We start from the raw sequence: 115,343 nt of genomic DNA, 5'->3' as shown, positions 1-115,343 counted from the left end.
AGCCGTTTCTTTATATTTTTTATTTGCTTGATATAACGCTCATCGGGGTTCTTAAGATATTTGTCATGTAAATCCCTCACTACAGCTGCATAGGCTAAAAAACGGTTCGTATAAGCAAGCATGATTAGTGATATTGCAGAAAATAAAAGTGCTGGGGTAGATAAATCAAGTCCGTGCATAAATGAATTTTTTGCAAATTTAGGAAGTTAGTTTGTGATAAGCGATGTCTGCTAATTTAATTTAGAAATATTTTGTAGGAATTTTATATCTTTAATTTATGAGAGAAGATTTTCTACATTACCTCTGGAAGTACAAGAAGTTTGAAATTAAGAACTTAAAAACAACGAATGGGACTCCAGTTTTGATTCGCTCTACTGGGGAGCATAATGTCAATTCAGGTCCAGATTTTTTCAACGCAAAACTTAAAATAGATGAACAGCTTTGGGCAGGGAATGTTGAAATCCATATTAAATCTTCCGATTGGTATGTGCATAATCACGAGCGCGACCCAGCTTATGATAATGTTATTTTGCATGTGGTTTGGGAACATGATACCGAAGTCTTTCGTAAGGATCAAGCCGTCATTCCAACCTTAGAACTCAAACATTATATAAAAGCGGAAATTTTAAATAATTACAAAGCACTTTTTTCTAAACAGAATAGTTGGATAAATTGTGCTAATGATTTCGCTTCCATCGATGATTTTATTCTGAACAATTGGATGGAGCGTTTGTTTTTTGAACGCTTGGAGCGGAAATCTAAGGTCATTGAAACCCTCTTAGAAGCTTCAAGAAATGACTGGGAAGCGGTTTTGTTTAAAATGTTAGCCAAGAATTTCGGTTTAAAAGTGAACGGTGATGCCTTTTTTAGCTTAGCTCAGTCAATCGAATTTTCTATTGTACGGAAATCCCAAAGTAACCAAAACACCTTAGAAGCTCTATTTTTCGGTCAAGCAGGATTGTTAGATCAAGATGTTGAAGATGCTTACCATTTAAGTTTGGTGAAGGAATATCAATTTCTAAAACAAAAATTTAAGCTGAAAAACAGTCAGGTTTTACCCTTACAGTTTTTTAGATTGCGGCCACTAAATTTTCCAACCATCCGTTTATCGCAAATGGCTAGTTTGTATGCTGAAAACCAAAATTTGTTTTCAAAAGTAATAGCTTCAAACGATCTAAAGTATTTTTATGAACTGTTTCATGCAGAAACATCGGCCTATTGGAAAACACACTACACGTTTCAAAAGGAATCTAAAGTTTCCGCGAAAGCGTTAAGCAAAGCATTTATCGATTTATTGCTTATTAACACCATCTTGCCTATAAAGTTTTTGTATGAGAAACAACGAGGTGAAGACATATCATCAGCATTAATTGATATCGCCGAAAAAATAGCTTCAGAAAATAATAGTATTGTTAAAGCTTTTAATGGTTTGAAGAAAATTTCACGATCTTCTATGGATTCTCAGGCCCTAATACAGCTTAAAACGAATTATTGCGATACGCATTCCTGTTTAAAATGCGCCGTGGGCAATCAACTTTTGAGTAAATAACTTTTAAAGCTTTAAAGGAAGTCTTAAATTGCGGCATGAACAATATTTATAAACTTTTATTGTTTTTTCAAAAACGCGGTTATTATGTATGTCAGCGTATTGCCGATAAATTTGGAATTCGAGCAAAAGTGGTACGCACCTCTTTTATGTATCTCACTTTTGTAACCCTTGGTTTCGGTTTTGCCCTTTATCTATTTTTAGCCTTCTGGATTCGAATTAAAGATTTGATATACACAAAACGTTCATCCGTTTTTGATTTGTAGCCTATGAATTTAGTTGGACGTTTTTTTAGAATTAGGATTTATAAGGCGCTATTTTTACTTCTAATTATTTTATTAATTGGCGTACTAGGGTTTCGGTATATTTCTGATTATGCTTGGATTGATGCGCTATACATGACGGTTATCACCATGACTACCGTTGGTTTTAGCGAGGTTGTACCTCTGGATGCCGAATCTAAAATCTTTACCATATTTTTAATTTTTGCCAGTGTTGTTATCGTGGGTTATGCCTTATCTATAATTACAGAGTATATTTTAAGTAAGAATGATGTGGAAGAGTTAAAACAAAAAAGAATGCAAAAAATGATAGAAAGCCTTAAAGACCACATCGTTATTTGTGGGTATGGAAGGAACGGTAAGCAAGCCGCTAGGAAGTTAACAGCCTATAATAAGCAGTTTGTAGTTGTAGAAAAAAACAAGGAGCTAGAAGAACGTTTGCAAATGGATGGTGTGCCCTACGTTATTGGAAACGCCAACGAAGATGAAGTGTTGAATGCTGCAGGTGTGCATCGGGCCGCTTGCTTTATTTCGGCTTTGCCTAATGATGCCGATAACTTATTTGTAGTACTGTCGGCAAGACAATTAAATAGTAGTATTAATATTATTAGTCGTGCGTCAAACGAATCGTCTTATGATAAATTGAAATTTGCTGGAGCTAATAATGTGATTTTACCAGATAAGATTGGAGGTGATCATATGGCTTCACTGGTTGTTGTTCCTGGGTTAATGGAGTTTATTGATAACCTTTCTATTGTTGGAAAGTCTGATATAAATGTTGAAGAAATCGCCGTGGAGAAACTTTATAACCCGAAAGATTTAAAAACCATTAAGGATTTAGACTTGAGGCGAAAAACGGGATGTACGGTTATTGGTTTTAAAAATGAAAAAGGGGAATACATTGTAAACCCTGAAGCAGATTTAGTTTTGGTTCCAAACTCTAAAGTTATATTTCTTGGGCGCCCTGAACAGATTGCGGTTTTAAATTCAGTATACAATATTCACTAGTATCTTCTCAGTTTTAACAGCCTTAGTTTTAAAAAACCGTTTTTTTTTAGCATCTTGCTAGCTTTTAAAACCAAATCAACAAAAAAAGTAATAATTACTACCTTATGAAGAAATATCTTCTTTCAATTTTAACAACAATAACTCCATTTTTAATTTTTGCTCAAGAATCAACTTCCGAAAAAATAGATCGTATTTTTCAAGAGTATACAGGTTGGTTTGTAGAAGCTATATTTTACGAAATTCCATTTTCTGAAACTTATAAAATTCCTTGGGTTTTAATCGTTTTAATGGGAGGAGCAGTTTTTTTTACAATCTATTTTAGATTTATAAATATTACAGGTTTTAGTAAAGCGATAAAGGTTGTTCAAGGAAAATATGAAGATATCGAAAAGCATGGCGCAGATACTTTGTACGGTGATTCTACTCCAAATGAAGATGCTAATATTATTGAAACCCTAAGAGACGATAGTGCTCATGGAGAAGTTTCTCATTTTCAGGCCTTAACAGCAGCTCTGTCTGCAACTGTTGGATTGGGGAATATCGCTGGGGTAGCCGTGGCGTTATCTATTGGAGGTCCTGGTGCCACATTTTGGATGATCGTAGCGGGTTTACTAGGGATGGCTTCTAAATTCGCAGAATGTACATTAGGTGTAAAATATAGAGATGTAGGTGAAGATGGTACGGTTTACGGTGGTCCGATGTACTATTTAACTAAAGGGTTTAAGGAAAAAGGCATGAAAGGTTTCGGTAAAGTACTTGCTGTGATTTTTGCCATTTTTGTTATAGGAGGGTCATTTGGTGGCGGAAACATGTTTCAAGCCAATCAAGCGGCAGCTCAGTTTACAAAACTTTTTAATTTTGAGAATGAGAATGCGGGTATGTATTTCGGTATGGTTATGGCCGTTCTTGTTGCCGTTGTTATTATTGGTGGTATTAAAAGAATTGCTTCTGTAACCGAAAAAGTAGTGCCTTTTATGGCTGGAATATACGTTTTAGCGTCTTTAATAATTTTAGGGGCTAACTGGACTTTAATCGATGATGCATTTGGTTTAATTTATGAAGGTGCGTTTTCTGGTCTAGGAATAGCCGGTGGATTAGTTGGTGTTATGATTCAAGGTATTAGACGTGGCGCATTTTCTAATGAAGCAGGTGTAGGTAGTGCTGCCATTGCACACTCGGCGGTAAGAACAAAATATGCTGCTAGTGAAGGTATTGTTGCGCTTTTAGAACCGTTCGTAGATACTGTGGTTATTTGTACAATGACCGCCTTAGTGATTGTAATCACAAATTTTGATGGTGGTTTTATGGAGTACGGTGTGCCAATTAAAGAAGGTGTTGAGTTAACAGCAATCGCTTTTGATTCTGTGATTCCGCATTTTTCTATCGTATTAACTATAGCTGTAATTTTATTCGCCTTTTCAACCATGATTTCTTGGTCTTACTATGGTATGCAAGGTTGGGTGTTTTTATTCGGAAAAGGAAAACTAAGTGATTTAATTTATAAAATATTATTCTTGTTCTTCGTTGTTGTAGGGGCATCTATTAGTTTAGGAGCCGTTATCGATTTCTCTGATGCCATGATATTTGCTATGGTAGTTCCTAATATTATAGGTGTAGTTATTCTATCGCCAGTAATTCGTACGGAATTGGTTAAGTATTTAAAAGCTATTAAAGTGAAAGAAGAAGCGATGGACGAAGGTGCTGAAGATCTTACTAAACATATGTAGTCTTTAGTATCATAAAACTTTTATATGAAATCCCATGTCACTTTTTCTAAAAATCAGCGAAATGGGATTTTTTTATTGTTGTTACTTATTGTTGTTTTTCAGTGTGTTTATTTTTTTATTGATACGCCTTCCGAAGCGGTTCAAATCAATTCAAAAGCTTTTGTAGCTTTCGAAAAAGAAATAGACTCCTTACGATTAGCAAAACTTCAGAAAAAAGAAAATGCTATAAAACCTTTCAATCCAAATTATATTAATGATTTCAAAGGTGCTGTTCTAGGCATGTCTAATGAAGAAATTGACAGACTATTAGCTTTCAGAAAAGAAAATAAATGGATTAATTCTTCTGGGCAATTTCAGGAAGTTACTAAAGTGTCAGACTCCTTTTTAAAGGTGATTTCTCCTTATTTCAAATTTCCAGATTGGGTAAGTGAAAAGAAGAACAACAAACTATTTGTATATGCCAACAAGAAGAAGCGAAAGACTTTTGCGGAAAAGCAAGATTTAAACACCGCTTCAGCAGTGCAACTTCAAAAAGTAAATGGAATAGGTAAGGTGTTTTCAGAGCGTATTATAAAATTCAGAAATACGTTTGTAGCTGGTTTTATTGCCGATGTGCAGCTAGAAGATGTTTATGGTTTATCTCCTGAAGTGATAGAAAGAATAACCAATGAGTTTACGGTAAAAACACCTAAAGCATTTAAGAAAATAAATTTAAATCAGGCCACAGTGGAGGAGTTGGTTACGATCCCGCATATCGATTACGATTTGGCGTTCCATATTATAGAACAGCGCCAATTAAGAAGCGGTTATAAATCCTGGAGTGAATTATTGAAAGTAAAGGACTTCCCTGTAAATAAAATCAAGATAATTGAATTATATTTGCAGCTCGAAAAAAACAGAGATGAATAATTTGTACTTCACCGAAGAGCATAATCTTTTTAGAAAAAGCCTTCAAGATTTTTTACAAAAAGAGGTTGTTCCGCACATAGATAAGTGGGAGCAAACCGGAGAAATCGAAAGATTTATTTGGAAGAAATTTGGGGAAATGGGCTTTTTAGGAATTAAATATCCTGAAGCTTATGGCGGGATGGATTTAGATTTGTTCTACACTATTATTCTTCTCGAAGAACTACAGAAAATAAATTCAGGAGGTTTTGCTGCAGCCATTTGGGCACATGTTTATTTAGCCATGACGCATCTTGACGCAGAAGGTAGCGAAGCCATTAAACAAAAATATTTAACACCTAGTATTTCAGGTGAAAAAATTGGTTGCCTTTGTATTACTGAGCCTTTCGGCGGAAGTGATGTTGCTGGACTTCGCACGACTGCAGTAAAAGATGGTGATTCATATACAATCAATGGCTCTAAAACGTTTATTACTAACGGAATTTTAAGTGATTACTTAATTGTTGCCGCTAAAACGGACCCTGAAGCTGGAGGAAAAGGCATTAGCATTTTTGTTGTCGATAGAGAAACACCAGGTATTTCGGCTACAAAACTGGATAAGCTCGGATGGAGAGCATCTGACACTGGTGAAATAGCTTTTGATAATGTAAAGATTCCGGCTGAAAACCTTTTGGGTGAAGAGGGTAAAGGCTTTCCTTATATCATGCAACATTTTTCATTAGAGCGATTAATCATGGGGGTTAATGCCCATGCTAGAGCAGAATTTGCATTAGAATATGCTTTAAAATATATGAGTGAGCGTCAAGCTTTCGGAAAAACTATAGATCAGTTTCAAGCCTTAAGACATTCAATTGCAGATTTGGCTACTGAAGTTGAATTTTGTAAAGCTTTTAATTATTCGGTAACTTACCGATTAAATAAAGGGGAGTATGTGGTCAAAGAAGCGACCATGTCAAAGTTAAAATCAACGAAAGTGGCCGACGATGTCATATACCAATGTCTGCAATTTTTGGGAGGTTATGGTTATATGGAAGATTATCCTTTAGCAAGAATGCTTCGCGATAGTCGTTTAGGGCCTATTGGAGGCGGAACTTCAGAGATTCTGCGAGAGATATTAGCCAAGATTATTATAGATAAAAAGGCCTATAAACCAGCGACATAAAATATTTTTTATTTTTTGATGCTGAATATAGAAATATTTCTATATTTGCAGCCTGAAAATTCTAAAAGAGAGGAGGTTAAGACACTATGTTAATAATTCCAATAAAAGAAGGAGAAAATATAGAGAGAGCTTTAAAGCGTTTTAAGAGAAAGTTTGATAAAACTGGATCAAGACGTGCACTACAAACGCGCAAGCAGTTTGACAAGCCTTCTGTTTTACGTAGAGCGCAAATACAAAAAGCACAATACGTTCAAGGACTAAGAGATGCTGAGAACATCTAAGTTATTTTGAGTTCTCACAATTCATATAAATCCCGCTTCGTGCGGGATTTTTTTTGTTTTATATTAAAGGATTTGATTATCCGGAAACTATTATAAATTTTGAAAAACGGATATAACGATTTGGTTTATATTTTGCTTTGTAGACCCTTCAAATTTTAAAAACCTGAAGGGTCTTATTGCGTCAATGATAAGGAGGTACGACTGAAGAATTTGTCCGCGATTTGAGAGATTCCTTGATTCCTCGGAAAAACAAAAAGATATTAGGCATGTTTACCGGTATGTAGATTTAGAACAAGGGAATTTGATGGTTAAAATGCTACAAACTTGTGCTTCATCAAATAATAAGTTAACTTTAATCTTTTGCTATTATTTTATAGAGAGACTTCAGATGAATTTCAAATCATTTACCGATTACCTATTACTGGAGAAGAATTATTCAGAATTAACAGTTAAAGCTTATCTCAATGATTTAACGCGTTTTTCTGAATTTATAGCCGAAACATTCGATAGTTCTTCTATTTACGAGGTTAATTATTCACAAATAAGATCATGGATTGTGCTTTTAGTTGAAAGTGGTATATCTAATAGAAGCATCAACCGAAAAGTTTCCGCATTAAATACCTATTATAAATTTCTTCTAAAAGTTGGCGATATTGAACTCAATCCTTTAGCGAAACACAAAGCATTAAAAACGAGTAAAAAAGTGCAAGTGCCTTTTTCAGAAGCTGAAGTCAAAACCGTATTAGACGATTTAAATTTCGGTACAGATTTTGAAAGTTTACGTAATAAGTTGATTATTGAAATCTTTTATTCAACAGGTATCAGGCGTATTGAACTTGTAGAGCTCAAATTAACAAGTTTAGATTTGCATAATAAAACGTTAAAAGTACTCGGTAAGCGTAATAAGGAACGTATTGTGCCGTTGTTAGATTCTGTTGTGCATACCGTAAATTGTTATCTAGAAGTTAGAAGTGGTTTAGAAGAGATTGATGATAAAGAATATTTATTTTTAACCAAAAAGGGCGTTAAAATATATGAAACTCTTGTCTACCGGATAATAAATGATTATTTTAGTTTGGCATCTTCAAAAGTAAAGAAGAGTCCTCATATATTAAGACACTCCTTCGCTACTCATTTGTTAAACCAAGGTGCCGATTTAAATGCTGTTAAAGAACTTCTAGGACACTCAAGTTTGGCTGCTACCCAAGTTTATACGCACAACAGTATAGCCGAACTTAAAAAAGTACATGTTAATGCACATCCGAGAAGTAAAAAATAAATTCACATATTGTCTAATCGAAAATAGGTAATGTGAGGTAGGTTTTGAATGATTTATTGATTTTGAAGTAAAATGATCCAAGACCTATTACATAAAGTCTATTTGTTAAATTAAAAGTAAACAGATGAAAGTAAACACGCAATCCGTAAATTTTAATGCAGATGAAAAATTATTAACCTTTATCCAAAAGCGTATGGATAAATTGGATTTGTATTATGACAAGGTTATCAAATCAGATGTTTTTTTAAAAGTTGAAAATACAAGTGATAAAGAAAATAAAATATTTGAAGTTAAAGTAAGTGTTCCTGGCGATAGTCTCGTGGTTAAAAAGCAATGTAAAAGCTTTGAGGAAGGTACAGATATGGCTGTGGCATCCCTAGAAAGACAGTTAAAAAAGAAAAAAGAAAAATTAAGAGCATATTTATGATAAAATTTATTAAAAAATGTTTTGAATAATATAAAAAAACTATACATTTGCAGTCCGTTAGAAATAGCGGACTTTTTTTATATGTAAAAAAAGTAGAAAAGCCGATGTAGCTCAGCTGGCTAGAGCAGCTGATTTGTAATCAGCAGGTCGTGGGTTCGAGTCCCTCCATCGGCTCAAAATTTCTGCGAAGGCAGGAATCTCAAAGTCTAAGGGTTTTGAGATGTTCATTAAAAAATTGAAAAATAACTATGAAATTTTGTAAAAGAAATTTCAAATGGTCCGGGGAGATACTCAAGCGGCCAACGAGGGCAGACTGTAAATCTGCTGACTACGTCTTCGCAGGTTCGAATCCTGCTCTCCCCACAAACAGTCTCTAATCAAGGAGTCATCAAAAGCTTGTTTTTGTAAGACTGTGTTTAAAAATTGTATGGATTGGGTCACCAATCCGGGAACACCGAACGAATGTGAGGTAATCCTAAATGAATATGAACTTTGAAATATTGAAAACCTGGTAAGTGTAAAGCTTATCGAAATGCGAGAGTAGCTCAGTTGGTAGAGCGTCAGCCTTCCAAGCTGAATGTCGCCGGTTCGAACCCGGTCTCTCGCTCTAAATTCCTGCGGAGGCAGGAAGCTCTTTTTTTAAGATCTCCTTATTAAAGGTTGTTTTGAAAGAATAGGAAATAAAAACTTTACGCCGGTGTAGCTCAGGGGTAGAGCGTTTCCTTGGTAAGGAAGAGGTCACGAGTTCAATTCTCGTCATTGGCTCTATATTGAGATTAAAAAAATAGATTACACTAATATTATTATATAACTAAGATTAAAATTATTTAAAAACATGGCAAAGGCAACTTTCGATCGTTCAAAACCACACTTAAATATTGGTACAATTGGACACGTAGATCACGGTAAAACAACTTTAACTGCTGCTATTACTAAAGTATTAGCTGATGCAGGTTTATCTGAAGCAAGAGATTTCTCTTCTATTGATAATGCTCCAGAAGAAAAAGAAAGAGGTATTACAATTAATACTTCACACGTTGAGTATCAAACAGCAAACCGTCACTACGCGCACGTAGACTGTCCAGGTCACGCCGATTACGTAAAGAACATGGTTACTGGTGCTGCTCAAATGGATGGTGCAATCTTAGTGGTAGCTGCTACAGATGGTCCTATGCCACAAACTCGTGAGCACATCTTATTAGGTCGTCAAGTAGGTATTCCTCGTATCGTTGTTTTCTTAAACAAAGTAGATATGGTTGATGATGAAGAGCTTTTAGAGCTTGTTGATATGGAAGTTAGAGATTTATTATCTTTCTATGAGTACGATGGAGATAATGGACCTGTAGTTTCTGGTTCTGCTTTAGGTGCACTTAACGGTGAACAAAAATGGGTAGATACTGTAATGGAATTAATGGCTGCTTGTGATGAGTGGATTGAAGAGCCTGTGCGTGATATGGATAAGCCTTTCTTAATGCCTATCGAGGATGTATTCTCTATTACTGGTCGTGGTACTGTTGCAACTGGTCGTATTGAAACTGGTGTTGCTAACACTGGAGATCCTGTTGATATCGTTGGTATGGGAGCTGAGAAATTATCTTCTACAATCACAGGTATTGAGATGTTCCGTCAAATATTAGATAGAGGTGAAGCTGGTGATAACGCTGGTATCTTATTAAGAGGTATTGAGAAATCTCAAATCTCAAGAGGTATGGTAATCGTTAAGCCTGGTTCTGTAACACCACACGCTAAATTTAAAGCTGAGGTTTATATCCTTAAGAAAGAAGAAGGTGGACGTCATACTCCATTCCATAACAACTACCGTCCACAGTTCTACGTACGTACAACTGACGTAACTGGAAACATTGCGCTTCCTGATGGAGTTGAGATGGTTATGCCTGGAGATAACTTAACTATTACTGTTGAGTTAATTAACACAATTGCAATGAACGTAGGTTTACGTTTCGCTATCCGTGAAGGTGGTAGAACAGTTGGTGCAGGTCAAGTAACTGAAATATTAGACTAATTAATTTAGTTTAACGCAAATAATAAGCTAAGGTATTCCTTTTGGAATACCTTGACTTATGTTTACGGGCGTAGCTCAGTTGGTAGAGCACTGGTCTCCAAAACCAGGTGTCGGGAGTTCGAGTCTCTCCGCCCGTGCTTAAAATGAAAAATTGTTTTAGCACTGTTTTCATATTTAAAAAAACGTGATGCGAGAAGTTTATCCTGAGCGAAGTCGAAGGAAGTCTCTCCGCCCGTGCAAGTAAATAATAGGTTTGCCTATTAAAATTAAGATTGATGCATTCTTGTTTCAATTAGATTAAAAAGAAATAACACAATGGCTGGATTTGTAAATTATATAAAAGAATCATTCGGAGAACTAAAGAATAATGTGACTTGGCCAACATGGGCTGAAGGACAGAGTTTAACAATTTTAGTTGCTGTATTTTCAATTATATTTTCTCTTGCTATTTGGGGAGTAGATACCGTATTCAGCAAAGTTATTGCAACTTACTTTGAATTGATTAGTTAACACTAAACAGAAAAAAGAAAATTCTATGTCTGAAGTAAGTGAAAAAAAATGGTATGTTGTTCGTGCTGTAAGTGGTCAAGAGAACAAAATTAAAAGTTATATCGAGAATGAGATTGCTCGTTTAGGTATGCAAGATTATGTTGATCAAGTATTAGTGCCTACAGAACGTGTTGTTCAAATTCGTAACGGAAAAAAAATCCATAAGGAAAAAGTGTTTTTCCCTGGATATATTATGGTTCAAGCTAATTTAACTGGTGAAGTTCCTCACATTATAAGATCGGTAACTAACGTCATCGGTTTTTTAGGAGAAACTAAAGGTGGTGACCCTGTGCCATTGAGACAATCTGAAGTAAACAGAATGTTAGGTAAGGTTGATGAATTAGCAGTTGAGGAAAGTGCTAATGTGGCCATTCCTTATACTAAAGGAGAAACAGTTAAAGTTATCGATGGTCCTTTCAATGGATTTGATGGAACGATTGAGAAAATTAACGAAGAGAAGCGTAAACTTGAAGTAATGGTTAAGATTTTCGGAAGAAAAACGCCATTAGAGTTAAGTTATATGCAAGTTGAAAAAGTATAATAGTGTTACAATTAAGATAGATGAATCTTTCGCTTCCAAAAGAAAGATAACATCAAAATTAAATTATTAAAAATGGCAAAAGAATTAGGTAAAGTAGTTAAGTTACAAGTTCGGGGAGGTGCAGCGAATCCGTCGCCACCGGTTGGACCCGCTTTAGGTGCTGCAGGTGTTAACATCATGGAGTTCTGTAAGCAATTCAATGCTAGAACACAAGACAAGGCTGGTAAAGTATTACCAGTTGTGATTTCTGTTTACAAAGACAAGTCATTTGACTTTGTAATTAAGACACCACCGGCGGCTGTTCAATTATTAGAAGCAGCCAAGTTGAAAAAGGGTTCTGGTGAGCCAAACCGAAAAAAAGTAGCTAAAGTATCTTGGGACCAAATCAGGACGATAGCAGAAGACAAAATGGTAGATTTAAATGCATTTACTCCAGAGTCGGCTATGAAAATGATTGCTGGTACAGCAAGATCAATGGGAATAACTGTAACAGGAACATTTCCTTCTTAATCTATTAAAGACATTACAAAATGGCAAGATTAACAAAAAAGCAAAAAGAAGCTTTAGCGAAAATTGAAAAAGGAAGAGTATATTCTTTAGAAGATGCTTCAGCCTTAATTAAAGAAGTTACCAATACAAAATTTGATGCGTCTGTAGACTTAGCTGTACGTTTAGGAGTTGATCCTCGTAAAGCAAATCAAATGGTAAGAGGTGTAGTATCTCTTCCTCATGGTACTGGTAAAGACGTAAAAGTATTAGCATTAGTAACTCCAGACAAAGAAGCAGAAGCTAAAGAAGCAGGTGCTGATTATGTAGGTTTAGATGAGTACCTTGATAAAATCAAGAGTGGTTGGACAGACGTAGATGTTATTATTACTATGCCTAGCGTTATGGGTAAATTAGGTCCTTTAGGACGTGTATTAGGTCCTCGTGGTTTAATGCCTAACCCAAAGACAGGAACAGTAACAATGGATGTTGCTAAAGCTGTAACAGAAGTAAAAGCTGGTAAAATTGACTTTAAAGTTGATAAAACTGGTATCGTACACGCTGCTATAGGTAAAGCATCATTTAGCGCTGATAAAATTGCAGATAATGCAAATGAATTATTACAAACATTAATGAAATTAAAACCAACAACTGCAAAGGGTATTTATGTAAAAAGCATTTTTATGTCGTCTACAATGAGCCCAAGTATCGCTGTTGATTCTAAAATTGGTTAATTAAGTTAAAACTTTTATTATGACAAGAGAAGAAAAATCATTAGTAATTGAGGAATTAACTGCAGACTTAGCTAATAACGCAAATATCTATTTAGCAGATATTTCAGGATTAAACGCTGATACTACCTCAAACTTACGCCGTGCTGCTTTTAAAGCAAACGTGCAAATGGCAGTTGTTAAAAATACATTACTTGCAAAAGCAATGGAGGCTTCAGATAGAGATTTTGGAGATTTACCTTCAGTACTTAAAGGAAATACATCTGTGATGTATTCTGAAACAGGTAACGTACCAGCTAAATTAATTAAAAACTTCCGTAAGAAATCAGAAAAGCCTTTATTAAAAGGAGCTTTTATTGAGGAAGCTGTTTACATTGGTGACGAACAATTAGACTTATTAGTAGATATCAAGTCTAAAGAAGAGTTACTAGGAGAGATTGTTGGATTATTACAATCGCCTGCTAAAAATGTGGTATCAGCTCTTAAATCGGGGGGAAGCACAATAGCTGGACTTATAAAAACACTATCTGAAAAAGAAGGATAGTCTTAAATAGTACGCACTTTATTACAATTATATTATTACAAAATTATTAAAACGATAGAAAAATGGCAGATTTAAAAGATTTCGCAGAACAATTAGTTAACCTTACTGTAAAAGAAGTAAATGAGTTAGCAACTATATTAAAAGATGAGTACGGTATCGAGCCTGCTGCTGCTGCTGCAGTTGCTGTTGCTGGTCCTGCTGCAGGTGGTGAAGCTGAAGAAGCTCAAACTGAATTTGATGTTATCTTAAAAGCGGCTGGTGGTTCTAAATTAGCTGTTGTAAAATTAGTTAAAGAATTAACTGGTTTAGGATTAAAAGAAGCAAAAGGTTTAGTTGATGATGCACCAAGTGCTATCAAAGAAGCAGTTTCTAAAGACGAAGCTGAAGCTCTTAAAGCTCAATTAGAAGAGGCTGGAGCAGAGGTAGAGCTTAAGTAAGCTTAGCATCTCAAACACATAACGGTTTAGGTCTGAAGACATTCTTCAAGGCCTAAACCATTTTGCGTATATAACGTTTACATACGCTATTATTATTTTTTTTAATCAAAATTCCGTCCATTGATGTTATCAACACAAGCTGAAAGATTAAATTTCTCTTCTATTATTAATAGAACGGAATATCCAGACTTCTTGGATATTCAGATAAAATCCTTCCAGGATTTTTTCCAGTTAGAAACTAAATCAGAGGAAAGAGGTGATGAAGGTCTTTATAATACTTTCATGGAAAACTTTCCAATTACAGATTCTCGTAATCAATTCGTTTTAGAATTTTTAGATTACTTCGTAGATCCACCAAGATATGCTATTGAAGAGTGTATTGAAAGAGGACTTACATACAGCGTTCCGCTAAAGGCTAGGTTAAAGTTATATTGTACAGACCCTGAACATGAGGATTTCGAGACCATTGTTCAAGATGTGTACTTAGGTACTATTCCTTACATGACGCCTTCTGGAACTTTTTGTATTAATGGTGCCGAGCGTGTTGTTGTATCTCAATTACACCGTTCACCAGGGGTTTTCTTTGGCCAATCTTTTCATGCCAACGGAACCAAGTTATATTCAGCAAGAGTTATACCATTCAAAGGATCTTGGATTGAATTCGCTACAGATATCAACCAAGTGATGTATGCGTACATCGATAGAAAGAAAAAATTACCTGTTACTACGCTTTTCCGTGCCATTGGTTTTGAGCGTGATAAAGATATCTTAGAGATTTTTGACTTAGCAGAAGAGGCTAAAGTTTCAAAATCTGGATTAAAAAAATACTTAGGAAGAAAATTAGCTGCACGTGTATTAAATACATGGCATGAGGATTTTGTTGATGAAGATACTGGAGAGGTTGTATCTATCGAGCGTAATGAAATCGTGCTTGATCGTGATACGATTCTTGATAAAGAAAATATAGAAGAAATTCTTGATGCCGATGTGAAGACTATTCTTTTACATAAAGAAAGTACTGAGCAAGGTGATTATGCTATTATTCACAATACGCTTCAAAAAGATCCAACAAACTCTGAAAAAGAAGCTGTTGAACATATTTACAGACAATTACGTAATGCTGAGCCGCCAGATGAGGAAACAGCACGTGGTATTATTGATAAATTATTCTTTAGTGACCAACGTTACTCTTTAGGGGAAGTTGGACGTTATAGAATGAATAAAAAATTAGGTCTTGATATTGGAATGGATAAGCAAGTGCTTACCAAAGAGGATATCATTACCATCATTAAATATTTAATCGAGCTTATCAATTCTAAAGCTGAGATTGATGATATTGATCACTTATCTAACCGTCGTGTACGTACAGTTGGTGAGCAATTATCTTCTCAATTTGGTGTTGGTTTAGCACGTATGGCACGTACGATTCGTGAGCGTATGAACGTTCGTGATAATGAGGTGTTTACCCCTATTGATTTAATTAATGCAAAGACATTATCGTCTGTTATTAATTCTTTCTTTGGTACAAACCAGTTGTCTCAATTTATGGATCAAACCAATCCACTGGCTGAAATTACGCATAAGCGTCGTTTATCAGCTCTTGGACCAGGTGGTTTATCTAGAGAAAGAGCAGGGTTTGAGGTACGTGATGTTCACTATACACACTACGGACGTTTATGTCCGATTGAAACACCAGAGGGACCAAATATTGGTCTAATATCGTCTCTTTCTGTATATGCGAAAGTGAATCCAATGGGATTCATCGAAACACCATATAGAAAAGTTACTGATGGTGTGGTTGATATTAAAAATGAACCTACATATTTAAGTGCTGAAGAAGAAGAAGAAAAATTAATTGCTCAAGCCACTGTAAAAGTTGATGACGATGGAAAAATTCTTCATGATAAAGTTATTGCAAGAATGGAAGGTGACTTCCCGGTAATTGATCCTAACGAATTACATTATACGGATGTTGCTCCAAACCAGATTTCTTCAATTTCGGCTTCTTTAATTCCTTTCTTAGAACATGATGATGCCAACCGTGCATTGATGGGATCAAATATGATGCGTCAAGCCGTACCATTATTAAGAGTTGATGCACCAATTGTAGGAACAGGTTTAGAGCGTCAAGTGGCTTCAGATTCTAGAGTATTGATTAATGCTGAAGGAGAAGGTGAAGTACTTTACGTTGATGCTAAAGAAATTAAAATTAGATACGAGCGTACCGAAGACGAAGCTAAAGTAAGTTTTGATAGTGATATTAAAACATACCAGTTAGTTAAATACAGAAAAACAAACCAAGGAACTTCTATCAACCTAAAACCAATTATCGTTAAAGGTGATAAAGTAACTAAAGGTCAGGTTTTATGTGAAGGGTATGCCACTCAAAAAGGAGAATTAGCTTTAGGTAGAAATATGAAAGTAGCCTTTATGCCTTGGAAAGGGTATAACTTTGAGGATGCGATTGTAATCTCTGAAAAAGTGGTTCGTGAAGATATTTTCACTTCTATCCATATTGATGAGTATTCTCTTGAAGTAAGAGATACTAAATTAGGAAATGAAGAATTAACTAACGATATCCCTAATGTTTCTGAAGAGGCTACTAAAGACCTAGATGAAAACGGAATGATTCGCGTTGGTGCCGAGGTTAAGCCTGGTGATATTCTTATTGGTAAGATTACTCCAAAAGGAGAATCTGATCCAACTCCTGAAGAAAAATTATTACGTGCTATCTTTGGTGATAAAGCTGGAGATGTGAAAGATGCTTCTTTAAAAGCATCACCTTCATTGAATGGTGTTGTTATTGAGAAGAAATTATTCGCTAGAGCCGTAAAAGATAAACGTAAGCGTGCTCAAGATAAAGATGATATTCTTGCTTTAGAAGCGCAATACGATAGAAAGTTTGATGAATTAAAAGATGTTTTAGTTGATAAACTTTTCAACATTGTAAACGGAAAAACGGCTCAAGGTATCTTTAATGATTTAGGTGAAGAAGTTTTACCAAAAGGTAAAAAGTTCACGCTTAAAATGTTAAATGCTGTTGATGATTATGCGCATTTAGTGTCTGGAAAATGGACTACTGATGACCATACAAACCAATTGGTTGCCGATTTAATTCACAACTACAAGATTAAAGAGAACGATTTACAAGGTTCTTTACGTCGTGAGAAATTTACAATTTCTGTAGGTGATGAGTTACCAGCAGGTATTATTAAATTAGCTAAAGTTTACATCGCTAAGAAACGTAAACTTAAAGTAGGTGATAAAATGGCAGGGCGTCACGGTAACAAAGGTATTGTTGCAAGAATCGTTCGTCAAGAAGATATGCCATTCTTAGAAGATGGAACGCCTGTTGATATTGTATTAAATCCACTTGGTGTACCATCTCGTATGAACATCGGACAGATTTATGAAACAGTATTAGGATGGGCAGGACAAAAATTAGGACGTAAATATGCAACGCCAATCTTTGATGGAGCTACTATCGATCAAATCAACGGATTTACAGATGAAGCTGGAATTCCAAGATATGGTCATACGTATCTTTACGATGGTGGAACTGGACAGCGTTTCGATCAACCAGCGACAGTTGGTGTGATTTACATGCTGAAACTAGGACACATGGTTGATGATAAAATGCACGCACGTTCTATTGGACCTTACTCATTAATTACGCAACAACCATTAGGTGGTAAAGCACAGTTTGGTGGTCAGCGTTTTGGTGAGATGGAAGTTTGGGCACTTGAGGCTTATGGCGCATCAAGTACCTTACGTGAGATTTTAACTGTAAAATCTGATGATGTTATTGGTAGAGCCAAAACTTACGAAGCTATCGTAAAAGGTGAACCAATGCCAGATCCAGGATTACCAGAATCATTCAACGTACTTATGCACGAATTGAAAGGTTTAGGTTTAGACATCAGATTAGAAGAGTAGTTAATTAATTAAATTCATTTCAACCATATATTATGGCAAGAAAACAAGATAAAAATACAGTTAAGAGGTTTAATAAAATCTCAATTGGTTTAGCATCACCAGAGTCTATTTTAGCAGAGTCTAGAGGTGAGGTTTTAAAACCAGAAACTATCAATTATCGTACTCACAAACCTGAACGTGATGGTTTGTTCTGTGAGCGTATTTTTGGTCCTGTAAAGGATTATGAGTGTGCTTGTGGTAAGTATAAAAGAATTCGCTACAAAGGTATCGTTTGTGACCGTTGTGGTGTTGAAGTAACAGAAAAGAAAGTACGTCGTGATCGTGTTGGGCACATCAACCTTGTGGTTCCTGTAGCTCACATTTGGTACTTCCGTTCTTTACCTAATAAAATAGGTTACTTATTAGGATTACCTTCTAAGAAATTAGATATGATTATTTACTACGAACGTTATGTAGTAATTCAACCAGGTAATGCTAAAAATGAAGAAGGTGAACCATTACAAAAAATGGACTTCTTAACTGAAGAAGAATATTTAAACATTCTTGAAACGCTTCCTCAGGACAATCAATATTTAGACGATACAGACCCTAACAAGTTTTTAGCTAAAATGGGTGCTGAATGTTTAATTGAGTTATTATCAAGAATTGATTTAGAGTCTTTATCATACGAATTGCGTCACAAAGCAAATACTGAAACGTCTAAACAACGTAAAACGGAAGCTTTAAAACGTTTACAAGTTGTTGAGTCTTTAAAAGAATCTAACAACAACCGTGAGAACCGTCCGGAGTGGATGATCATGAAAGTTATTCCAATCATTCCGCCAGAATTACGTCCTTTAGTTCCACTAGATGGAGGTCGTTTTGCAACGTCTGATTTAAATGATCTTTACCGTCGTGTTATTATCCGTAACAACCGTCTTAAAAGATTAGTTGAAATTAAAGCTCCAGAAGTTATTTTACGTAATGAAAAACGTATGCTTCAAGAGTCTGTTGATTCATTATTTGACAACACACGTAAGTCTTCAGCGGTAAAAACAGATTCTAACAGACCTTTAAAATCTTTATCAGATTCATTAAAAGGTAAACAAGGTCGTTTCCGTCAAAACTTACTTGGTAAACGTGTGGATTATTCAGCACGTTCGGTAATTGTTGTTGGACCAGAATTAAAATTATTTGAATGTGGATTGCCTAAAAACATGGCAGCCGAATTATACAAGCCTTTCGTAATTAGAAAATTAATTGAAAGAGGTATTGTAAAAACAGTAAAATCTGCAAAGAAAATTATAGATAAAAGAGAGCCGGTGGTTTGGGATATCTTGGAAAACGTTCTTAAAGGACATCCAGTATTACTAAACCGTGCGCCTACTTTACACAGGTTGGGTATTCAAGCTTTCCAACCTAAGTTAATTGAAGGAAAAGCAATCCAATTACACCCATTAGTATGTACGGCCTTTAATGCCGATTTCGATGGTGATCAAATGGCGGTGCACTTACCACTTGGACCAGAAGCTATTTTAGAATGTCAAATGTTAATGTTGGCGTCTCACAATATCTTAAATCCAGCAAACGGTTCTCCAGTGACGGTACCTTCTCAGGATATGGTACTTGGTCTTTATTATATGACCAAGCTACGTAAATCAACTCCAGAAGTGCCAATTCAAGGTGAAGGATTAACATTTTACTCTGATGAAGAAGTAGAAATTGCTTTCAATGAGAAGCGTGTTGATTTGAATGCTGGAATTAAAGTAAGAACTATCGACATCAATGAAGATGGTAAACTTGCTCCAATGATTATTGAAACTACTGTTGGTCGTGTATTATTTAACAAACACGTACCACAGGCTGCAGGATATATTAATGAGGTATTAACTAAGAAATCTTTAAGAGATATTATTGGTGATATCCTTAAAGCAACTTCTGTTCCTGAAACGGCTGATTTCTTAGATGCGATTAGAACTTTAGGATTTAAATTTGCCTTCCAAGGTGGTTTATCGTTTAGTTTAGGTGATATTATCATTCCGCCAGAAAAGCAAGGAATGATTGATAAAGCTAACGGTTTAGTTGAAGGTATTACAGGTAACTATAACATGGGACTTATTACCAATAACGAACGTTATAACCAAGTTATTGATATTTGGACTTCTACAAATGCTGAATTGACTGAATTGTCTATGAAACGTATTCGTGAGGATCAACAAGGGTTCAACTCGGTATTTATGATGCTTGATTCTGGAGCTCGTGGATCTAAAGAACAGATTCGTCAGTTAACAGGTATGCGTGGATTAATGGCAAAACCTAAAAAATCTACTGCAGGTGGTGGATCTATTATTGAAAATCCAATTCTATCGAACTTTAAGGAAGGTCTTTCAATTTTAGAATACTTTATCTCAACGCACGGTGCTCGTAAGGGTCTTGCGGATACGGCACTTAAAACGGCCGATGCAGGTTACTTAACACGTCGTTTAGTTGATGTATCTCAAGATGTTATTATTAACACTGAAGATTGTGGTACTTTAAGAGGTGTTGAAGTTGAGCCATTGAAGAAGAATGATGAAGTTGTTGAAAGCTTACAAGAAAGAATTGTTGGACGTGTATCTTTAAATGACGTTTTCAATCCTTTAACTGAAGAGAAATTGGCTTCTGCTGGACAATTAATTGATGATGCTGTTGCGAAAGTAATTGGAGCATCTCCATTAGAAAGTATTGAAGTACGTTCTGCTTTAACTTGTGAGGCTTTACAAGGAATTTGTGCTAAATGTTACGGTCGTAACTTAGCTACAGGTAAAATGGTACAACGTGGTGAAGCGGTTGGTGTAGTTGCTGCACAATCAATTGGTGAGCCAGGTACACAGTTAACACTTCGTACATTCCACGTTGGTGGTATTGCAGGAAACATTTCAGAAGAAAATAATTTAATTGTTAAGTTTGCTGGTGTTGCCGAAATTGAAGATTTAAAAACAGTTAAAGGTCAAGATAGCGAAGGAAACGATATTGATATCGTAATCTCTAGAACATCTGAACTTAAACTTATCGATAAGAAAACTGGTATTGTATTAAGTACGAATAATATTCCTTACGGTTCTACAATATTTGTTAAGAATGGTCAAGAATTATCTAAAGGAGATGTTGTTTGTACATGGGATCCATATAATGGTGTAATTATTTCAGAATTCGCTGGTAAAGTGAGATATGAAAACCTTGAACAAGGTGTTACTTACCAAGTAGAGATTGATGAGCAAACTGGTTTCCAAGAAAAAGTAATTTCTGAATCTAGAAACAAGAAACTTATCCCAACACTTCATATTGAAAATGCAAGTGGTGAAACGATGCGTTCATACAACTTACCAGTTGGTGCACACATTATGATTGATGACGGTGAAGCTGTTAATATTGGTAAGATTTTAGTCAAGATTCCTCGTAAATCCGCGAAAGCTGGTGATATTACCGGTGGTCTTCCTCGTGTAACTGAGTTATTCGAAGCACGTAACCCTTCTAACCCGGCAGTAGTAAGTGCTATTGATGGTGTGGTTTCTTTCGGGAAAATCAAAAGAGGTAACCGTGAGATTATCGTAGAATCTAAATTAGGTGACGTTAAGAAATACTTAGTGAAATTATCAAGTCAGATTCTTGTTCAAGAAAATGATTTCGTAAAAGCGGGTATGCCATTATCTGATGGTTCTATCACGCCTAATGATATCCTAAATATTAAAGGCCCTTCAGCGGTACAACAGTACTTGGTAAATGAAGTACAAGAGGTATACCGTTTACAAGGGGTGAAGATTAATGATAAGCACTTCGAAGTTGTTGTAAGACAAATGATGCGTAAAGTTAGAATCATTGATTCTGGTGATACCATCTTCTTAGAAGATCAATTAGCTCATAAAGCAGATTTCATTAAAGAAAATGATGATATCTTCGGAATGAAAGTTATTGAAGACGCTGGAGATTCTTCAACGTTGAAAGCTGGACAAATTGTTACACCACGTCAATTAAGAGACGAGAACTCTATATTACGTCGTGAAGACAAAGCGCTTGTTTCAGCTAGAGAAGCTCAGCCAGCAACGGCAACTCCAATACTACAAGGTATTACGAGAGCATCGCTTCAAACGAAATCATTTATTTCTGCTGCTTCTTTCCAAGAAACGACTAAAGTACTTAACGAAGCTGCAGTAGCAGGTAAAGTAGATGCTTTAGAAGGCTTGAAAGAAAATGTAATTGTTGGTCATAGAATACCAGCAGGTACAGGTATGAGACGCTATTCTGATATCATTGTAGGCTCTAAAGAAGAGTTTGACGAAATGATGCAGGTTAAGCAAGAATTAAATTATAACTAGTATCCAATTCCCGCGAAGGCGGGAATCTTTTAAATATAAGCCTTCATGTATATCTATACCTGAAGGCTTTTTTTATAATATTAAATTATTAATAATAAGACTTTCATTTTCATGGAAGCGAAAAACATAACTGTTATGGCAGACGAAAAAGAGCAACCAAAACAAGGACAAATTAATATAGAATTAGACGAAAAAGTAGCGGAAGGGACGTATTCAAACCTGGCAATTATTAACCATTCGGTTTCAGAATTTGTAGTCGATTTTGTTAATATTATGCCTGGAGTTCCTAAGAACAAAGTAAAATCTAGAATTATCTTAACGCCACAGCACGCGAAACGTTTATTAAAAGCCTTAGGGGAGAACGTAACAAGATTTGAAAATGCTCATGGTGAGATTAAGGATTATGATCAACCACCAATGCCTTTGAATTTTGGACCAACTGGTCAAGCTTAATTCTCTACATAAGACTATAAAAAAAGCCTTTGAACATTGTTCAAAGGCTTTTTTATTATATACCATTTCTTGCTTAAAATTACTGTAAAATAGCCTGCCGCCGTTGCAGAGCGGGGATGAATTTATGTTTTATAGGAAACAGAAAAATAAAGCATAGCCGTAGTTACGGTTTCTTTTTATGTTGAAATAGAAAGTGAAAAGGCGTATTTTATTACGGTCATTTTAAATGAGAGTTGGTATTAATAGGCCATTTCCTTTTTATGTCGCTTATACATTAAAGCGCCTGAAGGGCATTTTTTTATTTGTTTGATTATACTTTCAGTTGAACTGCCATTGGGGTCTATCCATGGGATTACTGAGTTTTGAAACACATTTGATAGTTCCTCGGTGCACACATCCGATTGCGTGCATTTAAAAGGACAATATGAAATCGTAATTTCATTGTTACGGTATTCTGTCGTTTTCATAAATAAAGCCTTTGGGGATAACTCTAGTTAAAAATATAACTTTTGATTGTGTGTCGCAATTTAATTAAACTCAGACGTGAAATGTAATTTTACATTCGGGTATTTTTGTTGCGTCATTTGTAGAGAAAAAGCAGAATCGGCTAAGAAAACCAATTGATCACGTTTGTCCTTGGCTAAGAAACGTTGTTTAACACGTACAAATTCTTTGTATTCGTCAGATTTAGAATTACTAGGATCTACCCAGCAGGCCTTGTGTACGTTTAAGTTTTCGTAAGTACATTTAGCACCGTACTCGTGTTCTAAACGGTATTGTATAACTTCATACTGTAAGGCTCCAACGGTTCCAATTACTTTCCTCCCATTAAGTTCTAAAGTAAAAAGTTGAGCGACCCCTTCATCCATTAATTGATCGATGCCTTTATAAAGTTGTTTCGATTTTAAGGGATCTGCATTATTAATATATCTAAAGTGTTCAGGAGAGAAGCTTGGGATGCCTTTGTAGTTTAGAATTTCTCCTTCGGTAAGGGTGTCACCAATTTTAAAGTTTCCTGTATCTTGTAATCCTACAATATCACCAGGGTACGAGATGTCTACAATTTCTTTCTTTTCAGCAAAAAAAGCATTCGGACTCGAAAATTTCACCTTTTTATTATGTCTCACATGTAGGTATGGTGAATTTCTTTTAAATTCTCCAGAAACAATTTTTATAAAGGCCAAACGGTTTCTGTGATTAGGATCCATATTTGCATGAATCTTAAAAACGAAGCCACTAAACTTATCTTCCTCGGGTTTTACAAGACGTTCTTCACTGTTTTTCGGTTGTGGTTTCGGTGCTATTTCCACAAAGCAATCTAATAGTTCACGAACACCAAAACTGTTTAAAGCAGAACCAAAGAATACAGGTTGTAAGGTTCCGTTTAAATAGGCCTCATTGTCAAATGAAGGATAAATTCCTTCAACAAGCTCCAATTCTTCTCTTAAGGTTTCGGCTGAAGTGTCGCCAACTAACTTATTAAGTTCATCAGAATTTAAATCTGAAATCTCTATAGTTTCTTCTATGTTCTTTCTACTATCACCACTAAACAAGTTAATGTTCTTTTCCCAAATATTATAAATGCCTTTAAAGTCGTACCCCATTCCGATAGGGAAACTTAAAGGTGTTACGGTTAAACCTAGTTTTTGCTCAATTTCGTCAAGTAACTCAAATGCATCTTTACCTTCACGATCCATTTTATTAATAAAAACAATCATAGGTATATTTCGCATACGACAAACTTCAACAAGTTTTTCTGTTTGCTCCTCAACACCTTTGGCAACGTCAATAACAACAATAACACTATCAACAGCAGTTAGGGTTCTAAACGTATCTTCAGCAAAATCTTTGTGTCCCGGGGTATCTAAAATATTAATTTTAATACCATCATATTCAAAGGCTAATACAGAAGTGGCTACAGAAATTCCACGCTGGCGTTCAATTTCCATGAAATCACTTGTTGCTCCTTTTTTTATTTTATTACTTTTTACAGCACCTGCTTCTTGAATAGCACCACCAAAAAGTAATAGTTTTTCAGTTAATGTGGTTTTACCAGCATCGGGATGCGAAATGATACCAAAAGTACGTCGACGTTTTATTTCTTTTAAAAAACTCATAAATTTTGTTGCAAAATGGGTTGCAAAGATACTATTAAACTTCAATAAGAAAGGAAGTTGAAGGTACTTTTTAAAATTCTAATTGCATTCATAATGCTATTCAAAATATACTTGGTATTTTTGTTTTTAATGAAGTGTGTACTCCAGTTTGCAAACCTTGATTTCCTAGTGTTGTTCAAATTTGGATTCTCACATAATTGGCGAATAGAAATTATTAGATGAAAGAAGAAGAAGTAATACTTGTTAACGAAAAGGATGAAAAAATTGGTTTAATGCCAAAAATGGAAGCGCATGAAAAAGCCTTGTTACATCGTGCCTTTTCGGTCTTTGTATTTAATGACCAGAATGAATTGATGTTACAGCAACGTGCTTTAGGAAAATATCATACTCCAGGATTGTGGACAAATACATGTTGCAGTCATCAGCGTGATGGTGAATCAAATTTGGAGGCAGGTAAGCGCCGTTTACAAGAAGAAATGGGCTTTGTTGTAGAGTTAGAGGAGTCAATTTCATTTATTTATAAGGCGCCATTCGATAATGGTTTGACCGAGCATGAATACGATCATATTATGCTAGGAACATATAATGGCGAACCAAATATTAACCCGGATGAAGTTGAAAGTTGGAAATGGATGTCTTTGGAAGCAGTAAAGAAAGATATTGAGGTTCAACCAGAAATTTATACGGCTTGGTTTAAAGTTATTTTCGATAAATTCTACGATAATATAAAGATAAATTCATGAGAGCAACGCTAAGTCGAAAAGCACATTTTAATGCCGCCCACAGGTTGTACAGGAAAGATTGGAGTTTTGAAAAAAACGATGAAGTTTTCGGAAAGTGTAATAACCCAAATTTTCATGGTCATAATTATGAGCTTATTGTTAGTGTTACTGGTGAAATTGATAAGGAAACGGGCTTTGTTGTAGACGCCAAGATTCTAAAGAGCCTTATAGAAGATGAAATAGAAGCGGTTTTTGATCATAAAAATCTAAATCTTGAAGTTTTAGAATTTAAAGACTTAAATCCTACTGCCGAAAATATTGCTGTCGTAATTTATAATAAGTTAAAACCAAAACTAGCCGCTAATTTAGACTTAGAAATTACACTTTACGAAACGCCTCGAAATTTTGTGCGATATTCAGGTGAATAAATACATTAAACCTACATATACATAAACTTTTTTAAGCTTAGTGACTCGTAATTAGACTCTAAAATATATCTTAAAAAAGCGGTCTATTGGAAGTTTATATGTAATTTTGCCCAAAATAAATTAAGAAATTATGGCAAATGTTAGAAACCTAAAAAAGGATATTAATTTCGTTTTAGGTGATATTATAGAAGCGGTTTATGTTTGGGAATATTCAAACACCGACAAAGACACAAAAAAGAGTGAAGCAATTATTGATGAAGCCATCAAAACATTTGACGAACTTATCGTTAAGGTAAACACAAAAAATGAGAACCCAAAAGCTCATTTTAAAGCAATTAACGCCGAGTTAGAAACTAAGGGACGTGCTTTAATTGAAAAAATTAATACGTTAGGATAAAATTTTTTAACGGAATGCTTGCAATTAATAAAATTGCGATTATATTTGCACCCGTTAAATAAGCCGATGTAGCTCAGCTGGCTAGAGCAGCTGATTTGTAATCAGCAGGTCGTGGGTTCGAGTCCCTCCATCGGCTCAAAAAAACCTCACTTTAAGTGGGGTTTTTTTATGCCTTTTTTTAAAATATTGATCTTCTTAACCACTTCGATTGAATACCGCTAGGAGTCATCAATTTTGTCGATTTCTTAGGGAGTTTGAAAACATCTCATCAATTATTTAAGACCTTATTCGTTTTCGATACACTTATAAACAAAAAGAGGCTGTCTAAATAGTAAAGTTTTCGTCAACCTGAACTTGATTCTGGTTATCATAATGATTGGTTATCAAGATGATGCGATTCTGGAATAAATTCAGAATAACGTACTTTAATACTTTTTTTACAGCCTCTATTTTGTTTAAATTTTTGAATAAAAATTATTATTTACTCGCTTTAATAACTGTAACAAATTTTTCTAATTCTTTTCCATATTTTGAGTCTTTTACTTTTGGGGTTAAAGACTTGTTGATGGTATCTAATAAATCGATTCGTGCGTTGTAAATTTCAGATAAAGCTAAAAAAGGAGCAACTTCGCTATCCTTGTTCTGGAGAGCAAAATTAACTGTGTAGAGATATTTTCTTCTTAAAGAGCTATTTTCTTCTTTCTGAAGCGCTTCATATTTTAAAGTGTCTTTTGCTATTTGAGCTTCAAATTTCTCTTTTATGATTTCTAAATTCCTATTGTTAACTTTAGAAATAAGTGCTTTATAATTTTCTAAAACTTCTTGTTGCTTTGAACCTTTAATATTGGCATCGTAAACAAAATTTTTAACTGTCGTGTTAATTTCCGTTATACCTTTATCTGCAAAGAATCCGATACGATCTTGTTCAGAGCTTTTTTTGTCTAGGTCTAAATAAAACATTTCAGGCGATTCTATTTTACTATGTAGTTCAAAACTTGAATTACCATTAACAATTACCGAGTCTACGGTTATTAAAACTGTGTCTTGCACTTTTTTTAAGTAAACGGTACCTTTTTTAAGGCCTTTTATATGTGTTTTTACAGTTAAATCATGGTCGTTTCCACCACAAGACAGTAGAATGGTAGCTAATAGAAGTATTGAAATTTTTTTCATGAATTGGAGTTATTTAATAAAGCGCAAATATCTAATAATTAATTTTTATAAACTAAATAGTGAGACTATTTTAAGGTGTAACAGCATTTGTACACTTGTTAAAGTAATCACAAAACAAAATGACAATAATTATTTTGGCACAGGTATTGCTATTCATTATACGAATGCATTTATGTTATAGTTTATTGAGTGGTTACTTTAAACTTGTAGGTGCAATTCATATTTTTGGTTGGTTAGTTAGTGAAAAAGCACCTTTTTTAAAGGGTGCTTTTTCCATTTATAGCAGATTTACATTTCGTGTTATTGTGGACTTCCGTGATTCTGTGTTCATGTTTAAACCTTATTCTCTATTAATTAGACTTAAATCCAACATAACGCAGTGGCAAAAGAAGTATTTTGAGCCTCTTTCAGATTTTAAACATAACAATTTGTTCTGCTCTATTTTACTAAGCTTTCTGGATAAACGCCATGTTTTGTAGGGTGTTTCTCTGTTTATGTGAATTTTTTAGATACAAATGTTAAGTATTTATGTATTTAATCGAAAATAATGGTATTTAATCGTTTTAATTAGGAAAGTATTCTTATATTTGAAGTGTACTAAATAATATATTTTTTTTAGTTCAATGGATTAATTAATTAATATTTGCAATATGTTGTTGATATGGCGACCCCAAATCGAACTTCATAAAACAAAGAGCAAATTGATAAGAAACCGAGTTTGAGGGAGCTCGGTTTTTTTATGCTCTATTGTTAAATTATTGAGCTTGCTATTTCTATTGGGAAAAACAAGAAACAATGGCAGTCATTAATTAATTTATGATAGATCTACTTTTATATGTGCTTAATTATTTTCTAAATTCGCAGAAATAACAACTCAAATGAAGTTAAAGATTTTTATCCTTTTTTGTTTCCTTTCTATTAAACTCTTAGCTCAACTTCCAGAAGGTTTTGTGTATGTTAAGGATATTATTCCTGATTTGGACGTTGAATTACGATACAATACGGCTAATAATTTTGTTGGTAAGCCTGTGAATGGGTATCATGGTAACCATTTGATATTAACTAAAAAAGCGGCTCAAGCTCTTAAAAATGTAAATGATGATTTACAAATGCAGAACTTATGCTTAAAAGTTTATGATGGTTACAGGCCACAGCGCGCTGTAGATCATTTTGTAATGTGGGCAAGGGAGGTAAATGACACTTTGACAAAGCAGGTCTTCTATCCTCATATAAAAAAGAAATATTTATTTAAGCAGCAGTATATTTCAAGTCATTCCGGTCATAGTAGAGGTAGTACTCTTGATTTAACTATAATTGATGGGATGACGGGTGAGCCTTTAGATATGGGCAGTCCATTTGATTTTTTTGGCCCCATTTCATGGTATAACCATCAAGGAATTACAAAACAACAAAAAAAGAATAGAAAGCTATTACATGATTTGATGTTGAAATATGGCTTTAGAGGGTATTCGAAAGAGTGGTGGCATTACACATTACGTCATGAGCCATTTCCGAATACTTACTTTGATTTCCCTATAGAATAATTGTAGTTTTCTTTTAATACCAGCGTTTCTTCTTCTTTTTTGAAGCTTCACTTTTACGACCTTTTTTATGCTTGCTACCTGTTTTTTTAGATTTATGCACAATAGGTTTTGCTTTTGGATCTAAAGGGTAGGGGTGTTGGTCAATCACATCCAACTGCAATTGAATGAGTTGTTGGATGGTTTGAACATAGGTTTTTTCATCTGCAGAACAAAGAGAATAAGCCATTCCTGTATTTCCTGCTCTTGCCGTTCGTCCTATTCGATGTACGTAAGTTTCTGGAATGTTTGGCAGGTCGAAATTAACAACGGCATCTAAATTGTTAATGTCAATGCCTCTAGCCGCAACATCTGTTGCAATTAATATGTTTACGTCTCCTTTTTTGAACCTATCCAAGGCATCTTGTCTAGCTGTCTGGCTTTTGTCACCATGAATACTATCAGCTTTGTAACCATTATTCAGTAGTGTTTTTTCAAGTTTATCAACACCATATTTGGTACGTCTAAAAATGATGATGTTACCCTTAATTGTATTTCTTAATAAATGTAGACACAATTCTATTTTACTCTTTTTTGGAACAAAATAAAGCAATTGATTAACATTTTTAGAGGTTGAAGAGTTCTGTGCAACTTCAATACGCTCTGGATTTGTTAAAATGGAGTTCGCTAATTGTTCCACCTTATAAGGTATCGTTGCAGAAAATAACAATACTTGCTTTTCTTTGGTGCAAAGGCGTTCAATTTTTTTAACATCATCTATAAATCCCATATCTAGCATCAAATCTGCTTCATCTAAAACCAAGGTTTCAACATAGTCTAGGTTTACAAAATCTTGTTTGTGCAAGTCTAACAAACGACCAGGGGTAGCGATTAATATATCTATCCCTTTTTTAAGGACTTCTTTTTGTGGTTCTATTGAGATACCTCCAAAAACAACCGCCGTTCTAAGGTTAGTATAGGTGCTATAGGTTTTAAAATTTTCTTCAATTTGTGATGCTAATTCACGCGTTGGACTAATTATCAAAGCCTTAACTTGTTTACCTTTTTTAGGCGCATCTTGTCTGTCAAATAAAGATTGTAGTATAGGCAATGCAAAAGCTGCTGTTTTTCCAGTACCAGTTTGTGCCGAAACAATAATATCCCTTTTTCCTAAAATTAAAGGAATAGTTTTTTCTTGAACTAAAGTAGGGTTATCGTATCCAGCTTCAGCTACAGCTCTTAAAAGTGGTCTATTAAGTTTTAAATCTTTAAATGACATGAATAATAATTTGCTACAAAGATAACTGAAAATGCGTTGGGTTCTCTATACTATCTTGATTACAAAACCAACAAACCATTTTCTTTTAAAGTTGTGATAGGTTTTGAGAACCAAAGCAATTCAAAATCCTCAAAATGGGTTTCAAAGTCCTTTTTCAAATCCGAAACTGTTAGAGTTTTGTCGCTTATAGGTTTAAGTTTTTCAAGAATACCTATAATCCAATCGCCATAATCTTTTTGTAATACAATTTCAAAAGCACCTGATTGGGTATGAAAATTTAATTTCAGCTGATGATTGGTATAGCCTTTTTTAGTTTTTGATTGTGATGTCACTAAGGGTTGAGTCCCTAACCAAACAACCTTTGCTCTTGGTTTTATTTTAAAATTAACTGAAGGTTCTAAACAATCATAAATATAATCTTGTTTGATCGATGTATTCGGAATTTTAAAATCAAACCAGTCTTGTAGAGGTAATTCAAAACCAATACCGTGCATGAAATTAAATAATGATTTTTTTAATCCGTAACTAAATTGTGAATGGTCTAATCCTGTATTATCAGTGAAATCGACATCATTGTTTGCAAAAGTGATCGTTTTGTAATTAGGTGTAATATGATAATTATTTGGTTCTAACCCAATCGGACTATGAGCTGTTAAGGCAAACTGATGCCAAAAACCCGATTGAATGATCCCTATTTCAAAAAGTTGACGCACCATTTCTAAGCTGTCTACGGTTTCTTGTATGGTTTGCGTTGGGTATCCATACATGAGGTAACTATGTACCATGATATTGGATTCGGTAAAATTTCTGGTAACCTGCGCCACTTGTTCTACGGTAACGCCTTTATCAATAAGTTTTAATAATCGATCGGATGCCACTTCTAATCCGCCAGACACAGCAATACACCCTGAAGCTTTTAGTAGTTGACATAAGTCGTGTGTAAAGTTCTTTTCAAATCTGATGTTGGCCCACCAAGTTACTGCAATTTTGCGCTTTATAATTTCTAAAGCTAAGGCTCGCATTAGTGCAGGAGGCGCTGCTTCATCAACAAAATGAAACCCTGTTTCGTTGGTTTGCGCTATTATTTGCTCCATACGGTCTACTAACAACTTAGCTGTAATGGGTTCGTAAATTTTAATGTAATCTAAAGAGATGTCACAAAAAGTACATTTGCCCCAGTAGCAACCGTGCGCCATAGTGAGTTTGTTCCAACGGCCATCGCTCCATAAACTGTGCATGGGATTTGCAATTTCAATCACAGAGATGTACTGGTCTAAAAGTAAATCTGAATAATCTGGTGTACCTATGTCAACCTGTTTATAGTCAGGTTTTAGGCTGTTGTTTTTATAGGTTACAATATCGTTTTCTAATAACAGCGTTCTTTTATAAAGTTTATCACTATCCTTATTGATTGCGTTATTTATGTTTTGAAACAATAATTCTATAGGTAGTTCACCATCATCTAAAGTGATGAAATCGAAAAAATCAAATACTCTAACATCGGTAACCGAACGTAATTCTGTATTTGGGAATCCTCCACCCATGGCAATTTTTATGTTGGGAAAGTGCTGTTTTATGAATTGCGCACATCGAAACGCGCTATATAAATTCCCCGGAAACGGTACTGAAAGACAAATTAATTTGGGGTTTATATCCTGTATTTGTTTTTCAAGAATTTCAATGGTAATTTGATCAATATAAGTAGGATGTTCTTGGAGGTGTTCATAAAGCTCATCAAAGCTATTCGCACTTTGGCCTAGTCGTTCAGCATATCTGCTAAAACCAAAATTATCATCGATACATTCAATAATAAAATCTGATAAATCTTCAAGGTATAAAGTAGCGATATGTTTGGCTTTGTCTTGAAATCCCATGGACCCAAAAGCCCAGTCCATATCTTCCAACTGATTAAACCGTGAAGCACGTGGTAAAAAGTTATCGGTACAAATTTGTCTGGCAAGCGTTTGATTCTTTCCTTGTAAAAATTGAATGACCTGGTCTAAAGGTTTTAAATACGCCTCTTTTAAAGCGTAGATACGTTGACAATTTTCAGAAATAATGCGGTTATTTTCAAAAGCCAAATCAAAAAGTTCTTCAAAGGTTTCTTTTTTGAATAATTCTAAGATCACTTCAATACCTAAATCCATTTGAAATGCACTAATACCTTTGGTGTTTAGAAAACCTTTAAGATAGGCTGTAGCAGGGTAGGGGGTGTTGAGTTGCGTAAATGGAGGCGTGATGAGTAATAAGTCTTTCAAAATAGCATGTAAATAGTTCTGCAAATATAGTTGAAAAGACTTTGCTGAAAGCCTAATAGAAGATTGGTGTTTGTACTTAACACCATATAAAATAGAAGCTGAATTAACTAGATATGAATCTTTTTAATTTTCATGGCGTTCCAAGTGTTGTCGATTGCGTAGAGTTTTGTTGGCTTTAAGCGATAATCGCCTAAAAAATCCCAGTCAAATTCAATATGCAATTTAGAAATTTCACTTATTGAGGTGTCTTTTGGATAAAATACCCAAACTATTGAATCGTCTAAAAGTCTAGGGGATAATGTGAGCATTTGATTGATGAATGTATCTTTATTGTCTACAAATACCAAAGCACATTCCACACAGGATGTCGTGACTATAGATTCTGAATATGAAATATCTTTGAAGACTTCATCAAAAGCCTCAGGCTTATTCAGAATATAAATATCATTATACTGATTCAGTTTTAATTTTTTTGTAGTCTTGCTCATAAACTAAAAATACAAAAAAAAGGTATACCATGAAATCTAATTTTTGGGAAATCAGGTGTGTTTACTTCAAATGTTTATTAAAATCATTTCGAAGCTTGGCAGGAAGTGCTGTGCTATTTATGGCTTTTTTTAGATGGTCTTGATTTTTTTTCTTGTCAAAAATTAACTTAAAAAGAGCGGTTGTACTTAAGCTGTTTTCAGCTTGTTCTATAAGATTAAAGGTGTCTCCGGTTTGAACGGTTCCTTCCTTTAAAACTCGAATATAAGTTCCAGGAAAGCCATGATCTATAAATTGTTTTAAAATATTTTGGGTTCCAAATTTTACACCTAATTTAAAACAAGGTTCTCTGTGCTCTGTAATTTGAACTAAGGCGCTGCCTATTTTATAAATATTACCAACAAGAATTTTTGATTCATCTAAACCAGCCACGGTAAGATTTTCACCAAACATGCCCCAGTTCCAGTCTAATTCTGGGTAAAGTGTTTTCCAATAGGCGTAATGGTCTTCAGAAAACAAATAACAGGCTTTAAATTCTCCGCCATGGTATTTTCTATCGGTAACAGTATCATTTTTAACATCACTTGTTCCTAAGAAAATGGGAGTAGAAGTGGGGGTTTTGTAAATACCAGTTTCAACTGGCTTGTCATTCCAAATAATAGTTTTTGGCTTTGAAGTGTTCGTAGAAATTATTTTCAAAATATGATTTAGAATTAAAAGATTTTAACGCTGTGAATCCTTTATTGGTTTGAGTATTCAAAATTAACAAAAAAAGAGGCTGAACAAAAAGTATTATAGAACGTTATTCTGAAATAAATTCAGGTTAACGAGAACTTTACTTTTTAGACTGCCTCCTAGATTATATAGCTCGTAATATTTTTAATTTACAGAAATCAATTCAATGTCAAAAATTAAAACAGCACCTCCAGGGATGTTACCGTAACCTTGGTTTCCATAGGCTAAATGAGCAGGGATATAAAATGTACCACTGCCACCTTCATTAAGGTAAGTTAGGCTTTCTGCAAAACCCTTTATAACATTGTCTAAATAAAAAGGGACCGCTTTAGAGCTTTCGTCAAATGTTTTGTCATCAGAATAATAACCTTTATAGGTTACAGTTACTTTATCAGAATCTGCTGGTTGTGCTCCCGAACCTTGTTTGTCAATAGAATAATATAGGCCTGAATATGCTTTTACTGCGGTTAGGTTATTTTCATCTAGATACTCTTGAATTTCTAAATCATTTTGTGTAGTATAATTAACATAGATGAGTTCTATATCAAAAATAAGTACAGATCCTGCAGGAATACCGCCTTGATTGTTATCTCCATAGGCTAAATGCGCAGGGATAATTAATGTAGCTTTAGCACCTTCTCTCATAAAGCTCAAGCCTTCTTGCCACCCCTTTATTAAGTGGTTTAGACTTATAGAAATACCTTCTTTGTTTTCTTCAAAAACAGTGCCGTCGGTGTAATAGCCTTTGTATGCTACCATAACGCGATCGGTATCTAATGGTACTGCACCTTTACCTTGTTCGTGAAGAATATAATGTAATCCTGAGCCACTTTTTTTTGAAACGAGGTTGTTTTCTGAAAGATAAGTTTGAATTTCTACTTCGTTTTCTGTAGAGTAATCATATGGCGTTTCATCTTTTTCACAGGCTGAAAAAAGTACAAGTGCGCAAATAAATAGGAATTGTTTCATGGGGAATATTTGTATTAAAATTTTATAAGATTCGTTGTTTTGTATGTGGGGGTAAAAGAATTAATCAACTTTATTAAAACGAAGTATTTCATTATTATCGGCGTCCAATAAATAAAGAACTAAGCCATCTCTTTTATAATTTTTTACTGTTGTTAAAGCCCTAATGTATGCATCTGGAATTTCCATATTTGGACACATTTTGCGTGTCGTGGCAATAGGACCAAATACTAAGGTGTTTTTGGTAAGTGTTTTTATGCTGCCAGAAAAGTTATTACAACCATCTGTACCTAAAATCATGTGCTTTGTAATGTTTATTTCTAAAGTTGGAGCCTCAGTATTACTGGTGTTAATGGTTTGACCATAAATGTGTGTTGCGGCCCAAATGTCGTGAAGGTTCATTTTGGGGTCTTGCCTTTGTTCTAGAACTTTTATAAGTTTATAATGAATTGTGGATGCATCGGCAGGGACAGATTTAGGGTTTAAATGCGTTTCAGAAACTTCTATTTTTTGAAGGAGTCCAGGTTTAAAAGTGAAACCTTCAATTTGGTTGTAAAAATAAGTCCATTCAGCATGCTCAACATCGGCGCCTTTGTAAACTTGTAAACATTGGGCTTTTCCAGCTCCAGCGTCACATTCAACTTTATGGCTATTTACCCAAAAGCTCGTATTGTTATTCTCGCTAGGAGAACAAGAAGTGCCGATAATAGCAATTAAAAAAAGGGCTGAAATTGTTTTAAGATAAGTCATAAGTATATTTTACTATGAGTTAGATGCGTTAATTTGTAAAAGGTTGCGTATCGTTTTGTAAAAAAAAAGAATTTATTAAGTGCAACTCCACACGCTGATTATGAGGTGGTTTTTTATAAGATTTTGACCTTTAATGTAATGCATGCAATTTTGAAGTAAAATTATAATAGTTAAATTGAAAAACGCTATTCAATTTAGTTTAATGAATAGCGTTTTTTTTGAAATAAGCATTAATATTACATAGCAGATTTGTAAATGTTTATTGTGTCTTCTAAAGTTACAGATCTTGGATTGCCTCCGGTACAAACGTCTGCTAAGGCGTTTTTGGCCATTTCTTCAAAATCCTCCTCTTTAACACCTAATTCCTTAAGACCTGATGGTATTCCAACAGATTTAGAAAGTGCTTTTATTGCTGAAATCGCTGCATTTGCTCCTTGGGTATCGCTCATTTCTAAAACTCCAACACCCATAGCACGAGCTACTCTCTTTAATTTATGCGCACATGCTGGGATGTTAAATTGTTCTACATGAGGTAGCAAAATAGCGTTAGCCACACCATGTGGTAAATCATACATGCCACCTAATTGATGCGCCATGGAATGCACATAACCAAGGCCAGCATTAGAGAATGCTTGACCAGCAATAAACTGTCCCCAGGCCATTTTACTTCTCGCTTCAAGGTCGTTTCCGTTAACAACTGCTTTTTCTAGACTTTGAGAAATTAACTTAATCGCTTCTAAAGCCAGAGCGTCCGACCATCCAAAAGCACCTTTGGTAACATAAGTTTCTATTGCATGTGTGAGCGCATCCATACCGGTTGCTGCTGTTAAAGCAGGTGGTTTGCCCATCATGAGTTTAGGGTCGTTTACAGCTATAGAAACTAAACAGTTTTTATCAACCATAACCATTTTAATATGGCGCTCTTCATCGGTGATAACGTAGTTTATAGTCACCTCACTGGCTGTACCTGCTGTAGTATTAATAGCGATAATTGGTAATGAAGCGTGTTTTGATAAGTGGATACCTTCATAATCTTCAATTTGACCTCCGTTGGTAGCAAGAATGCCTATAGCTTTGCCACAATCTTGAGGAGATCCGCCGCCTAAGGTGAGTATGAAATCACAATTATTTTCTTTTAATAAATCGAGGCCGTCTTTAACATTTTTAACGGTAGGGTTAGGATGTACATCATCAAAAACAACAGTTTCTATATTTGATGCTTTTATTACATCCAAGACGTTTTGAGCAACTCCTAATTTCACCAAAACTTTATCTGTTACGAATAGTGCTTTTTTATAGGGTAGGGTTTTTAGTTCTTCTCCTAAATCATTAAGAGCTCCAGGGCCAATTAAGCTAAGTGGCGGTAAATAAATTCTGCGATTTTCTAACATAGTTCAAATAGTATTTAGTTTTACTTCGTTGTTCTACAAATGACTAAATTATTTAGGTTATTTTCAATGACTTTTGTCATACACATGGTACTATTTATATTGAATGTATAGCTATTTATTTTCCTAGAATGAGGTGTGAAATGACGCAGTAGATAGGCCGCTTTGCCAGATTTATTTAAAGCCATAAAAAAAGAGATCGCCTAAAAATTAATTTAGACGATCTCTCGATTTATAATTGGATGCTGAAAGCCTTCAGCGCGTCAACTTATTTTATCATTTCGTAACTACGTTTAATGAAGTTTGTAAGTTCTTCACCTTTAAGTAGACCTTGAGATAAACGTGCTAAATCTAAACTTTGAGAAATTAAACGTTCTTGTTTTTTCTTCGTTTTTGTGTCTAGAATTTCGCTTACTAATTCTGAATTGGTATTCACAACTAAATTATACATCTCAGGCATATTCCCAAACATGTTCATACCTCCACCACCAGTAGCTTGCATTTCTTTCATACGACGCATAAATTCTGGTTGCGTAATTGTGAAAGGAGATTCATTACTATCCATAGCTTCTAACTGCACTGTAAATTTGTCAGAAGGAATGACTTCTTTTAATAATTCGTCTAAAGATTTCGTTTGCTCTTCATCTAATTTAGAAATCGTTGTTTCGTCTTTCTTAATTAAGTTATTGATATGGTCACCATCTACACGAGCGAAAGTGATGTTTTCTTTAGTGCTTTCTAGCTTCTGAATTAGGTGAGATATAATAGGTGAATCTAAAAGTAACACTTCGTAATCTTTAGCTTTCGCAGACTCGATGTAACTGTGTTGCGCATCTTTATCTGAAGCGTAAAGAATCACTAACTTGCCATCTTTATCGGTTTGAGAAGCCTTGATTTTATTAAAAAGCTCTTCGTAAGTATAGTATTTACCGTCAACCGTTGGGTATAAAGCAAAAGCATCTGCTTTTTCGAAGAATTTTTCTTCAGAAAGCATACCATATTCGATAACGATTTTAATATCATTCCATTTTGCTTCAAAATCTTCACGATTAGCATTGAATAATGATTTTAATTTATCGGCAACTTTTCTAGTAATGTAAGATGAAATCTTTTTTACAGCACCATCTGCTTGTAAGTACGAACGTGATACGTTTAACGGAATGTCTGGTGAATCGATTACACCACGTAACATGGTTAAAAATTCAGGAACAATACCTTCAACATTATCGGTTACAAAAACTTGGTTTTGATACAGTTGAATTTTGTCCTTTTGCATTTGCATATCGTTCGACATTTTAGGGAAATATAAAATTCCTGTCAAGTTGAACGGATAATCTACATTTAAGTGAATGTTGAATAAAGGCTCTTCAAATTGCATTGGGTACAATTCTCTGTAGAAACCTGTATAATCCTCTTCCTTTAAATCCGCTGGTTGTTTTGTCCAAGCTGGATTTGGGTTGTTAATAATATTATCAACCGTAATTTGTCTGTGTGGCTCAGTCGTTTCTTTACCTTCTGCATCTTTTGTAGTGGCAGGCTCGTGCTCTGGATCGTTAATTTCCTTAGTTCCAAATTTAATTGAAACTGGCATGAACTTGTTGTACTTCAATAAAAGTTCACTGATTTTACTTTCCTCTAAGAATTCAGTCGAATCTTCAGCAATGTGAAGGATGATTTCAGTACCTCTTTCGGTTTTATCTGAAGGCTCTAAAGTAAATTCAGGCGAACCATCGCAAGTCCAATGTGCTGCAGGGGCGTCTTTGAAAGATTTAGTAATAATTTCAACTTTTTCAGCAACCATAAATGCCGAGTAGAAACCTAGACCGAAATGACCAATTATTCCAGAATCTTTAGCCGAATCTTTATATTTATCTAAAAACTCCTCAGCACCAGAAAAAGCCACTTGGTTAATGTATTTCTCTACTTCTTCAGCAGTCATACCTAAGCCTTGATCTATAATGTGAAGTTTTTTACCTTCCTTATCTATTTTAACTTCAATTTTTGGGTCGCCATATTCAACCTTAGCATCACCAATATTCGTTAAATGTTTTAATTTTAAAGTCGCATCTGTGGCGTTACTAATAAGCTCACGTAAAAAGATTTCGTGATCGCTGTACAAGAATTTTTTAATGAGAGGAAAGATATTCTCTACCGATACATTAATGTTTCCTTTTGTCATGGTATTATTGTTTTTATTTTTATTTCTCACGAAAGTGAAAAACTGTTTAATTTTTTTATTTGCTGTTAAAGGAATAGACAACAAAAATGCCAATTGGTAAAATGTGACAAACTGACACTTTGGAAAAGCAATTACAGGATTCTAAATTGATCGTATTATTTTGTACTTTGGTTATGTATTAAAGAATTTCCGCTTTCGCTGAAATAAAAACAGGTTTCGAGTATGTACAATTCTAAAATTATAGGTTTAGGGAAATATTTGCCAGATAATGTGGTGACCAATCATGACTTATCCAAGATGATGGATACGAATGATGAATGGATTCAGGAAAGAACGGGTATAAAAGAACGACGTTGGATTCCTAAGGGAAGTAATGATACTTCGGCGGTAATGGGAGCAAAAGCTGCCAAAATAGCAATTGATCGTGCAGGAATAACCAAAGACGATATCGATTTTATTGTGTTTGCAACTTTGAGTCCCGATTATTACTTTCCTGGTTGTGGTGTTCAAATCCAAGACTTATTAGATATGCCAACTGTTGGTGCATTAGATGTTAGAAACCAGTGTTCTGGGTTTGTGTATGCGATTTCGGTGGCCGATCAATTTATAAAAACGGGCATGTATAAAAATGTGCTGGTTATTGGTGCCGAATATCATAGTAACGGATTAGATAAATCGACACGAGGTCGCGGTGTTTCAGTGATTTTTGGAGATGGCGCAGGGGCTTGCGTATTGTCGCGAGAAGAAGATAATTCTAAAGGCATCCTGTCTACACATTTACATAGTGAAGGTAAATATGCCGATAAATTGATTGTAGAATCACCAAGTATTTCACATTGGGTTCCAGAAATTTTAGAATCTGAAGGAGCAGATATTTCATATTTCCCATACATGGATGGCACATTTGTTTTTAAGCATGCCGTTGTAAGATTTAGCGAGGTGATTATGGAGGGGTTGATGCAGAACGGATTAAAAAAAGAGGATATTGATTTATTAATACCGCATCAAGCCAATCTGCGAATCGCACAATTTATCCAACAGAAGTTTGGATTAAAAGATGATCGAGTTTTTAATAATATTATGAAATATGGCAATACCACGGCAGCATCAGTAATTATAGCACTTACTGAAGCTTGGGAAGAAAACAAGATAAAAGAAGGCGACCATGTCGTACTTGCTGCTTTTGGAAGCGGGTTTACCTGGGCTAGTGCCATTATTAAGTGGTAAAATAATATATAAAACTATAAAAGCCCGAACTGTAATTCGGGCTTCTTTAGCTATTAATCAACTCCAACTAACACTTAAAGTTAATAAACTTACTTCTTAGACGTGCAAAATTAATATAAATTTCATAACTAACTGATATTTAACTGTTTTTAACATGAAAAGTAAAAGCTCGAAACGAATTTCGAGCTTTATTATACAAATCTGTTGTGACGAATTAAAAAATGTGTAGATGACTAACTCTAATAATTACAAGTATTCGTTTTGGTTAGATTGTATGAGTGGTAAACGTTAATTGTTTTACTTTATTGCAAAATTTTAACTTTTTTATGTTTAAATAGCTGTTTTTTTGATTAAAAGCATAAAAAAACGTTTATATGCCGTTTTAAAAAAAATAAATTGAAATGATGATCAAAAAAACACTTGTAATAGGCGCTTCATTAAAATCGAACCGCTATTCTTATTTGGCGGTTCAAAAATTAGTATCAAAATTGATTGATGTTGTTGCTTTCGGGTTAAGAAAAGGTGTGGTGTCTGGGGTAGAAATAGACACTACTTTGATTCGTTACAAAAATATTCATACGGTAACTTTATATTTAAACCCGAGTAGGCAAAAGGAATATTACGATTATATTATCGCACTAAATCCAGAGCGCGTTATTTTTAATCCAGGGACCGAAAACCCAGAATTTTATACGCTATTAATGGAAAAAAATATTTATTATGAAGAAGCTTGTACGTTAGTTTTACTTTCTACGAATCAATATTAATCCTAAAAAGGTTAGTAGTCCATTTACAATTAAAATTTCAAAACCAATTTGGTAACCGTTTAGTAAATTAATAGAATAGGCGTTTATTAAATACGATACTAGGGGTGCAATAATTGCTATAATCCAAACATATTTATCTTTTAGTTGGCTTTTAGTGAAAATTCCAAAGGCAAATAAACCAAGTAGCGGTCCGTAAGTGTATCCAGCGGCTTTGAATAATTCCCAAATAACAGATACATCTTTAAAAATAGAATCAAAGAGTACGATTACAAGAACAAGAATGGCACTAATAAAAATGTGCGTACGTTTTCTTATTTTCTTTTGAATGGCTACAGGTTTTTTGTCGAGTTCAATAATATCGATACAAAACGATGTGGTTAGCGATGTAAGCGCCGAATCTGCACTTGAATAGGCAGCAGCAATTAAACCCAATAGGAAAAAAGAGGAGGTTATAATGCCTATTTCTGGTAGCATGGCTATGCTTGGAAATAAATCATCCTTCTTAGCTGTTATGCCATTTTGGTTTGCGTATTGTGTTAAAAGCAAACCTAAAACTAGAAATAGAATATTTACAAATATTAAAATAACGCTAAAAGAGATCATGTTTTTTTGAGCCTCTTTTAGGTTTTTGCAAGTCAGGTTTTTTTGCATCATATCTTGGTCTAAGCCAGTCATGGTAATGGTAATGAACATACCAGCAAGAAAGCTTTTTACAAAATATTGCGCATCGTTCACATCGGTTAAGAAGAATGTTTTGCTCATGGGGCTTTCTTTTACATTGGTGTAAATTTCAGAAATACTATTTAAATCTAAAGCTGAAGCTAAAAACGCAATGGTAACCACTACCGAGATCAGCATAAAAAGTGTCTGTAGCGTATCTGTGAAAATGATAGTTTTAATACCACCTTTAAAGGTGTATAACCAAATTAAGGCAATGGTGATAATTACAGTTACCGTAAAAGGAATGCCGTATTGATCGAAAACTAATAATTGTAACACTTTAGCAACCAAAAACAGTCGAAAAGCCGCACCAACCACTCTAGAAATTAAAAAAGCAACAGCGCCTGTTTTATAACTCACATAACCAAAACGATCCCTTAAGTAGGTATAAATGGAGGTTAAATTCAGTTTGTAATAAATAGGTAAGAGCACGTATGCGATAACTAAATAGCCAAAAAAGTAACCAAAAACGACTTGTAGATAGCCAAATTGTTTAACTTCAACAGCTCCGGGAACAGAAATGAAGGTCACTCCAGAAAGGGAAGCGCCAATCATACCAAAAGCGACTAAATACCAAGGCGCCGATTTATTAGCCTTAAAGAATGCTTCGTTACTATCTTCTTTTCCTGTTAAATAAGAAATTAAAATTAAAACAACAAAATACGCGAAAATGAGAAGCAGAATTTGAGTGGGAGTCATCAATTATTATTTTGAGCCAAAATACAAAAAAGCTTGAGTATTTATTCTTTTTGGTGTTTCCTTTAAAATGTTTTAAAAAATGCTAATTTCGCATCTATGGAATTTTCATCCAAAATATTAGAACGTGCCGTTAATGAGATGTCTCAACTTCCAGGTATTGGAAAACGGACAGCGTTACGGTTAGTTTTACACATGCTAAAACAACCTAAGGAGCAAACGACGGCTTTAGCTGAGGCGCTCAGGACAATGCGTGAGGATATTAAATTTTGTAAATCATGTAATAATATTAGTGATGTTGAACTTTGTGAAATTTGCTCAAATCCTAATAGAGATACCAAATTAATTTGTGTCGTTGAAGATATTAGAGATGTAATGGCTATTGAAAACACCAGTTCATTTAAAGGTTTGTATCATGTTTTGGGAGGTAAAATTTCACCAATGGACGGTATTGGGCCTCATGACTTAAATATTGTAACTCTAATTGATAAAGTTAAAGAGGGTGAAATTAAAGAGCTTGTTTTTGCGTTAAGTTCAACCATGGAAGGGGATACCACAAATTTTTATATTTATAAACAAATTCAAGATTACAATGTGTTTACTTCAACTATTGCAAGAGGGATTTCGGTTGGAGATGAGTTAGAGTACGCCGATGAGATTACTTTAAGTAGAAGTATAGTAAATAGAGTGCCTTTTGAAAATTCTTTGAAATTATAAGAATTATCCGATGCAACTAAAAGAAACCAACTTAAGCCAGAAAAAATAATGTCTAACCTTCGTATTACACGTGACTTTTAAAATGCAACTGAAGCTCTCGTGAAACTCTCAATTGTTATACTAAATTATAACGTGCGTTACTTTTTAGAACTGTGTTTAAAAAGTGTACAAGCGGCTACAGTAAATATAAATTCGGAAATTATTGTTGTAGATAATAATTCTGGAGACGGCAGCTGTGATATGGTTAAAAAACTGTTTCCAGAAGTTATACTTATTGAGAATAAGGTCAATGCCGGATTTTCAAAAGGAAATAACATAGGCGTTGCTCAGGCTAAAGGCGAGTATCTATGTATTTTAAACCCAGATACGGTCGTAGCCGAAGATACTTTTACGCAGTTGTTGGAATTTTCAGAAAACAAAGCAGACCTAGGTATTGTTGGGTGTAAACTCATTGATGGTTCTGGCGCATTTTTGCCTGAAAGTAAACGAAACATACCTTATGTATCGGTAGCTTTAAAGAAAATATGTGGAAACGCTAAACATTATTATGCCAACCATGTAGAGACGCATGCAGTTGATGAAGTCGATGTTTTAGTTGGTGCTTTTATGTTTCTAAAGCGCGTGGTTTACAACGAGGTTGGCGGCTTAGATGAAGCTTATTTTATGTATGGTGAAGATATTGATTTGTCATACATGGTAAAACAAGCAGGGTATAAAAATTACTATTTCGGTAAAACTACCGTAATACATTATAAAGGTGAGAGTACATTAAAAGATAAAGTATATGCACGACGCTTTTTTGGGGCCATGCAGATTTTTTATGAAAAACATTTCAAATCAAATCTGTTCTTTGATATGGTTGTTTGGTTGGGTATTAAAATGTTTTTTATGATGCAAACTGCGCCAAAGAAGCGTAAAAAGAAAGTGAGTCATTATGTTTTGGTTTCGAACAAAAAGAATTTGTCTCTAGAAAAAAAATTACACAGACCCGTAGTTGTTCAATCAGAGTTAAAAGACGTCGATCAAGATGTTGAAGTGATTTTTGATGGGCATTTCGTGACTTTTAAGAATATCATTCAAATGGTAGAATCTACATTTTCGCAAAATAAATCGGTTACGTATAAGATACTGCCAAATAATTCAAATTTTATTATAGGAAGTGATAACGAATTGGCAAGAGGGCAGATTATAAGTTTTAAATAGTATTTGTTGCAAATAGTTTAAAGGAATTCGTGTGTTTTCAGTAATTTTGCAACTGAAAATTAAAAAATCACTATTACATTATTGATATGGCAAAATTCGAGCTTAAATTACCAAAAATGGGAGAAAGTGTTGCAGAGGCAACAATAACATCTTGGTTAAAAGAAGTTGGAGACTCTATAGAAATGGACGATCCGGTATTAGAAATTGCAACAGATAAAGTAGATAGCGAAGTGCCTAGTGAGGTTGATGGTGTTATTGTGGAGCGTTTTTTCGAGGTTGACGATGTGGTTCAAGTTGGACAAGTGCTAGCAATAATTGAAACTGAAGGCGATGTTGTTATCGAAGAGACTTCGAAAGTAGCAGTAGATCCGGTAGAGGCTTCTGAATCCCAAGAGAAGGCCGTTGAAGAAATCACACAAACCATGACTAATGTTCAAGAAGCAGTAGCTCCTGCGGTTTCAAGCAACGGTAAGTTCTATTCGCCTTTAGTGAGGAATATCGCTAAAGCTGAAGGGGTGTCACAATCGGAATTAGACGCTATTGTTGGAACGGGTAGTGAAGGACGCGTTACTAAAAATGATATTTTAGATTACCTAAAAAATAAAGATAGTAAACAACTAGTAGCGGAAGCTCCTAAAACAGAAGTTCCTAAAACCGAAGCTTCTGTAAAGCAAAGCAAACCTAAGGCTATAGCAGCAGCAGAAAAAGTAACTCCAATAGTTTCTAGTGGTGAAGATGAAATCATAGAAATGACTAGAATGGGGAAATTGGTGGCAAACCATATGACCGATTCACTTCAAAAATCAGCACACGTACAAAGTTTTATTGAAGCTGATGTTACTAACGTATGGAACTGGAGAAAGAAGGTTAAAGATGGTTTTATGAAGCGCGAGGGTGAAAACTTAACGTTTACCCCAATCTTTATGGAGGTTATAGCCAAAGCACTTCGTGATTACCCGATGATGAATATTTCACTGCAAGGTGATAAAATAATAAAAAAGAAAAATATTAATTTAGGTATGGCTGCGGCTTTACCAGACGGGAATCTAATTGTTCCAGTTATTAAAAATGCAGATCAACTTAATTTAGTTGGCATGACTAAGCAGGTTAATGATTTAGCAAAACGATCAAGAGATAATAAATTAAAGCCAGATGAAATCCAAGACGGTACATATACAGTAACTAATGTGGGGTCCTTTGGTAGTATTATGGGAACGCCAATAATTAATCAGCCACAAGTAGGTATTCTTGCGCTTGGAGCGATTAGAAAAGTACCAGCGGTTATTGAAACCCCTGAAGGTGATTTTATCGGTATTCGTTATAAAATGTTCTTATCGCATTCATACGACCATCGCGTGGTAAACGGTGCATTAGGTGGGCTATTTGTAAAAGCGGTGAAAGATTATCTTGAAGCTTGGGATGTTAATAGAGAGCTATAAAGAACGATAATAAATAAACTATTGAAAAACCTAACCGTTAAACGCTTAGGTTTTTTTATTTTTGCAACTTACCCAAGTCGTATTTTAAATTTTTTTATAAATAATTCATGCAATTAAACTTAACAAAACCAATTTGTTTTTTCGATTTAGAGACCACTGGAATTAACATCACTTCCGATCGTATTGTTGAAATTTCAATATTAAAAGTGTTTCCTAACGGAAATAAGGAAAGTAAAACCTGGTTGGTAAATCCTGAAAGGCCAATTCCGGCAGAGGTTACAGCAATTCATGGTATTTCAGATGAAAAAGTAGCTAACGAGCCAACGTTTAAAGAATTAGCTAAGGATGTTTATAATATGATTAAAGATTCAGATTTGGGAGGATTCAATTCTAACCGATTTGATATTCCTTTATTAGCTGAAGAAATGTTACGTGCCGAAGTTGATTTCGATATGAAAAACCGTTTGGCGGTAGATGTGCAAACCATTTTTCATAAAATGGAACAGCGTACTTTAAGTGCTGCCTATAAGTTTTATTGTGATAAAGATTTGGAAGGTGCGCATACTGCAGCTGCCGACACAAATGCTACTTATGAGGTCTTAAAAGCACAACTTTCCAAATATGATGATCTTGAAAATGATACGAAGTTTTTAGCGGAATTTAGTTCGCGTAAAAAGTTTGCAGATTTTGCAGGTTTTATCGCCTTTAATAAAAAAGGTGAAGAATGCTTTTCGTTTGGAAAACATAAAGGCAAACTAGTTACAGAAATCTTAGATAAAGAGCCAGGCTATTTTGGTTGGCTATTAAACGCTGATTTTCCTCTATATACTAAAAAAGTATTAACCGCTATAAAATTAAGAAGTTTAAACAATAAATTAGGCTAAACACACGACCCCTAAGAAGTATAGTCTAATAATAAATCATTAACATTCAAAACTATTAATCCAAATTGAAACTCATTTGCATCGGGCGAAATTATACCGAACATATTGCCGAACTTCAAAATGAAAAACCAACCGAGCCTGTTATCTTTATAAAACCGGACACGGCGATTTTACTAAAAAAACAACCTTTTTTTATTCCAGATTTCTCTGATGACGTTCACCATGAAGTTGAGGTTTTGGTGAAAATAAATCGTGTTGGAAAGCATATCGATAAGAAATTTGCACATAAGTACTATAATGAAATCGGTTTAGGTATAGATTTCACGGCTAGAGATTTACAAAGTCAGTTAAAGGCTAAAGGCTTGCCTTGGGAGAAAGCAAAATCATTTGATGGTGCAGCCGTTATAGGTGAGTGGATTCCTAAAAACGAACTTCCTGAAGTTAATAATATTACGTTTTCTTTAAAAAAGAACGAAAATATTGTCCAAAATGGAAATACAAGCCATATGCTTTGGAAAATCGATGAAATAATAGAATATGTGTCTAAATATTTTACATTAAAGATAGGAGATATTATATTTACGGGAACCCCAGCAGGCGTATCTAAAGTATGCGCAAATGATAAGTTAAAAGGATTTATAGAAAACAAAGAAATGTTTTCAATAACAGTGAAGTAAATGGAGCAGCATTACAAATTATTTAGGGTAAGAGAATTAGCAGACAACGATGAAGAATTTATAGCAGCCTTGGCGGAAGCTTTTTTAGGAGAAGTTCCTGAGGATGCCGAGCGGTTAAAAAAAGCCGTAGCTGATAAAGATTATTACAACGCTTATCAAGCAGCACACAAAATGAAACCTACCATCGATTTATTTGAATTGGGTGTATTAGACACCTTAATAGAAGTTCAAGATTGGGGAAAATTCGAAAAAAAAGAAGAAGATGTTACAGCACAGTTAGCTGTAGTGTTAACGGCTGTTGATAATGCAGTAGCCGAAATGAAGTCAGATTTCAACTTATAATATAATACATGCTTGCAGAAATAATAACCATTGGTGACGAGTTACTTATAGGTCAGGTTATAGATACAAATTCTGCGTTTATTGCCAAGCAACTTAATAAAATAGGCGTTTCAATTTATCAAATTACTTCTATTCAAGATGATAAAGCCCATATATTGGCTGCGTTAAAAGATGCGGAACGTCATGTCGATATTATCATACTTACTGGAGGATTAGGACCAACAAAGGACGATATTACTAAAAAAACAATTGCCGATTATTTTAATGACAGCTTAGTTTTAAATACTAAGGTATTAGAAAACATAGAATCGATTTGGAATCAAAATGTAGGCTCAAAGTTACTTCAAGTTAATAAAGATCAAGCATTAGTACCGTCAAAATCACAGGTTTTAATGAATACCCTTGGAACAGCTCCTGGAATGTGGCTGGAAAAAGAGGAAAAGGTATTTATATCACTTCCCGGTGTGCCTTATGAAATGGAAGCCTTAATAGTTAACGAAGTTGTTCCTAAATTAAAGAACAAATACAATTGTCCATATATATTACACAAAACGCTTTTGGTATATGGATTAGGAGAGAGTGCTTTAGCCGATCGTATTGAAGCATGGGAAGATGCTTTGCCTTCTCATATTAAATTGGCCTATTTGCCGAGTTTAGGATTAATGCGCTTGCGTTTATCCACAAAAGGATATGATGCTAAACTTCTTAATAAAGAAGTGCAAAAACAGATAGATGCAGTCATTCCTTTAATTAAAGATGAATTTGCTGGTATTGAGGATAAAGATGGTTCTGTAGAAATAGTTATAGCTAAACAACTTACAAAGTCTGGTAGAACCCTTGCCATGGCAGAAAGTTGCACTGGTGGAGCTGTAGCAGAACGGTTTACCGTAAATTCAGGAGCTTCAGCTTACTTTAAAGGCGGTATAGTGACGTATTCTACCCAATCAAAAATTAATGTTTTAAAAGTTTCTAAAACAGATATCGAACAATTTTCTGTTGTAAGTGCTCAGGTAGCAGAAGGAATGGCAAGAAATGCTCAGGAATTATTTCAGTCTGATTACGCCATTGCAACCACGGGAAATGCTGGGCCTGCAAAGGGTGATTCTAACGCCGAAGTTGGTACCGTTTTTATAGCAGTAGCGACTAGAGACGGTGTTTACTCTCAGGAATTTAACTTCGGAAAACTAAGAATTAAAGTGATAAATAAAGCTGTAAATAAGGCTTTAGAAATGCTTCTGAAAGAAATTTTTAAAAATTGATTAAATTTCTGTTGTTGGAATATAAATTAATTGTATATTTGCACCTCGATTTTAAGCAACAAGAAATTAAAGTTATATAGAAATGTCAAGAGTTTGTGAACTTACAGGAAAGAAGGCGATGGTTGGAAACAACGTGTCTCATGCATTAAACAGAACTAAACGCAAGTTCAATGCGAATTTACTAAAGAAACGTTTTTACATTCCAGAAGAAGACAGCTGGATAACTTTAAAGGTTTCTGCAGCTGCTTTAAAAACTATCAACAAAGTTGGTATTTCTGCAGCAATTAAAGATGCAAAATCTAAAGGATTTTTAAAATAATAGCTGTATTTAATAAGTAAAAGACATGGCAAAGAAAGGTAACAGAATACAAGTAATCTTAGAGTGCACAGAGCACAAGGAGTCTGGACAAGCAGGAACTTCTAGATATATTACTACGAAAAATAAAAAGAACACGCCAGATAGAATGGAGATTAAGAAATTTAATCCAGTTCTTAAGCGTATGACAGTTCATAAAGAAATTAAATAATTAGACATTTTTACATAAGTAAAAATGCCAAATAAAACCACTATAGGTCATGGCAAAGAAATCAGTAGCATCATTACAAACAGGATCTAAAAGATTAACAAAAGCAATAAAAATGGTTAAGTCGCCTAAAACAGGAGCTTACATGTTTGTTGAATCTATTATGAGTCCAGATCAAGTTAACGACTTTTTAGCTAAAAACTAAAACGTAGCGTTTCAATATATTATAAGCTGCTTTCTTTACGAAAGCAGCTTTTTTATTTTTATATTTGAACTAAAATTTTAGGACCTGTCATTATAACAGTTTGACTATTATGGTAAGGAAGTTGACAAGCTTATAATATTGAACAATCAAAATAGTAACGCGAATAGTTTCACTTGTGATAAGCGTTTAATTAAATCACCAACCACAGATTAATATGAGTTTTTTTAAAAAAATATTTTCCTCAGAAAAAAAAGAAACCTTAGATAAAGGATTAGAAAAATCGAAATCTAGTTTTTTTGATAAATTGGGTAAAGCTGTTGCTGGGAAATCTAAAGTTGATGACGACGTTTTAGATAATCTGGAAGAAGTTTTAGTCTCTAGTGATGTTGGAGTAAATACAACTCTTAAAGTGATAACGCGTATTGAAGAGCGCGTTGAAAAAGATAAATATTTAGGTACGGCCGAACTAAATCAAATTCTTCGTGAAGAAATTGCTGGTTTATTAAGCGAAACCAATTCTGGTGAAGACACAGAATATACGATTCCGAAGTTTCCAAACCAGCCAGATGGCACAAAAACGCCTTATATTTTAATGGTTGTTGGGGTTAATGGTGTTGGTAAAACAACAACGATTGGTAAACTCGCTTATCAATTTAAAAAGCAAGGTTTAAAGGTGGTTTTAGGTGCAGCAGATACGTTTAGAGCGGCGGCAATTGATCAACTTCAAGTTTGGGCAGACCGTGTAGATGTGCCTATGGTGCGTCAAGAAATGGGTAGTGATCCAGCTTCGGTAGCTTTCGATGCTTTGCAATCTGGTGTAAACCAAGAGGCTGATGTGATTATTATCGATACCGCTGGACGTTTGCATAATAAAGTGAACCTAATGAATGAGTTGTCTAAAGTGAAACGTGTTATGCAGAAAGTGGTTGGCGATGCGCCTCATGATGTTTTATTAGTTTTAGATGGTTCTACAGGTCAAAATGCTTTTGAACAAGCAAAACAGTTTACAGCAGCTACAGAAGTGACTTCATTGGCGGTTACCAAATTAGATGGTACTGCAAAAGGTGGCGTTGTGATTGGTATTTCAGACCAGTTTCAAATTCCCGTGAAATACATTGGTGTTGGTGAAGGTATTGAAGACCTTCAGGTTTTCAATAAATTTGAATTCGTCGATTCTTTTTTTAAGTAAATTTCAGTACAACAACAAGTGAACGCTTTATCGTTTTAAGGAGTTTACAAGTGAATTAGTGGTTTACTTTTTCTGCTTTTAAGTCTTCTGTTTACAAAACTTTACTTTCCTTAAATAATATACTAACCTTCAATATATTAAAGGTTTAATAAAGTCTACGGTATAAAACTTAATATCGTGAATCATTCCGTATCTTTGCGCCCTCATTTATTCAAGTTATGCGTACAAAAACTCTAAAGAAAAATAAAATTAACGTCGTTACTCTAGGTTGTAGTAAAAACGTTTACGATAGTGAAGTCCTAATGGGACAATTAAAAGCTAGCGGAAAGGACGTTGTACATGAGGAAGAAGGTAATGTTGTGGTGATTAATACTTGTGGCTTTATTAATAATGCCAAAGAAGAAAGTGTGAACACGATTTTAGAGTACATGCAAAAGAAGGAGGATGGCGATGTTGACAAGGTTTTTGTGACAGGCTGTTTAAGTGAGCGCTATAAACCAGATTTACAAAAGGAGATTCCTAATGTTGATCAGTATTTCGGAACTACGGAATTACCAGGTTTACTAAAAGCTTTAGGTGCCGATTATAAGCACGAACTTATTGGTGAGCGTTTAACGACAACACCAAAAAATTATGCTTATTTAAAAATTGCTGAAGGTTGTGATAGACCATGTTCATTCTGTGCGATTCCAATTATGCGCGGAAAACATAGAAGTACGCCTATTGAAGATTTAGTTACCGAGGCTGAAAAATTAGCAGCCAACGGCGTTAAAGAGCTTATTTTAATTGCTCAAGATTTAACATACTACGGATTAGATTTATATAAAAAACGTAACCTAGCTGAGCTTTTAGAAGCTTTAGTAAAGGTTGAAGGCATCGAATGGATTCGTTTACACTATGCATTTCCAACAGGATTCCCTATGGATGTGTTAGATGTAATGAAGCGTGAAGCTAAAGTTTGTAACTACCTTGATATTCCATTGCAACATATTTCTGACGATTTATTGAAGAGTATGCGTCGTGGAACTACGAAAGAGAAAACCACAAAGTTAATTCATGACTTTAGAGCTAAAGTGCCTGAAATGACTATTAGAACGACTTTAATTGTTGGGTATCCAGGTGAAACGGAGGCGCATTTTCAAGAGTTGAAACAATGGGTTACAGACATGCGTTTTGAACGACTAGGTTGTTTTACATATAGTCACGAAGAGAATACCCATGCCTATAATTTGGAAGATGATGTTCCAGAGGACGTTAAAATAGATCGTGCTAACCAGATTATGGAAATTCAATCTCAAATTTCTTGGGAATTAAATCAGCAGAAAATAGGGCAAGTGTTTAAAGTGGTTATCGATCGTAAAGAGGGTAATTATTTTGTTGGCCGTACCGAGTTTGATTCACCAGATGTGGATAACGAAGTACTTATCGATGCTTCTAAAGCTTACTTAAAAACAGGTGAGTATACCACGGTTAAAATTACTGAAGCCGAAGATTTTGATCTTTATGCTGAGGTGGTTTCTTAAAAACACCAAATTTCAACTTAATAATATACTTCGAAGACCGTTAAGAAGCTGTAATAGAACCGTTGTTTGAGCTTGCCTATCGGCAGACAGGTGGAGTCGAGAACATGTCTTTTGCACAAAAAAATCTCTCGCAAAGCCACAAAGTCGCCAAGATGAGGTAAATAGAAAATCTGTGAAAATCAGTGTAATCTGTGTCTAGAAATTTCTCGGCGTTTCTCTGTGAAACCTCAGCGAATCTCTGTGAAACAATAATTAAGAGGATTCAACTACAAAACCTCCTCCAAATTCTCAAAATCATAAATCTTTCTATCCAACAAATGTGAAGGGTATACATTTTGAAGGGCGTTCATCATCACTGAACTTCTATCTGGAAAATCACTTTCCCAATCGGCAATCATTTGTTTCACTTTTTTACGTTGTAGGTTTTCCTGTGAGCCACATAAATTACAGGGAATTATAGGGAAATTCATATGCTCCGAATATACCTCGATATCACTTTCTTTACATAAGGCTAGAGGTCGTAGTACTACCAAATCGCCAGCATCATTTTTAAATTTTGGAGGCATAGACTCTAATTTTCCAGCAAAAAAGAAATTCAGTAAAAAGGTTTCAATAATATCATTTCTATGATGTCCTAAAGCCAGTTTGTTACAGCCTAAATCTTTAGCAGCTTCATAAAGTGTACCACGGCGTAATCTAGAACAGAGACTACAAGTCGTTTTACCTTCTGGGGTTTTCTCTATAACCACTTTATAGGTGTTTTTTTCTATGATTTTATACTCAACACCTAATGCACTAAGGTAATTTGGGAGCACCTCTTCAGGGAACCCAGGTTGCTTTTGATCTAAATTAACCGCTATAATTTCAAATGAAATAGGCGCTACCTTTTGAAAATACAGCAACATATTCAGCATGGTGTAGCTATCTTTTCCTCCGGAAAGACAAACCATGATGCGGTCGCCATCCTCTAGAAGTGTGTATTGTTTTATGGCTTCGCCAACCGCGCGATGTAATTTTTTTGTAACCTGTTCTAAATGCTCCATGAGTGCAAAAATATTATATAATGAGAAATAAAATTCAATTTTAACAGGAAAGAATGTCTTCCGATTGACTTCAATTATTTTTGGGTTTACTTTACTACATTTGACTGCAACTTAAAGAAAATTGCTTATGGATTTTTCAGAAGTGCTTTATAAAGTAAGTCAGCATAGTTTAGGCGTGTTAGGAGGTCAATCCCTTCCTAAAAAATACGTGCACCTCGATTTATCTGAAACCAACACAGACTTTTTAAAATATGATTTGAGTACATCATTAAAATTTGGTCAATTTGTAGATCAGTATTTGATGAGGCATGGCGCTGATGTAGCCTATGGAGGGTATTTAGAGGTGAGAAACATTTATAAGCGTAGCAGCTATTTTAATACAGTTGATCAATCTAATCGAAATATTCATCTAGGAATCGATTTATGGAGTCCTGTAGAAACTCCGATATTTGCGCCTATAGCGGGTACTTTGCACAGTTTTAAAAACAACACCAATTTTGGTGATTATGGACCTACAATAATTTTGGAACATTTGTATGACGGATTTACATTTTACACGCTTTACGGACATCTAAGTTTGGCATCTTTAGAGGGGAAAGTTGTTGGTCAAAAATTTGAAGCAGGCACTAAACTTGGTACTTTAGGCGACGCTTCAGTTAATGGAGATTACCCACCACATTTACATTTTCAGACTATAAAAGATATTCAAAACTATACAGGTGATTATCCTGGGGTGTGCGCTAAAGAGGAACTTGAGTATTATAAAAAGAATTGCCCAGACCCCATGCCGTTGCTTAAACTTAAAAAGTAAACAAAATCTTTCTTTATATTTTTTCGTATCTTTAATAGGAATCATTTAAAGAAAATTATGAAACAAAACATCATAAAAACCTTAGGGCTTTGTGTTTTAGGGTGCTTTTTAGCATTTTCTAGTGCGCATGCTCAGGGCATTAAAAAAGAGGTCGTAAAGTTTGAAGAAGGTAAATTCACTACGAGCATCGAAAATAATATTAAAGGTGATCAAATTGTAGATTATACCGTTAACGTCAAGGAAGGTCAGTTTTTAAATGTTAGCATGGCTACCGATAATTCAGCCAACTATTTTAATTTAATGGAGCCTAATGAAGAGTATGTTGCTATTTTTAATGGTTCAATGAGTGAGAATATGTTCGAAGGGCAACTTGAAAAAACCGGAGACTATACCATACGTGTTTATTTAATGAGAAGTGCAGCCCGTAGAAACGAAGTTGCGAATTACAAACTTGAAATTGTGGTTTCTAATCCAAATAAGGAACATTAGAAGGTAATTCATAAAAATAAAAAAGGCGACTTAAAATTTTTAAGTCGCCTTTTTTGATAAATATTTTTTGGAACCTAATATTTATCTTTTTTTCGCACTAATTTTTAGTGTTGTGATCATTGTTTGTTTTTTTAACTATCAGATTTTGCGGCTGAGGCTATTTATTTGATTATAATTTTATTATTAATTATTTCTCCATTCGTGGTTTCAAGTGATAGTATATAAATGTCACTTTTAAGGTTTTGATTCAAATTAACAAGAAGTTCATTATTTATTTGTTGAACTTTAACACCATTAATTTTTTGTCCAATATTATTATATAGAGCTATCTCTTTGATTTTCACTTTCCCAACTTGAATGGTGATTTTATGATTGGAGGTTGGGTTTGGAAATAAATTAAATGAATGCTTATTTGAGGTGTTTTGAGTTGATAAATTATTCTTGGGTAGATCAAACGGATGTTGGAAGCCGGTTACACCAGGGAAATCTATTTTATATAAGTCGTTAGGAGCTGTAACAAACAAGGTATTTAAGTTCGTTCCGCCAAAAGTACAATTCGTTACGTTTTCAGTAAAAGCTATTGTTTTGGTATGTGTACCAGAATCATCAAATATTTGAATGGATTTTTTTGCTGCAACATAAAGGTTGCCGTTGGAGTCTAAAGCCATACCATCGGCTAGGGATCTGGGTTCGGTATTATCAGTGTCTTCTAAAGTGCTAAAAACACTTTTATTACTTAGTGTACCATTAGCGGGGTTGATGTCAAATTGATAGATTTCATAATTATCAGAATCGCTTACAAGTAGCTTCTTGCCGTCGTTTGAAATAAGCACTCCGTTAGGAAAATCGATAGTACTGTTGACTAAAGTGGTTGTTCGTGTAGGGCCTGGGCTGATATAGTAGATGGCATCATCATTTGGGTCGGTAACATACATGCCATCGTTTTTATCAAGACACAAATCGTTAGGGTTTGTTAAACCAGAAGCATAAGTATTTAATACCGTACCGCTGATCGTTCTTTGTGAAACTTTTCCACCTTGGAATTCACAAATAATAAGGTTAGAATTTTCATCTAGCATGAGACCATTGGTTCGAACGCTAGAAGCGAATGCTGTAGAAAAACTATTGGTGCTAAGTGTATAAACTTCCACCTTTCGAGTACCTACATCTGAGAAGATTATTTTATCGTTTTGATCCCACACAGGACCTTCATTGAAACCAAATTGTCCAGAACTCAGTTTAACTGGGGTTTGCGCAACAGCAGTGAGGTTAATAAGTAAAAAGGAAGCGAATAAAAGTAATGTAGTTTTCATAGTTAAAGTTTGTACGAAAATACATTTTGACATAAGTCGTAAACTGTTATTTGTTACCTAAGAGTTAACCTATATTACCTTAAAGTCAACGAGTTTAAAACATGTACATCAAAAAAAATCCCGATTATCATAAACGGGATTTTTATATTATTTTGAATTATGTTGTTTACTCATTGACCAAAACCCATTCGCCTTTGGCCAATAATGGTTCTGCTTGTTTAAATTTCATGGTTTTGTTTTCACCATTCATAACGTTTTTGATGGTAACACGATCGTTACGACCAATTTTTGGGGCCGATCGTACTACGGTTTCAATAACTTCTGGCTGACGCTGTGTGTTTCCTGCAGCTCTACTTTGTGCAGAACGCTCATCTAAATTAGGAATTTCATCTTTTTGAGTTTGCAAGTTTTCCTTTGTAGGTGTTTGTCTTGCTTCTTGAATTGTATTTTGAGTTTCTTGAGGCAATTCACCTTTAAATAAGAATGAAATAACATCTTTATTAACTTGGTCTATCATGCCTTTGAATAATTCAAAAGCTTCAAATTTATAAATTAATAAAGGGTCTTTTTGTTCGTGAACCGCTAATTGTACAGATTGTTTCAACTCGTCCATTTTACGTAAATGTGTTTTCCAAGAATCATCGATTATTGCTAAAGCGATATTCTTTTCAAAATCTGTAATTAATTGTTTTCCGTTTGTTTCGTATGCTTTTTCAAGATCGGTAACGACATTTAAACTTTTAATACCATCAGTAAATGGTACTACGATACGTTTAAATTTATCACGTTGCGTTTCATAAACATTTTTAATAACAGGGAAAGCCATATCTGCATTTCGAGACATTTTCTCTTTATAATGATCGAAAGCAGCGTGATACACTTTAGAAGTGATTTCTTGAGCTGAAAGTTTGCCAAATTCTGCTTCAGAAACAGGTGCACCCATTGAAAAATAACGAATTAATTCAAATTCGAAGTTTTTATAATCATTAGCGCCTTTGTTTCCTTCCGCAATACCTTCCGAAGTATCAAATAGCATATTGGCTATATCTACACGAAGACGTTCACCGTGTAAAGCATGATGACGACGTTTGTAAACCACTTCACGCTGTGCGTTCATCACATCATCATATTCTAATAAACGTTTACGAACACCAAAGTTGTTTTCTTCTACTTTTTTCTGTGCGTTTTCAATAGATTTTGAAATCCAAGAATGCTGAATCACTTCACCTTCTTTTAATCCCATTTTATCCATCATCTTAGCGATACGCTCACTACCGAATAAACGCATTAAGTTATCTTCTAGCGACACGTAAAATTGAGAGCTTCCTGGATCTCCTTGACGACCAGCACGTCCGCGTAATTGTCTGTCGACACGACGCGAATCATGACGCTCAGTACCTACGATGGCCAAACCACCTGCTTTTTTAACTTCTTCAGATAATTTAATATCGGTACCACGACCTGCCATGTTTGTTGCAATCGTTACTTGGCCAGCATTACCAGCTTCGGCCACAATATCAGCTTCTCGTTTGTGTTGTTTTGCATTTAATACGTTGTGAGGAATTTTTCTAATACTAAGCATTTTCCCTAACAACTCACTAATTTCTACTGACGTTGTACCAATTAATACTGGGCGTCCTGCTTGGGATAATTTGGTAACTTCATCAATAACAGCATTGTATTTTTCACGTTTTGTTTTAAAAACTAAATCATCTCTATCATCACGTGCAATAGGGCGGTTGGTTGGAATTTCAACCACGTCTAATTTATAGATCTCCCAGAATTCCCCGGCTTCAGTAACAGCTGTACCGGTCATACCAGAAAGTTTGCGGTACATTCTAAAGTAATTTTGAAGCGTTACAGTTGCAAAAGTTTGCGTTGCATCTTCAATTTTTACATTTTCTTTAGCTTCAATCGCTTGGTGTAGTCCATCACTGTATCGACGACCATCCATAATACGACCTGTTTGTTCATCAACAATCATCACTTTATTGTCCATGACCACATATTGTGTGTCTTTTTCGAATAAAGCGTAAGCCTTTAATAATTGACTTAATGTGTGAATGCGTTCAGATTTCACACCAAAATCTTTGTATAAATCTTCTTTAAGGGTAGCTTCTTCTTCAGCAGAAAGTCCTTGCTTCTCAATCTTTGCAATTTCAATACCTATTTCTGGTAAGATGAAAAAGTCTGGATTGTCTTTACCCGAAATATAATCAACACCTTTATCTGTTAATTCAACTTGATTGTTTTTTTCTTCTATAACATAGTACAATTCAGCATCAACCTTAGGCATTTCGCGGTTGTTGTCTTGCATGTAAAAGTTCTCTGTTTTTTGAAGTAATTGTTTGATGCCATCTTCAGATAAGAACTTGATAAGCGCCTTGTTTTTAGGAATACCACGATAAACGCGTAGTAATTGAAAAGCGCCTTCTTTAGTATCACCTTCTTTTATAAGTTTCTTAGCTTCAGCTAAAACACCTGTTAAATATTTGCGTTGTACCGAAACAATATCATCAACTTTAGGTTTTAATTCATGAAATTCATGATGATCCCCTTTAGGGATAGGTCCTGAAATGATTAATGGTGTACGGGCATCATCAACTAAAACCGAATCGACCTCATCGACAATAGCGTAGTTGTGTGGACGTTGCACCAAATCTTCTGGAGCGTGTGCCATGTTATCACGTAAGTAATCGAAACCAAACTCGTTATTTGTTCCGTAAGTGATATCGGCGTTATAAGCTTTTCTACGGGCTTCAGAATTTGGTCTGTGGTAGTCAATACAATCTATACTTAAACCATGGAATTGGAAAATAGGCGCCATCCAAGCACTATCACGTTTCGCTAAGTAATCATTTACCGTTACTAAATGAACGCCTTTACCAGCTAATGCATTTAAGTAAACAGGAAGTGTTGCCACTAAAGTTTTTCCTTCACCTGTATGCATTTCGGCAATTTTACCTTGATGCATAGCAATACCACCAATAAGTTGTACATCGTAATGAATCATATCCCAGGTGATGGCTTTTCCAGCAGCATCCCAGGAGTTGGCCCAAACTGCTTGATCGCCGTCTAGAACCACATAATCTTTCTCACTAGAAATTAATCTATCAAATTCGCTAGCTGTAACAGGAATAGAGGTGTTATGCACAAAACGTTTTGCCGTTTCTTTAACCACAGCAAAGGCTTCAGGAAGAATCTCATTTAAAACATCTTGCGTTACCACATAGGCATCGTCTTTAAGTTTGTCGATATCTAAATATATGTCTTCACGCTTATCAATGTCTTCAGTGTTTTCTGCTTCTATGGTAAGATTTGAAATTTGAGCATCAATATCTTTATTGGCATCGGCAATTTTAGCTTTAAACTCGGCTGTTTTTGCCCTCAATTCGTCATGTGATAAAGCTTCTAAAGCAGCCTCGAAGCTCTTTATTTTAGAAACTATGGGAGTGATGGCCTTGACATCTTGCTTTGATTTGTCGCCAACAAATACTTTCAATACAGAATTTAAAAGATTCATGAGAGTTATTTTATGTGTTACATCTTGCAATCGCAAGCGTTTTATGATTTATTTTTAAGGTTCTTTGTATGCGTTTTTTGGTGCTTCCAAAGATACATCTTGTTTAAAGATTTGGACAAAAAAAAAGCCTCAAATCGAGACTTTTTAATTATTATTTATGCGTTTATCTAATATTCATCCTCATTCCAAAGGTAATCTTCATCAGTAGGATAGTCAGACCAGATTTCTTCAATAGAGTCATAAGAGTCTCCTTCATCTTCGATAGATTGTAAATTTTCCACAACTTCTAACGGTGCTCCCGTTCGAATTGCGTAATCTATAAGCTCATCCTTTGTCGCTGGCCAAGGTGCATCACTTAAGTAAGATGCTAATTCTAAAGTCCAATACATTTCTTACGTGTTTAATTTTGTGCAAAAATAAATTTTTAGTTCAAATAGACAAGAAAAAAACGAATTATTTCTCATTCTTTGTTTTTATATTTTTTATAACCCCTAAAAGAATAGATTCTTCTCTATAGTATTAGCTCACCATTTGTTTAAATAACCTCATAGAAATTAATCTCTAAATATTTTAATAAGATTATTTAAAACGCATTTTTATCATTAATTACAAGAACGTATCTTTTTTAAGATTCAAACCCGAGATGTTTAATTTTACGGATTTAAATTTTAAGCTTCTGTTTAGTGGATCTACTCCAGGTTTTTTTCAGGAATCCACTTAATTTCATCTGCTCGCAAATCATAAGACAACTTTCGTGCCAACACAAAAAGGTAGTCAGATAAGCGGTTTAGATAGGTTAGGGTGTTTGCTTCAAATGGTTCTAAATCATTAAGTTGAGAGGCTAAGCGCTCTGCTCTACGGCACACGCAACGTGCTATGTGACAGAATGACACAGATTGATTACCTCCAGGTAAAATAAAATGGGTCATTTCAGGTAAGGCGTCGTTCATCATATCCATTTCATGCTCTAGCTGTTCGATGTCTTCATCAGAAATTTTGGAAATGTTTAAACGTGCTTTTCCGTTTTTTAAAGTTGCTTTTTCTGGGTCTGTAGCTAAAACTGCTCCAATCGTGAAAAGCCTGTCTTGAATCCGTATAATTAAATCGATATAATCTTGGTGAATGGGTTGATCGCGTATCAATCCTAAATAAGAGTTTAATTCGTCTACCGTTCCGTAGCTTTCAATTCTAATATGATGTTTAGGTACACGTGTACCTCCAAATAATGCCGTTGTTCCTTTATCTCCAGTTTTTGTATAGATTTTCATTTTTTATGGCTTTCGGTTAATTAGTTTTTTAGCTTATGGTTGGTAATATACTAATAAGTTTATAGTAATTAGAAATGTAAAAATGAATTTTAGGGGCAATACAAGCTGCATAGGCATTAGGTTTAACCTTAATTTTATGTTTTCTTTAACATAAATGTTTTATTTTCGTGCTTTACAAACCAAACAACAAAATTAATGAGAAAAATTACTTTACTATTATTGGTCATGGCATCGTCATTAGTGATGCAAGGTCAATCATTTAATGGGTTTTTAACCGACAATTACAGTGGTGTGAATAGCGTAATTGCCAACCCTGCTAATATTACGGATTCCCGTTTTAAAACAGATATTAACCTCGTGGGCGTTAGTGCTTTTATTGGCAATGACTATGCTGGTGTAAATGTTTTTGATGCTATTAAAGATGACTATGATTTTGATGCCAGTGCAAATATCTATCCTACAGATAACAACAATGCGCTTGTGAATACCGATATTATGGGGCCTTCATTTATGTTCAATATAAATAGAAAGAGCTCTTTAGCTGTTTTTACGCGTTCTAGAGCCTTTGTGACCGCACATAATGTTAATGGAAATCTTATTGAAAACTTTGATAGCGATGATGGTGACGATGTTAACTTTGATGATGGTAGTTTAATTACAACAGGTCATGGTTGGGGTGAATTAGGGGTTACTTATGCTCGAGTGATTATAGATGATAGAACCATGTTTTTAAAAGCAGGTCTTACCGCCAAATATCTTCAAGGTGCTGGTAGTGCCCATATTAATGGTGATAATATTAGTGTTGATTATCTGGTAGATGGCGCTGGTCCAGATCTAGGTACTATAGAAACTACAGGTCGTTTAACGTATGCGGTTTTTGACTCTACTGTTGATGAAGATGGGTACGAATATGAGCTTCCTAATGCTACAGGTGTTGGTTTCGACATAGGTTTTGTGTACGAATGGCGTCCAAATTACCCAGACTACCAAAAAACAAATAGCAATGGCGACACCTATTATGTTAAAGATAAAAATAAGTACAAGCTTAAATTAGGACTTTCTATTACAGACATAGGGAGTATTAATTATAAAGATGGTGTAGAGGAAACGTATATAATAGATAAATTTGACACCGTAGAAAATCTTGAGGATGAATTTGATAATGCTGATAGTTTTGAAGACTTTTTAAGAAATTACTATGTTTTAGATGAAAGTAAAAAAGGTTATAAAGTAAACTTACCAACAGCATTACATTTTAATGCAGACTGGAGTTTTACAAATCGTTTATATGTAAACTTAAATACCGATTTATCTTTGGTCTCAAAGGATAATGTAGGGGCTACACGTATAGCTAACACGGTATCTTTAACACCTCGTTTTGAAAGTAAACTATTTAGTTTTTACTTGCCAATGGGTGTCGTGCAATACAGTGGGTTTCAAGCTGGAGCTGGATTAAGATTTGGTCCATTATATGTGGGGTCGGGTTCTGTGTTAAGTGCATTGGTTAGCGACAATACTAAGGCTGCCGATGTTTATGCAGGTATAAAAATTCCTGTTTACCAAGGTGATGCAAAAGATCGTGATGGCGATGGTGTTATTGATAAGTTAGATGCTTGTCCTAAAGTTGCAGGTCCCGAAGAAAATAGTGGATGCCCGTGGGGAGATGCTGACGCTGATGGTGTTTTAGATAATGAAGATGCTTGTCCGAATGAGGCAGGTCCTAAAGAAAATAAAGGATGTCCTTGGGGAGATTCTGATGCTGATGGTGTTTTAGATAATGTAGATGCTTGTCCGAATATGGCTGGTACTTTAGAGAATAAAGGTTGCCCATGGGGAGATGCTGATAATGATGGTGTGTTAGACAATGTAGATCAATGCCCTAAGGTAGCAGGAACAATTGAGTATGATGGTTGTCCGTCTCCAGCACCAAAAGTAACTGAAGCTGTATTGAAAACATTAAATGCTTATGCAAAAACGATTTTATTTAATAACGGAAAAGCGACTTTAAAAGATTCGTCTAAAGCTGTTTTGGATAATATTGTGGGGGTTTTAAAGGATTACCCTAATTCACACTTTTCTATTAATGGCCATACGGATAGTTCAGGGTCCGATACTTTAAACCAAAAGTTATCTGAAAATAGAGCAAGTGCCGTAATGACATATTTGATTGAAAACGGCATTAGCTCATCTAGATTATCACATAAAGGTTTTGGAGAATCTAACCCAATTGATGATAATACTACAAAAGAAGGTAGAAGAAATAACAGACGTGTTGAAGTGGTTTTAGTGAGGTAATAAGCTCGTTTTTGTATTTGTGTAAATACTAAAAATTAGTTTAGCGTCATGACGAAACTGATAATCATTTCAAATTAATAAATTTTAAAAAGGCCTGTATACTAAATGTGTTACAGGCCTTTTTTTGTTTTTCTTATTTTAAGAATGCTATCTTATTTCTTTAAATTCATAATTCTCTGTAACAAAGTAGGGTGAGAGTAATGCATAAATACATATGCAGGATGAGGTGTTAAATTACTCAAGCTGTTTTTAGACAATTTTTTAAGCGAGGTGATTAACGGCTCAGCTTTATAAGTGGTTTTTGCATAATCATCTGCTTGATATTCAAACTTTCTAGAGAATAGATTCATGATTAATCCTGTAACTTCAGAAATAGGAGAATAGAGTAACCCAAAAGCAATCAACCCCATATGAAAACTAGGGATTTCAACTCCTAATGCGCTTGATAATAGCGGGTTTGAAATGAATAAAGACAGGATGTAAAGTGTTAATCCCGTAAGTAGGATGGAGGCGCATAAATTAAAGATGATATGTTTCTTCTTGTAATGCCCTACTTCGTGTGCTAAAACAGCAACGATTTCATCTTCATCTAAGTCGTTAATTAAAGTATCATAAAGTGTTACACGTTTTTCACTTCCGAAGCCAGAAAAATAAGCGTTGGCTTTAGTGCTTCTTTTAGAACCGTCAATTACAAATATTTTTTCCAATTTAAAACCAACTGTTTCTGCGTATTTTGAAATGTTATCACGCAAACTTCCAGCTTCTAAAGGTGTTTGCTTATTGAATAGAGGTACAATTAATTTGGAGTAAAACATATTCATAAACAGGCTAAAAACAGCTACCAAGGCCCAAGCATATAACCAAAACTGTGTTCCGGTGACATGGTAAAACCAGATAATTAATGCTAATATACCACCACCAACAAGAGTCATCATAAGCCAGCCTTTTAGTTTGTCAAGAAAGAATAACTTTTTTGTGCTTTTATTGAATCCGAATTTTTCTTCAATCACAAACGTACTGTAATAGGAAAATGGCGTGGTTAAAATATCGCTTCCAATCATGATAATTCCGAAGAAAATTAAAGCAATTATTATGGGATTGTCACTGTAGCTTCTTGCTATATCATCAACATATTTAAAGCCATCAAGAAATAGAAAACCTAAAGTGAGTACTAGAGAAAAGGTCGAAGTGATAATTTCAAACTTGTAGTTGGTTGCTTTATAATTTTGTGATTTTTGATATTCTTGAGTGTCGTAAACATCTTTTAGTTCCTCCGGAAGGGTGTCGTTATAATGTTTAGCGTTTAAAGCATCTAAGATTTTATCAACAATAAAATTGATGATAATAATGGCTATAATAATATAGAAAAGGGTTTGTGCTGTCATTTATGGGGGATGTTTTAATTATTATTGAATGTTGAGAGCGTTTTAAGAGTGAAAAGGGTAATTCGGTAGATTTTACTCTATTTAAAATTCCGTTGTCTCTTAGCTTCGAAAACAAGAATTCCTGCCGCAACAGAAACATTCATGGAGTCAATTTCACCTTGCATCGGGATAATGATGTTTTGAGTAGAATTTTTACGCCATTCATCACTTAATCCAATAGCTTCTGTACCAACAACAAGGGCTGTAGGTTTAGCGAAATTTTGTGTGTGATATGAAACTGAAGCTTGTAATGCTGCACAGTAAATATTGATATTTTTCTTTTTTAAGAAATCAATAATTTCAGAAGTGCTTCCAGTGGCAATGGTATTAGTAAAAACACAACCTACACTTGAGCGGATAATATTCGGATTGTATAAATCTGTTTTCGGATTGGCGATAATCACTGCATCGATATTGGCAGCATCGGCAGTTCTTAAAAGGGCACCAATGTTTCCGGGTTTTTCAGGGGCTTCAGCAATTAATATTAAAGGGTTTTCTTTTTCAATTTTTAACTGAGAAATATCCTGAGTCTTCGATTTTGCCACAGCTAAAACACCTTCAGTAGTTTCACGATAGGCTAATTTTTGATATACTTCTTTTGATATTTCAATCTGTTGAATAACTTCAGAAGTAAAGGTGCTTAGTTTTTCAGAGGAAAATAATTCAGGATAAAACAAAATAGTTTCTAGCTGAAATCCACCTTTGATAGCTAAAGAGATTTCACGTGCGCCTTCAATTAAAAAAGTGCCCGTTTTTCTGCGCTCACGAGACTTATCTTTTAATTGTGATAACTGTTTTATAAGAGGATTCTGTATACTTGTTATTTCTTTCATAAAAGTGAAGCAAAAGTAATCGATTTTATGTAATTAACTTGATCTTAGTGCGTCAAAACCTAAAACCTTTTAAAATTAAAAAATGAAAAACTTTATTTATTTGTTTATAGCTGCTTCTATCTTTTCTTGTAAAGATGTTAAAAAAGAAACAGTTGAAACTCCAGAAGCCACAGAAACTGAAGCTGTCGTTGTTGAAAGTAACTACCCAGAAGCCTTAGTAAAAGTGTTTGAAGCCCATGGCGGATTAGATCAATGGAAAAAGATGCGTTTTTTAGAGTTTACCATGAAAAAAAACGGAGTCGATGAGGTGACCTCAACAGATTTATGGAATAGAAAATCTCTAGTTGAAACGCCTGACCATAAGCTTGGTTATGACGGAAAGCAAGTTTGGTTGCAAAATAAAAACGACACTGAATACAAAGGGAAGCCTAAATTCTATTATAACTTAATGTCTTACTTCTATGCGATGCCTTTCATTTTGGCTGATGATGGGATTGTATACAGTGATATCGCACCTTTAGTTTTTGAAGGAAAAACATACCCTGGAATAAAAGTAGGTTATGAAAGTGGTGTAGGTGAGTCTCCGGAGGATGAATACGCGCTTTATTACAACCCTGATACTTATAAAATGGAATGGTTAGGGTATACCGTTACATTTTTCACGAAAGAAAAAGCTAAAGAATGGCACTTTAGAAAATACAGCGAATGGGAAGAATTTAATGGCGTATTATTGCCAAAAACCATTGTTAGGTATGAATACGAAAATAATTTACCAACTACTGTACATAGTGAAAATAATTTTTATAATGTGAAATTGACTAAAGAACAAGTTAATCAGGATATTTTTGAATTGCCTGAAGACGCTCAATTAGTTGAGTGATTTATAAACTATTTTTTTCATAATAGTTCACTAAAAGCGCCACAACATAATTATAACTTTGCATGCCCTTGCTTTGTTTGTTCGCTTTTAGAAAACCATTATAAAAGGATTTAAAAAGAGGTTCGGCAGGATTTTGGTGTTTTACCCAAAATTCACGAACCTCTTTGTAGTTTTTAAATATTCCTGGGTTTACAGTTTCTGCCATGGCTTCGTATAAATCGGGGTCACGTCTGTAAATTTCATTCAAACAGAATCGTAATCCGAAGGTGTAGCCCGTATATCTTATGTAGATATTCTCATGTTTTATCGCGGCCATACTGCCTATAAAATTGGCTTCATTTTCAGCAGCATAACCTAATTGATGGGCGATTTCGTGTGTCGTGGTGGTTGATAATTTGTAGATTGGAATCAAGCCATCAACCTGGGCTTCATTCGTAAACGGATTTAAATAACCGCTAAAACCCATATAAGTTAACGGATAGCTGAATAAGGATCTTTTTACACTTTTAGTACTATATTCTAAATGTGGAAAAGTCTCTTTTAAGTTATTATATCCATGGGGTGCCATTTTCAAAATATCTAATTTATTAAAAGGCATGTCTACTTTTAAAGTATCGTTTTTTGTGATTTCTGAATGTACAGCATTCGATTTTTTGATTAGATTTTCCGTGAAAGTAATAAGTTGTTCTGTAGAATAATCGTGCGCCAAATTCAAACTCTTATGAAGGGGTAGGCGGTAATAATTCAAGCCCCAAAACAAATGAAATACAAAGTAAAAAATAGATAAAGTAGCAAAAATATCAATAAGCCAGTTTTTAGTATCTAATCTTAAACGTTTTCTGTTTAATATAAGCCATCTCACGCCATATATCAAGGTTAAGGCATATACAAAATCACCAAAAGAGAAAGGCAACCAACCTAATACGAACCTGAATAGTTTTGAGATAAAAGGATACAAGCCATTACTGTAATAATTTTCGACAAACTCAGGGTAATTAGATAGTATTCTAATTAAAATGATTTGAGGTATTAAAGCTAGTGCTAAAAGTGTTTTTTTGTTTTGGAGCATGACCAAAAATACTAAAAAATTAGAGGATTAAATTTTAGAATTCTGAAAGATGACATTAAGGTTAAACTTTGTTAAAACTTAGTGATTCACCCCATGGAAACAAGTTGAGGTCAAGGCATTTTTTCTATCTTTGAAAGATAAAATAATCACAAGATGAGCACGGAAGTAAGACAATTAGAACCTCAAGCCCTTTGGAATAAATTTGCAGATTTAAACGCCGTTCCGCGTCCTTCAAAAAAAGAAGAACGTGTGATTGCTTTTATGAAAGCCTTTGGTGAAAATTTAGGATTAGAAACTATAGTTGATGAAGTAGGGAATGTGATTATTAAAAAGCCTGCAACTGCCGGAATGGAAGACAGGGTAACCATCGTGATGCAATCGCATTTAGATATGGTTCATCAAAAAAATAATGATACCGATTTTGATTTTGATACGCAAGGTATAGAAATGTATGTTGATGGTGATTGGGTTCGTGCTAAGGGTACGACGCTTGGTGCAGATAACGGATTAGGTGTAGCTACTATCATGGCGATTTTAGAAAGTGATACGATTGCTCACCCTGCCATTGAAGCTTTGTTCACTATAGATGAAGAAACAGGAATGACGGGTGCCATGGGCTTAAAAGGCGGACTCCTTTCTGGTGGTATTCTATTGAATTTAGATACCGAAGAAGACGATGAAATTGGCGTAGGTTGCGCCGGTGGTGTTGATGTGACTGCAAAGCGAACATATAATTTAGAAGAAACTCCTGAGTTTAAAATTGGTTATGAAATTACTGTAAAAGGACTTCAAGGTGGGCATTCGGGCATGCAAATTCATGAAGGCTTAGGAAATGCTAATAAAATCATGAACCGCGTTTTGTTTGATGGTTTTGAAAATTTCGGATTGAGAATTTCAGAGATAAACGGCGGAAGTTTACGTAACGCAATTCCGCGTGAGAGTCATGCTATTGTGGCCATTGATGCCATTCATGAAGATGCCTTTTTATTGGAAATGGCGCTTATTGCCAATACCATTCAAAAGGAACTTAAAACCATGGAGCCTGATTTAGTAATTGAAGTTTCTAAATGTGATACGCCTGAAAACATTATGGATCTAGGCGTTCAAGAAGGGGTAACTCGAGCAATTTATGCAGCCGTAAACGGTGTGTATCGTATGAGTGCAGATATCCCTGGACTGGTGGAAACTTCAAATAATATCGCTAGAATTATTGTAAAAGATGGCGAGATTCATATTGGATGTTTAACGCGGTCTTCAGTTGAAAGTTCTAAGGACGATTTAGCAAATACATTACGTTCTACGTTTGAATTGACTGGTTGTGAAGTTGAGGTTTCGGGTGATTACCCAGGTTGGGCACCAAATATGGATTCTGCTATTTTAAAAGTCATGGACAAAATCTATGAAGATTTAAATGGTGAAAAAGCCCATGTTGCCGCTTGCCATGCTGGTTTAGAATGCGGTATTCTTGGACAAAATTACCCTGAAATGGATATGATTAGTTTCGGGCCAACAATTAAAGGCGCGCATTCTCCTGATGAACGTGCTCAAATTTCTTCAGTTCAAAAATATTGGAAATTTGTATTGGCGATTTTGAAGGAGATACCTGTACGTTAGTTTGTCTTTTAAGGAGTTAAGGAGTTAGGGAGTTAAGTAGTTAAGTAGTTAAGTAGTTAAGTAGTTAAGTAGTTAAGTAGTTAAGTGTAAAAATTTGATGAAATCAAATTTTTACACTTTGCGGTTAAACGAATAAACGAATAAACAAATCAACAAAACTCAAGGAACCGGATCATATCCCGAACCTCCCCATGGATGACAGCTAAAAATACGTTTTATTGCGAGCCATCCGCCTTTTCGGAAACCGTGTTTGGTTAAGGCTTCTTTGGCATAATGTGAACAAGTGGGTTGGTATCTACACGTTGCAGGCGTTAATGGTGATATAAATGTTTGATACACTTTTATCAAAAACAAAAAAGGTGCAATGCGTAGTTTTTTCATAAATAGCTAAAAGCACTCGCGCTTGTAGTGGATTTAGTTGACGCTAAACGTCGTACCGTCTTTGCCGTCTTTCAGTTGAATACCAACTTCAGCTAATTCATCACGAATTTTATCAGATAAAGCAAAATCTTTGTTCGCTCTAGCTTCTTGTCTCAGTTTGATTAAAACATCAACAGCGCCTGATAATTTATCAGTTCCAGAATTGCTGTTTGCTGTGTTTTCTAAACCTAAAATATCAAAAACAAAACTGTTTAGCGTGTTTTTAAGTAGGTTTAAGTCTTCAGTAGTTAGTGTTTCTACACCTTCTTTTATTTGATTGATGTATTTAGCAGCTTCAAATAAATGAGCGATTAAAATTGGTGAATTGAAATCGTCATTCATCGCATCGTAACATTTCTGTTTCCATGCTGAAACATCAATAGAAGACGTTTTTGAAGCTTGTAAGCTGTTTAATAGATTCATAGCTTCCATAAGTCTATTGAAGCCTTTTTCACTGGCTAATAGACCGTCATCAGTTAAATCTAATACACTACGGTAAGATGATTGTGCTATAAAGAAACGAATCACGCTTGGTGCATATGCCTTACTGAAAAAAGTATTGTCTCCAGAAAGTAGTTCATCTGGATTCACTGTGTTTCCAGTAGATTTAGACATGCGTTGTCCGTTAAGTTCCAGCATGTTTGCGTGCATCCAGTAGTTTACTGGTGATTTTCCAATGGCCGCCTCATTTTGGGCAATTTCACATTCGTGATGGGGAAATTTTAAATCCATGCCACCACCGTGAATATCAAATTGTTCACCCAAATATTTTGTACTCATGGCTGTACACTCTAAATGCCAACCTGGGAAACCATCGCTCCAAGGTGAAGGCCACCGCATAATATGCTGTGGTTCGGCTTTTTTCCAAAGGGCGAAATCTTGCGGGTTTTTCTTGTCACTTTGCCCGTCAAGCGTACGCGTATTATGAATTAAATCGTCAAGTTTACGCTTGCTTAATTTACCGTATTCATTTGTTTCATTGAACTTATGAACATCAAAATAAACAGAGCCATTTACTTCGTAGGCAAAACCATTATCAATGATGTTTTTTATTAACTCAATTTGTTCAATGATATGCCCTGTAGCGGTAGGTTCTATACTAGGTGGTAAGAAGTTAAACGTGTTTAGAATATTATGAAAATCTACAGTATAACGCTGCACAACTTCCATAGGTTCAATTTGTTCTAAACGTGCTTTTTTGGTGATTTTATCTTCACCAGCATCAGCATCATTTTCTAAATGTCCGGCATCAGTGATGTTTCTAACATAGCGTACTTTAAAACCTAAATGCTTTAAATAACGAAAAACCATATCAAAAGACATAAAAGTCCGCACATTTCCTAAATGAACATTACTGTAAACTGTAGGCCCACAAACGTACATACCTATATGGCCTTCGTTTATAGGTTTAAAAGTTTCCTTTTTTCCAGTTAGGGAATTATAAATTTTGATAGGGTTGTCTTTATAAAGTTGCATAGTGGTTTAGGCGTATGTGGTGTAGTCAATTATGACTTAATAAAGTAAATTACAAAATGAATTAAAACTGAGTATCTAGCTTTATGTAATCAAGGAATTCGCGACGTGTTGCCATGTCTTTAAATTTCCCTCCAAACTCTGAAGTTACAGTGCTACTTTCTATATCTCTAATACCTCTTGAATTTACACAAAGGTGTTTCGCATCGATAACACATGCTACATCTTTAGTGCCTAAAACCTCTTGAAGTTCTCTAACAACTTGAATAGTTAAACGTTCTTGAACTTGCGGACGTTTTGCATAATAATCTACAATACGATTCATTTTAGATAAACCAACAACACTACCATTAGCGATATAGGCAATGTGAGCGCGACCAACAATTGGTAGTAAATGGTGTTCGCAAGTTGAATAAACGGTAATGTTTTTTTCAACAAGCATTTCGCCATACTTGTATTTATTGTCGAAAGTAGAAGCGCTAGGTTTTTTGCTAGGATCTAATCCGCCAAAAATTTCTTTAACAAACATTTTAGCCACACGATTAGGTGTTCCGCTTAAACTATCGTCAGTTAAATCTAAACCTAAGGTTTCCATGATGTGACGAACATCGTCTTTAATAATGTCTATTTTTTCGTCATTAGACAGTTTAAAAGCATCATTTCGCAATGGTGTATTTTCAGAAGTACCAATGTGTTCTTCTCCTAAAGCGTCAAAATCGTCTAAATTACTATCAAATTTCATCTGTTAAAATCTATTGTTTTTCAACAATCATAAAAGTCATTATTTGCTAGTTCTTTGTTAATAAGAGTTTTACAAATAAATGAAGTATGATTAATATTTCAAAAATTAGTTTGCAAAGATAAGCAATTCCGTTTTGTTATGCTTGGTGTTGCTAAATTATTAATTTTTTGTTTTAGTCTGAAAATGATTCCATTCATTACAGCTTACCTTTTATTTAATATCTCCAGATGAAAAGTTTAAATGCTGAAGCCTAAGGATAATGTAATGTTTTGATTTTTTCTGTCGATTGAAGCAAAAGGCGAACCACCTCCGTTAAGGTTGTATAGGTTATTTTGGTATGATCTTGAAGCCTGGTCGTAAGTTAAATCAATCTTCGTGTTTCCGAAAGTATATCCAATACCTGCAGAGAAGCCTTGTAGCTCACTCATAATGTCTCCATTTTTATACGGACTATCTTCATAACGGTAACCACCACGTAAGCTTAATTGGTTGATGACTCTGTATTCTGCACCAACGCGATAGGTAGAAACGTGAGTTAGTACGTTGCTCATTAAGGCGTTTTGATTGGAAAGTTCCGGGTCGTGTGTTGGTTTGAACTCTGTATTGCTAAAATTTTGATTTGAATAATCGAAACTGATAATACCACGTTTAGCAATAATGTAGGCTAAACTTCCTGTTATTTTTCCTGGAGTTTGTAATTGATATCTTGGGTAAACATTGACTATGTTGGGCGCTATAGTTTGTGATCTTGTAGTTCCAGATTCATCTCTAATTGTTTTTACGTATTGTGTGGTTTCTTCATCTATAGAATACCATGTTGGCGAATCGTAAACGACTCCTGCTCTTAATTCTGGAGTAAGGTTAAAAATACCACCCAATTGAAAAGAAAACCCAGCACCAGTAGTTAATAAGTTGTTTTCGAAATCAATATGTGTAACAGTTGACCCTGTATTGTTGTTATCTTCAATTAATACAGTAGAACGTTCGTAATTAATAAAATGTGAGTTTAGATTTATACCTAAAGAAAACTTGTCTTCAAATTGTGTGGCAAAATTAAAACTCATTTTTCCGTTATAACCTGTTGCTAAATAGGTGTATTTGTGATCAAAGTTTCCAGCAGCAACATTAGAAAAGTAAGTTTTGTTATCATCGTCATCAAATTCAGGATCTAATATATAAGATTCATAGCCTAAAAATGCTTGTTGATTTCCATAGCCAAATTGATTTCCGATGGCGCGATATGCGCGGTCTATCGATTCGTTAGGTAATGCTGATATATCGGCAAGTCTTTGGCCTTGAGCAAATTGATGAAAGTTTCCAGCAATTGAATTTACTGGTGCTAAAAAGTTGTTGTTATTATCTACAAAATCGACACTGTTTGTGTTCGTGCCTCTTGCTTGCCAGAAGTCATTAAAATTATTTGTGCGCTCATAATTAAGTGACATAGCAAATTTTGTCCAAGGTGAACTACTATTTCTATTAACAAATACAAAAGCAGCACCACCTTGGTTAATTCCGAAACAGGATTCATTCGTACTGGTCATGTTATTGAAATAGTTTGTTTCGTTTTTTGTATAACTGTTAGATCCCGTAATAGTAACATGGCTGTTACTAAAAACTACAGAACCGGCAGGATTTAAACTAACAGCACTTAAATCGCCACCTAGAGCACCAAAAGCACCACTCATGGCTCTAAATCGGGCTGTTCCTTGAATTTCATTTTGTGAATACCTTAAAGCATCTGTGATGTCTTGCGCATAAACGGTAGATAATGAAAGTACGCTTATGAATAGTAAATTAAACTTTTTCATGTATAATTTTTTAATCGTTTTAGGAGATGAAATAACCAAATAAACTGAGATGAAAATCAATTTATTTGGTTAGGTTTTGTTTTTGATATTAGCGTCTTCCTCCTCCTCTGGAAGAACTTCTGCTGCTACTTCCTGATGATCTCATTGTAGATCCGCTAGACCTAGAACTTGAACTAGGAGTGTAGCTTGAGTTTCTTGAAGAAGATCTGTTGTTATTGTAGTTGCTGTTAGAGCTTGATCTACTTGTAGGTTGTTTATAAACCGTACTAGAGCTTCTTCTTGAAGTTGATGTTGACGATCTTTTTGTTGAGTTGTTTGAAGGCGTTCGTGTAACTGTAGTAGATTTTCTTGTCACTCCAGTTTGAGACGGGTTTCTATTTGTTGTATAACTACGTCTAGTCGTTGTTCCTTGCGAATTTCTAGTGCTTGTACTCGTTCTTCTAGTGGTATTATACTTAGATGTTGTTCCTCTGTTTGTGTTTGCAGAACTTCGTCTGGTATTATTTGAAGCATTTATATTATTTCTGGTGTAATTACTTCTTCTGGTGCTAGCATAATTGTTACCGTAATAGCCTCCTCTTCGTGTGGCACTATAAGAATTATATCTGTTGTACCTATTGTAGTAACCGCCGCCGTAATATGGAGGGTAGCCCCATCCATATCCTGGGTAACCCCAACCATACCCTGGGTAGCCCCAGCCATAGCCAGGATACCCCCAACCGTATGAAGGGTAGCCCCAGCCGCCATAACCCCATCCGTAATTAAAACCAATGCCCCATCCAGTGCCCCAGTTATTCCATCCGTTATCAATGTAGTTAATGGTTACATTGCTGTTGTTTTGCCCCCAGCCAGCGTAGCCTACATAATTATCAACTAAAGAATCATTTTCCACATAAGCTGAATTTTCATACGCGTCAATATCAGTGAAAATGGTTGGATCTTCACCGAAATTTTCAGATTCTATAGATTTTGTTTTAAAATAATTCGTGTAATAATTGTTATCGTTAGGCGCTTCCTTGTGCTGTTGTTGTGTTTGTGGAACAGATCCTCCATAAATACCATCATTTCCTGCGCCAACATATTCATATGAACCACAAGAAGTGAATACTAAGAGTAACCCCAGCAAGCTTGCTAATGGTGCTTTTCTTTGTAAGGATTTAATTAATTGCATATCTGTTTATTTTAATTGTTGAACATAACAAAAATAGTTAGTTTTGCTGAACTATTTTTTATATTTAACAGAGGTGCAACATTTGTGCCAAAAAAACGTTATGGGCAAAAAACTTACTAGTAGAGCAGAAGATTATTCGAAATGGTATAACGAATTGGTTGTCAAAGCAGACCTAGCTGAAAATTCAGCTGTTAGAGGGTGTATGGTTATTAAACCTTATGGTTATGCTATTTGGGAGAAGATGCAAGCAGAGTTAGATCGAATGTTTAAAGAAACGGGGCACCAAAATGCTTATTTTCCTTTATTCGTACCTAAAAGCTTATTTGAAGCAGAAGAGAAAAATGCAGAAGGTTTTGCTAAAGAATGTGCTGTTGTTACACATTATAGGTTACAAAACGACCCAGATAAACCTGGGAAGTTGCGCGTAGATCCAGAGGCGAAGTTAGAGGAGGAGTTGGTAGTAAGACCTACAAGTGAAGCCATTATTTGGAATACTTTTAGAGGCTGGGTGCAATCGTATAGAGACTTACCTTTATTAATAAACCAATGGGCGAATGTGGTACGTTGGGAAATGCGTACACGTTTGTTTTTAAGAACAGCAGAGTTTTTATGGCAAGAAGGTCATACCGCTCATGCAACTAAAAAAGAGGCTTTAGATGAAGCAGCATTAATGAATAATGTATATGCTACGTTTGCTGAAAAATTTATGGCCATTCCTGTTGTACAAGGATTAAAAACTGAGAGCGAGCGATTTGCTGGAGCCGATGAAACATATTGTATCGAGGCATTAATGCAAGATGGAAAAGCATTACAGGCGGGAACCTCACATTTTTTAGGTCAGAATTTCGCCAAAGCATTCGATGTGAAGTTTGCCAATAAAGAAGGAAAACAAGATCACGTTTGGGCAACCTCTTGGGGGGTGTCTACACGATTGATGGGCGCCTTGATTATGACCCATAGTGATGATCAAGGATTAGTATTACCACCAAGTTTAGCCCCAAACCAAGTTGTTATTGTTCCTATATATAAGACTGAAGAAGATTTAAATAATATTACGGAAGTCGCCAATAGTATTTTAACAGATTTGCGCGCCAAGCACATTACTGTAAAATTTGATAATCGTGATACACACAGACCAGGAGCCAAGTTTGCGCAACATGAGTTGCAAGGTGTGCCATTGCGCATTGCTATTGGACCAAAAGATTTAGCTAATGGAACAGTAGAACTTGCACGACGTGATACGTTAAGTAAACAAGTTGTTGATCTCAATAATCTAACCGAAACCATAGAAGGGTTATTAAAGGAGATACAGGATACCTTATTTAATAAAGCTTTAAACTTTAGAGACAGTCACATTACTGAAGTTGACTCTTTTGAAGATTTTAAAGACGTTTTAGAAAATAAAACAGGATTTATTTCGGCACATTGGGATGGAACAACAGAAACTGAAGATAAAATCAAGGAGATTACAAAGGCCACAATTAGATGTGTGCCATTAGAAGGTAAGTTAGAACCAGGTGTTTGTGTGTATTCAGGAAAGCCTTCTGAGCGGCGTGTTTTATTCGCAAAAGCCTACTAATCAGTAATAAAACAAGTGCTGAGTGATTTTTTTAAAAAAAAAGTTATTTAGCGCTTGTAAAAGTGAAAATAAGTTGTAAATTTGCACCCGCAATGGAAAACATTGCAAGTTATTTGAAAAGATTGAGTGAAAAAAAATTAAAATTTAAGTTGCAGATTTGTAAATTAAATTTATCTTTGCACTCTCAAAAAAAACAAATGGCCCGTTCGTCTATCGGCTAGGACGCCAGGTTTTCATCCTGGTAAGAGGGGTTCGATTCCCCTACGGGCTACAATATTTTAATAAGAAGAAAAAAATGGCAAATCATAAGTCAGCATTAAAAAGAATAAGAAGCAACGAAGCTAAGCGTTTAACTAACAAGTATAAACACAAAACTACTCGTAATGCAATTAAAAAATTACGTGAGTTAACAGATAAGAAAGAAGCTGAGTCTTTATATCCTTCTGTAGTTTCTATGTTAGATAAATTAGCTAAGAAAAACGTTATTCATGCTAACAAAGCTGCTAACCTTAAATCTGGTTTAGCGAAACATGTTGCAGCACTTTAATTAGTAACTTCGACTTAAGATTTTAAAATATTTAAAAGCTTCTCAGAAATGAGAAGCTTTTTTTATGCCTTATAATTTAGGATAATTTCACAGCAATGTCGTTGTAAAAAAAGCATATAAAAGTAAGCATGTTTTGTTTTAATACTATAAATTTGCAACTGTAAAAGTTAATAACTCACATAATATTACCTCTTTGGAAAATACAAAAGCAATCAAATTAATTGATAAGATTCTTGAAGATCTTGATAATACAGGAATCAATACCGATGCGTTAATAAGCGATATTAAAGAATTAAGAGCATATGCGATAGAAGAGCAGGCCCCATTAGTTGTAAAGGTTCTTAGATATACTTACGAACACATTGAAGAAAATGAGACTTTCTTAATCCCAATGCCTGAAGATGATGATGAGTTGTTTACAGAAGAAGGAGAAGAAGTTGTAGAAGCAGAGGAAGCTGCAGAGGTAGATCCTATTGAAAGTCTTAAGTATGTTATTTCTTTAACTAGAAATCTTAAGAACAAAACAAATATTGCTGATTTAAAAGCATATAAAGAACTTTTATTAGCTTACTAATTCAAGCCTGAAGGTTATATAAAATGTTAAAAGCTCTAACATATGATGTTGGGGCTTTTTGCCGTCTATAAACGAATGTTACTTGTTATAAATGTTGTTCCAATAACCAAGAGTAAACCGCTTCATTATTATAAGTTTCCGTCCAACTGTCATGTTTAGCATCGGGGTAGATGGTGAGTTTTGTTTTAGAGTTTAGCTTTTTTAGAGTCTTATAAGCTTCTTTGGTTTGTTCAACGGGAACCACAGCGTCTTCTTCGCCATGAAAAAACCATACGGGTAGGTTTTTAGCCCATTTAATGTAAATCATAGGAATGTCTGCTGCACAAACCGAAAGCATCGCAGCATAAGTATTAGGATGGTTTACAGCCATACGCCAAATGCCATCACCACCACGACTAAGCCCCGTTAAATAAATGCGTTTTTTATCTATAGGTAAAGAGTCCGCTAATTTCATGACCATTTGATGAATTTGACGATCATTCCATAGGCCCTTTTTATTTGGATTTAAAGGCGCAAAAACATAAAAAGGAAAATCCTTGCCTTCATTTAGACGTTTCGGAATCCCATGTTTTTTTACGATGTTTAGATCGCTATCACTGTTAGCACCACCGTGTAATGAAACAACTAATGGATACTGTTCTTTTTTTTCAGTTGGTGTGTATAAGAGGTATTGGTAGCTTTCTTGAGTGTTAGCTTCCATTGTATATGTCTGAAGTTGCGCAAAGCTTTTTCCAATAGAAAATAGAGTTAATATTAAGAATAGCGATTTATATTTCATGAATTGTAGAGCTTCTGTATTACGACCGATTAAATTACTAATTTTAACTTGAATTGTATGCTTTTTAGGCAGATTCTTATGGTAAGAATAATTGTTCTGTTGATTATTTTTATTGAAGTCAGAGTTAAAAACGCGAACTAGCGCGAAGAATGTTGTACTAAAGTTATTTCGTATTTAACCTACGTCAAAGGATTTTAAAAGGTGAACGAGAAACTACAATTTTTACTTAAAGTTAATTAGTAAATGTGCATTCAATCTGTGGAAATCAGTGTAATTTGTGTCTGAAATAAAAATGGTTTCCTAGTGTATTTTGACAACCTTTTAATGCATAAAAAAAAGCCTCAACAAAATTTGTTAAGGCTTTAAGATATTATACTCAAGTCTTTTTATCCGTTCATAGAAATTAAAAACTCTTCATTGTTTTTTGTTTGTTTAAAGCGTTCGTTAATAAACTCCATGGCTTCAACAGGGTTCATATCCGCAAGGTATTTGCGCATTACCCACATGCGTTGTACCGTAGTATCATCTAATAAAATATCATCACGACGAGTACTTGAAGAAGTTAAATCGATAGCAGGGAAAATTCTACGGTTAGAAATTTTTCTATCTAACTGAAGTTCCATGTTACCTGTTCCTTTAAACTCTTCAAAAATCACCTCGTCCATTTTAGAACCTGTTTCTGTCAGGGCTGTTGCAATAATGGTTAATGAACCACCATTTTCAATATTACGAGCCGCACCAAAGAAACGTTTTGGTTTATGTAAGGCGTTGGCATCTACACCACCACTTAATATTTTTCCAGAAGCGGGTTGTACCGTATTGTATGCACGTGCTAAACGTGTGATAGAATCTAATAAAATAACTACATCATGGCCACATTCCACCAAACGTTTTGCTTTTTCAAGTACGATGTTCGCAATTTTAACGTGTTCATGCGCTTCCTTGTCGAACGTAGAAGCAATAACCTCACCGCGTACGTTACGTTGCATGTCTGTTACCTCCTCAGGACGTTCATCAATAAGTAAAATCATTTGGTAAACCTCAGGGTGATTTGCTGCAATTGCATTGGCAACATCCTTTAGTAACATGGTTTTACCAGTTTTAGGTTGCGAAACTATCATACCACGTTGTCCTTTACCTATTGGTGCAAACAAATCCATGATTCGCGTTGAAATCGTACTTTGTTTTTCAGCAAGATTAAATTTTTCTTGAGGAAATAAAGGGGTTAAGTGTTCAAAAGATACACGGTCTCTTACAACATTTGGGCTTTGTCCATTAATTTGACTCACTTTAATTAGTGGGAAATATTTTTCACCTTCTTTTGGCGGACGCACATGTCCTAAAACTGTATCTCCAGTTTTTAAACCAAATAATCTTATTTGAGATTGAGACACATAAATATCATCAGGGGATGATAAATAGTTGTAATCAGAAGAACGTAAAAAACCATAACCATCTTGCATGATGTCTAAAACACCTTCACTTTCAATAATAGCATCAAATTCGAAATCAGGCTCACGGTAACGGTTTCTGTTATCTTTATTGCCTTTATCAACGTTACCATTTTTTTGGTTGCGTTGCTGATTTTTATTTTGATTATTCTGATTGTTTTGTGGTCTTGGGTTTGGTTTTTTCGGACCCTCGTTTTGAGTTTTTGTTTTAGGAGCGTTGTCCTTTTTAGGAGCTTCCTTTTGTGGTTGTGCTTTTTTGGGCGCCTCTACTTGTGAAGTTTCTGGTTTAGGAGCTTCAACTTTAGCCGGTGCATTAACAGTTTGATCTTCTGTTTTTGGAGCTGTATTTCTAGCAGGTTTTTGAACACGCTGTCTAGGTTTTCTTGGAGCAGGTTTAGCTGCTACTTTAGTTTCTTTTTCTTCTGTTGCCTTAGCTGGTTCAATTGATTCTGAAGGAGCCACTGCAGCTTTAACTGCTTTAGGATCTGCAGCTTGCTGATCTAGTATTTGGTATACTAAATCTAATTTTTTTAAAGAACGAAACTTTGGAACGTTCAGTTTTTTTGCAATCTCCTGTAAATCAGCGAGTTTTTTTTCTTTTAATTGTGAAATTTCAAACATTGATGTTTAATTGAATATGTTGATTTGAACACTAACTTGAGTAATTCTGAAAAATATGAGTTTATTCTGAAGATTTAATCGCTTGTATTTGCGACTGTTGAGAATTATTACTGCAATTATACGACTTTATTTTATTTTTTTGCATTAATTCTGTTATTTTTGCGATCTAGTTTTATAAAATCAAATGATACAACGCATCCAAACCATTTACCTCATTTTAGCAGCAATCGTTTCAGGTGGCTTAATTTTTGCGTTTGAATTATGGACAACTCCAGAAGGTGTAAAAGTTTATGCTAACAATACCACTTACGAGTATATTGCCTTTTTAACTTCTGCTTTGTTTTCTATTGTATCTATTTTGCGTTACAAAAATAGGAAGTCACAATTTATGTTGGGACGACTTAACATCATATTAAACTTTTTTTTATTAGGATTTTTTGTGTATTTATCTCTAAATCTATCTGGAGAAACGGCGGTTTCTGAGAAAGGTATTGGGATGCTTCTCCCTGTTGTTTCTATCGTGTTTTTGGCTTTAGCCAATAAGGCCATCAAGAAGGATGAAGATCTCGTAAAATCTGTAGATCGATTACGTTAAACCTAACATCTTAGTAGTATTAGTGCGTAAACCCAAGGTGAAGATCTTGGGTTTTTTTATGCCTTGATTTTAGGTGTTAGAATTTGAGTTATAACTTAGATTCCAGAATAGAGTGCTATGCTTTTTTAGGACCTCATTTTTTTATTGGCTTCACAAAGCGCAATAATTTCTTCAATTCTTTTTTGTTTTGTGGCTTCGCGTTTGGCACTATCCAAATAGCTGAGGTATGATTTTCTATAGCTTTTAGAGAAATTATTGAAATTTTCGAAAGCGATTGGGGTTTTATCAAATGCCTTTTGCAAGGCTTCAGGAATAATGCCATTTTCAACAGCATCCATAGCGGTCCAAGTTCCTGTTTTCTTAGCTATTTCAATAGTTTTGTACCCCGCTTCTTGCATTAAATTTTTAGCGATTAAATCTTCTACATACTTTTTGTTAACTGCACTCCAATTACTATTCGCTTTTCGAAGGGAGAAATATTGCCTGCGTTTTCCATTTCCCAAACTTTGTACTTTAGAGTCTATCCAACCAAAGCATAAAGCGACTTTCACAGCTTCTTCCCACCGCATTGTTGGTATATTAGTTTCAAGTTTATAAAAGATTAAGTAAACACTTGCTTCTTTATTATGGTTTTTAAGAAGCCAGTTGTACCAATCGGTGTCTCGTTCAAAATGCAGTTCGATAGGATCTACCATAGTTAGATCTTTTTTGAATTCACATAAAAATCTTGGTCTAATCCAAAAGTTGAAATGTTATGGTCACTTTTTAAAGTTTTCCATTCCGTATTGGGATAAATCCATTGTTTGGCATTATTAATTTTCACCTGTAGTGGCATGTCAAAATCAGCGACAACATTGTTCCAACGGTATTTTAGAGTGTCATTTGAAATTGCATATTCTAAACTAGGAATTTTTATGGTTCTTAAATACTGATTAAAAAAAGCGGTTAAATCTATGCCTGAATTTGTACTTATATAATTTTCTATTTGTTCTGTAGTGACCGTTTGGTGATAGAATGTTTTGTTCATTCCAACTAGTATTTTGCGCCACTTTTCATCATCTTCAATTAGCTGCCTTAATGTGTGAAGCATATTAGCTCCTTTATAATACATATCACCCGAACCTTCATTGTTTACGTTATAATGTCCAATAATAGGCTTATCATTTAAAATGTTCCTTCTGGTGCCTATAACGTATTCTGAAGCTGCCTTTTTTCCGTAGTAATAATCTAAAAACAAACTTTCAGAGTAGGCTGTGAAGCTCTCGTGAATCCACATATCTGCAATATCCTTATTCGTAATGTTGTTCGCAAACCATTCGTGACCTGACTCATGTATGATTATAAAATCAAACTTTAATCCCCAGCCCGTACCAGATAAATCACTTCCTAAATAGCCCTGTTGGTAATTGTTACCGTAGGTTACCGAACTTTGATGTTCCATACCTAAATATGGAGCTTCAACCAACTTATAACCATCTTCATAAAAAGGGTAGGGACCAAACCAATGTTCGAAAGCTTTCATCATTTTTGGAGCATCTTTAAAATGAATTTTAGCTTTTTCTAAATGGTCCCTAAGCACGTAGTAATCCATATCTAGCTTGCCGTTCAAACCATCATATACTTCAGAGAAGTGAACATAATCTGCAATGTTTACATTTACTCCGTAATTGTTAATTGGGTTTTCAACAAACCAAGAATAAGTTTTAGAATCGCCATGTTCTTCTATATTTCTAAGTCTTCCATTTGAAACATCCATCAGTTTTTTAGGGACATTAACACTAATAAGCATGCTATCCACTTCGTCGTACATATGATCTTTGCAAGGCCACCAAACGCTAGCGCCTAAGCCTTGGCAAGATGTAGCCACAAAATCATTACGGTTTTTGTCCTTCTTCCATGTAAAACCACCATCCCAAGGCGCACGTACAGCTTTTTTTGGATGGCCTTCATAAAAAACATCTAGGCTTTGTACACTTCCAACTTTTTGCTCGTCTTTTAAAGTGATAAAATGGGCATTTCCTTCATTTTTAAGGTTTAATAGCTTCCCGTTTTGTGTTACTTGGGTGATTTTTAATGGGGGTTGTAAATCGATTTGTAAGACTTGATCGTTCTTTAAAACTTTGTATTGAATAGTGTTTTTACCTGAAATAAACTGAGTCTCAGGTTCTACTTTGATATCTAAATGATAATAAGTTAAATCCCACCATGAACGTTCGGGTGTTATACTACCTCTTAAGGTATCTTGCCTTGAAAAACTATGATTTTCTGAAAATAAACTTTGCGCTTCCGCGGAAGAAAAAGCAACAATCGAAAATATAAAAATTAGGAATAACGAGTAGCGATTCATCATGAAGAATATATGGAATATGAGTTGTTAAAAATAACGAAAATAAAAACGCCTCGAAATTTATTTCCGAAGCATTTTTGTAAATGGAGTTAGTCACTAATTTAAAATACTTATAATTTTTTTAAAAGCAATATTTATTTTCTTTAATTACTTTTCCTGCAATAATGTTTCTTAATTCTACAATATTGGGCATGTTTACGTATTTAATATAGCGTTTTAATCCCATAAGCATCATACGTTGTTCATCACCGCTAGAAAATGAAATAATGGAATGTTTTCCAGCTGTTTCAATGATATCAATAGCGTGAAATAAATTAAGTTGTGCCATAGCTATTTGTTCTTTAACGGCGTCTTTGCCATTTTTATTGGCCATTTTTTCTGCACGTAAAATTGCAGATTCAGCTAAGTAAACTTGAATTAAAATATCTGAAGCGGCTAGCATGAGTTGCTGCTGTTGCTCAATTTTTTCACCATATTTTTGAAGCGCAGCACCTGCCACCATCATGAATAATTTTTTCAAATTTTTAATGATGTTTTTTTCTTCAGAAAACAATTCAGAAAAATCAGGAGTTTCAAATGAAGGTATACCCATCAATTCTTCTTGTACCGCTGTGGCTGGGGTTAAGAGGTCAACGTGGCCTTTCATTGCTTTTTTAATCAGCATACCTATAGAGAGCATGCGGTTTATTTCATTGGTACCCTCGTAAATTCTTGAAATTCTTGCATCTCGCCAAGCGGATTCAATTGGGGTGTCCTCAGAAAAGCCCATGCCTCCAAAAATTTGAATGCCTTCGTCTGTACATTTCTGTGTAAACTCTGAAACCGCTACCTTAAGAATAGAGCATTCTATAGCATATTCTTCAACGCCTTTAAGTTCAGCCTCTTGGTGCGTGTCTTTACCGTTATTTTTTCTCATTTCAATACGGTCTTCAATATTTTTTGCAGCGCGATAACTTGCAGATTCGCCCACCCAACAGTTGGTGGCCATTTCGGCAAATTTTTGACGCATAGCTCCAAAGCTAGAAATTGGTACATTAAATTGAACACGGTCGTTGGCATATTTTACAGATTCTGTAATCACACGGCGTTGGGCATCTAAACAAGCAGCTGCTAATTTTATACGACCCACATTTAAAGCATTCATAGCTATTTTAAAACCGTTGCCTCTAGTAGATAGCATGTTTTCAACAGGCACTACAGTATCGTTGTAAAATACTTGACGTGTTGAAGAGGCGCGAATTCCTAGCTTATGTTCTTCTTCGCCAAGAGTGATGCCGTTAGGATTTTCGGGGTCGTACTCGACAATAAATCCAGTGATGTTTTTATCGTCTTCAATACGTGCAAAAACGATCATTAAACTACAGAAACCAGCATTTGAAATCCACATTTTCTGACCTGTAATTTTATATGATTTACCATCTTCGGAAAGTACTGCTTTGGTTTTTCCAGAATTAGCATCACTACCCGCACTAGGTTCGGTTAAACAATAAGCGCCAAACCATTCCCCTGAAGCTAATTTTGGCACATACTTTTGTTTTTGTTCTTCAGTTCCATATAAGGTAATTGGTAAGGTTCCAATACCTGTGTGTGCACCAAAAGCGGTACTGAATGAACCTGTTGCTCCAGAAATATAGTCGCAAACCAACATGGTGTCTACAAAGCCAAGCCCCATACCTCCATATTCTTCAGGAACAGAAATACTTAAAAAACCAAGTTCGGCTGCTTTACGCATACAGGATTCGGTTAAGGCATAGTCTTTTTGTTCAAATTGTGGTTTTTTAGGCCAAACCTCACGATCTATAAATTCGGTCACAGCTTCTTTCATCATGAGCTGATCTTCATTAAAGTCTTCAGGAGTGAAAATATCTTCGCAATCAATTTCTTTTACTAAGAATTGGCCGCCACGTAAAATGTCTTTTTCCATAATATAGCCCCCTCTAACTCCCCCAAAAGGGGAGCATTGTTACGGGGTGATTTTTAGTTATACAATATTTATTTAGTTTTTTAAAGCTCTGTTAAGTCGAGTTATTTAATTGGTGTTTGCGTTTTTTGTTCCTCCCCTTCGGGTAGGTAAGGAGGGACGTCTATTTCAAAAACTCAAAAATCCCGCAAGCACCTTGGCCTGTTCCTACGCACATGGTTACGGCTCCGTACTTACCGCTCATGTTACGTTTTCGCATTTCATCAAATAATTGCACAGAAAGTTTAGCTCCAGTGCAGCCTAGCGGATGGCCTAAGGCAATAGCACCACCATTCACATTAACTATATCTGGGTTGAGTTTTAACTCTCGTATTACGGCAAGTGCTTGTGAAGCAAAGGCTTCGTTTAGTTCGATAAGTTCTAAATCTGATTGTTGTAAGCCTGCTTGTTTTAACGCTTTAGGAATCGCTTTTACGGGACCAATACCCATAATGCGTGGTTCAACTCCAGCAGCAGCATAGTTTACTAAGCGTGCAATAGGTTCTAGATTAAGTTCTTTAACCAGATCTTCGCTCATAACCATAACAAAAGCTGCACCATCACTCATTTGTGATGAGTTTCCAGCCGTTACACTTCCGCCTTGAGCGAAAACAGCACGTAATTTAGCTAAGGCTTCTTTGCTAGTTCCTGCACGCGGACCTTCATCTTTAGTCACAGTATATGACTTTGTGGCTTTTTTTCCGTTTGAATCAATATATGTTTCATTAACATCAATGGGTACAATTTGATCTTGAAAACGATTTTCGGCTTGAGCCTTTAAGGCTTTCATATGGGAATTATAGGCAAAATCATCTTGGTCTTCACGAGAAACTTTAAACTGATTTGCTACTGCTTCAGCGGTGTTTCCCATGCCCCAATAATAGTCTTCGTGGCCTGCTTTTACAATATCATAATTAAGCTCAGGTTTATAACCTGTCATTGGAACAGCGCTCATGCTTTCGGCACCACCAGCAATTATGCAATCGGCCATACCCGATTGAATTTTAGCCGTAGCAATACCTATAGTTTCTATTCCAGAAGAACAAAAACGATTTACGGTAACTCCAGGCACCTCGACAGAATTTAACCCCATTAATGAAATTAAACGTGCCATATTGAGACCTTGAGAACCTTCTGGCATCGCATTACCAACAATAACATCGTCTATACGATCTTTGTCTAGTTGCGGAAGTTCTTTCATCATATGCTGAATCGTTTCAGCAGCTAATTCATCGGTACGTTTAAATCGGAAAACACCTTTAGGCGCTTTACCAACTGCAGTTCTGTATGCTTTTACTATATATGCTTGTTTCATATTAGCCCCCTAGCCCCCGAAGGGGGAATACCTATTAGGGGTCAATAGGATTTTATTTGTTATTTTTTTGTTTTCTAACCATGTTTATGTACCTAGTTTTTCCGGTACCCCGTTCCCTATGTGGGGGATAGGGGGGGCTTAGTTTCTAAGTGGTTTCCCTGTTTTTAGCATGTGCTGAATGCGTTCTAAGGTTTTACGTTCGGTACATAAACTCAAAAAGGCTTCACGTTCTAAATCCAATAAATATTGTTCTGAAACCAGAGTAGGCTCCGATAAATCGCCTCCAGCCATAACGTAGGCTAATTTGTTTGCAATTTTCTGATCGTGTTCGCTTATAAAATTAGCCGCTTCCATAGAGTCTGTGCCAACTAAAAACATACCTAAAGCTTGTTTGCCAAGCACTTTCACATCGTTACGTTTTACGGGCATAGTGTAACCGGCATCTGCCAAAATTCTAGCATGTGCCTTTGCGGTTGCAATTTGCCTGTCTCTATTTGGAACAACAATATCTTTTCCTTTTTGAAGAATGCCTAGATCGAAAGCTTCATAAGCCGACGTAGCGACCTTTGCCATACCAATAGTTAGAAAGTATTCTTGTAAAATATTCAATTGTACATCACCTTTTCTAAAGGTATCTGATGCGCGTAAGGCCATTTCTTTTGAGCCAGCACCGCCAGGAATCACACCAACACCAAATTCTACTAATCCGATATAAGTTTCGGCTGCGGCAACGACTTTATCGGCATGCATGGATAACTCACAAGCACCACCTAAGGACATGCCGTGTGGGGCTGAAACTGTAGGGATAGACGAATAACGCATGCGCATCATGGTGTCTTGGAAATATTTTATCGCACCATTTAATTCGTCGTATTCCTGTTCCACGGCCATCATGAAAATCATGCCAATGTTAGCGCCAACAGAGAAATTAGCACCTTGGTTTCCTATAACGAGTCCGTCAAAATCTTTTTCAGCAAGATCTACCGCTTTATTAAGTCCCGCAAGAACATCGCCACCAATAGTGTTCATTTTAGATTGGAATTCACAGTTAAGAATGCCGTCACCTAAATCTTCAATAACAACGCCTGAATTTTTAAAGACTTCATGAGATTTTCTAATATTATCTAAAATAATGAAGGCATCTTGACCTGGTACTTTTTGCTGAGATTTAGAAGGTATGTTATAAAAATATGAAGCACCTTCTTTCACAGAGTAAAAAGAAGTATTTCCTGAAACGACCATGTCGTTTATCCATTCGGCAGGGGCTAAACCTTCAGCTTTTATAAGCTCTAAGCCTTTTTCAAATCCTATAGCATCCCATATTTGGAAAGGACCATGTTCCCAACCAAATCCTGCTTTCATAGCATCATCTATTTTATATAAATCATCTGAAATTTCAGGAATTCTTTGCGATACATAAGCAAATAGCGCCGCAAATGTTTTTCGGTAAAATTCACCAGCTTTATCTTTGCCCGACACTAAAACTTTAAAGCGATCAATAACTTTATCGATAGGTTTTGTAAGTTCTAAGGTTCCAAAATTGGCTCGTTTTTTTGAGCGAAACTCAAGTGTATTTAAGTCTAAAGATAGAATTTCTTTTTTGCCGTCACCTGAAACTTGTTTTTTGTAAAAACCTTGTCCAGTTTTGCTTCCTAACCATTTTTTTTCCATCATGGTGTTGATGAAATCTGGCAGTTTAAATAACGCTAATTGTTCGTCGTTTTTACAATTTTCAGCAATACCATTTGCTACATGAACTAAAGTGTCCAAACCTACAACATCAACCGTTCTAAAGGTTGCCGATTTCGGTCGGCCAATCACAGGTCCTGTTAATTTATCAACTTCTTCAATGGTTAAATTCATGTCTTTTACAGTATGGAATAAACTCATAATGCTGAAAATACCAATGCGGTTTCCAATAAAGGCTGGCGTATCCTTTGCTATTACTGAAGTTTTTCCAAGGAATTGCTCTCCATAACTATTTAAGAACTCGATTACCGAAGCATCGGTTTTAGGCCCTGGAATGATTTCAAATAATTTTAAGTACCGTGCTGGGTTAAAAAAGTGTGTTCCGCAGAAATGCTTTTGAAAGTCTTCACTTCGACCCTCACTCATAAATTTTATAGGGATTCCAGAGGTATTACTGGTAATAAGTGTTCCGGGAGTTCTATGTTTTTCAAGTTTTTCAAAAACTTGTTTTTTGATATCTAGCCTTTCAATAACCACTTCCATAATCCAATCGACCTTGGCAACTTTGGCCATGTCGTCTTCTATATTTCCTGTGGTGATTCTATTAGCAAAACTCTTATGATAAAGCGGAGCCGGTTTCGATTTTATTGAAGCGGCTAGTGCCTCGTTTACCAACCTGTTTCTAACAACTTTATCTTCTAAAGTTAAGCCTTGTGCTTTTTCTTTTTCATTAAGGTCCCTTGGGATAATATCTAATAATAGCACTTCAACGCCAATATTAGCGAAATGACATGCAATGCCGCTACCCATGATACCAGAGCCAATTATGGCTATCTTTTTTATTCTTCGTTTGCTCATTTTAGTTTAGCTATTGGGTTATTTGTAGATTTTTTTATTGCAAACCATATTGTTAATAATCTCTGCAACTTCGTAGAAATGGTTTAGTTGTTCTTCTGTAACCTCTTTTCTTATGGCTTCATTAAAAGTTAAAACTTTTTCTCTGGAGAAGTCTCTTTTTTCTAATCCGAAATCGGTGAGGGTTATAATTACGCCACGACCATCGTCTGGATTAGGTTTTCTGGCTATGAGTCCTTTCGTTTCCATAGATTTTAAAATACGGGATAAACTTGTTGCTTCCATACCCATTTTTGGGCCTAAAGAGGTGGACGGCGTACCTTTATCGGGATCTATACTGAGTAAAGTAAACCCAGTTGCCATAGTGCTTTCAATCTTAGCAGCTTCTTCATTATACATCTTTTGAACCGTTAACCAGGTCGTTCTTAATATATAATCAATGGTCTTATCTTTCATGTTTTATGAATGTAATTTTCTCAAATATAGGAAAATTTATTATGCACGCATAATAAAAAACATAAAAATAAGCCGTCTTGGTAATGGGTTGATTTATAACTTCTTATTGCCTTAAGTTATTTGTTGGGTCTATAAATTTGTTCTATAAGATCATGGTACATTTCCTTAATAACCGATCTACGCATTTTCATGGTTGGCGTAAGGTGCTGTGATTTTATAGACCAAACATCAGGGGTTAATTTAAAGGCTTTTATTTGTTCCCATTTACCAAATTTTTCATTGCATTGGGCTATTTCAATTTGAATTCGTTCTTGTATAATTTCAGAACTAGCTATGGAAGCATTAGTCTTTTCAAGATTAATGTTTTTCCTGTCAATCCATTCATAAATAAATTCAAAGTTAGGCTGTATCAAGGCGGCAGGCATTTTTTCACCTTCGCCAATGACCATAATTTGTTCTATAAAACGGGATTGCTTTAAATCGTTCTCTAGTAATGTTGGAATTACATATTTTCCTCCAGAGGTTTTAAACATTTCTTTTTTACGGCCAGTAATTTTTAAAAATCCTTCGCTGTCTATCTCCCCCTTATCACCAGTATGAAAAAAATCGCCGGTCATTACGCTTTTAGTTTTTTCAGGGTCCTTATAGTAACCCAGCATGACGTTAGGGCCTTTTATTAAAATTTCGCCATCTTCAGCAATTTTAACTTCAACATTTTTAATAGGTTTTCCAACGGTACCTATTTTAAACATTTTATCGGCATATTTTCCAACAGATATTACGGGTGATGTTTCTGTGAGTCCGTAACCTTCCATGATTTGCATACCAGCAGCACAAAATATTCTGGCTAATCGCGGTTGTAAAGCGGCGCTGCCAGAAACCATGGTAGATAACTCAGCACCTAAAGCTTCTCGCCATTTGCTAAAAATCAATTTATTAGCAATGCTTAGCTTGAATTCATACCATGCCCCGTTTTGTTTATAAGGCTCCCAGATTTCACCTAAACTCACAGCCCAAAAGAACAGAGCTTTTTTAACGCCTGTAAGTTCTGTGCCTTTTGCAATGATTTTGTCGTATACCTTTTCTAATAGTCGCGGCACAACACTCATTAGGTTAGGTTTTATTTCTTTGGCATTATCGGCTATTTTATCAAGGCTTTCGGCGTAATAAATAGAGGTTCCTGTGTGCTGATAGACATAAATTAGTAATCGCTCGAAAATATGACAAATAGGCAAAAAGCTCAAAATTCTAGTTTCCCCTTCTTTTAAAGGAACTCTTGGTATGCTGTCTAATACATTACTAGTGATATTCCAGTGTGAAAGCATCACACCTTTAGGCTTTCCTGTAGTTCCAGAAGTATAAATTATGGTCGCTAAATCGTTAGGTTTAACCGCATCTTTCCTGATTTTAACTTCGTTTTGATTCGAGTTGTCTTTACCGAGTTCTAAAAGTTCGGAGTAATGTTTGCAACCTTTTATATGATCAAAAGAGTATACTTCCTTTAATTGTGTTTGGTCTAAAACTTTCTTAACTTTTTCTAAAACTTCTTCATCTGAAACAAAGCAGTACACCGATTCACTATGGTTAAGAATGTAAGCATAGTCTTCAGCTGAAATAGTTGGGTAAATAGGGACGTTTTGCGCACCGATTTGTAAAACCCCAATGTCTAAAATATTCCATTCTGTTCTGTTTGAAGATGAAATGACTGCAATTTTATCATCCTTATTTATGCCTAACTTTAATAACGCCCGACTTATGGCATTAGATTTATCAACGTATTCTTGAGTAGATGTTTTTATCCATTCGCCATTGTATTTGGTGACCAAGGCAGAATCTGTTGGTTTGTTTTCAAGTTGGTAATAAGGAAAATCAAATAATCTTGTGATTTCAGTCATATTAATAGTTCTAGAATAGTGTGGTGTCTTGCAAAGTATGAAATTAAATAAGATTTTCAAATAAGAGTTAAAAAGTTTAGATAAACAATTGTTAAGTATTTAAAAAACCGAAAACTTGTTACAAAAGGCGATTTGACTTTATTTTTATCAATACATCAACAATTCACTCAAAAACATGACAATTTGTTTCAAAACGGAATTAAAGCCTTCAGTTTTGTAGGTAAAACTTACAGAAGCATAAAGAAAGTGAGATGGTTTATTGCGACTTCAAACGTTTTCGTGCTTTTAAAAAAGAAGGTTTAGACGTAAACTGACAAATGTCATCTTATATCTTTTCATGTGAGTTTATCTTTGTAAGCATATTACAGTAAAGGAATTATATTCAAAAATTAATATAAACAACATGGAAGTAAAACAATTTAAAAACGGAATTTGGACTAAGGAAATAAATGTTAGGGATTTTGTATTTCAAAACATTACACCTTACCATGGTACTTACGAATTTTTAGTTGGACCTAGTGAAAAGACTAAGAATTTATGGGAAGTTTGTAAAGTTGCCACTCAAGAGGAACGTCAAAGAAACGGGGTTCGTGCTGTAGATACTGAAACCATTTCAACAGTTAGCGCTTTTGAAGCGGGATATATAGATAAAGAAAATGAAGTAATTGTTGGTTTACAAACCGATGAGTTATTAAAAAGAGCTATGAAACCTTTTGGAGGTTTTAAAGTGGTTCAAAAAGCTTTACAAGAACAAGGTGTTAAACCTAATGATAATTTAACCGAGTTATTTTCTAAATATGTGAAAACCCATAATGATGGTGTTTTTGATGCTTATAATGCTGAAATTAGAAAATTCCGTTCTTTAGGATTTTTAACTGGATTACCAGATAACTATGCTAGAGGTAGAATTATTGGTGATTACCGTCGTGTGGCTTTATACGGAATTAACGCGTTAATTGAAGCTAAGAAAGTAGATTTAGAGCACATCACTGGACCAATGACAGAATCTGTTATTCGTTTACGTGAAGAGGTGTCTTCTCAAATTAAAGCTTTAAACGAAATTCTTGAATTAGGAGCTAAATATGATTTAGAATTGGGTCGTCCAGCTGAAACCGCGAAAGAAGCAGTACAGTGGACTTATATGGCTTATTTAGCAGCTGTAAAAGAACAAGATGGTGCAGCGATGTCTTTAGGTAACACGTCTACATTCTTAGATGTTTATATTGAAAATGACTTAAAAGCAGGGTTAATTACTGAGGAAGAAGCTCAAGAGTTTATCGATCAATTCGTAATGAAATTACGTATGGTACGTCACTTGAGAATGTCTGCTTACGATGAAATTTTCGCTGGAGATCCAACTTGGGTAACAGAAGCTATTGGTGGTATGTTTGAAGATGGAAGAACGAAAGTAACAAAAACGTCTTTCCGTTTCTTAAACACACTGTACAACCTAGGGCCATCACCAGAGCCTAATATGACCATTTTATGGTCTCAAGAGTTACCACAAAACTTCAAAGATTACTGTGCTAAAGTAGCGATCGATACGTCTTCAATTCAGTTTGAAAATGATAACCTAATGAGAGCGCAACGTGGTTCTGATGATTACGGAATTGCTTGTTGTGTATCTTACCAAAGTTTAGGGAAATCTATCCAGTTCTTTGGAGCACGTACCAACTTAGCTAAAACATTATTATTAGCGGTTAACGGTGGTCGTTGTGAAAATACTGGTAAAATCATGGTTGATGGTATTGAAGCTTGCGATTGTGAATACTTAGATTTCGATAAAGTCATGGTTAACTTTAAAGTGGCTATGAAAGAAGTGGCAAGAGTTTACAATGATTCGATGAACATTATTCACTACATGCACGACAAATACTATTATGAAAAAGCTCAAATGGCTTTAATCGATACCAACCCAGGCATCAATATTGCTTATGGTATCGCAGGATTATCTATTGTAGCCGATTCACTTTCAGCAATTAAATATGCTAAAGTAAAACCAATAAGAAATGAAGAAGGTTTAACTGTAGATTTCAAAATTGAAGGTGAGTTTCCTAAATATGGTAATGATGATGATCGTGTTGATACGTTAGCTGCAAATGCGGTGGCAGATTTCAACAATGAGCTTAAACAATTACCGGTTTATAAAGATGCAGAACCAACAATGTCTGTATTAACGATAACATCAAACGTGTCTTACGGTAAGAAAACCGGAGCTACACCAGATGGTAGAGCAAGTGGCGTGCCTTTTGCTCCTGGTGCAAACCCAATGCACGGACGTGATTGTAACGGGGCTATTGCTTCTTTAAACTCAGTGTCTAAAATCGATTATAAAGATTCGTTAGATGGTATTTCAAATACCTTCTCAATGGTTCCTAAATCATTAGGATCAGATGAAGCTGATAGAATTGATAATTTGGCTACAATAATAGATGGTTATTTCAGTAGAAATGCACAACATTTAAATGTAAATGTATTGGATAGAGAAATGTTAATGGATGCTATGGAGCGCCCAGAAGACTATCCTCAATTAACCATTCGTGTATCTGGTTATGCTGTAAATTTTGTGAGATTAACAAGAGAACAACAACTAGAAGTGATTACACGTTCGTTCCACGAATCCATGTAGAGTTTTATTTATATTTTGAAAAACACCTGAAAATGAAGTATAAAAACTGTATTTTTCAGGTGTTTATTTTTTAATCTAAACCTTATACGCTATTAAAAATCAAGACGACATATTATACGTACATTCTTTAGAATCTTTTGGAACACATGATGGTCCTGGAATTCGTTTCGTAGTTTTTTTGCAAGGTTGTAAATTGAAATGTTTGTATTGTCATAATCCAGATACTATTGAAACGGCCGGAGGTAAACCTTATGAGGTTGAAGAATTAGTTGAAATGGTTTTAAAAGTGAAGCCATACTTTGGGAAAAAAGGTGGTGTTACCGTTTCTGGTGGCGAACCCCTATTACAATCTAAAGCCTTAGTGCCTTTTTTTAAAAGACTGAAAGCGGAAGGTATTCATACAAATATTGATACCAACGGACGCATTCTAAATAATTTTTCAAAATCGCTTTTAGATGATTATGCCGATTTGGTGATGTTGGATATAAAAAGCATGACTGAAGAAGGGTACGAAGCTATTACAGGGCAGCGTAATATGCAAACTGCTTTAACTTTTGCGAAACATCGTGAAGACTCAGGAAAAGCCATGTGGTTGAGGTATGTTTTAATTCCGGGGATGACAAATCAACCTGAATTACTTCATGCACTTGGTGAGCATTTTAAAGATTTTAAGACGATTGAAAAAATTGAAATTCAGCCTTACCATAAATTAGGAATCCACAAGTGGGAAGCCCTAGGTTGGGATTACGAATTGAAAGATGCTCGTGAAAATACACCAGGAGAAATTCGGGAAGCGGTGTCTATCTTAGAAAATTATTTCAAAGAGGTTAAAGTGAACTAGATTATTTATAGACATAAATGTATCAGTGAATAAAAAGCGATTTGCAATGAAGCAAATCGCTTTCTTTGTTTTCATATAAAACAAATAATTTTATAAGATTGAACTACAAAGACAATCTGTGAAGAAAAGCGTTTTTTTCTAAAAGTAATTGGGTTTGCTGATAATTATCAGCTAATTTTTTATGTTCCAAAGCTACCTTTACTTTCGTTAAAAAATTAATAGATGAGTAGCTACAAAAAAATGCACAAGCCGGCAACTGAGTTTTCCAGCAGATCCGAATATTTGGATCATGAATTGCAAATCATGAAACCTAGACGATTTAAATTAAATCTTCCTGGACGGGATTTTAGATTTGAATGGGAAGATTTGGTTCCAGCATTAGCAGGTACTTTAGGGATAATAGCCATGTATTCGTCTGTTATGATGGCTTGGGCGGAAGGATTAACCGAAGCCTGGGATCACGTTACATTGGGTAAAGAATTTGCCATTGAAGTATCGCGAGTAGAAATGCTTATCCCAGCTTTACTTTTTGTGATTTTGGCTTCTGGGTTTTTTAACCCACGAGCAAACTTAGCAGGAAACCACGGTCCAATGATTCCGTTAATTGCAACCATTGCATTAATGGGGGCACATCCGCTTGCATTAGCTATATTAATAGGAGTTTTTGGTTTGCTACTCAGTTTCTTTAAAGGAGGGTCTAAACTGGTTAACTTAACTAGTAAGGGGGTAGCTGGCGGATTACTCATTTTTCTCGGTTTTACTGGGGCAATGGGACAAATAGGTACGATACAAACCTGGAGTAGTAGCTTGAGTTCCGATACAATAGCTCTTGGTTCTATGGGTTTTTTAGGTTTAATAATACTAGGTGTAACAGTACTTGTTTATAGTTACTTAGCGCGCATTGGAAAGCGATGGTTGTCTATTCCAGTTTGTGCGATTGTGGCATTGCTAATTGCTTTAATAGGCGGTGCAGGTTTCGATTTGCAGTTTACCACCGAAATGGGCATACCAAATTTAAACCCGATGTATTGGTGGGGTAGTACAGATGAAGGGTGGATGCTTGGATTGCCTAACGCGCAGCACTTTATTGCATCTTTACCTTTTGCTATATTGGCTGTAGCGATGTGGTCTCCAGATTTTTTAGGGCATCGAATTTTTCAAGAAATGAATTACCCTAAAAAAACAGAAAAAGTATTAATGGATGTAGATGATACCATGACAATGTGTTCTTTCCGACAAATGGTAGGAACAGCAGTTGGGGGAGGAAACATTACCTCGTCCTGGGGAACTTATATAATTCCTGCTGCTATAGCGAAACGACCTATACCTGCGGGAGCAATTTTATTAGGTATTATGGTAATGGCTGTAGCTATATTAGGGTCTCCTATGGATGTTGCAGTATGGCCACCAGTACGTTCTATCGCTTTACTAGTTGGCGTGTTTTTACCAATGATTGAAGCTGGAATAGAAATGATAAAAAAGAGTTCTGCCTCTCAGGCAGCTGGTATATGTGTTTTCACGGCAATGGTTACAAATCCTGTGTTGGCCTGGGCTTTAGCCATGTTTTTAGACAACAATGGATTAATAGGAGATAAAGAGCGTCCAAAAACTTTATCTGTGGTAGATAGGTTAGTCATACCATTAGCTATTCTCATCATATGTATAGTTGCTATGCTGGCCGTTGGAATGCTTTATCCTAAATATGCAATACCTGCATTCTTATAAAGTGAATTTATAATAATATTGTTTTTGCCAAGGGCTCAAAATTTTAAGTAGAGCCTTTTTTACTTTTATTCTTTAATAACCCGGAAAGTTTCAATTTTATCTTGATCCATAAGTTTTATAATGTAAACCCCATTGGGTAAACTGGAGAGATTAATACCTGTGTTTTTTGTGCCTTGTTTTACCATTTTTCCAGCATAATCAAACACTAAAAAATTATAATTTTTAAATGATAGGTTTTTAATATTTACAACATCCCTTGTAGGGTTTGGGTAGGCATATGGTTTGACTGTAAATTTTGCCAATGTAGCCGGTTTGTTTTCAGCTTGGATCTGCGATTTTTGCTCTTGGATTAGCACTTGGTCGCAAGCATATTCAAGAAGCTCTTCGATATCATGTCTGTCATGAGTTTTTTCATAACCAAGGGTTTCCGCTTTTTGTAGGTATTCACAAGCCAAGTCATAATTTTCTAAATCGTAATAAATCTCACCAAGATTTCTATAAGCAAAAGCGTTGTTTTTGTTAATTTTCAAGGCTTCTTCCAGATCGGTTATGCCTTTATCAGTTTCGCCTAGTTTATGGTATAAATAACCGCGAGTAGTATGTAAATCGCGTTCATACGAGGTACCCATGCTTAACCTATGGATGTTATCCTCGTTTTTAAAAGCGGTATTCACGAAGGCCATGGCTTTTTCATATTCACCCAAATCGGTATAGGCCACTGATAAACTCCAATTGGCAAATGAATGTCCTGGCACCATTTTTACGGCCTTGTTAAGGAACGGGATACCTAATCGATAAGATTGAATTTGAACTAAATAATTGCCCAAGTTGTAATACAGTCTACTTTCTTTGGGGGAAGCATTAATCGCTTTAAGCCTGTAATGAATGGTGTAATTTTCCATTTCATAATCTTGGTAGATTGAAGCCAGATTATCATACATGCCACCCATGATCTTTTCAGGAACATTCTTAATCTTAGAGATTTTTTCTAAATTGTGCTTAATTTGATTAAAATCGTGTAAAGCCAACGTGTTATTGTCGAAGTAGCGTCTAATCTTTGCGCGACTATATCTTGTTTTTAAATCGTTGGGATTAGTCTTTATTTTATTACTATCGTCTATTAATTTGGCATGATACTTTTGTACCTTTTCCTTATTTTTTGTTGTTAACTCTATTTTATGATCTGTTCTTTTAAGTAAGTGTCCATCATCGAATACCCAGGTTGTTAAGGTTTCACCAAACTTATTAAATTTATAGGCTGTGCCCTGATAACGCCCGTTTTTGAAATAGAAGCACTCATCGGGTTCACCAGATTTATAGTAGGTTTTTATGCTGTCAATCCTTTTGTTTTCCCTGTAAAATCTTTCTATAGAAACGACGCTATCTTTATAAAAGAAACGTTTTACGTGTTTTTCAGAACTATTCTTGTTTTGAGCAGAAATGTTTACCATTGAAACCAAAACAAATAAAGCAATGCATAGTTTTTTCATACTGCGAAAAATACGTCTTTTTCTATCACAAAAAAAGCCTCTACGAAGTAGAAGCTTTTTTTATAAATATTGATGAAATTTTATTTATTCTCAATCCAAAGTCTAGCATTCACAAAGGCTTCTAACCAAGGTGTTGCTTCGTCTTTTCTGTTTTCTGGGTAGTTTGCCCAGTTCCATTGGAAAGTTGAACGCTCAATATGTGGCATAGTTACTAAGTGACGCCCTGTTTTATCACACAACATCGCCGTGTTATAATCAGAACCATTTGGGTTATTCGGATACCCCTCATAACCGTATTTTGCAACAATATGATATTGATCTTCAGCTTCAGGTAAGTTAAATTTACCTTCACCATGTGAAATCCAAACGCCCAATTCTGTTCCTGCTAAAGTAGAAAGCATCACCGAATTATTTTCTTGAATTTTTACAGAAGTAAATGAACTTTCGTGTTTTTGAGAATCATTATGGTGCATTTTACCATGAACTTTATGTTCTGGATGAATTTCTTCTAATTCCATGAATAACTGACACCCATTACAAATACCAACAGATAAGGTATCTGCTCTTTTGAAGAAGTTTTGAATCGCCTTATTCGCTTTTTCGTTGTATTTAATAGCGCCAGCCCAACCTTTGGCAGAACCTAAAACATCGGAATTAGAGAAACCACCAACGGCTCCTAAAAATTGAATATCTTCAAGGGTTTCACGGCCAGAAATTAAATCGGTCATGTGAACGTCCTTCACATCAAAACCAGCTAAGTACATGGCGTTTGCCATCTCACGTTCAGAGTTTGACCCTTTTTCACGTAAAATTGCTGCTTTTGGGCGAGATTGCTTCGTTCCACTCGCAATGACAGGTAATTTTCCTGTAAAGTGTGCTGGGAAAGTATATTGTAAAGGTTGTTTTTTATAATTGTCAAAACGGCCTTGCGCTAAACCATTAGCGGTTTGCTTTTGGTCTAATAAGAAAGACGTTTTGTACCAAACATCTCTAGTTTCAGCAATATCAAAGCTGAAATTATCGTCGTTATTTTTAATGTTGAGGTTTCCGGTATCATTAGCAGAACCAATGTTGAAAAACTCAATGTTGTTTTCAGCTAAAACAGCTTCTACGGAAGCATCCGCTTGGAAAACGAGTCCGCTATTTTCTGAAAACAATACTTTAATAGAATCTTCTTCATTTAAAGCAGAAAGATCGAAATCGGCACCTAAATTCACATCAGCAAAACAAAGTTCTAATAAAGTCGTAATTAAACCACCAGAAGCCACATCGTGTCCCGCTTGAATTTTATCAGCTTTAATTAAATCTTGAATCGTATTAAATGCTGTTTTGACGAACGCAGGATTTTTTACGTCAGGCGCATCGCTACCAATGGTATTTAAAACTTGGTTGAAAGAACTTCCACCTAATTTAAATTCATCTTGAGACATGTTGATGTAATAGATGTTTCCGCCGTTTTGTTTTAAAACAGGCTCTACCACTTTAGTAATATCATTACAGTTGGCACCAGCAGAAATAATCACGGTACCAGGGGAGATTACATCACCATCAGGATATTTTTGCTTCATAGAAAGCGAATCTTTTCCTGTTGGAACATTCACACCTAAATCGATAGCAAATTCTGAAACCGCTTGAACCGCTTCATATAAACGGGCATCTTCACCTTCGTTTTTACAAGGCCACATCCAGTTAGCTGAAAGCGAAACCGATTGTAAACCATCTTTTAATGGCGCCCAAACTAGGTTTGTAAGCGACTCGGTAATCGAGTTTCTACTACCTGCTTGCGGATTAATTAATCCAGAAATAGGCGAGTGTCCAATGGTAGTAGCCACACCTTCTTTGCCTTTAAAATCTAAGGCCATCACCCCCACGTTGTTTAACGGAATTTGTAACGGACCAACACATTGTTGTTTCGCTACTTTACCACCAACACAACGGTCTACTTTATTTGTTAACCAATCCTTACAAGCCACAGCTTCCAACTGCAAGACTTGGTTTAAGTAAATTTGTAGGTTTTTGGTCTTGTATCTTGAATTCTTATATTTTCTAGTAACGGTTTTGTCGGTTAAAACCGTTTTAGGAGAACTACCAAACATATCTTCCAAAGCTAAATCCATTGGCGTATTGCCTTTGGTTTTCGACTGAAATGTAAAACGGTCATCACCTGTAACATCACCAACGGTGTACATAGGCGAACGCTCACGATCGGCTATTTTATGTAAGGTTTCAATATGTTTTTCGGCAATCACTAAGCCCATACGTTCTTGTGATTCGTTTCCGATAATTTCTTTATCAGATAAGGTTGGGTCACCAACAGGAAGGGCGTCTAAGTCGATTTTTCCACCAGTATCTTCTACCAATTCCGAAAGACAGTTTAAGTGTCCGCCAGCACCATGATCGTGAATAGAAACGATAAAGTTTTCATCGCCTTCCACCATACCACGAACGGCATTAGCAGCACGTTTTTGCATTTCTGGGTTAGAACGTTGTACCGCGTTAAGCTCGATTCCAGAAGCGAAAGCTCCAGTGTCTGCTGAAGATACCGCAGCACCACCCATTCCAATACGGTAATTTTCACCACCAAGAATCACAATTTTATCACCTGCTTTTGGTGTGTCTTTTAAAGCTTGTTCGGCTTTACCGTAACCAATACCACCAGCTTGCATAATCACTTTATCGAAGCCTAATCTTCTAGCTGCAGCATCACTGGCTGAAGCATTTTCATTATGCTCAAAAGTCAATACAGAACCCGTAATTAATGGCTGACCGAATTTGTTACCAAAATCTGAAGCACCATTAGAAGCTTTTATTAAAATATCCATTGGTGTTTGGTACAGCCAATCTCTAGCTTCAAATTTTTGTTCCCAAGGTCTGTTTTCTTCTAAACGGGAATACGAGGTCATATAAACCGCTGTTCCAGCTAAAGGCAGCGATCCTTTTCCACCAGCCAGTCTATCTCTAATCTCTCCACCAGCACCAGTTGCCGAACCGTTAAAAGGCTCAACTGTTGTTGGGAAGTTGTGTGTTTCCGCTTTAAGCGAAATCACAGAATCGAAGTCTTTAACCTCGTAAAAATCTGGAATATCCGCACGTTTTGGTGCAAATTGTTCCACTTTTGGGCCTTTTATAAAAGCCACGTTATCTTTATATGCTGAAACAATATCGTTAGGATGCTGTTTCGATGTTTCTTTAATTAATTTGAATAATGAGGTTGGTTTCTCCTCGCCATCAATCACAAAAGTTCCATTGAAAATCTTGTGACGACAGTGCTCCGAGTTCACCTGTGAGAATCCGAAAACCTCAGAATCGGTTAACGGGCGACCAATTTTCTTAGCCACACCTTCTAAATATGCCACCTCTTCATCGCTTAATGACAACCCTTCTTGGTTGTTGTAAGCTGCAATGTCTTCAATGTTTAAAATAGGTTCTGGCTGAATATCTATAGTAAATGATTCTTGATTTAAACCGTTGAATTTTTCAGAAATCATTGGGTCAAAATCGGTAAAGTCTTCAGAAGTTGCTTGAAATTCCTCAATTCTAATGATGTCTGAAATCCCCATGTTTTGCGTAATTTCAACCGCATTGGTACTCCAAGGTGTAATCATGGCAGCGCGTGGTCCAACAAAAAAAGCATCCAATGATACTTGTTCTATTTTTGGCTGGTTGCCAAATAACCATTCCAGTTTAGAAATGGTTTCAGTTGATAATTCTTTTGTTGTTTGAACAGCAAATACTTTGCTGGTTACGTCTCCAAAGAAATGAATCATTATATCTTGATTTGTGTTATTAAAAAGAAAGCACAAATTTACTGCTTTTTAATGGAATTTTAAGCAAAAATATAACCTAGGAAATTGGGAGTTATTTACAGGGTTTTGAACATTGAAAAAATCAAATAAACTTTCTGTTTTGGGCGTTACCCAATGGTCGCGCTTTTCGCTATATCTTTTTAAATCATTCAGACTAAGATTTAGTGAAATGCTACTTTACAATGTCTTGGTGTCGTACAGAAACCTCGTTGTTTAAGATTTAAAAAGGATGCCGCTGCAATCCCTAACGCGGGCGTATTTGCTATTTCAAGGCAATTACTTTAACGGAGATTTATTCTTGGAAGCTTTAGTGCTTATGATCGGTAAGGCACTAGTTACAAACTGGCGCCAGCTGGGAGTTTCCAGTGAGCGACCCCGATAGCGCGGACTTGTAGTCCGTGCCTAATTAATACGCTAGAACAAGCACGCTTCAAAGCTTAAAAATAAATATAGAACTATTAAATTTAACTAAAAAATACTTTCCTTTCTTTAAACTTCCTGGTGGCTATAGAAGTGCAATAAAAAAAAGCCTCTACATCCCGAAAGCTACCGGGACATAAGGTCTTTCTCGTTTATTACTTACTGTTGTAGTCCGTGCCTAAATAAATACGCTACAACACTCATTTACAACAAATACCCTTCAAAGCTTAAAAATAAATATAGAACAATTAAGTTTAACTAAAAAATACTTTCCTTTTCTTTAAACTTCTTGAAGGCTATAGAAGTCAAATATAAAAAAGCTTCTACATCTCTATAGCTATTGGGATTATAAGATCTTTCCAGTTTATTACTTACTGTTGTGGGCACGGACTATAAGTCCGCGCTATCAACGTTTATTTCAATTTCATAGACCCTTCAGGTTTTAAAAACCTGAAGGGTCTGGTTACGTCAAAAATGGCGCAGTCGAGGTTTGTTTTTGCCCCCTACGAAGATAAACAAGATCTATTCTATCTAATTGATAACCTTGTTAAGACCTCTAAATTATAGGCTATTTAAAAACGAAAAAAGCCTTTACATACCGATAGTTATCGGGACTGTAAAAGCTTTTCTAAATTATTTTCTTACCCCTGCTGCCGCTAGCTTGTAGCTAGTGGCCACACTAATTGTCTCGTCTTTAAAAACGTTTACATTAATCCTAAAATAGTTTTACCTAAATAAACAAAAAACCCGATAACATTCAAATGTTATCGGGTTTTAATAAGTATATGTCTTATAGAAAAGCTAAGCTTTTCTCTCCAATAAAGCCATATAAAATCCATCAAAACCAGATTTATGAGCTGATACTTTTTTGTCTTTTAAAAGTGTGAAATTAGCTCCAGCTTCAGATTTTAAGAAGCTTGCAACTTGTAGCTGATTTTCAGAAGGTAAAACTGAACAGGTTGCATAAACCATTTGTCCGCCAGCTTTCACCATGCGAGAATATTGTTGTAAAATCTCCTGTTGTGTTTTTCTAATTTTATCAAGAAACTCAGGTTGTAGTTTCCATTTGGCATCAGGATTTCTACGTAAAACGCCTAATCCAGAACATGGTGCATCTATTACCACGCGGTCTGCTTTATCGTAAAGTTTTTTAATCACTTTGGTAGATTCTATCGCACGAGGTTCGATGTTATGTGCCCCGTTACGTTTGGCTCTACGTTTTAGTTCATGCAGTTTATTGGCATAGATATCCATGGCAATAATCTGACCTTTATTTTCCATTAAAGCAGCAAGGTGTAATGTCTTTCCTCCAGCTCCTGCACAAGTATCTACCACGCGCATACCAGGCTTAACATTTGCAAACTCAGCAACCAATTGCGATGACGCATCTTGAACTTCAAAATGGCCGTTTTTAAAAGCTTCTGTAGAGAACACATTAGCACGTTCTCTTAGTTTTAATGCACTTGGATACCCTTTTATAAATTCTGTTTCAATATCTAAATCAAAAAGTTCGGTTTGTAGTTTTTCTTTAGTTGTTTTAAGGGTGTTTACTCTTAAAATCACATCGGCTTGCTCGTTAAGGGCAGCCATTTCCTTAGACCAAAATTCTGCTCCTAATTCCTTTTCTCCAATTTCGTCCATCCAATCTGGAATAGATTCTTTAAATTTTCTAATTTGAGAAAGTTCATCAAAACGCCCTTTTATTTTTCTAGTAGGTGTGTTTTCAAAATACTTCCAATCTGGTAAAGTAATACCTTTTAAGGTGGCCCAAACGGCAAACATACGCCATAGGTTATCTCTGTCAAAAGGTGCTTTTACCTCTGCAATTTCAGCATATAATCGTTTCCAACGTACAATATCGTAGGTCGTTTCAGCAACAAAACCTCTATCTCGAGATCCCCAACGTTTATCGCGTTTTAAAAGTTGTTGGATGACTTTATCGGCGTACTTTCCTTCGTTAAATATTAGGGTTAAACCATCAATAACGGCAAAGCTTAAATTTCTGTGTATTCGCATCGTATAAAATAATATGGCTGCAAAGTTACGTTAAAAGCGACGAATTCACGACTATTTTAATTTTTACTATTTTTAATTATAATAGTGCGCAAGTTTTTAAAAGGTTTGGCATCTAAACTTGAACAAGTTTAATTTATTTTATTTGATCGAAAGCGAATTTATAAGGGAGTTAAAAAATGAGAACGCCAATGCTTATGCTAAGTTGTTAGAAGACTTTCAGCAGAAAGTTTTCGCGACCTGCATATCATTTATCCCTAATAAAGAGGATGCGGAAGATGTTGCTCAAGATGTTTTTATAGAAGTTTTTAAATCGATTCATAAATTTAAAGGCGATTCAAAATTATCGACATGGATTTATAGAATTACAACTAATAAATGTTTGGAATTTATAAGGAAACGAAATACTAAAAAACGTTTTGCTTTTATGCAAACGCTTTTAGGAAATGAAATGCCATTAGATCGAAGCAACTATTTTACAGAAATGAACCATCCCGGGATTATTTTAGAAAATAAAGAGCAGAGCGCAACCTTGTTTCGTGCCATCAATAGATTATCTGAAGATCAAAAAGTCGTTTTTACATTGCATAAAATAGATGGGAAAAGTTATCAGGAAATTAGTGAGATTGCCAATAAGAGTTTGTCTTCAGTAGAATCATTAATGTTTCGTGCTAAAAAGAGCTTACAGAAGTTGTTAGCAGATTATTATGAAAATGAAATTAAATAAACAACACAGAGCGTTAGAGAAAAAAAAGTGCTTTTAACGCAAGTTTTAGTGAAAATTGGCATCTAAAAGAATATTAGTAATAGTTATGAATAGTAATACGAACATACAGGATAAAATTAATGAAACTTTAAATGCAGCAGATGCTATTAAAGCGGTACATGTTTCTCCCTTCTTTAAGGATAAAACCATGCAGAAATTATTTGCAGAGAAAGAAGAGCGGCATGTCCTTACCTCATGGCTAACACCGTCATTTCAATTAGCAGTATTGGTTGGTGTTGTGGTTTTAAATATAGTAGTTTTTACTAAAATGAAAACTGAAAATTATGATGAAAACATTAGTGATTTTGCAGAAACTTATGGCCTGATAATAAGCGATAATTCAATATTATAATTTGAGATAATGAAAAAAAACTTACTCTTATATATTTTACTTTTTTTCCTACTCGTGGTTAATGGATTCTTCTTGTTTGATTACATGGAGAATTCTCACGACGCAAAAAAATCGGAAGCTAAAAACCCTTTGGGATTTATTGTAAAAGAATTAAAATTTAGCGAAGTCCAGTTAAAAGACTTCAAACGCATCAATAAAACTCAACGTAGGGAGATGGAGCTTGTGGATCAAGCGTTAAGAAGAACTAAAGATGCCTTGTTTGAAAAAATTTCTAGTGCATCGGTCCGAACTAAGGAAATAGATTCTTTAACAACTATAATAGGGGAAAATCAGAAAACAAAAGAGAATTTGGTATTTAAGCATTTAAGAAGTATTCAAGAGTTATGTAATGAGAAGCAAAAGCAAAAATTCCAGAGTATATTAAAAGATGCATTACATAAAGGTAAAGGACGAGATGGTCAAAGGATGCCTAACCTGCCTCAATTTCGGGGTCGTGAAGGGCATAGGCCACCACCACCTCCAAATCGTTAAGATTTTATATCCACTCTTAATTTCTTTATTAATGGTAATCAAGGCCTTGTAGTTCAGGGTCTTTTTTTTGGGTTTTTTTTAACAGAAGGTGCCACAAGTTTAAATCTAGAAGCACATCTAAAAAGACATAACAATAAAATATAAAATGATGAATAAAGTATGTAGAACAGTCGTATTCGTTTTTGGAGTATCACTTTTTATGGTAAACAGTTCTTTTGGGCAATCTGGCAATAGACCAGAACGAAAAGAACCGCCAACTTTTGAAGAGTTACTAAAAAAGATGGATGCAGATGAAGACGGACAGCTTTCAGCGAAAGAAGTAAAAGGCCCGTTAAAAGAACATTTCTCAAAAATTGATGCCAACGAGGATGGTTTTTTAACAGAAAAGGAATTGGAGGAAGCTCCAAAACCAAAACATAAAAATTAATAGAACCATTAATACAGAGGGGGAATTCCTTGTTGTAGTTAGAGCTTAACCTATTTTATAAATGAAACAAAGTATTCCCGATATAGTCAAAAGTCTGACATCAATTTCATTGTCTGATATGGAAGATGTGGCATTAATGAAGCGTACAGATACCAAATTTGTAATTCATGAAAACCAATTAATTTCTGTTTTAAATGCAGTAAAAAATGCATACCATGTTTTAGAAATTGATGGAAAAAGAATCATGAGGTATTCGTCTTTATATTTTGATACTGCGAACAAAAAATTTTATAACGATCATCATAACGGAAAAGTGAATAGAACCAAAATAAGAATGCGTAAATACGTCGATTCGGATATTTGTTTTCTTGAAATAAAACAAAAAGATGGTAAAGGAAGCACCACTAAAACGAGGATATCTATTGATGATTTTGAGCAAGATTTATCTGAAAATTCTATAGGTTTTATAAATGAAACAACGAACAGTGATTTTAATTTAGAACCTATTATTTGGAACAATTTTAAGAGAATAACCTTAGTGAATAAAGTCGCAAAGGAACGTTTAACAATCGATTTAAATCTGGTTTTTAATAAAAGTGGTTCTTTCAAATCTTATAACAATTTGGTTATTATCGAGGTGAAACAAGAACGTTTTAGTAGAAGCTCTCCTGTGGTTCAACAATTAAAATTAAAACAAATAAACCCCTATAGTATTAGTAAATATTGTATTGGAATGCTAAGTCTTTATAACGATTTAAAATACAACCGGTTCAAGAAAAAACTAATCAGAATTAATAAAATAACAGCTTAATACTTTATGGAATTTTTAGATATCCCTTTTTTTGATGATGATTTTTTTAAAATGATTTTTAGGTTTTTCATCAACTTTACTTTTTTAACACTCATCATTCGATTCGTTTATTATCCGTATACCAAACGTAAAGATTATGTTTTTACATATTATTTAATAAGCGTCATCGTATTTTTTCTGTGTTTTACACTAAAAAAATACGAATTAGATATTGGTATGGCGCTCGGTTTGTTTGCCATTTTTGGGATTATCCGATACCGCACAGATGCTATTCCTATAAAGGAAATGACCTATTTATTTGTTGTTATTGGAGTGTCTGTAATAAACGCCCTAGCAAACAGGAAAATGAGTTATGCCGAAATTATTGGAGCTAATGTGCTGATTATTGGTGTGCTTTTAATTATTGAAAGATATTGGGCTTTAAAGCAAGAAGATTCTAAAGCTGTTATTTATGAAAATATTGAAAATATAAAACCAGAAAACTATGCCGTTTTAAAGGCCGATTTAGAAAATAGAACAGGGTTGGCAATTAATAAAGTAACTATTGGGAATGTTGATTTTTTAAAAGATACCGCAGAAGTTACCATTTTCTATTTTAGAGTAAACTAAAGGACACATAATGGCATTAAGTAAAATAAAACCACTTTGTGTAACTGTTTTCCTGTTATGCTGTGTGTATAGTTTTTCCCAGAATGAAGACACTAAAGATTTAGAAGGTTGGTCAAGTATAAGGCTAAAGTATAAACTCAATAAAAAATGGAGTTTTGAGCTTGAAGAGCAATTGAGATTAGATGAAGATATTTCAGAAATAAGCGGATATTTTACGCAATTAAGTGCAGAATATACTTTGATTAAAAACTTCAAAATTGGAGGAGGCCTTAGGTTTACTAGAGTAAATGATAATGAGGGAAAAGTTCAAGGTTATGAAAACTATTTCAGGTTTCAATTGGATGCTTCTTACAAACACAAGATCAATAATTTTTCACTTATATATCGTTTTCGCTATCAAAACAGAAACGAATTTTCGGTAGATGATTATGCGAATCAGAAATTAAGACTTAAAGCTGGAATTGAATATAATATTAAGAACTGGAAGTTAGATCCAAAATTTTCGGCTGAAATATTTAATAGAATAGGTGAAGCAGATGATAGGGGGTTTAAAAAATACCGATTAACATTAGGAACAGATTATAAATTCGAAAAACTCGGAACTATAGGCCTTTTTTGCCGTATGGAGGAAGAATTGAATGAAACCATGCCTAAAACAACAAATATTATTGGATTAAAATATACATACACGATTAAAAACAAATAATTATGAAGCGTAATAATATAAAAACAAAAAATCGACTAAGCCTAATCGCCATTGTGTCATTTTTATTTTTGAACTGTTCTACAAAAGAGTCAATTGTTGAAGAGACGGGGGCAGGTGAAGATACAGAAGTTGTAATTGATGATGCCGATTTTGAAGCCACAGACTGGACCACAGAGACCCACACTAAAGATGTAGATCCTAATTTTGAAGAAGTGTTTCAAGATCATGCCGTTAAAAGACTTGATATTGTAATTACATCAGATAGATGGCAAAGCATGCTTGATGATATGACATCTAATTATGGAGCCTTTGGGGGAACAAGTACAGGTGGTGGTCCAGGTAACGGTGGTTCTGGAGGCGGAGGCGGTTTAACAGAAACAGATGAAGATCCCATTTTTGTGCCTGCCGAAGTGTTTTATGAGGGAAAACAGTGGTATCGCGTTGGGGTAAGGTTTAAGGGGAATTCTAGTTTACAATCCAGTTGGCAAAATGGCGTTTTAAAATTATCATTCAAATTGGATTTCGATGAATTTGAAGACGATTATCCACAAATTGATAACCAACGTTTTTATGGGTTTAAGAAATTTAGCTTAAAAAATAATTATGACGATAAATCCATGCTTCGTGAAAAAGTAGCGACTGATGTGTTTAGAAATGCAGGTTTAGTGGCATCGCATACCGCATTTTACACGCTTTATGTTGATTATGGTGATGGCCCACAGTATTTTGGACTATATACCTTGGTTGAAGAAGTTGATGGCAGTGTATTGGATACGCAATTTTTTGATGACGACGGGAATTTGTACAAACCTGATGGTGACGCCGCAAGTTTTGCATCTGGAACTTATAATGAAGAGGAATATGTGAAGAAAACGAATGAAGATGAAGCCGATTTTTCAGATGTTCAAAGCTTATTAACAGCAATAAATGATGGTGTAAGAACTACAAATGCAGAAACTTGGAGATCGAATCTTGAGTCTGTTTTTGATACCGACGTATTCTTAAAATACTTAGCAGTTAATACGGTTGTTCAAAACTGGGATACTTATGGACGTATGACGCACAATTATTATTTGTATAACAATTCAGAAACCGGAAAATTAACTTGGATTCCTTGGGATAATAATGAAGCACTTCAAGATGGTAAAATGGGAGGTTCTCCAAATTTAGACTTTTCCGATGTGTCAACGACTCAATGGCCATTGATCGGCTACATGTATCAAGATGAGGTGTACAAAGCTAAATACGAAACGTATCTGCAAGAGGTTATCGACGGCCCTTTTAATACAAGTAACATGCAGTCATTATACGCATCATATGCCGCTTTAATAGAGCAGTATGCAACTTCTGAAGTCCCAGGGTATTCGTTTTTAAATAATAGTGCAGAATTCCAACAAGCTGTTAATGCGTTAAACGCCCATGTAGCGTCGCGTACCACAGCGGTTAACAATTATTCGAATTAATAGTTTTTTGTTTGTTCTTTGGTTCATAAATAAAGGCTCTATGATCCACAATATCATAGAGCTTTAAAAAAAATATCATATTTAACGCAAGTTTTTTTGAGGAGTCGCATCTAAATATAAAATCAAGTGAAAACATGAAGTTTAAGCTCAGAAAATTAATGATTGTATTATCGGCAGCAACAATAATATTACTTCTTTTAAATATATTTGTAATATGCAATTGATGCACCACAGCGTGATGAAATAATTGAGTTCAATAATAAGATTTAATAATTGATTATGAAATATTTAAATTATTTTTTGATTTTTCCAATGTTCTTAATGGCCGTTTTTATGGCTTGCTCCAATGGTGATGATGCTACAGTAATTGAAGAGGAAGAGCAAGAAATACCAAGCACTAATTACGATGTTAGTGCCATCCTTTCAAAGTTTGAGGGCACCGGACTATCCTATGCGGTTAATGGCAATACCGTGACCTTTACAACTAAAGATTTGCCTAATCATACCAGTCCGTATTGGCCATCTACAAATCCTCTATTTGAGGACTATAATGGTACAAACTCAAACTGGAATCAAAACCCAAATGAAATAGCAGAACAAAACATTGTTTTTACCATAACACTTAACCCTGAAGAAGCTTCCAATAAACAAGCAACGCCTTTAGGACCTATTGGTATTTCTAGAAATGGTGTGGTGTTTTTTAATCAATATGCAGGCCCGGATCAACCATTAACTAATGAGATTAATTCTTTTGATCAGTATTTAGGACATCCAACTGGTAGGGATCAATATCACTATCATATTGAACCAACTTTTTTAACTGGGCAATTTGGAGACGATGCCTTTTTAGGATTATTAGCAGATGGTTTTCCTGTTTATGGTCCCGTTGAAGGAGGTAAAACTATTACTAACGAAGATTTGGACGACTATCATGGGCATATTTCTGTAACTGCTGATTTTCCGGATGGCATTTATCATTATCACATTACTAGTGAGGATCCTTATTTAAATGGGAATGGTTACTTTGGAACACCAGGAAATATATCGCGTTAATTGAAACTTAAAGTATTACATATTGTCTTAGTTTTTGCTTTTGTTTTTAGTTGCGGCCGTACTTCAGAAACCATAAGTGTAGACGCTAATAACGATAATTTGAAGCTTGATAATGGTATTTTATTATACCAGGAGGTTCCTTTTAATGGGGAGATTCTTGACTACTACAAACCAGAAAAACTAAAGTCCAAAATGACGTATGTTGATGGTAAAAAACATGGGGCTGAAACCCAGTGGTATGCCAACGGTAATCTGTTAATTGAACGTTTTTATAAGGAAGGTTTTAAAACAGGTACGCACAAATCTTGGTATCAAGACGGCACTCAAAAATTTGAATACCATTTTAATGATAAAGGCGAATTTCATGGCGTTGTAAAAGAATGGTATAAAAACGCACAGATTTTTCGAGACTTTAATTATGTAAACGGAAAAGAAGTGGGTAGGCAACGTCTATGGAAAGTGGATGGTTCACTCAAAGCAAATTATGAGGTCGTAAATGGCGAGCGTTTTGGTTTAATCGGTTTAAAAAAATGCTATACAGTAACGGTCAATGAAGATGACGTTAAATAACCATGTCCTGTTTATTTTGGAATCTATTTAATTGAAAAATGAATTTTAAATTGAATTATATAAGTGTATTCGTATTGGTGTTTTTTTTATCTTGTAAAAAAGAAAAGAAAGAACAATCTGTATCAAGTTTACCCTATTTTAATTCAGCAGATTTTACTCCAGAATGGGAAGTGCCAAAGCATAAAATTCCGGCATTTTCATTCACAAATCAAAATGGCATGGAGGTCACCAATACAACCTATGCCGGTAAAATGTATATTGCAGATTTCTTTTTTACCAGCTGCTCAGGCATTTGTCCGAAACTGACTAAAAATATGGCGGTCATTCAAGAAATATATAAGAATGATAAAGATATTATGTTGTTATCTCACACCGTAATGCCGTGGCGAGACTCTGTTCCTCTATTAAAAGAATACGCTATAAAAAATAAGGTGCTAGATCATAAATGGAACCTTGTAACCGGGAACAAAGAGGCGCTCTATCACATTGCTAGAACAGGGTATTTTGCTGACGAGGATTTTACCAAAACTCAAGATGAAAGTAATTTTATCCATACCGAAAATTTTGTCTTGGTAGATAAAAACGGGTATATACGTGGCGTTTATAATGGTACAATACCTGTTGATATTGAAAGACTGAAACGGCATATTGCCATATTAAAAAAGGAAGCGTAATTTGAATGATAGTTTCAATTTTACTTCTTGATAAAAAAGTATTGAAATCGTTTTTTGAAGACTGTCGTTGATAATGGCGTACTCACTTTTTTAGAGGATTCTATTTATGCTTTACTGTTCCCATCAAGCATTTGTTATTCAAACCATTTTAAACTCTTATTTAATGGCGCGTGAATTTATAACGAGGTAATATTGCCCTTATCTAATTTTCAAATCCTATATTTATCAAAATTTTTTATAGATGAAATATTTTAGCCTATTCGCCTTATTGCTGGTTCTCTTTAATTGTAAAGAGGAAAACAAACGTCCTGTTGAGACCTCGATTGAAACTCCTACCGAAATGCCCGCAGCTATTCATGAAGATAGTTTAGCAGTATCAGAAATTCATGTTGAAGTGCCTATTATTTTGAAAGATGTTAATGTTGTTCGAGTTGAAGGTATTTTTCGTGACGCCGATTACAATATTCGTTCCTTAGAAATTTTAAAAGATAAAAGCTTGGCGTTTGCTGCAAATAATGGTGTTTTTGGAATGAATAGTCCAAAAACAGGGATGTGGCAAACTTCAATAATGGAGCGCGGTGGAACTAAAATAAATTTTCGAGCTACAGCACATACGGCTCACGATTTTTTTATGTTAAGCGTTGAAAATCCTGCCCTGCTTTATAAGACGGGTGATAATGGAAATATGGTTTTGGTTTATAAAGAGGAGGGTGACGGTGTTTTTTATGACGCCATGACGTTTTGGGACGATAAAGAAGGTATTGCGATTGGAGATAGCGTGAATGGCTGTATGTCTGTAATTATTACCAGAGATGGTGGTGCAACTTGGAAAAAGTTGGACTGTGCACAGTTACCTGAATCTGAAGCAGGCGAAGGTGCCTTTGCAGCTAGTAATACGAATATTAAAACATTGGGGAATAAAGTATGGTTTGGTACCACACACGGGAATATCTATTATTCTGAAAATCGTGGTGAATCTTGGTCGGTGACTAAAACAGAAATAGCTAGCGCCGAAGAGACCGAAGGTATTTATTCTATCGATTTTTATGATGAGCTTAATGGTTATGCTATTGGTGGTGATTATACAAAACCAGAACTTAATGAAGCTAATAAAATACGAACCTCCGATGGTGGTAAAACATGGGAGTTAGTCGCTATGAATCAAAATCCGGGGTATAGTAGTTGTGTGCAATATGTACCAAGTGCAGGAGGGAAAGCATTGGTAGCCTCTAGTGGTAAAGGTATTTATTATAGTACAAATTCTGGAAGTACTTGGAAGGAGGTAACCGAAGCCGGCTTCCATTCCTTTCGTTTTTTAAACGATTCTGTTGCTTATGGAACTGGCTCTGGGAAAATTTCTAAGTTAACCTTTAAAGATAGCCTGAATTAAGATTTTCCTTTTCTACGCTTTTTATACTCGTCAAGCATTTTTCGCCTAAAGTCATCTTCGGAAACTTTAAGTAAGATAATTTTTTTAGTCGGAAGTATTTTAGCAATATCTTTTGAAAAATTCATATGAAGCTGATGAAGTTTTATTTCAGCTTTATTTTGTTTAGCGATTATAGCTTTTGCTTTTTCGTTTGTCATGGCATCGAAATTAGATTTTATTTCATTTCTAATTTCTCGTAATTCTCCATGTTTAATTTTATTCGTATTCGCTTCGTAAGCATTGTATACAGGCCAGAATTCTTGTGCTTCTTTACTGGATAAATTAAGTTTTTCTGTGATATACGCCACTTTAAGCGTTTTTATATGGTCTCGTTTATTTTTCTGAGCCAACATGGTTAGCGATGAAAATAAAAGGCATATAATAAGTAACTTTTTCATGTGTTAATTTGTTGTTTTTAAGTGTTTAACCTTTTTTAGCCTTCGGTAAAAGCAATGGCTTCCATAATAATCATTCATTGCGATTCTAAGTTTAATTATGGAAGTGTTAAAGAATTTTATTCGGTTATTAAGGTTTCAATATCAGTATTGTTTAATAAATAATCTTCGATGTTCTCATCATCAAATATGGTTTCAGAAAATATCGTTTCATCTAATTCTACATCTGTAAAAAGAAAGGCTAATTCCGAAGTGCTCATGTCTTCAGAAATAATATAATTCTCTACAGTTTGGGCATCTAAACTATTAAACGTTGGTTTGCTTTCAAAAACAGATAAATTAAAAAGAAGCAAGACAGCTGCGGCGATACTTGATGCAAATAAAATGGTTTTTTTATTAAAAAGCGGAATGATTTTAGTCGTTTTTTCTTCGTTTTTAATATGCTCAATAATACTTTCATTAATCGAATCAAAGTAATCCTTAGGTGCTTTAAATCCGGTTTCTTCAACGGCGTTTAAAGGTGAGTCATTTTTAAGCTTATTGAAAATACGATCTTCAAGCGCATCAAAATAACCATCAGGTATTTTAAAACCAGTTGAATGAATATTATGTAATTTATTTGTTTTCATCTTATTTATAAGACTCTCTATTTTTGTAATGGTTTAATCTTGGGTTAAATAAGCTTCTATTTTTTTAACAGCAATATGATAGGATGCCTTTAAAGCACCTTCGCTAGTTTCTAAAATTTCAGACATATCTTTATATTTTAGGTCTTCAAAATATTTCATATTAAAAACCATTTGCTGTTTATTTGGTAAGGAAGCTATGGCTTGTTGTAATTTAAGTTGAATATGGTCGCCCTCAAAATAGACATCGGAAGCTAGGTTGTTTATCGTTGTGTTTTGAAGCTCTTCGTTTGTAACTTGTAATTGTTTGGCCTTTTTACTTAAAAAAGTTAAAGATTCGTTGGTTGCAATACGATACATCCAAGAATATAGTTTACTATCTCCTTTAAAACCGCCAATATTCTTATAAATTTTTATAAATGTATTTTGAAGCACATCATCTGCATCATCATGAGATTTTACAATATTACGAATGTGCCAATATAAACGTTCCTTGTATAAGTTGAGTAACGTTTTAAAGGCTTGTTCCTTTTTATGTTCAGATTTTAGTGCTTCTAAAAGTTTCGTTTCGTTTGTCACGAATTGCTATTTGTAATTGGACTTTTAAAAATAATGAAAGTTTAATTGGGGCTAGCCTTTTTTGTAATAAACTTTGACCTTGACTTTTCAAATCAATAATGTTTTCTAATTTTTAAAATTGTTAAACATAAAAAAAACCGCCTCATAGACGGTTTTTTAATACTTA

At 35.0% G+C, this 115,343-nt stretch carries 102 protein-coding genes and 7 tRNA genes (1 of these 109 only partly in view); 68 read left to right on the top strand and 41 right to left on the bottom strand.

Annotation, left to right across the window (positions count from 1 at the left end; genetic code table 11):
* Window positions 1–179: the start of a DUF2721 domain-containing protein gene (locus KO493_RS05650; RefSeq protein ID WP_216066968.1), read on the bottom strand. 217 nt of this gene lie to the left of the window's left edge; only the first 179 of its 396 coding nucleotides appear in the window; its start codon is at window positions 177–179; its stop codon lies beyond the left edge, outside the window.
* A 98-nt stretch (window positions 180–277) separates the two neighbouring features.
* Here KO493_RS05650 and KO493_RS05645 point away from each other — a divergent pair, with 98 nt between their 5' ends.
* The 24 genes from KO493_RS05645 (at window position 278) to KO493_RS05530 (ending at window position 22,651) form a co-directional block, all read left to right on the top strand.
* On the top strand, window positions 278–1,549 hold the full coding sequence (locus tag KO493_RS05645; protein WP_216066967.1) for a DUF2851 family protein: 1,272 nt from the start codon (window positions 278–280) through the stop codon (window positions 1,547–1,549).
* A gap of 35 nt (window positions 1,550–1,584) precedes the next feature.
* Entirely contained in the window at window positions 1,585–1,812 is a 228-nt protein-coding gene (locus KO493_RS05640; protein ID WP_216066966.1) for a PspC domain-containing protein, read from the top strand.
* 3 nt (window positions 1,813–1,815) lie between these two features.
* Window positions 1,816–2,835: a potassium channel family protein gene (locus KO493_RS05635; RefSeq protein ID WP_216066965.1), complete on the top strand. Its 1,020-nt coding sequence runs from the start codon at window positions 1,816–1,818 to the stop codon at window positions 2,833–2,835.
* Window positions 2,836–2,939: 104 nt separating this feature from the next.
* Window positions 2,940–4,562: an alanine/glycine:cation symporter family protein gene (locus KO493_RS05630; protein WP_216066964.1), complete on the top strand. Its 1,623-nt coding sequence runs from the start codon at window positions 2,940–2,942 to the stop codon at window positions 4,560–4,562.
* A 24-nt stretch (window positions 4,563–4,586) separates the two neighbouring features.
* Window positions 4,587–5,471 carry a ComEA family DNA-binding protein gene (locus KO493_RS05625; protein WP_216066963.1) on the top strand — a complete coding sequence of 295 codons (885 nt, stop codon included), beginning with the start codon at window positions 4,587–4,589 and terminating at the stop codon, window positions 5,469–5,471.
* Window positions 5,464–6,630, top strand: coding sequence for an acyl-CoA dehydrogenase family protein (locus KO493_RS05620; RefSeq protein WP_216066962.1), 1,167 nt, complete (start codon window positions 5,464–5,466; stop codon window positions 6,628–6,630). Before KO493_RS05625 ends, KO493_RS05620 begins: the two co-directional genes overlap by 8 nt.
* Window positions 6,631–6,716: 86 nt before the next feature.
* Window positions 6,717–6,911: a 30S ribosomal protein S21 gene (gene rpsU / locus KO493_RS05615; protein ID WP_216066961.1), complete on the top strand. Its 195-nt coding sequence runs from the start codon at window positions 6,717–6,719 to the stop codon at window positions 6,909–6,911.
* Between the two features lie 388 nt (window positions 6,912–7,299).
* The gene (locus KO493_RS05610; protein ID WP_216066960.1) at window positions 7,300–8,190 is read left to right on the top strand and encodes a tyrosine-type recombinase/integrase; all 891 of its coding nucleotides are present in this window, start codon (window positions 7,300–7,302) and stop codon (window positions 8,188–8,190) included.
* A gap of 124 nt (window positions 8,191–8,314) precedes the next feature.
* The gene (gene hpf, locus KO493_RS05605) at window positions 8,315–8,617 is read left to right on the top strand and encodes a ribosome hibernation-promoting factor, HPF/YfiA family (protein ID WP_216066959.1); all 303 of its coding nucleotides are present in this window, start codon (window positions 8,315–8,317) and stop codon (window positions 8,615–8,617) included.
* Window positions 8,618–8,717: 100 nt separating this feature from the next.
* Window positions 8,718–8,791, top strand: a tRNA-Thr gene (locus KO493_RS05600).
* Window positions 8,792–8,898: 107 nt separating this feature from the next.
* A tRNA-Tyr gene (locus KO493_RS05595) sits at window positions 8,899–8,980 on the top strand.
* Window positions 8,981–9,151: 171 nt separating this feature from the next.
* Window positions 9,152–9,224: transfer RNA gene (locus KO493_RS05590), tRNA-Gly, on the top strand.
* An 86-nt stretch (window positions 9,225–9,310) separates the two neighbouring features.
* Window positions 9,311–9,382 (top strand) — tRNA-Thr (locus tag KO493_RS05585).
* A 70-nt stretch (window positions 9,383–9,452) separates the two neighbouring features.
* Window positions 9,453–10,640: an elongation factor Tu gene (tuf, locus tag KO493_RS05580; RefSeq protein WP_216066958.1), complete on the top strand. Its 1,188-nt coding sequence runs from the start codon at window positions 9,453–9,455 to the stop codon at window positions 10,638–10,640.
* A gap of 64 nt (window positions 10,641–10,704) precedes the next feature.
* Window positions 10,705–10,777 (top strand) — tRNA-Trp (locus KO493_RS05575).
* Window positions 10,778–10,955: 178 nt separating this feature from the next.
* Window positions 10,956–11,150, top strand: a complete 195-nt coding sequence (gene secE / locus KO493_RS05570; protein ID WP_216066957.1) for a preprotein translocase subunit SecE — start codon at window positions 10,956–10,958, stop codon at window positions 11,148–11,150.
* Window positions 11,151–11,175: 25 nt separating this feature from the next.
* The gene (nusG, locus tag KO493_RS05565; RefSeq protein ID WP_216066956.1) at window positions 11,176–11,730 is read left to right on the top strand and encodes a transcription termination/antitermination protein NusG; all 555 of its coding nucleotides are present in this window, start codon (window positions 11,176–11,178) and stop codon (window positions 11,728–11,730) included.
* Between the two features lie 72 nt (window positions 11,731–11,802).
* Window positions 11,803–12,240, top strand: a complete 438-nt coding sequence (gene rplK / locus KO493_RS05560) for a 50S ribosomal protein L11 (RefSeq protein WP_216066955.1) — start codon at window positions 11,803–11,805, stop codon at window positions 12,238–12,240.
* Between the two features lie 20 nt (window positions 12,241–12,260).
* On the top strand, window positions 12,261–12,950 hold the full coding sequence (rplA, locus tag KO493_RS05555; protein WP_216066954.1) for a 50S ribosomal protein L1: 690 nt from the start codon (window positions 12,261–12,263) through the stop codon (window positions 12,948–12,950).
* A gap of 19 nt (window positions 12,951–12,969) precedes the next feature.
* On the top strand, window positions 12,970–13,491 hold the full coding sequence (gene rplJ, locus KO493_RS05550) for a 50S ribosomal protein L10 (RefSeq protein ID WP_216066953.1): 522 nt from the start codon (window positions 12,970–12,972) through the stop codon (window positions 13,489–13,491).
* Between the two features lie 62 nt (window positions 13,492–13,553).
* Window positions 13,554–13,928, top strand: a complete 375-nt coding sequence (rplL, locus tag KO493_RS05545; protein ID WP_216066952.1) for a 50S ribosomal protein L7/L12 — start codon at window positions 13,554–13,556, stop codon at window positions 13,926–13,928.
* Window positions 13,929–14,051: 123 nt separating this feature from the next.
* Window positions 14,052–17,864 carry a DNA-directed RNA polymerase subunit beta gene (gene rpoB, locus KO493_RS05540; protein ID WP_216066951.1) on the top strand — a complete coding sequence of 1,271 codons (3,813 nt, stop codon included), beginning with the start codon at window positions 14,052–14,054 and terminating at the stop codon, window positions 17,862–17,864.
* Between the two features lie 32 nt (window positions 17,865–17,896).
* Window positions 17,897–22,198: a DNA-directed RNA polymerase subunit beta' gene (rpoC, locus tag KO493_RS05535; RefSeq protein WP_216066950.1), complete on the top strand. Its 4,302-nt coding sequence runs from the start codon at window positions 17,897–17,899 to the stop codon at window positions 22,196–22,198.
* Between the two features lie 135 nt (window positions 22,199–22,333).
* Window positions 22,334–22,651 (top strand): DUF3467 domain-containing protein, encoded by a 318-nt coding sequence (locus tag KO493_RS05530; RefSeq protein ID WP_216066949.1) that lies wholly within the window; start codon window positions 22,334–22,336, stop codon window positions 22,649–22,651.
* Between the two features lie 239 nt (window positions 22,652–22,890).
* Here KO493_RS05530 and KO493_RS05525 read toward each other — a convergent pair whose 3' ends face one another.
* On the bottom strand, window positions 22,891–23,118 hold the full coding sequence (locus KO493_RS05525) for a (4Fe-4S)-binding protein (protein WP_216066948.1): 228 nt from the start codon (window positions 23,116–23,118) through the stop codon (window positions 22,891–22,893).
* A gap of 60 nt (window positions 23,119–23,178) precedes the next feature.
* Window positions 23,179–24,768, bottom strand: coding sequence for a peptide chain release factor 3 (locus KO493_RS05520; RefSeq protein ID WP_216066947.1), 1,590 nt, complete (start codon window positions 24,766–24,768; stop codon window positions 23,179–23,181).
* Window positions 24,769–24,986: 218 nt separating this feature from the next.
* On the opposite strand from KO493_RS05520, the gene idi reads away from it, so the two are divergent.
* The 4 genes from idi (at window position 24,987) to KO493_RS05500 (ending at window position 26,451) form a co-directional block, all read left to right on the top strand.
* Complete coding sequence (idi, locus tag KO493_RS05515) at window positions 24,987–25,511, top strand: isopentenyl-diphosphate Delta-isomerase (RefSeq protein ID WP_216066946.1); 525 nt, start codon at window positions 24,987–24,989, stop codon at window positions 25,509–25,511.
* Window positions 25,508–25,918 (top strand): 6-pyruvoyl trahydropterin synthase family protein, encoded by a 411-nt coding sequence (locus tag KO493_RS05510; protein WP_216066945.1) that lies wholly within the window; start codon window positions 25,508–25,510, stop codon window positions 25,916–25,918. Before idi ends, KO493_RS05510 begins: the two co-directional genes overlap by 4 nt.
* A gap of 130 nt (window positions 25,919–26,048) precedes the next feature.
* Entirely contained in the window at window positions 26,049–26,315 is a 267-nt protein-coding gene (locus KO493_RS05505; RefSeq protein ID WP_216066944.1) for a hypothetical protein, read from the top strand.
* Between the two features lie 62 nt (window positions 26,316–26,377).
* Window positions 26,378–26,451, top strand: a tRNA-Thr gene (locus tag KO493_RS05500).
* Window positions 26,452–26,792: 341 nt separating this feature from the next.
* Here the strand turns inward: KO493_RS05500 and KO493_RS05495 are convergent.
* Window positions 26,793–27,488, bottom strand: a complete 696-nt coding sequence (locus KO493_RS05495; protein ID WP_216066943.1) for a DUF4369 domain-containing protein — start codon at window positions 27,486–27,488, stop codon at window positions 26,793–26,795.
* Window positions 27,489–28,366: 878 nt separating this feature from the next.
* On the opposite strand from KO493_RS05495, the gene KO493_RS05490 reads away from it, so the two are divergent.
* The gene (locus KO493_RS05490) at window positions 28,367–29,032 is read left to right on the top strand and encodes a M15 family metallopeptidase (protein ID WP_216066942.1); all 666 of its coding nucleotides are present in this window, start codon (window positions 28,367–28,369) and stop codon (window positions 29,030–29,032) included.
* 13 nt (window positions 29,033–29,045) lie between these two features.
* Here KO493_RS05490 and KO493_RS05485 read toward each other — a convergent pair whose 3' ends face one another.
* The 8 genes from KO493_RS05485 to htpG all read right to left on the bottom strand — a co-directional run bounded on the left by KO493_RS05485 (window position 29,046) and on the right by htpG (window position 39,049).
* Window positions 29,046–30,287, bottom strand: coding sequence for a DEAD/DEAH box helicase (locus KO493_RS05485; protein WP_216066941.1), 1,242 nt, complete (start codon window positions 30,285–30,287; stop codon window positions 29,046–29,048).
* A gap of 59 nt (window positions 30,288–30,346) precedes the next feature.
* The gene (locus KO493_RS05480; protein WP_216066940.1) at window positions 30,347–32,545 is read right to left on the bottom strand and encodes a B12-binding domain-containing radical SAM protein; all 2,199 of its coding nucleotides are present in this window, start codon (window positions 32,543–32,545) and stop codon (window positions 30,347–30,349) included.
* A gap of 107 nt (window positions 32,546–32,652) precedes the next feature.
* A complete protein-coding gene (locus tag KO493_RS05475; protein ID WP_216066939.1) occupies window positions 32,653–33,033 on the bottom strand; it encodes a hypothetical protein in 381 nt (126 codons plus the stop codon).
* Window positions 33,034–33,094: 61 nt separating this feature from the next.
* Window positions 33,095–33,730, bottom strand: coding sequence for an MOSC domain-containing protein (locus KO493_RS05470; protein WP_216066938.1), 636 nt, complete (start codon window positions 33,728–33,730; stop codon window positions 33,095–33,097).
* Between the two features lie 180 nt (window positions 33,731–33,910).
* Window positions 33,911–34,735 carry an FKBP-type peptidyl-prolyl cis-trans isomerase gene (locus tag KO493_RS05465; RefSeq protein WP_216066937.1) on the bottom strand — a complete coding sequence of 275 codons (825 nt, stop codon included), beginning with the start codon at window positions 34,733–34,735 and terminating at the stop codon, window positions 33,911–33,913.
* A gap of 60 nt (window positions 34,736–34,795) precedes the next feature.
* A complete protein-coding gene (locus KO493_RS05460; RefSeq protein ID WP_216066936.1) occupies window positions 34,796–35,482 on the bottom strand; it encodes a DUF4377 domain-containing protein in 687 nt (228 codons plus the stop codon).
* A gap of 236 nt (window positions 35,483–35,718) precedes the next feature.
* Window positions 35,719–36,873: an iron-containing alcohol dehydrogenase gene (locus KO493_RS05455; RefSeq protein WP_216066935.1), complete on the bottom strand. Its 1,155-nt coding sequence runs from the start codon at window positions 36,871–36,873 to the stop codon at window positions 35,719–35,721.
* A gap of 265 nt (window positions 36,874–37,138) precedes the next feature.
* Window positions 37,139–39,049 carry a molecular chaperone HtpG gene (gene htpG / locus KO493_RS05450; protein WP_216066934.1) on the bottom strand — a complete coding sequence of 637 codons (1,911 nt, stop codon included), beginning with the start codon at window positions 39,047–39,049 and terminating at the stop codon, window positions 37,139–37,141.
* Between the two features lie 222 nt (window positions 39,050–39,271).
* On the opposite strand from htpG, the gene KO493_RS05445 reads away from it, so the two are divergent.
* Together KO493_RS05445 and KO493_RS05440 are read left to right on the top strand one after the other, a co-directional pair.
* Window positions 39,272–40,276 carry a 3-oxoacyl-ACP synthase III family protein gene (locus KO493_RS05445; RefSeq protein WP_216066933.1) on the top strand — a complete coding sequence of 335 codons (1,005 nt, stop codon included), beginning with the start codon at window positions 39,272–39,274 and terminating at the stop codon, window positions 40,274–40,276.
* 404 nt (window positions 40,277–40,680) lie between these two features.
* Window positions 40,681–41,043 (top strand): CoA-binding protein, encoded by a 363-nt coding sequence (locus tag KO493_RS05440; RefSeq protein WP_216067133.1) that lies wholly within the window; start codon window positions 40,681–40,683, stop codon window positions 41,041–41,043.
* Here the strand turns inward: KO493_RS05440 and KO493_RS05435 are convergent.
* On the bottom strand, window positions 41,020–42,462 hold the full coding sequence (locus tag KO493_RS05435) for a sodium:solute symporter (RefSeq protein WP_216066932.1): 1,443 nt from the start codon (window positions 42,460–42,462) through the stop codon (window positions 41,020–41,022). The genes KO493_RS05440 and KO493_RS05435 overlap by 24 nt on opposite strands.
* A 96-nt stretch (window positions 42,463–42,558) precedes the next feature.
* Here KO493_RS05435 and recR point away from each other — a divergent pair, with 96 nt between their 5' ends.
* The 12 genes from recR to rimO all read left to right on the top strand — a co-directional run bounded on the left by recR (window position 42,559) and on the right by rimO (window position 52,421).
* Window positions 42,559–43,176 carry a recombination mediator RecR gene (gene recR, locus KO493_RS05430; RefSeq protein ID WP_216066931.1) on the top strand — a complete coding sequence of 206 codons (618 nt, stop codon included), beginning with the start codon at window positions 42,559–42,561 and terminating at the stop codon, window positions 43,174–43,176.
* Between the two features lie 99 nt (window positions 43,177–43,275).
* Window positions 43,276–44,379: a glycosyltransferase family 2 protein gene (locus KO493_RS05425; RefSeq protein ID WP_216066930.1), complete on the top strand. Its 1,104-nt coding sequence runs from the start codon at window positions 43,276–43,278 to the stop codon at window positions 44,377–44,379.
* 86 nt (window positions 44,380–44,465) lie between these two features.
* Window positions 44,466–45,818, top strand: coding sequence for a dihydrolipoamide acetyltransferase family protein (locus tag KO493_RS05420; protein WP_216066929.1), 1,353 nt, complete (start codon window positions 44,466–44,468; stop codon window positions 45,816–45,818).
* Window positions 45,819–45,925: 107 nt separating this feature from the next.
* On the top strand, window positions 45,926–46,702 hold the full coding sequence (locus KO493_RS05415) for a 3'-5' exonuclease (protein ID WP_216066928.1): 777 nt from the start codon (window positions 45,926–45,928) through the stop codon (window positions 46,700–46,702).
* A 65-nt stretch (window positions 46,703–46,767) separates the two neighbouring features.
* Window positions 46,768–47,379: a fumarylacetoacetate hydrolase family protein gene (locus KO493_RS05410; protein ID WP_216066927.1), complete on the top strand. Its 612-nt coding sequence runs from the start codon at window positions 46,768–46,770 to the stop codon at window positions 47,377–47,379.
* The gene (locus KO493_RS05405) at window positions 47,380–47,721 is read left to right on the top strand and encodes an Hpt domain-containing protein (protein ID WP_216066926.1); all 342 of its coding nucleotides are present in this window, start codon (window positions 47,380–47,382) and stop codon (window positions 47,719–47,721) included.
* An 8-nt stretch (window positions 47,722–47,729) separates the two neighbouring features.
* The gene (locus KO493_RS05400; RefSeq protein WP_216066925.1) at window positions 47,730–48,980 is read left to right on the top strand and encodes a competence/damage-inducible protein A; all 1,251 of its coding nucleotides are present in this window, start codon (window positions 47,730–47,732) and stop codon (window positions 48,978–48,980) included.
* A gap of 82 nt (window positions 48,981–49,062) precedes the next feature.
* Window positions 49,063–49,299 carry a 50S ribosomal protein L28 gene (gene rpmB, locus KO493_RS05395; protein WP_216066924.1) on the top strand — a complete coding sequence of 79 codons (237 nt, stop codon included), beginning with the start codon at window positions 49,063–49,065 and terminating at the stop codon, window positions 49,297–49,299.
* A gap of 25 nt (window positions 49,300–49,324) precedes the next feature.
* Window positions 49,325–49,507 (top strand): 50S ribosomal protein L33, encoded by a 183-nt coding sequence (gene rpmG / locus KO493_RS05390; protein WP_150936998.1) that lies wholly within the window; start codon window positions 49,325–49,327, stop codon window positions 49,505–49,507.
* A 49-nt stretch (window positions 49,508–49,556) separates the two neighbouring features.
* The gene (locus KO493_RS05385) at window positions 49,557–49,709 is read left to right on the top strand and encodes a DUF4295 domain-containing protein (protein ID WP_216066923.1); all 153 of its coding nucleotides are present in this window, start codon (window positions 49,557–49,559) and stop codon (window positions 49,707–49,709) included.
* A 214-nt stretch (window positions 49,710–49,923) separates the two neighbouring features.
* The gene (ftsY, locus tag KO493_RS05380) at window positions 49,924–50,898 is read left to right on the top strand and encodes a signal recognition particle-docking protein FtsY (protein ID WP_216066922.1); all 975 of its coding nucleotides are present in this window, start codon (window positions 49,924–49,926) and stop codon (window positions 50,896–50,898) included.
* Between the two features lie 218 nt (window positions 50,899–51,116).
* Window positions 51,117–52,421: a 30S ribosomal protein S12 methylthiotransferase RimO gene (gene rimO, locus KO493_RS05375; RefSeq protein ID WP_216066921.1), complete on the top strand. Its 1,305-nt coding sequence runs from the start codon at window positions 51,117–51,119 to the stop codon at window positions 52,419–52,421.
* 266 nt (window positions 52,422–52,687) lie between these two features.
* Here rimO and ttcA read toward each other — a convergent pair whose 3' ends face one another.
* Window positions 52,688–53,464, bottom strand: a complete 777-nt coding sequence (ttcA, locus tag KO493_RS05370) for a tRNA 2-thiocytidine(32) synthetase TtcA (RefSeq protein WP_216066920.1) — start codon at window positions 53,462–53,464, stop codon at window positions 52,688–52,690.
* Between the two features lie 127 nt (window positions 53,465–53,591).
* On the opposite strand from ttcA, the gene KO493_RS05365 reads away from it, so the two are divergent.
* Window positions 53,592–54,275: a peptidoglycan DD-metalloendopeptidase family protein gene (locus KO493_RS05365; RefSeq protein WP_216066919.1), complete on the top strand. Its 684-nt coding sequence runs from the start codon at window positions 53,592–53,594 to the stop codon at window positions 54,273–54,275.
* 57 nt (window positions 54,276–54,332) lie between these two features.
* Window positions 54,333–54,764 carry a hypothetical protein gene (locus tag KO493_RS05360; RefSeq protein WP_216066918.1) on the top strand — a complete coding sequence of 144 codons (432 nt, stop codon included), beginning with the start codon at window positions 54,333–54,335 and terminating at the stop codon, window positions 54,762–54,764.
* 161 nt (window positions 54,765–54,925) lie between these two features.
* Here the strand turns inward: KO493_RS05360 and KO493_RS05355 are convergent, their stop codons facing one another.
* The 4 genes from KO493_RS05355 to KO493_RS05340 all read right to left on the bottom strand — a co-directional run bounded on the left by KO493_RS05355 (window position 54,926) and on the right by KO493_RS05340 (window position 60,868).
* On the bottom strand, window positions 54,926–56,077 hold the full coding sequence (locus KO493_RS05355) for an SMP-30/gluconolactonase/LRE family protein (RefSeq protein WP_216066917.1): 1,152 nt from the start codon (window positions 56,075–56,077) through the stop codon (window positions 54,926–54,928).
* 166 nt (window positions 56,078–56,243) lie between these two features.
* Window positions 56,244–59,600, bottom strand: coding sequence for a preprotein translocase subunit SecA (gene secA / locus KO493_RS05350; RefSeq protein WP_216066916.1), 3,357 nt, complete (start codon window positions 59,598–59,600; stop codon window positions 56,244–56,246).
* 167 nt (window positions 59,601–59,767) lie between these two features.
* Complete coding sequence (locus KO493_RS05345) at window positions 59,768–59,989, bottom strand: DUF2795 domain-containing protein (RefSeq protein ID WP_019387375.1); 222 nt, start codon at window positions 59,987–59,989, stop codon at window positions 59,768–59,770.
* Window positions 59,990–60,289: 300 nt separating this feature from the next.
* Window positions 60,290–60,868, bottom strand: coding sequence for a cob(I)yrinic acid a,c-diamide adenosyltransferase (locus KO493_RS05340; RefSeq protein ID WP_216066915.1), 579 nt, complete (start codon window positions 60,866–60,868; stop codon window positions 60,290–60,292).
* 195 nt (window positions 60,869–61,063) lie between these two features.
* On the opposite strand from KO493_RS05340, the gene KO493_RS05335 reads away from it, so the two are divergent.
* Entirely contained in the window at window positions 61,064–63,163 is a 2,100-nt protein-coding gene (locus tag KO493_RS05335; RefSeq protein ID WP_216066914.1) for a DUF5723 family protein, read from the top strand.
* Window positions 63,164–63,315: 152 nt separating this feature from the next.
* On the opposite strand, the gene KO493_RS05330 is transcribed toward KO493_RS05335, so the two are convergent.
* Complete coding sequence (locus KO493_RS05330) at window positions 63,316–64,548, bottom strand: M48 family metallopeptidase (RefSeq protein ID WP_216066913.1); 1,233 nt, start codon at window positions 64,546–64,548, stop codon at window positions 63,316–63,318.
* A gap of 77 nt (window positions 64,549–64,625) precedes the next feature.
* Window positions 64,626–65,420: a TrmH family RNA methyltransferase gene (locus KO493_RS05325; RefSeq protein WP_216066912.1), complete on the bottom strand. Its 795-nt coding sequence runs from the start codon at window positions 65,418–65,420 to the stop codon at window positions 64,626–64,628.
* An 82-nt stretch (window positions 65,421–65,502) separates the two neighbouring features.
* Here KO493_RS05325 and KO493_RS05320 point away from each other — a divergent pair, with 82 nt between their 5' ends.
* Window positions 65,503–66,300 (top strand): DUF6503 family protein, encoded by a 798-nt coding sequence (locus tag KO493_RS05320; protein WP_216066911.1) that lies wholly within the window; start codon window positions 65,503–65,505, stop codon window positions 66,298–66,300.
* Window position 66,301: 1 nt separating this feature from the next.
* On the opposite strand, the gene KO493_RS05315 is transcribed toward KO493_RS05320, so the two are convergent.
* Window positions 66,302–67,369 carry a DUF3810 domain-containing protein gene (locus tag KO493_RS05315; protein ID WP_216066910.1) on the bottom strand — a complete coding sequence of 356 codons (1,068 nt, stop codon included), beginning with the start codon at window positions 67,367–67,369 and terminating at the stop codon, window positions 66,302–66,304.
* 153 nt (window positions 67,370–67,522) lie between these two features.
* On the opposite strand from KO493_RS05315, the gene KO493_RS05310 reads away from it, so the two are divergent.
* On the top strand, window positions 67,523–68,983 hold the full coding sequence (locus KO493_RS05310; RefSeq protein ID WP_216066909.1) for an aminoacyl-histidine dipeptidase: 1,461 nt from the start codon (window positions 67,523–67,525) through the stop codon (window positions 68,981–68,983).
* A 159-nt stretch (window positions 68,984–69,142) separates the two neighbouring features.
* On the opposite strand, the gene yidD is transcribed toward KO493_RS05310, so the two are convergent.
* From yidD to KO493_RS05285, 5 genes are all read right to left on the bottom strand, one after another.
* Complete coding sequence (gene yidD / locus KO493_RS05305) at window positions 69,143–69,364, bottom strand: membrane protein insertion efficiency factor YidD (RefSeq protein ID WP_216066908.1); 222 nt, start codon at window positions 69,362–69,364, stop codon at window positions 69,143–69,145.
* Between the two features lie 33 nt (window positions 69,365–69,397).
* Window positions 69,398–70,879 (bottom strand): cysteine--tRNA ligase, encoded by a 1,482-nt coding sequence (cysS, locus tag KO493_RS05300; RefSeq protein ID WP_216066907.1) that lies wholly within the window; start codon window positions 70,877–70,879, stop codon window positions 69,398–69,400.
* A gap of 61 nt (window positions 70,880–70,940) precedes the next feature.
* A complete protein-coding gene (gene folE / locus KO493_RS05295; protein ID WP_216066906.1) occupies window positions 70,941–71,618 on the bottom strand; it encodes a GTP cyclohydrolase I FolE in 678 nt (225 codons plus the stop codon).
* A 236-nt stretch (window positions 71,619–71,854) separates the two neighbouring features.
* On the bottom strand, window positions 71,855–73,429 hold the full coding sequence (locus KO493_RS05290; protein ID WP_216066905.1) for an OmpP1/FadL family transporter: 1,575 nt from the start codon (window positions 73,427–73,429) through the stop codon (window positions 71,855–71,857).
* 88 nt (window positions 73,430–73,517) lie between these two features.
* Window positions 73,518–74,600 carry a hypothetical protein gene (locus tag KO493_RS05285; RefSeq protein WP_216066904.1) on the bottom strand — a complete coding sequence of 361 codons (1,083 nt, stop codon included), beginning with the start codon at window positions 74,598–74,600 and terminating at the stop codon, window positions 73,518–73,520.
* 100 nt (window positions 74,601–74,700) lie between these two features.
* Between KO493_RS05285 and proS the strand changes: the two genes are divergently transcribed.
* The 4 genes from proS (at window position 74,701) to KO493_RS05265 (ending at window position 77,300) form a co-directional block, all read left to right on the top strand.
* Window positions 74,701–76,179, top strand: a complete 1,479-nt coding sequence (gene proS / locus KO493_RS05280; protein ID WP_216066903.1) for a proline--tRNA ligase — start codon at window positions 74,701–74,703, stop codon at window positions 76,177–76,179.
* A gap of 199 nt (window positions 76,180–76,378) precedes the next feature.
* Window positions 76,379–76,450, top strand: a tRNA-Glu gene (locus KO493_RS05275).
* Window positions 76,451–76,474: 24 nt separating this feature from the next.
* The gene (gene rpsT, locus KO493_RS05270) at window positions 76,475–76,726 is read left to right on the top strand and encodes a 30S ribosomal protein S20 (RefSeq protein WP_216066902.1); all 252 of its coding nucleotides are present in this window, start codon (window positions 76,475–76,477) and stop codon (window positions 76,724–76,726) included.
* Between the two features lie 193 nt (window positions 76,727–76,919).
* Window positions 76,920–77,300 carry a hypothetical protein gene (locus KO493_RS05265; protein WP_216066901.1) on the top strand — a complete coding sequence of 127 codons (381 nt, stop codon included), beginning with the start codon at window positions 76,920–76,922 and terminating at the stop codon, window positions 77,298–77,300.
* An 85-nt stretch (window positions 77,301–77,385) separates the two neighbouring features.
* On the opposite strand, the gene KO493_RS05260 is transcribed toward KO493_RS05265, so the two are convergent.
* Both KO493_RS05260 and rho read right to left on the bottom strand, forming a co-directional pair.
* Window positions 77,386–78,000: a prolyl oligopeptidase family serine peptidase gene (locus tag KO493_RS05260; protein WP_216066900.1), complete on the bottom strand. Its 615-nt coding sequence runs from the start codon at window positions 77,998–78,000 to the stop codon at window positions 77,386–77,388.
* Between the two features lie 464 nt (window positions 78,001–78,464).
* Entirely contained in the window at window positions 78,465–80,150 is a 1,686-nt protein-coding gene (rho, locus tag KO493_RS05255; protein WP_216066899.1) for a transcription termination factor Rho, read from the bottom strand.
* A 184-nt stretch (window positions 80,151–80,334) separates the two neighbouring features.
* Between rho and KO493_RS05250 the strand changes: the two genes are divergently transcribed.
* Complete coding sequence (locus KO493_RS05250; protein ID WP_216066898.1) at window positions 80,335–80,745, top strand: DUF4293 domain-containing protein; 411 nt, start codon at window positions 80,335–80,337, stop codon at window positions 80,743–80,745.
* A 125-nt stretch (window positions 80,746–80,870) separates the two neighbouring features.
* Here the strand turns inward: KO493_RS05250 and KO493_RS05245 are convergent, their stop codons facing one another.
* The 7 genes from KO493_RS05245 to KO493_RS05215 all read right to left on the bottom strand — a co-directional run bounded on the left by KO493_RS05245 (window position 80,871) and on the right by KO493_RS05215 (window position 91,262).
* Window positions 80,871–81,440 carry a YdeI/OmpD-associated family protein gene (locus KO493_RS05245; protein WP_216066897.1) on the bottom strand — a complete coding sequence of 190 codons (570 nt, stop codon included), beginning with the start codon at window positions 81,438–81,440 and terminating at the stop codon, window positions 80,871–80,873.
* 2 nt (window positions 81,441–81,442) lie between these two features.
* A complete protein-coding gene (locus KO493_RS05240) occupies window positions 81,443–83,095 on the bottom strand; it encodes a M1 family metallopeptidase (protein WP_216066896.1) in 1,653 nt (550 codons plus the stop codon).
* A gap of 118 nt (window positions 83,096–83,213) precedes the next feature.
* A complete protein-coding gene (locus KO493_RS05235; protein ID WP_216066895.1) occupies window positions 83,214–85,016 on the bottom strand; it encodes an acyl-CoA dehydrogenase family protein in 1,803 nt (600 codons plus the stop codon).
* A gap of 160 nt (window positions 85,017–85,176) precedes the next feature.
* Entirely contained in the window at window positions 85,177–86,367 is a 1,191-nt protein-coding gene (locus tag KO493_RS05230; protein ID WP_216066894.1) for an acetyl-CoA C-acyltransferase, read from the bottom strand.
* A 138-nt stretch (window positions 86,368–86,505) separates the two neighbouring features.
* Window positions 86,506–88,914 (bottom strand): 3-hydroxyacyl-CoA dehydrogenase/enoyl-CoA hydratase family protein, encoded by a 2,409-nt coding sequence (locus KO493_RS05225; protein WP_216066893.1) that lies wholly within the window; start codon window positions 88,912–88,914, stop codon window positions 86,506–86,508.
* Between the two features lie 18 nt (window positions 88,915–88,932).
* Window positions 88,933–89,367, bottom strand: a complete 435-nt coding sequence (locus KO493_RS05220) for a MarR family winged helix-turn-helix transcriptional regulator (RefSeq protein WP_216066892.1) — start codon at window positions 89,365–89,367, stop codon at window positions 88,933–88,935.
* A gap of 116 nt (window positions 89,368–89,483) precedes the next feature.
* Window positions 89,484–91,262 (bottom strand): AMP-dependent synthetase/ligase, encoded by a 1,779-nt coding sequence (locus KO493_RS05215; RefSeq protein WP_216066891.1) that lies wholly within the window; start codon window positions 91,260–91,262, stop codon window positions 89,484–89,486.
* A gap of 403 nt (window positions 91,263–91,665) precedes the next feature.
* Between KO493_RS05215 and pflB the strand changes: the two genes are divergently transcribed.
* The 3 genes from pflB to KO493_RS05200 all read left to right on the top strand — a co-directional run bounded on the left by pflB (window position 91,666) and on the right by KO493_RS05200 (window position 96,457).
* Window positions 91,666–93,891, top strand: coding sequence for a formate C-acetyltransferase (pflB, locus tag KO493_RS05210; protein WP_216066890.1), 2,226 nt, complete (start codon window positions 91,666–91,668; stop codon window positions 93,889–93,891).
* A 91-nt stretch (window positions 93,892–93,982) separates the two neighbouring features.
* Window positions 93,983–94,732 (top strand): pyruvate formate-lyase-activating protein, encoded by a 750-nt coding sequence (gene pflA, locus KO493_RS05205; protein ID WP_354667424.1) that lies wholly within the window; start codon window positions 93,983–93,985, stop codon window positions 94,730–94,732.
* A 222-nt stretch (window positions 94,733–94,954) separates the two neighbouring features.
* On the top strand, window positions 94,955–96,457 hold the full coding sequence (locus KO493_RS05200; protein WP_216066889.1) for a DUF3360 family protein: 1,503 nt from the start codon (window positions 94,955–94,957) through the stop codon (window positions 96,455–96,457).
* Window positions 96,458–96,522: 65 nt separating this feature from the next.
* Here the strand turns inward: KO493_RS05200 and KO493_RS05195 are convergent, their stop codons facing one another.
* From KO493_RS05195 to KO493_RS05185, 3 genes are all read right to left on the bottom strand, one after another.
* Window positions 96,523–97,947, bottom strand: a complete 1,425-nt coding sequence (locus tag KO493_RS05195; protein WP_216066888.1) for a T9SS type A sorting domain-containing protein — start codon at window positions 97,945–97,947, stop codon at window positions 96,523–96,525.
* An 80-nt stretch (window positions 97,948–98,027) separates the two neighbouring features.
* Window positions 98,028–101,714 carry a phosphoribosylformylglycinamidine synthase gene (gene purL, locus KO493_RS05190; RefSeq protein ID WP_216066887.1) on the bottom strand — a complete coding sequence of 1,229 codons (3,687 nt, stop codon included), beginning with the start codon at window positions 101,712–101,714 and terminating at the stop codon, window positions 98,028–98,030.
* Between the two features lie 1,260 nt (window positions 101,715–102,974).
* Complete coding sequence (locus KO493_RS05185) at window positions 102,975–104,189, bottom strand: RsmB/NOP family class I SAM-dependent RNA methyltransferase (RefSeq protein ID WP_216066886.1); 1,215 nt, start codon at window positions 104,187–104,189, stop codon at window positions 102,975–102,977.
* Window positions 104,190–104,331: 142 nt separating this feature from the next.
* Here KO493_RS05185 and KO493_RS05180 point away from each other — a divergent pair, with 142 nt between their 5' ends.
* From KO493_RS05180 to KO493_RS05125, 12 genes are all read left to right on the top strand, one after another.
* Window positions 104,332–104,913: an RNA polymerase sigma factor gene (locus KO493_RS05180; RefSeq protein ID WP_216066885.1), complete on the top strand. Its 582-nt coding sequence runs from the start codon at window positions 104,332–104,334 to the stop codon at window positions 104,911–104,913.
* An 85-nt stretch (window positions 104,914–104,998) separates the two neighbouring features.
* Window positions 104,999–105,304 (top strand): hypothetical protein, encoded by a 306-nt coding sequence (locus KO493_RS05175; RefSeq protein WP_216066884.1) that lies wholly within the window; start codon window positions 104,999–105,001, stop codon window positions 105,302–105,304.
* Window positions 105,305–105,313: 9 nt separating this feature from the next.
* Complete coding sequence (locus KO493_RS05170; protein WP_216066883.1) at window positions 105,314–105,835, top strand: Spy/CpxP family protein refolding chaperone; 522 nt, start codon at window positions 105,314–105,316, stop codon at window positions 105,833–105,835.
* Window positions 105,836–105,980: 145 nt separating this feature from the next.
* Window positions 105,981–106,262, top strand: a complete 282-nt coding sequence (locus KO493_RS05165) for an EF-hand domain-containing protein (RefSeq protein ID WP_216066882.1) — start codon at window positions 105,981–105,983, stop codon at window positions 106,260–106,262.
* Between the two features lie 61 nt (window positions 106,263–106,323).
* Window positions 106,324–107,073 (top strand): polyphosphate polymerase domain-containing protein, encoded by a 750-nt coding sequence (locus KO493_RS05160; RefSeq protein ID WP_216066881.1) that lies wholly within the window; start codon window positions 106,324–106,326, stop codon window positions 107,071–107,073.
* Window positions 107,074–107,079: 6 nt separating this feature from the next.
* Entirely contained in the window at window positions 107,080–107,682 is a 603-nt protein-coding gene (locus KO493_RS05155; RefSeq protein WP_216066880.1) for a DUF4956 domain-containing protein, read from the top strand.
* Window positions 107,683–107,692: 10 nt separating this feature from the next.
* Window positions 107,693–108,388 carry a DUF2490 domain-containing protein gene (locus KO493_RS05150; protein WP_216066879.1) on the top strand — a complete coding sequence of 232 codons (696 nt, stop codon included), beginning with the start codon at window positions 107,693–107,695 and terminating at the stop codon, window positions 108,386–108,388.
* 2 nt (window positions 108,389–108,390) lie between these two features.
* A complete protein-coding gene (locus KO493_RS05145) occupies window positions 108,391–109,851 on the top strand; it encodes a CotH kinase family protein (RefSeq protein ID WP_216066878.1) in 1,461 nt (486 codons plus the stop codon).
* Window positions 109,852–110,130: 279 nt separating this feature from the next.
* The gene (locus KO493_RS05140) at window positions 110,131–110,904 is read left to right on the top strand and encodes a YHYH protein (RefSeq protein WP_216066877.1); all 774 of its coding nucleotides are present in this window, start codon (window positions 110,131–110,133) and stop codon (window positions 110,902–110,904) included.
* Entirely contained in the window at window positions 110,905–111,474 is a 570-nt protein-coding gene (locus KO493_RS05135) for a toxin-antitoxin system YwqK family antitoxin (protein ID WP_252723161.1), read from the top strand. It abuts the gene before it with no gap.
* A 38-nt stretch (window positions 111,475–111,512) separates the two neighbouring features.
* On the top strand, window positions 111,513–112,148 hold the full coding sequence (locus KO493_RS05130) for an SCO family protein (RefSeq protein ID WP_216066876.1): 636 nt from the start codon (window positions 111,513–111,515) through the stop codon (window positions 112,146–112,148).
* A gap of 241 nt (window positions 112,149–112,389) precedes the next feature.
* The gene (locus tag KO493_RS05125; RefSeq protein WP_216066875.1) at window positions 112,390–113,538 is read left to right on the top strand and encodes an oxidoreductase; all 1,149 of its coding nucleotides are present in this window, start codon (window positions 112,390–112,392) and stop codon (window positions 113,536–113,538) included.
* Here KO493_RS05125 and KO493_RS05120 read toward each other — a convergent pair.
* From KO493_RS05120 to KO493_RS05110, 3 genes are all read right to left on the bottom strand, one after another.
* Window positions 113,535–113,975, bottom strand: coding sequence for a hypothetical protein (locus tag KO493_RS05120; protein ID WP_216066874.1), 441 nt, complete (start codon window positions 113,973–113,975; stop codon window positions 113,535–113,537). The two genes, KO493_RS05125 and KO493_RS05120, sit on opposite strands and share 4 nt — an antisense overlap.
* A gap of 116 nt (window positions 113,976–114,091) precedes the next feature.
* A complete protein-coding gene (locus tag KO493_RS05115) occupies window positions 114,092–114,601 on the bottom strand; it encodes a hypothetical protein (RefSeq protein WP_216066873.1) in 510 nt (169 codons plus the stop codon).
* 33 nt (window positions 114,602–114,634) lie between these two features.
* Complete coding sequence (locus KO493_RS05110) at window positions 114,635–115,177, bottom strand: RNA polymerase sigma factor (protein ID WP_216066872.1); 543 nt, start codon at window positions 115,175–115,177, stop codon at window positions 114,635–114,637.
* Window positions 115,178–115,343: the final 166 nt, after the last annotated feature.

The sequence above is a fragment of the Pseudotamlana agarivorans genome (assembly GCF_018860245.1).
GTDB classification, from domain to species: Bacteria; Bacteroidota; Bacteroidia; order Flavobacteriales; family Flavobacteriaceae; genus Pseudotamlana; species Pseudotamlana agarivorans_A.
The sequence above is the reverse complement of the archived record's forward strand: the minus strand, read 5'-3'. Positions and strand labels throughout refer to the sequence as shown.

Excerpts from the sequence above, each read along its gene's own strand:
- KO493_RS05645 (WP_216066967.1), top strand. The coding sequence starts at position 278 with ATGAGAGAAGATTTTCTACATTACCTCTGGAAGTACAAGAAGTTTGAA.
- KO493_RS05640 (WP_216066966.1), top strand. The coding sequence starts at position 1,585 with ATGAACAATATTTATAAACTTTTATTGTTTTTTCAAAAACGCGGTTAT.
- KO493_RS05635 (WP_216066965.1), top strand. The coding sequence starts at position 1,816 with ATGAATTTAGTTGGACGTTTTTTTAGAATTAGGATTTATAAGGCGCTA.
- KO493_RS05630 (WP_216066964.1), top strand. The coding sequence starts at position 2,940 with ATGAAGAAATATCTTCTTTCAATTTTAACAACAATAACTCCATTTTTA.
- KO493_RS05625 (WP_216066963.1), top strand. The coding sequence starts at position 4,587 with ATGAAATCCCATGTCACTTTTTCTAAAAATCAGCGAAATGGGATTTTT.
- KO493_RS05620 (WP_216066962.1), top strand. The coding sequence starts at position 5,464 with ATGAATAATTTGTACTTCACCGAAGAGCATAATCTTTTTAGAAAAAGC.
- rpsU (WP_216066961.1), top strand. The coding sequence starts at position 6,717 with ATGTTAATAATTCCAATAAAAGAAGGAGAAAATATAGAGAGAGCTTTA.
- KO493_RS05610 (WP_216066960.1), top strand. The coding sequence starts at position 7,300 with ATGAATTTCAAATCATTTACCGATTACCTATTACTGGAGAAGAATTAT.
- hpf (WP_216066959.1), top strand. The coding sequence starts at position 8,315 with ATGAAAGTAAACACGCAATCCGTAAATTTTAATGCAGATGAAAAATTA.
- tuf (WP_216066958.1), top strand. The coding sequence starts at position 9,453 with ATGGCAAAGGCAACTTTCGATCGTTCAAAACCACACTTAAATATTGGT.
- secE (WP_216066957.1), top strand. The coding sequence starts at position 10,956 with ATGGCTGGATTTGTAAATTATATAAAAGAATCATTCGGAGAACTAAAG.
- nusG (WP_216066956.1), top strand. The coding sequence starts at position 11,176 with ATGTCTGAAGTAAGTGAAAAAAAATGGTATGTTGTTCGTGCTGTAAGT.
- rplK (WP_216066955.1), top strand. The coding sequence starts at position 11,803 with ATGGCAAAAGAATTAGGTAAAGTAGTTAAGTTACAAGTTCGGGGAGGT.
- rplA (WP_216066954.1), top strand. The coding sequence starts at position 12,261 with ATGGCAAGATTAACAAAAAAGCAAAAAGAAGCTTTAGCGAAAATTGAA.
- rplJ (WP_216066953.1), top strand. The coding sequence starts at position 12,970 with ATGACAAGAGAAGAAAAATCATTAGTAATTGAGGAATTAACTGCAGAC.
- rplL (WP_216066952.1), top strand. The coding sequence starts at position 13,554 with ATGGCAGATTTAAAAGATTTCGCAGAACAATTAGTTAACCTTACTGTA.
- rpoB (WP_216066951.1), top strand. The coding sequence starts at position 14,052 with ATGTTATCAACACAAGCTGAAAGATTAAATTTCTCTTCTATTATTAAT.
- rpoC (WP_216066950.1), top strand. The coding sequence starts at position 17,897 with ATGGCAAGAAAACAAGATAAAAATACAGTTAAGAGGTTTAATAAAATC.
- KO493_RS05530 (WP_216066949.1), top strand. The coding sequence starts at position 22,334 with ATGGCAGACGAAAAAGAGCAACCAAAACAAGGACAAATTAATATAGAA.
- KO493_RS05525 (WP_216066948.1), bottom strand. The coding sequence starts at position 23,118 with ATGAAAACGACAGAATACCGTAACAATGAAATTACGATTTCATATTGT.
- KO493_RS05520 (WP_216066947.1), bottom strand. The coding sequence starts at position 24,768 with ATGAGTTTTTTAAAAGAAATAAAACGTCGACGTACTTTTGGTATCATT.
- idi (WP_216066946.1), top strand. The coding sequence starts at position 24,987 with ATGAAAGAAGAAGAAGTAATACTTGTTAACGAAAAGGATGAAAAAATT.
- KO493_RS05510 (WP_216066945.1), top strand. The coding sequence starts at position 25,508 with ATGAGAGCAACGCTAAGTCGAAAAGCACATTTTAATGCCGCCCACAGG.
- KO493_RS05505 (WP_216066944.1), top strand. The coding sequence starts at position 26,049 with ATGGCAAATGTTAGAAACCTAAAAAAGGATATTAATTTCGTTTTAGGT.
- KO493_RS05495 (WP_216066943.1), bottom strand. The coding sequence starts at position 27,488 with ATGAAAAAAATTTCAATACTTCTATTAGCTACCATTCTACTGTCTTGT.
- KO493_RS05490 (WP_216066942.1), top strand. The coding sequence starts at position 28,367 with ATGAAGTTAAAGATTTTTATCCTTTTTTGTTTCCTTTCTATTAAACTC.
- KO493_RS05485 (WP_216066941.1), bottom strand. The coding sequence starts at position 30,287 with ATGTCATTTAAAGATTTAAAACTTAATAGACCACTTTTAAGAGCTGTA.
- KO493_RS05475 (WP_216066939.1), bottom strand. The coding sequence starts at position 33,033 with ATGAGCAAGACTACAAAAAAATTAAAACTGAATCAGTATAATGATATT.
- KO493_RS05465 (WP_216066937.1), bottom strand. The coding sequence starts at position 34,735 with ATGAAACAATTCCTATTTATTTGCGCACTTGTACTTTTTTCAGCCTGT.
- KO493_RS05460 (WP_216066936.1), bottom strand. The coding sequence starts at position 35,482 with ATGACTTATCTTAAAACAATTTCAGCCCTTTTTTTAATTGCTATTATC.
- KO493_RS05455 (WP_216066935.1), bottom strand. The coding sequence starts at position 36,873 with ATGTTAGAAAATCGCAGAATTTATTTACCGCCACTTAGCTTAATTGGC.
- htpG (WP_216066934.1), bottom strand. The coding sequence starts at position 39,049 with ATGACAAAAGGAAACATTAATGTATCGGTAGAGAATATCTTTCCTCTC.
- KO493_RS05445 (WP_216066933.1), top strand. The coding sequence starts at position 39,272 with ATGTACAATTCTAAAATTATAGGTTTAGGGAAATATTTGCCAGATAAT.
- KO493_RS05440 (WP_216067133.1), top strand. The coding sequence starts at position 40,681 with ATGATCAAAAAAACACTTGTAATAGGCGCTTCATTAAAATCGAACCGC.
- KO493_RS05435 (WP_216066932.1), bottom strand. The coding sequence starts at position 42,462 with ATGACTCCCACTCAAATTCTGCTTCTCATTTTCGCGTATTTTGTTGTT.
- recR (WP_216066931.1), top strand. The coding sequence starts at position 42,559 with ATGGAATTTTCATCCAAAATATTAGAACGTGCCGTTAATGAGATGTCT.
- KO493_RS05420 (WP_216066929.1), top strand. The coding sequence starts at position 44,466 with ATGGCAAAATTCGAGCTTAAATTACCAAAAATGGGAGAAAGTGTTGCA.
- KO493_RS05415 (WP_216066928.1), top strand. The coding sequence starts at position 45,926 with ATGCAATTAAACTTAACAAAACCAATTTGTTTTTTCGATTTAGAGACC.
- KO493_RS05405 (WP_216066926.1), top strand. The coding sequence starts at position 47,380 with ATGGAGCAGCATTACAAATTATTTAGGGTAAGAGAATTAGCAGACAAC.
- KO493_RS05400 (WP_216066925.1), top strand. The coding sequence starts at position 47,730 with ATGCTTGCAGAAATAATAACCATTGGTGACGAGTTACTTATAGGTCAG.
- rpmB (WP_216066924.1), top strand. The coding sequence starts at position 49,063 with ATGTCAAGAGTTTGTGAACTTACAGGAAAGAAGGCGATGGTTGGAAAC.
- rpmG (WP_150936998.1), top strand. The coding sequence starts at position 49,325 with ATGGCAAAGAAAGGTAACAGAATACAAGTAATCTTAGAGTGCACAGAG.
- KO493_RS05385 (WP_216066923.1), top strand. The coding sequence starts at position 49,557 with ATGGCAAAGAAATCAGTAGCATCATTACAAACAGGATCTAAAAGATTA.
- ftsY (WP_216066922.1), top strand. The coding sequence starts at position 49,924 with ATGAGTTTTTTTAAAAAAATATTTTCCTCAGAAAAAAAAGAAACCTTA.
- rimO (WP_216066921.1), top strand. The coding sequence starts at position 51,117 with ATGCGTACAAAAACTCTAAAGAAAAATAAAATTAACGTCGTTACTCTA.
- ttcA (WP_216066920.1), bottom strand. The coding sequence starts at position 53,464 with ATGGAGCATTTAGAACAGGTTACAAAAAAATTACATCGCGCGGTTGGC.
- KO493_RS05365 (WP_216066919.1), top strand. The coding sequence starts at position 53,592 with ATGGATTTTTCAGAAGTGCTTTATAAAGTAAGTCAGCATAGTTTAGGC.
- KO493_RS05360 (WP_216066918.1), top strand. The coding sequence starts at position 54,333 with ATGAAACAAAACATCATAAAAACCTTAGGGCTTTGTGTTTTAGGGTGC.
- KO493_RS05355 (WP_216066917.1), bottom strand. The coding sequence starts at position 56,077 with ATGAAAACTACATTACTTTTATTCGCTTCCTTTTTACTTATTAACCTC.
- secA (WP_216066916.1), bottom strand. The coding sequence starts at position 59,600 with ATGAATCTTTTAAATTCTGTATTGAAAGTATTTGTTGGCGACAAATCA.
- KO493_RS05345 (WP_019387375.1), bottom strand. The coding sequence starts at position 59,989 with ATGTATTGGACTTTAGAATTAGCATCTTACTTAAGTGATGCACCTTGG.
- KO493_RS05340 (WP_216066915.1), bottom strand. The coding sequence starts at position 60,868 with ATGAAAATCTATACAAAAACTGGAGATAAAGGAACAACGGCATTATTT.
- KO493_RS05335 (WP_216066914.1), top strand. The coding sequence starts at position 61,064 with ATGAGAAAAATTACTTTACTATTATTGGTCATGGCATCGTCATTAGTG.
- KO493_RS05330 (WP_216066913.1), bottom strand. The coding sequence starts at position 64,548 with ATGACAGCACAAACCCTTTTCTATATTATTATAGCCATTATTATCATC.
- KO493_RS05325 (WP_216066912.1), bottom strand. The coding sequence starts at position 65,420 with ATGAAAGAAATAACAAGTATACAGAATCCTCTTATAAAACAGTTATCA.
- KO493_RS05320 (WP_216066911.1), top strand. The coding sequence starts at position 65,503 with ATGAAAAACTTTATTTATTTGTTTATAGCTGCTTCTATCTTTTCTTGT.
- KO493_RS05315 (WP_216066910.1), bottom strand. The coding sequence starts at position 67,369 with ATGCTCCAAAACAAAAAAACACTTTTAGCACTAGCTTTAATACCTCAA.
- KO493_RS05310 (WP_216066909.1), top strand. The coding sequence starts at position 67,523 with ATGAGCACGGAAGTAAGACAATTAGAACCTCAAGCCCTTTGGAATAAA.
- yidD (WP_216066908.1), bottom strand. The coding sequence starts at position 69,364 with ATGAAAAAACTACGCATTGCACCTTTTTTGTTTTTGATAAAAGTGTAT.
- cysS (WP_216066907.1), bottom strand. The coding sequence starts at position 70,879 with ATGCAACTTTATAAAGACAACCCTATCAAAATTTATAATTCCCTAACT.
- folE (WP_216066906.1), bottom strand. The coding sequence starts at position 71,618 with ATGAAATTTGATAGTAATTTAGACGATTTTGACGCTTTAGGAGAAGAA.
- KO493_RS05290 (WP_216066905.1), bottom strand. The coding sequence starts at position 73,429 with ATGAAAAAGTTTAATTTACTATTCATAAGCGTACTTTCATTATCTACC.
- KO493_RS05285 (WP_216066904.1), bottom strand. The coding sequence starts at position 74,600 with ATGCAATTAATTAAATCCTTACAAAGAAAAGCACCATTAGCAAGCTTG.
- proS (WP_216066903.1), top strand. The coding sequence starts at position 74,701 with ATGGGCAAAAAACTTACTAGTAGAGCAGAAGATTATTCGAAATGGTAT.
- rpsT (WP_216066902.1), top strand. The coding sequence starts at position 76,475 with ATGGCAAATCATAAGTCAGCATTAAAAAGAATAAGAAGCAACGAAGCT.
- KO493_RS05260 (WP_216066900.1), bottom strand. The coding sequence starts at position 78,000 with ATGGAAGCTAACACTCAAGAAAGCTACCAATACCTCTTATACACACCA.
- rho (WP_216066899.1), bottom strand. The coding sequence starts at position 80,150 with ATGTTTGAAATTTCACAATTAAAAGAAAAAAAACTCGCTGATTTACAG.
- KO493_RS05250 (WP_216066898.1), top strand. The coding sequence starts at position 80,335 with ATGATACAACGCATCCAAACCATTTACCTCATTTTAGCAGCAATCGTT.
- KO493_RS05245 (WP_216066897.1), bottom strand. The coding sequence starts at position 81,440 with ATGGTAGATCCTATCGAACTGCATTTTGAACGAGACACCGATTGGTAC.
- KO493_RS05240 (WP_216066896.1), bottom strand. The coding sequence starts at position 83,095 with ATGATGAATCGCTACTCGTTATTCCTAATTTTTATATTTTCGATTGTT.
- KO493_RS05235 (WP_216066895.1), bottom strand. The coding sequence starts at position 85,016 with ATGGAAAAAGACATTTTACGTGGCGGCCAATTCTTAGTAAAAGAAATT.
- KO493_RS05230 (WP_216066894.1), bottom strand. The coding sequence starts at position 86,367 with ATGAAACAAGCATATATAGTAAAAGCATACAGAACTGCAGTTGGTAAA.
- KO493_RS05225 (WP_216066893.1), bottom strand. The coding sequence starts at position 88,914 with ATGAGCAAACGAAGAATAAAAAAGATAGCCATAATTGGCTCTGGTATC.
- KO493_RS05220 (WP_216066892.1), bottom strand. The coding sequence starts at position 89,367 with ATGAAAGATAAGACCATTGATTATATATTAAGAACGACCTGGTTAACG.
- KO493_RS05215 (WP_216066891.1), bottom strand. The coding sequence starts at position 91,262 with ATGACTGAAATCACAAGATTATTTGATTTTCCTTATTACCAACTTGAA.
- pflB (WP_216066890.1), top strand. The coding sequence starts at position 91,666 with ATGGAAGTAAAACAATTTAAAAACGGAATTTGGACTAAGGAAATAAAT.
- KO493_RS05200 (WP_216066889.1), top strand. The coding sequence starts at position 94,955 with ATGAGTAGCTACAAAAAAATGCACAAGCCGGCAACTGAGTTTTCCAGC.
- KO493_RS05195 (WP_216066888.1), bottom strand. The coding sequence starts at position 97,947 with ATGAAAAAACTATGCATTGCTTTATTTGTTTTGGTTTCAATGGTAAAC.
- purL (WP_216066887.1), bottom strand. The coding sequence starts at position 101,714 with ATGATTCATTTCTTTGGAGACGTAACCAGCAAAGTATTTGCTGTTCAA.
- KO493_RS05185 (WP_216066886.1), bottom strand. The coding sequence starts at position 104,189 with ATGCGAATACACAGAAATTTAAGCTTTGCCGTTATTGATGGTTTAACC.
- KO493_RS05175 (WP_216066884.1), top strand. The coding sequence starts at position 104,999 with ATGAATAGTAATACGAACATACAGGATAAAATTAATGAAACTTTAAAT.
- KO493_RS05170 (WP_216066883.1), top strand. The coding sequence starts at position 105,314 with ATGAAAAAAAACTTACTCTTATATATTTTACTTTTTTTCCTACTCGTG.
- KO493_RS05165 (WP_216066882.1), top strand. The coding sequence starts at position 105,981 with ATGATGAATAAAGTATGTAGAACAGTCGTATTCGTTTTTGGAGTATCA.
- KO493_RS05160 (WP_216066881.1), top strand. The coding sequence starts at position 106,324 with ATGAAACAAAGTATTCCCGATATAGTCAAAAGTCTGACATCAATTTCA.
- KO493_RS05155 (WP_216066880.1), top strand. The coding sequence starts at position 107,080 with ATGGAATTTTTAGATATCCCTTTTTTTGATGATGATTTTTTTAAAATG.
- KO493_RS05150 (WP_216066879.1), top strand. The coding sequence starts at position 107,693 with ATGGCATTAAGTAAAATAAAACCACTTTGTGTAACTGTTTTCCTGTTA.
- KO493_RS05145 (WP_216066878.1), top strand. The coding sequence starts at position 108,391 with ATGAAGCGTAATAATATAAAAACAAAAAATCGACTAAGCCTAATCGCC.
- KO493_RS05140 (WP_216066877.1), top strand. The coding sequence starts at position 110,131 with ATGAAATATTTAAATTATTTTTTGATTTTTCCAATGTTCTTAATGGCC.
- KO493_RS05130 (WP_216066876.1), top strand. The coding sequence starts at position 111,513 with ATGAATTTTAAATTGAATTATATAAGTGTATTCGTATTGGTGTTTTTT.
- KO493_RS05125 (WP_216066875.1), top strand. The coding sequence starts at position 112,390 with ATGAAATATTTTAGCCTATTCGCCTTATTGCTGGTTCTCTTTAATTGT.
- KO493_RS05120 (WP_216066874.1), bottom strand. The coding sequence starts at position 113,975 with ATGAAAAAGTTACTTATTATATGCCTTTTATTTTCATCGCTAACCATG.
- KO493_RS05115 (WP_216066873.1), bottom strand. The coding sequence starts at position 114,601 with ATGAAAACAAATAAATTACATAATATTCATTCAACTGGTTTTAAAATA.